The 112,594-nt window shown below is 66.5% G+C and carries 101 protein-coding genes (1 of these 101 cut by a window edge); 36 read left to right on the top strand and 65 right to left on the bottom strand.

Annotated elements, in window-relative coordinates; genetic code table 11:
- Nucleotides 1-225 precede the first annotated feature (225 nt).
- The 9 genes from AC5P68_RS14535 to AC5P68_RS14575 all read right to left on the bottom strand — a co-directional run bounded on the left by AC5P68_RS14535 (nt 226) and on the right by AC5P68_RS14575 (nt 11,945).
- A complete protein-coding gene (locus tag AC5P68_RS14535) occupies nt 226-1,437 on the bottom strand; it encodes a D-alanyl-D-alanine carboxypeptidase family protein (protein WP_049452934.1) in 1,212 nt (403 codons plus the stop codon).
- A 100-nt stretch (nt 1,438-1,537) separates the two neighbouring features.
- Entirely contained in the window at nt 1,538-2,806 is a 1,269-nt protein-coding gene (locus AC5P68_RS14540; protein WP_033834548.1) for a septal ring lytic transglycosylase RlpA family protein, read from the bottom strand.
- Nucleotides 2,803-3,948, bottom strand: a complete 1,146-nt coding sequence (gene mltB / locus AC5P68_RS14545; protein ID WP_033834549.1) for a lytic murein transglycosylase B — start codon at nt 3,946-3,948, stop codon at nt 2,803-2,805. Before mltB ends, AC5P68_RS14540 begins: the two co-directional genes overlap by 4 nt.
- Before the next feature lie 914 nt (nt 3,949-4,862).
- Nucleotides 4,863-5,957, bottom strand: a complete 1,095-nt coding sequence (gene rodA / locus AC5P68_RS14550) for a rod shape-determining protein RodA (protein ID WP_033834551.1) — start codon at nt 5,955-5,957, stop codon at nt 4,863-4,865.
- Between the two features lie 136 nt (nt 5,958-6,093).
- Nucleotides 6,094-7,206, bottom strand: coding sequence for a rod shape-determining protein RodA (gene rodA / locus AC5P68_RS14555; RefSeq protein WP_005411073.1), 1,113 nt, complete (start codon nt 7,204-7,206; stop codon nt 6,094-6,096).
- Complete coding sequence (mrdA, locus tag AC5P68_RS14560) at nt 7,203-9,278, bottom strand: penicillin-binding protein 2 (RefSeq protein WP_033834552.1); 2,076 nt, start codon at nt 9,276-9,278, stop codon at nt 7,203-7,205. The genes rodA (AC5P68_RS14555) and mrdA overlap by 4 nt, the downstream gene beginning before the upstream one ends.
- 3 nt (nt 9,279-9,281) lie before the next feature.
- Nucleotides 9,282-9,767 carry a rod shape-determining protein MreD gene (gene mreD, locus AC5P68_RS14565; protein ID WP_005411075.1) on the bottom strand — a complete coding sequence of 162 codons (486 nt, stop codon included), beginning with the start codon at nt 9,765-9,767 and terminating at the stop codon, nt 9,282-9,284.
- Entirely contained in the window at nt 9,764-10,777 is a 1,014-nt protein-coding gene (mreC, locus tag AC5P68_RS14570; RefSeq protein WP_080240897.1) for a rod shape-determining protein MreC, read from the bottom strand. Before mreC ends, mreD begins: the two co-directional genes overlap by 4 nt.
- 121 nt (nt 10,778-10,898) lie before the next feature.
- Nucleotides 10,899-11,945, bottom strand: a complete 1,047-nt coding sequence (locus AC5P68_RS14575; RefSeq protein WP_005411077.1) for a rod shape-determining protein — start codon at nt 11,943-11,945, stop codon at nt 10,899-10,901.
- 283 nt (nt 11,946-12,228) lie between these two features.
- Here AC5P68_RS14575 and AC5P68_RS14580 point away from each other — a divergent pair, with 283 nt between their 5' ends.
- Nucleotides 12,229-13,167, top strand: a complete 939-nt coding sequence (locus AC5P68_RS14580; RefSeq protein ID WP_005411078.1) for a carbohydrate kinase family protein — start codon at nt 12,229-12,231, stop codon at nt 13,165-13,167.
- A gap of 491 nt (nt 13,168-13,658) precedes the next feature.
- Here the strand turns inward: AC5P68_RS14580 and AC5P68_RS14585 are convergent, their stop codons facing one another.
- The 4 genes from AC5P68_RS14585 to ubiE all read right to left on the bottom strand — a co-directional run bounded on the left by AC5P68_RS14585 (nt 13,659) and on the right by ubiE (nt 18,108).
- Nucleotides 13,659-14,294: an HAD family hydrolase gene (locus AC5P68_RS14585; RefSeq protein ID WP_099484352.1), complete on the bottom strand. Its 636-nt coding sequence runs from the start codon at nt 14,292-14,294 to the stop codon at nt 13,659-13,661.
- Nucleotides 14,282-15,013 (bottom strand): hypothetical protein, encoded by a 732-nt coding sequence (locus tag AC5P68_RS14590; protein WP_005411080.1) that lies wholly within the window; start codon nt 15,011-15,013, stop codon nt 14,282-14,284. The genes AC5P68_RS14585 and AC5P68_RS14590 overlap by 13 nt, the downstream gene beginning before the upstream one ends.
- Before the next feature lie 127 nt (nt 15,014-15,140).
- Nucleotides 15,141-17,069, bottom strand: coding sequence for a M1 family metallopeptidase (locus tag AC5P68_RS14595; protein ID WP_184014102.1), 1,929 nt, complete (start codon nt 17,067-17,069; stop codon nt 15,141-15,143).
- 277 nt (nt 17,070-17,346) lie between these two features.
- Nucleotides 17,347-18,108, bottom strand: coding sequence for a bifunctional demethylmenaquinone methyltransferase/2-methoxy-6-polyprenyl-1,4-benzoquinol methylase UbiE (gene ubiE / locus AC5P68_RS14600; protein ID WP_111172648.1), 762 nt, complete (start codon nt 18,106-18,108; stop codon nt 17,347-17,349).
- An 80-nt stretch (nt 18,109-18,188) separates the two neighbouring features.
- On the opposite strand from ubiE, the gene AC5P68_RS14605 reads away from it, so the two are divergent.
- From AC5P68_RS14605 to AC5P68_RS14620, 4 genes are all read left to right on the top strand, one after another.
- Nucleotides 18,189-18,641 carry a nucleoside deaminase gene (locus AC5P68_RS14605; RefSeq protein WP_099562485.1) on the top strand — a complete coding sequence of 151 codons (453 nt, stop codon included), beginning with the start codon at nt 18,189-18,191 and terminating at the stop codon, nt 18,639-18,641.
- Between the two features lie 198 nt (nt 18,642-18,839).
- On the top strand, nt 18,840-19,100 hold the full coding sequence (locus AC5P68_RS14610; RefSeq protein ID WP_005414515.1) for a hypothetical protein: 261 nt from the start codon (nt 18,840-18,842) through the stop codon (nt 19,098-19,100).
- Between the two features lie 75 nt (nt 19,101-19,175).
- The gene (locus tag AC5P68_RS14615) at nt 19,176-19,511 is read left to right on the top strand and encodes a hypothetical protein (protein WP_005411085.1); all 336 of its coding nucleotides are present in this window, start codon (nt 19,176-19,178) and stop codon (nt 19,509-19,511) included.
- A gap of 67 nt (nt 19,512-19,578) precedes the next feature.
- Nucleotides 19,579-20,001, top strand: a complete 423-nt coding sequence (locus tag AC5P68_RS14620; protein WP_005411086.1) for a low affinity iron permease family protein — start codon at nt 19,579-19,581, stop codon at nt 19,999-20,001.
- An 83-nt stretch (nt 20,002-20,084) separates the two neighbouring features.
- Here the strand turns inward: AC5P68_RS14620 and smeF are convergent, their stop codons facing one another.
- The 3 genes from smeF to smeD all read right to left on the bottom strand — a co-directional run bounded on the left by smeF (nt 20,085) and on the right by smeD (nt 25,897).
- Entirely contained in the window at nt 20,085-21,485 is a 1,401-nt protein-coding gene (gene smeF, locus AC5P68_RS14625; RefSeq protein ID WP_138970161.1) for a multidrug efflux RND transporter outer membrane subunit SmeF, read from the bottom strand.
- Between the two features lie 92 nt (nt 21,486-21,577).
- The gene (gene smeE / locus AC5P68_RS14630; RefSeq protein ID WP_005411088.1) at nt 21,578-24,700 is read right to left on the bottom strand and encodes a multidrug efflux RND transporter permease subunit SmeE; all 3,123 of its coding nucleotides are present in this window, start codon (nt 24,698-24,700) and stop codon (nt 21,578-21,580) included.
- Nucleotides 24,701-24,712: 12 nt separating this feature from the next.
- Nucleotides 24,713-25,897: a multidrug efflux RND transporter periplasmic adaptor subunit SmeD gene (gene smeD / locus AC5P68_RS14635; RefSeq protein WP_111188523.1), complete on the bottom strand. Its 1,185-nt coding sequence runs from the start codon at nt 25,895-25,897 to the stop codon at nt 24,713-24,715.
- 226 nt (nt 25,898-26,123) lie between these two features.
- On the opposite strand from smeD, the gene smeT reads away from it, so the two are divergent.
- Both smeT and AC5P68_RS14645 read left to right on the top strand, forming a co-directional pair.
- Nucleotides 26,124-26,783, top strand: a complete 660-nt coding sequence (gene smeT / locus AC5P68_RS14640; protein WP_049404073.1) for an efflux transporter SmeDEF transcriptional repressor SmeT — start codon at nt 26,124-26,126, stop codon at nt 26,781-26,783.
- 45 nt (nt 26,784-26,828) lie between these two features.
- Nucleotides 26,829-27,821 carry a Gfo/Idh/MocA family protein gene (locus tag AC5P68_RS14645; protein WP_033834532.1) on the top strand — a complete coding sequence of 331 codons (993 nt, stop codon included), beginning with the start codon at nt 26,829-26,831 and terminating at the stop codon, nt 27,819-27,821.
- A gap of 96 nt (nt 27,822-27,917) precedes the next feature.
- Here the strand turns inward: AC5P68_RS14645 and hslU are convergent, their stop codons facing one another.
- The 8 genes from hslU to AC5P68_RS14685 all read right to left on the bottom strand — a co-directional run bounded on the left by hslU (nt 27,918) and on the right by AC5P68_RS14685 (nt 35,403).
- The gene (gene hslU / locus AC5P68_RS14650; RefSeq protein ID WP_005414521.1) at nt 27,918-29,291 is read right to left on the bottom strand and encodes an ATP-dependent protease ATPase subunit HslU; all 1,374 of its coding nucleotides are present in this window, start codon (nt 29,289-29,291) and stop codon (nt 27,918-27,920) included.
- 103 nt (nt 29,292-29,394) lie between these two features.
- Nucleotides 29,395-29,946, bottom strand: coding sequence for an ATP-dependent protease subunit HslV (hslV, locus tag AC5P68_RS14655; RefSeq protein ID WP_005411093.1), 552 nt, complete (start codon nt 29,944-29,946; stop codon nt 29,395-29,397).
- Nucleotides 29,947-30,031: 85 nt separating this feature from the next.
- The gene (xerC, locus tag AC5P68_RS14660) at nt 30,032-30,928 is read right to left on the bottom strand and encodes a tyrosine recombinase XerC (protein ID WP_005411094.1); all 897 of its coding nucleotides are present in this window, start codon (nt 30,926-30,928) and stop codon (nt 30,032-30,034) included.
- A gap of 13 nt (nt 30,929-30,941) precedes the next feature.
- Complete coding sequence (locus tag AC5P68_RS14665; protein WP_005411095.1) at nt 30,942-31,616, bottom strand: DUF484 family protein; 675 nt, start codon at nt 31,614-31,616, stop codon at nt 30,942-30,944.
- Nucleotides 31,613-32,464, bottom strand: coding sequence for a diaminopimelate epimerase (dapF, locus tag AC5P68_RS14670; protein WP_033834522.1), 852 nt, complete (start codon nt 32,462-32,464; stop codon nt 31,613-31,615). The genes AC5P68_RS14665 and dapF overlap by 4 nt, the downstream gene beginning before the upstream one ends.
- Nucleotides 32,457-32,729 carry an LPS translocon maturation chaperone LptM gene (gene lptM, locus AC5P68_RS14675; RefSeq protein WP_049404075.1) on the bottom strand — a complete coding sequence of 91 codons (273 nt, stop codon included), beginning with the start codon at nt 32,727-32,729 and terminating at the stop codon, nt 32,457-32,459. The genes dapF and lptM overlap by 8 nt, the downstream gene beginning before the upstream one ends.
- Nucleotides 32,730-32,811: 82 nt before the next feature.
- The gene (locus AC5P68_RS14680; RefSeq protein WP_033834523.1) at nt 32,812-33,237 is read right to left on the bottom strand and encodes a YbaN family protein; all 426 of its coding nucleotides are present in this window, start codon (nt 33,235-33,237) and stop codon (nt 32,812-32,814) included.
- Between the two features lie 54 nt (nt 33,238-33,291).
- Nucleotides 33,292-35,403, bottom strand: a complete 2,112-nt coding sequence (locus tag AC5P68_RS14685; RefSeq protein WP_033834524.1) for a S9 family peptidase — start codon at nt 35,401-35,403, stop codon at nt 33,292-33,294.
- Between the two features lie 155 nt (nt 35,404-35,558).
- On the opposite strand from AC5P68_RS14685, the gene AC5P68_RS14690 reads away from it, so the two are divergent.
- Entirely contained in the window at nt 35,559-36,758 is a 1,200-nt protein-coding gene (locus AC5P68_RS14690; protein ID WP_174842249.1) for a pyridoxal phosphate-dependent aminotransferase, read from the top strand.
- Nucleotides 36,759-36,881: 123 nt separating this feature from the next.
- Here AC5P68_RS14690 and AC5P68_RS14695 read toward each other — a convergent pair whose 3' ends face one another.
- A complete protein-coding gene (locus tag AC5P68_RS14695; protein WP_049404079.1) occupies nt 36,882-38,978 on the bottom strand; it encodes a prolyl oligopeptidase family serine peptidase in 2,097 nt (698 codons plus the stop codon).
- A 69-nt stretch (nt 38,979-39,047) separates the two neighbouring features.
- Nucleotides 39,048-39,371, bottom strand: a complete 324-nt coding sequence (locus AC5P68_RS14700) for a hypothetical protein (RefSeq protein ID WP_049404081.1) — start codon at nt 39,369-39,371, stop codon at nt 39,048-39,050.
- Between the two features lie 128 nt (nt 39,372-39,499).
- Here AC5P68_RS14700 and AC5P68_RS14705 point away from each other — a divergent pair, with 128 nt between their 5' ends.
- The gene (locus AC5P68_RS14705; RefSeq protein ID WP_005411103.1) at nt 39,500-40,102 is read left to right on the top strand and encodes a lipocalin family protein; all 603 of its coding nucleotides are present in this window, start codon (nt 39,500-39,502) and stop codon (nt 40,100-40,102) included.
- Between the two features lie 70 nt (nt 40,103-40,172).
- Here the strand turns inward: AC5P68_RS14705 and AC5P68_RS14710 are convergent, their stop codons facing one another.
- From AC5P68_RS14710 to AC5P68_RS14720, 3 genes are all read right to left on the bottom strand, one after another.
- On the bottom strand, nt 40,173-40,862 hold the full coding sequence (locus tag AC5P68_RS14710; protein ID WP_005411104.1) for a methionine ABC transporter permease: 690 nt from the start codon (nt 40,860-40,862) through the stop codon (nt 40,173-40,175).
- Nucleotides 40,859-41,866, bottom strand: coding sequence for a methionine ABC transporter ATP-binding protein (locus AC5P68_RS14715; RefSeq protein ID WP_005411105.1), 1,008 nt, complete (start codon nt 41,864-41,866; stop codon nt 40,859-40,861). The genes AC5P68_RS14710 and AC5P68_RS14715 overlap by 4 nt, the downstream gene beginning before the upstream one ends.
- 201 nt (nt 41,867-42,067) lie before the next feature.
- Nucleotides 42,068-42,964, bottom strand: a complete 897-nt coding sequence (locus tag AC5P68_RS14720; protein WP_049404084.1) for a DMT family transporter — start codon at nt 42,962-42,964, stop codon at nt 42,068-42,070.
- 126 nt (nt 42,965-43,090) lie between these two features.
- Between AC5P68_RS14720 and AC5P68_RS14725 the strand changes: the two genes are divergently transcribed.
- The 3 genes from AC5P68_RS14725 to AC5P68_RS14735 all read left to right on the top strand — a co-directional run bounded on the left by AC5P68_RS14725 (nt 43,091) and on the right by AC5P68_RS14735 (nt 45,041).
- Nucleotides 43,091-43,573 carry a YajQ family cyclic di-GMP-binding protein gene (locus tag AC5P68_RS14725; protein ID WP_005411107.1) on the top strand — a complete coding sequence of 161 codons (483 nt, stop codon included), beginning with the start codon at nt 43,091-43,093 and terminating at the stop codon, nt 43,571-43,573.
- A 101-nt stretch (nt 43,574-43,674) separates the two neighbouring features.
- Nucleotides 43,675-44,241 (top strand): DUF1415 domain-containing protein, encoded by a 567-nt coding sequence (locus AC5P68_RS14730; protein WP_049404125.1) that lies wholly within the window; start codon nt 43,675-43,677, stop codon nt 44,239-44,241.
- Nucleotides 44,238-45,041 carry an SDR family oxidoreductase gene (locus AC5P68_RS14735; RefSeq protein WP_049404085.1) on the top strand — a complete coding sequence of 268 codons (804 nt, stop codon included), beginning with the start codon at nt 44,238-44,240 and terminating at the stop codon, nt 45,039-45,041. The genes AC5P68_RS14730 and AC5P68_RS14735 overlap by 4 nt, the downstream gene beginning before the upstream one ends.
- Nucleotides 45,042-45,143: 102 nt before the next feature.
- On the opposite strand, the gene AC5P68_RS14740 is transcribed toward AC5P68_RS14735, so the two are convergent.
- Nucleotides 45,144-47,174: a M3 family metallopeptidase gene (locus tag AC5P68_RS14740; RefSeq protein ID WP_049454987.1), complete on the bottom strand. Its 2,031-nt coding sequence runs from the start codon at nt 47,172-47,174 to the stop codon at nt 45,144-45,146.
- 170 nt (nt 47,175-47,344) lie between these two features.
- Between AC5P68_RS14740 and AC5P68_RS14745 the strand changes: the two genes are divergently transcribed.
- Nucleotides 47,345-47,749: a hypothetical protein gene (locus AC5P68_RS14745; protein ID WP_005411111.1), complete on the top strand. Its 405-nt coding sequence runs from the start codon at nt 47,345-47,347 to the stop codon at nt 47,747-47,749.
- A gap of 53 nt (nt 47,750-47,802) precedes the next feature.
- Here the strand turns inward: AC5P68_RS14745 and AC5P68_RS14750 are convergent, their stop codons facing one another.
- Entirely contained in the window at nt 47,803-48,915 is a 1,113-nt protein-coding gene (locus tag AC5P68_RS14750; RefSeq protein ID WP_005411112.1) for a PLP-dependent cysteine synthase family protein, read from the bottom strand.
- A 125-nt stretch (nt 48,916-49,040) separates the two neighbouring features.
- Between AC5P68_RS14750 and gloA the strand changes: the two genes are divergently transcribed.
- Nucleotides 49,041-49,559: a lactoylglutathione lyase gene (gene gloA / locus AC5P68_RS14755; RefSeq protein ID WP_049404088.1), complete on the top strand. Its 519-nt coding sequence runs from the start codon at nt 49,041-49,043 to the stop codon at nt 49,557-49,559.
- A 94-nt stretch (nt 49,560-49,653) separates the two neighbouring features.
- Nucleotides 49,654-50,082, top strand: coding sequence for a VOC family protein (locus AC5P68_RS14760; RefSeq protein ID WP_049404090.1), 429 nt, complete (start codon nt 49,654-49,656; stop codon nt 50,080-50,082).
- A 67-nt stretch (nt 50,083-50,149) separates the two neighbouring features.
- On the opposite strand, the gene AC5P68_RS14765 is transcribed toward AC5P68_RS14760, so the two are convergent.
- Together AC5P68_RS14765 and glmS are read right to left on the bottom strand one after the other, a co-directional pair.
- The gene (locus AC5P68_RS14765; protein WP_005411115.1) at nt 50,150-50,581 is read right to left on the bottom strand and encodes a CBS domain-containing protein; all 432 of its coding nucleotides are present in this window, start codon (nt 50,579-50,581) and stop codon (nt 50,150-50,152) included.
- Nucleotides 50,582-51,026: 445 nt separating this feature from the next.
- A complete protein-coding gene (glmS, locus tag AC5P68_RS14770) occupies nt 51,027-52,865 on the bottom strand; it encodes a glutamine--fructose-6-phosphate transaminase (isomerizing) (RefSeq protein ID WP_049404092.1) in 1,839 nt (612 codons plus the stop codon).
- Between the two features lie 203 nt (nt 52,866-53,068).
- Here glmS and AC5P68_RS14775 point away from each other — a divergent pair, with 203 nt between their 5' ends.
- From AC5P68_RS14775 to AC5P68_RS14805, 7 genes are all read left to right on the top strand, one after another.
- On the top strand, nt 53,069-54,346 hold the full coding sequence (locus AC5P68_RS14775) for an efflux RND transporter periplasmic adaptor subunit (RefSeq protein ID WP_049433164.1): 1,278 nt from the start codon (nt 53,069-53,071) through the stop codon (nt 54,344-54,346).
- Nucleotides 54,347-54,374: 28 nt separating this feature from the next.
- Nucleotides 54,375-55,100 carry an ABC transporter ATP-binding protein gene (locus tag AC5P68_RS14780; RefSeq protein WP_049433163.1) on the top strand — a complete coding sequence of 242 codons (726 nt, stop codon included), beginning with the start codon at nt 54,375-54,377 and terminating at the stop codon, nt 55,098-55,100.
- A 10-nt stretch (nt 55,101-55,110) separates the two neighbouring features.
- Nucleotides 55,111-56,412 (top strand): ABC transporter permease, encoded by a 1,302-nt coding sequence (locus tag AC5P68_RS14785; RefSeq protein WP_014648485.1) that lies wholly within the window; start codon nt 55,111-55,113, stop codon nt 56,410-56,412.
- A gap of 21 nt (nt 56,413-56,433) precedes the next feature.
- On the top strand, nt 56,434-57,648 hold the full coding sequence (locus AC5P68_RS14790; RefSeq protein WP_053495318.1) for an ABC transporter permease: 1,215 nt from the start codon (nt 56,434-56,436) through the stop codon (nt 57,646-57,648).
- 16 nt (nt 57,649-57,664) lie between these two features.
- Nucleotides 57,665-58,036 (top strand): PDZ domain-containing protein, encoded by a 372-nt coding sequence (locus AC5P68_RS14795; protein ID WP_014648487.1) that lies wholly within the window; start codon nt 57,665-57,667, stop codon nt 58,034-58,036.
- A 119-nt stretch (nt 58,037-58,155) separates the two neighbouring features.
- Nucleotides 58,156-59,502 carry a sigma-54-dependent transcriptional regulator gene (locus AC5P68_RS14800; protein ID WP_049433173.1) on the top strand — a complete coding sequence of 449 codons (1,347 nt, stop codon included), beginning with the start codon at nt 58,156-58,158 and terminating at the stop codon, nt 59,500-59,502.
- Entirely contained in the window at nt 59,499-60,851 is a 1,353-nt protein-coding gene (locus AC5P68_RS14805; RefSeq protein WP_005414539.1) for a sensor histidine kinase, read from the top strand. Before AC5P68_RS14800 ends, AC5P68_RS14805 begins: the two co-directional genes overlap by 4 nt.
- A gap of 56 nt (nt 60,852-60,907) precedes the next feature.
- Here the strand turns inward: AC5P68_RS14805 and AC5P68_RS14810 are convergent, their stop codons facing one another.
- Both AC5P68_RS14810 and glmU read right to left on the bottom strand, forming a co-directional pair.
- Nucleotides 60,908-61,441, bottom strand: a complete 534-nt coding sequence (locus tag AC5P68_RS14810; RefSeq protein WP_049433160.1) for a GNAT family N-acetyltransferase — start codon at nt 61,439-61,441, stop codon at nt 60,908-60,910.
- A complete protein-coding gene (gene glmU, locus AC5P68_RS14815; RefSeq protein WP_288419497.1) occupies nt 61,410-62,777 on the bottom strand; it encodes a bifunctional UDP-N-acetylglucosamine diphosphorylase/glucosamine-1-phosphate N-acetyltransferase GlmU in 1,368 nt (455 codons plus the stop codon). Before glmU ends, AC5P68_RS14810 begins: the two co-directional genes overlap by 32 nt.
- Before the next feature lie 84 nt (nt 62,778-62,861).
- On the opposite strand from glmU, the gene AC5P68_RS14820 reads away from it, so the two are divergent.
- Nucleotides 62,862-63,245, top strand: coding sequence for a GtrA family protein (locus AC5P68_RS14820; RefSeq protein ID WP_414498073.1), 384 nt, complete (start codon nt 62,862-62,864; stop codon nt 63,243-63,245).
- A gap of 255 nt (nt 63,246-63,500) precedes the next feature.
- On the opposite strand, the gene AC5P68_RS14825 is transcribed toward AC5P68_RS14820, so the two are convergent.
- The 9 genes from AC5P68_RS14825 to AC5P68_RS14865 form a co-directional block, all read right to left on the bottom strand.
- Nucleotides 63,501-63,923: a F0F1 ATP synthase subunit epsilon gene (locus tag AC5P68_RS14825; RefSeq protein ID WP_005411127.1), complete on the bottom strand. Its 423-nt coding sequence runs from the start codon at nt 63,921-63,923 to the stop codon at nt 63,501-63,503.
- Nucleotides 63,924-64,036: 113 nt separating this feature from the next.
- Entirely contained in the window at nt 64,037-65,443 is a 1,407-nt protein-coding gene (gene atpD, locus AC5P68_RS14830) for a F0F1 ATP synthase subunit beta (RefSeq protein WP_005411128.1), read from the bottom strand.
- 37 nt (nt 65,444-65,480) lie between these two features.
- The gene (atpG, locus tag AC5P68_RS14835; protein ID WP_005411129.1) at nt 65,481-66,344 is read right to left on the bottom strand and encodes a F0F1 ATP synthase subunit gamma; all 864 of its coding nucleotides are present in this window, start codon (nt 66,342-66,344) and stop codon (nt 65,481-65,483) included.
- Between the two features lie 97 nt (nt 66,345-66,441).
- Nucleotides 66,442-67,989 (bottom strand): F0F1 ATP synthase subunit alpha, encoded by a 1,548-nt coding sequence (atpA, locus tag AC5P68_RS14840; protein ID WP_005411130.1) that lies wholly within the window; start codon nt 67,987-67,989, stop codon nt 66,442-66,444.
- Between the two features lie 44 nt (nt 67,990-68,033).
- Nucleotides 68,034-68,561, bottom strand: coding sequence for a F0F1 ATP synthase subunit delta (locus AC5P68_RS14845; protein ID WP_005411131.1), 528 nt, complete (start codon nt 68,559-68,561; stop codon nt 68,034-68,036).
- A 2-nt stretch (nt 68,562-68,563) separates the two neighbouring features.
- Nucleotides 68,564-69,034: a F0F1 ATP synthase subunit B gene (locus AC5P68_RS14850; protein ID WP_005419512.1), complete on the bottom strand. Its 471-nt coding sequence runs from the start codon at nt 69,032-69,034 to the stop codon at nt 68,564-68,566.
- A 106-nt stretch (nt 69,035-69,140) separates the two neighbouring features.
- A complete protein-coding gene (gene atpE, locus AC5P68_RS14855; RefSeq protein WP_005411133.1) occupies nt 69,141-69,446 on the bottom strand; it encodes a F0F1 ATP synthase subunit C in 306 nt (101 codons plus the stop codon).
- 73 nt (nt 69,447-69,519) lie between these two features.
- The gene (atpB, locus tag AC5P68_RS14860) at nt 69,520-70,320 is read right to left on the bottom strand and encodes a F0F1 ATP synthase subunit A (RefSeq protein ID WP_005411134.1); all 801 of its coding nucleotides are present in this window, start codon (nt 70,318-70,320) and stop codon (nt 69,520-69,522) included.
- A 31-nt stretch (nt 70,321-70,351) separates the two neighbouring features.
- Nucleotides 70,352-70,717 carry a hypothetical protein gene (locus tag AC5P68_RS14865; protein WP_006394654.1) on the bottom strand — a complete coding sequence of 122 codons (366 nt, stop codon included), beginning with the start codon at nt 70,715-70,717 and terminating at the stop codon, nt 70,352-70,354.
- A gap of 457 nt (nt 70,718-71,174) precedes the next feature.
- On the opposite strand from AC5P68_RS14865, the gene AC5P68_RS14870 reads away from it, so the two are divergent.
- Nucleotides 71,175-71,993 carry a hypothetical protein gene (locus tag AC5P68_RS14870; RefSeq protein WP_032967007.1) on the top strand — a complete coding sequence of 273 codons (819 nt, stop codon included), beginning with the start codon at nt 71,175-71,177 and terminating at the stop codon, nt 71,991-71,993.
- 441 nt (nt 71,994-72,434) lie between these two features.
- On the opposite strand, the gene lpdA is transcribed toward AC5P68_RS14870, so the two are convergent.
- The 3 genes from lpdA to AC5P68_RS14885 all read right to left on the bottom strand — a co-directional run bounded on the left by lpdA (nt 72,435) and on the right by AC5P68_RS14885 (nt 76,744).
- Entirely contained in the window at nt 72,435-74,243 is a 1,809-nt protein-coding gene (gene lpdA / locus AC5P68_RS14875) for a dihydrolipoyl dehydrogenase (RefSeq protein WP_049454969.1), read from the bottom strand.
- A 108-nt stretch (nt 74,244-74,351) separates the two neighbouring features.
- Nucleotides 74,352-76,061 (bottom strand): dihydrolipoyllysine-residue acetyltransferase, encoded by a 1,710-nt coding sequence (aceF, locus tag AC5P68_RS14880; RefSeq protein ID WP_423373127.1) that lies wholly within the window; start codon nt 76,059-76,061, stop codon nt 74,352-74,354.
- Between the two features lie 167 nt (nt 76,062-76,228).
- A complete protein-coding gene (locus tag AC5P68_RS14885; protein WP_005411139.1) occupies nt 76,229-76,744 on the bottom strand; it encodes a DNA-deoxyinosine glycosylase in 516 nt (171 codons plus the stop codon).
- Between the two features lie 186 nt (nt 76,745-76,930).
- Between AC5P68_RS14885 and AC5P68_RS14890 the strand changes: the two genes are divergently transcribed.
- The 3 genes from AC5P68_RS14890 (at nt 76,931) to glpK (ending at nt 80,805) form a co-directional block, all read left to right on the top strand.
- Nucleotides 76,931-77,566: an OmpW/AlkL family protein gene (locus tag AC5P68_RS14890; RefSeq protein WP_005411140.1), complete on the top strand. Its 636-nt coding sequence runs from the start codon at nt 76,931-76,933 to the stop codon at nt 77,564-77,566.
- 128 nt (nt 77,567-77,694) lie between these two features.
- Complete coding sequence (gene glpD / locus AC5P68_RS14895) at nt 77,695-79,200, top strand: glycerol-3-phosphate dehydrogenase (protein ID WP_231522931.1); 1,506 nt, start codon at nt 77,695-77,697, stop codon at nt 79,198-79,200.
- Between the two features lie 105 nt (nt 79,201-79,305).
- Nucleotides 79,306-80,805: a glycerol kinase GlpK gene (gene glpK, locus AC5P68_RS14900; RefSeq protein WP_005411142.1), complete on the top strand. Its 1,500-nt coding sequence runs from the start codon at nt 79,306-79,308 to the stop codon at nt 80,803-80,805.
- A gap of 106 nt (nt 80,806-80,911) precedes the next feature.
- Here the strand turns inward: glpK and AC5P68_RS14905 are convergent, their stop codons facing one another.
- Entirely contained in the window at nt 80,912-81,706 is a 795-nt protein-coding gene (locus tag AC5P68_RS14905) for a MetQ/NlpA family ABC transporter substrate-binding protein (protein ID WP_012481327.1), read from the bottom strand.
- A 26-nt stretch (nt 81,707-81,732) separates the two neighbouring features.
- Nucleotides 81,733-82,704, bottom strand: coding sequence for a helix-turn-helix transcriptional regulator (locus AC5P68_RS14910; protein ID WP_033833960.1), 972 nt, complete (start codon nt 82,702-82,704; stop codon nt 81,733-81,735).
- Between the two features lie 81 nt (nt 82,705-82,785).
- Here AC5P68_RS14910 and AC5P68_RS14915 point away from each other — a divergent pair, with 81 nt between their 5' ends.
- Entirely contained in the window at nt 82,786-83,388 is a 603-nt protein-coding gene (locus AC5P68_RS14915) for a LolA-like protein (protein ID WP_038646374.1), read from the top strand.
- Nucleotides 83,389-83,494: 106 nt separating this feature from the next.
- The gene (locus AC5P68_RS14920) at nt 83,495-84,271 is read left to right on the top strand and encodes a DUF481 domain-containing protein (RefSeq protein WP_005411146.1); all 777 of its coding nucleotides are present in this window, start codon (nt 83,495-83,497) and stop codon (nt 84,269-84,271) included.
- A 71-nt stretch (nt 84,272-84,342) separates the two neighbouring features.
- On the opposite strand, the gene hemC is transcribed toward AC5P68_RS14920, so the two are convergent.
- The 5 genes from hemC to mdoH all read right to left on the bottom strand — a co-directional run bounded on the left by hemC (nt 84,343) and on the right by mdoH (nt 90,260).
- Nucleotides 84,343-85,254 carry a hydroxymethylbilane synthase gene (gene hemC, locus AC5P68_RS14925; RefSeq protein ID WP_231522932.1) on the bottom strand — a complete coding sequence of 304 codons (912 nt, stop codon included), beginning with the start codon at nt 85,252-85,254 and terminating at the stop codon, nt 84,343-84,345.
- A gap of 581 nt (nt 85,255-85,835) precedes the next feature.
- Complete coding sequence (locus AC5P68_RS14930) at nt 85,836-86,567, bottom strand: LytR/AlgR family response regulator transcription factor (RefSeq protein ID WP_033833965.1); 732 nt, start codon at nt 86,565-86,567, stop codon at nt 85,836-85,838.
- Nucleotides 86,568-86,577: 10 nt separating this feature from the next.
- Nucleotides 86,578-87,621: a sensor histidine kinase gene (locus AC5P68_RS14935; RefSeq protein WP_172958422.1), complete on the bottom strand. Its 1,044-nt coding sequence runs from the start codon at nt 87,619-87,621 to the stop codon at nt 86,578-86,580.
- Between the two features lie 3 nt (nt 87,622-87,624).
- Nucleotides 87,625-88,284: an alpha/beta hydrolase gene (locus AC5P68_RS14940; RefSeq protein ID WP_033833966.1), complete on the bottom strand. Its 660-nt coding sequence runs from the start codon at nt 88,282-88,284 to the stop codon at nt 87,625-87,627.
- A gap of 50 nt (nt 88,285-88,334) precedes the next feature.
- Nucleotides 88,335-90,260: a glucans biosynthesis glucosyltransferase MdoH gene (gene mdoH, locus AC5P68_RS14945; RefSeq protein WP_231522803.1), complete on the bottom strand. Its 1,926-nt coding sequence runs from the start codon at nt 90,258-90,260 to the stop codon at nt 88,335-88,337.
- Nucleotides 90,261-90,757: 497 nt separating this feature from the next.
- Here mdoH and AC5P68_RS14950 point away from each other — a divergent pair, with 497 nt between their 5' ends.
- Nucleotides 90,758-92,803, top strand: a complete 2,046-nt coding sequence (locus AC5P68_RS14950; RefSeq protein ID WP_231522802.1) for a TonB-dependent receptor domain-containing protein — start codon at nt 90,758-90,760, stop codon at nt 92,801-92,803.
- Nucleotides 92,804-92,863: 60 nt separating this feature from the next.
- Here the strand turns inward: AC5P68_RS14950 and AC5P68_RS14955 are convergent, their stop codons facing one another.
- Nucleotides 92,864-93,037, bottom strand: coding sequence for a hypothetical protein (locus tag AC5P68_RS14955; RefSeq protein ID WP_005411154.1), 174 nt, complete (start codon nt 93,035-93,037; stop codon nt 92,864-92,866).
- Nucleotides 93,038-93,254: 217 nt separating this feature from the next.
- Between AC5P68_RS14955 and AC5P68_RS14960 the strand changes: the two genes are divergently transcribed.
- Nucleotides 93,255-93,641, top strand: a complete 387-nt coding sequence (locus AC5P68_RS14960; RefSeq protein WP_005414559.1) for a DUF2628 domain-containing protein — start codon at nt 93,255-93,257, stop codon at nt 93,639-93,641.
- Between the two features lie 77 nt (nt 93,642-93,718).
- Here the strand turns inward: AC5P68_RS14960 and AC5P68_RS14965 are convergent, their stop codons facing one another.
- The 3 genes from AC5P68_RS14965 to AC5P68_RS14975 all read right to left on the bottom strand — a co-directional run bounded on the left by AC5P68_RS14965 (nt 93,719) and on the right by AC5P68_RS14975 (nt 97,623).
- Entirely contained in the window at nt 93,719-96,250 is a 2,532-nt protein-coding gene (locus AC5P68_RS14965) for a methyl-accepting chemotaxis protein (RefSeq protein WP_033833969.1), read from the bottom strand.
- A gap of 198 nt (nt 96,251-96,448) precedes the next feature.
- Nucleotides 96,449-97,342 (bottom strand): NAD-dependent epimerase/dehydratase family protein, encoded by an 894-nt coding sequence (locus tag AC5P68_RS14970; RefSeq protein WP_005414561.1) that lies wholly within the window; start codon nt 97,340-97,342, stop codon nt 96,449-96,451.
- Nucleotides 97,343-97,440: 98 nt separating this feature from the next.
- Nucleotides 97,441-97,623 carry a peptidase S41 gene (locus tag AC5P68_RS14975; protein WP_111108283.1) on the bottom strand — a complete coding sequence of 61 codons (183 nt, stop codon included), beginning with the start codon at nt 97,621-97,623 and terminating at the stop codon, nt 97,441-97,443.
- Nucleotides 97,624-97,843: 220 nt separating this feature from the next.
- Between AC5P68_RS14975 and AC5P68_RS14980 the strand changes: the two genes are divergently transcribed.
- Nucleotides 97,844-98,149, top strand: a complete 306-nt coding sequence (locus tag AC5P68_RS14980) for a KGG domain-containing protein (protein WP_033833971.1) — start codon at nt 97,844-97,846, stop codon at nt 98,147-98,149.
- Between the two features lie 10 nt (nt 98,150-98,159).
- Here AC5P68_RS14980 and AC5P68_RS14985 read toward each other — a convergent pair whose 3' ends face one another.
- Nucleotides 98,160-99,632, bottom strand: a complete 1,473-nt coding sequence (locus tag AC5P68_RS14985) for an MFS transporter (RefSeq protein WP_088470149.1) — start codon at nt 99,630-99,632, stop codon at nt 98,160-98,162.
- Nucleotides 99,633-99,758: 126 nt separating this feature from the next.
- Here AC5P68_RS14985 and AC5P68_RS14990 point away from each other — a divergent pair, with 126 nt between their 5' ends.
- On the top strand, nt 99,759-100,388 hold the full coding sequence (locus AC5P68_RS14990; protein ID WP_005414565.1) for a TetR/AcrR family transcriptional regulator: 630 nt from the start codon (nt 99,759-99,761) through the stop codon (nt 100,386-100,388).
- A 15-nt stretch (nt 100,389-100,403) separates the two neighbouring features.
- On the opposite strand, the gene AC5P68_RS14995 is transcribed toward AC5P68_RS14990, so the two are convergent.
- Complete coding sequence (locus AC5P68_RS14995) at nt 100,404-100,754, bottom strand: VOC family protein (RefSeq protein ID WP_005411161.1); 351 nt, start codon at nt 100,752-100,754, stop codon at nt 100,404-100,406.
- A 156-nt stretch (nt 100,755-100,910) separates the two neighbouring features.
- Nucleotides 100,911-101,111: a hypothetical protein gene (locus AC5P68_RS15000; RefSeq protein WP_005411162.1), complete on the bottom strand. Its 201-nt coding sequence runs from the start codon at nt 101,109-101,111 to the stop codon at nt 100,911-100,913.
- 188 nt (nt 101,112-101,299) lie between these two features.
- On the opposite strand from AC5P68_RS15000, the gene AC5P68_RS15005 reads away from it, so the two are divergent.
- Entirely contained in the window at nt 101,300-104,656 is a 3,357-nt protein-coding gene (locus AC5P68_RS15005) for an autotransporter domain-containing protein (protein ID WP_231522801.1), read from the top strand.
- Nucleotides 104,657-104,771: 115 nt separating this feature from the next.
- Here the strand turns inward: AC5P68_RS15005 and AC5P68_RS15010 are convergent, their stop codons facing one another.
- From AC5P68_RS15010 to AC5P68_RS15025, 4 genes are all read right to left on the bottom strand, one after another.
- A complete protein-coding gene (locus AC5P68_RS15010; protein ID WP_032967009.1) occupies nt 104,772-105,134 on the bottom strand; it encodes a hypothetical protein in 363 nt (120 codons plus the stop codon).
- A gap of 24 nt (nt 105,135-105,158) precedes the next feature.
- Entirely contained in the window at nt 105,159-105,539 is a 381-nt protein-coding gene (locus AC5P68_RS15015; RefSeq protein WP_005411165.1) for a hypothetical protein, read from the bottom strand.
- A gap of 66 nt (nt 105,540-105,605) precedes the next feature.
- Nucleotides 105,606-108,134: an RHS repeat domain-containing protein gene (locus tag AC5P68_RS15020; RefSeq protein ID WP_231522800.1), complete on the bottom strand. Its 2,529-nt coding sequence runs from the start codon at nt 108,132-108,134 to the stop codon at nt 105,606-105,608.
- A 317-nt stretch (nt 108,135-108,451) separates the two neighbouring features.
- Nucleotides 108,452-108,904, bottom strand: a complete 453-nt coding sequence (locus AC5P68_RS15025) for a PA2169 family four-helix-bundle protein (protein WP_005411167.1) — start codon at nt 108,902-108,904, stop codon at nt 108,452-108,454.
- 554 nt (nt 108,905-109,458) lie between these two features.
- Here AC5P68_RS15025 and AC5P68_RS15030 point away from each other — a divergent pair.
- Both AC5P68_RS15030 and AC5P68_RS15035 read left to right on the top strand, forming a co-directional pair.
- The gene (locus AC5P68_RS15030; RefSeq protein ID WP_164208341.1) at nt 109,459-112,293 is read left to right on the top strand and encodes a TonB-dependent receptor; all 2,835 of its coding nucleotides are present in this window, start codon (nt 109,459-109,461) and stop codon (nt 112,291-112,293) included.
- A 260-nt stretch (nt 112,294-112,553) separates the two neighbouring features.
- A protein-coding gene (locus AC5P68_RS15035) for a hypothetical protein (protein ID WP_111151323.1) crosses the window boundary here: on the top strand, nt 112,554-112,594 show its beginning. 988 nt of this gene lie beyond the right edge of the window; only the first 41 of its 1,029 coding nucleotides appear in the window; the start codon lies at nt 112,554-112,556; its stop codon lies beyond the right edge, outside the window.

The raw sequence follows: 112,594 nt of genomic DNA on the forward strand, positions 1-112,594 counted from the left end.
GGATGGGTCCATGGGGAGCCGGCCAGCGGCCGGCACTACCCACATCCGGATGGGTCCATGAGGAGCCGGCCAGCGGCCGGCACTACCCACATCCGGATGGGTCCATGGGGAGCCGGCCAGCGGCCGGCACTACCCATATCCGGCGGGAATCATGCGGAGCCGGCATCCCGAAACGGAAAAGGCCGGCATTCGCCGGCCTTTTCCTTCACCACGCCAGGGCGTGGATCATTCCGATTCCCACCACATCCAGAAGCTGTCCCACAGGCGCTTGAAGAAGCCGGCCTGCTCGACGGCGGCCACGGCCACCAGCGGTGCCTCGGCGATGACCTTGCCATCCAGGGTGACCTTCACGGTACCGATCTGCTGGCCGGCGGTGAACGGTGCTTCCAGGGTCTTGGGCACGTCGATGCTCGGCTTCAGGTCGTTGTAGCGGCCGCGCGGCACGCTGACCAGCATCGGCTGGGCCACGCCCAGCTGCACCTTGTCGGTGGTGCCCTTCCAGACCTTGTGCTCGGCCACGGCCTTGCCCGGCTCGTAGAGGCGGTGGGTCTCGAAGAAGCGGAAGCCCCAGTTCAGCAGGGCCAGGCTGTCATCGGCACGCTGCTTCTCCGACGCACCGCCCAGCACCACTGCGATCAGGCGCTGGTCGCCACGCTGGGCCGAGCTCATCAGGCAGTAGCCCGCCTCGGAGGTGTGGCCGGTCTTGATGCCGTCCACGCTGCCATCGCGCCACAGCAGCAGGTTGCGGTTCGGCTGCTTGATGTTGCCGACCTGGAATTCCTTGATCTTGTTGTACGCGTAGGTTTCCGGGTAATCGCGGACCATCGCGCGGCCCAGCAGCGCCAGATCGTAGGCGGTGCTGTGGTGGCCCTGCGCGGTCAGGCCATGGGCGTTGACGAAGTGCGAGTCCTTCATGCCGATCTTGGCGGCGTAGCTGTTCATCAGCGAGGCAAAGGCCTCTTCGCTGCCAGCCACATGTTCGGCCAGGGCGATCGCGGCATCATTGCCGGACTGGATTGCCATGCCCTTTTCCATGTCTTCCAGGCGCGCGGTCTGGTTGACCGGGAAGCCGCTGTAGCTCCCATCGGTGCCAGCGCCGCCCTCGCGCCAGGCGCGCTCGCTCATCATCACCTGGTCATCCGCACGGACCTTGCCGTTCTTGACCTCGGCGGCGATCACGTACGACGTCATCACCTTGGTGATGCTGGCCGGGGCCAGCTGCTCGTGGATGTTTTCACCAGCCAGCACCTGGCCGGTGGCGTAATCCATCAGCACCCAGGCCTTGGACACGCTTGGCGCCGGGGCCGGCGGAGTGGCGACGGTGGCCGGGGCGGCGGCGGACGCCGGCGTGGCCGGAGTCGGCAGCGGCGTCTGGGCGGAAGCCAGGCCCACCACCAGGGTGGCGGCCAGGGCGGTGGCGGCGGAACGGAAATTCATTGGACAGCAGGCTCCAGGGGACGGCCGGGAATGGAGGGTGGAACGTAACGGCCATTGTAAGGCCGGGGGAGCATGGGCCGGCAGCACCGGCCCGGGCGGATCAGTCCTTGACGATCTGCGGCGAACCCAGGCCCAGACCGGCGATGCGCCCGACAAGTTCCGCCGCACTGGCATGGTCGCTTGCCGGAACACGCAGGCGGAACAGGGTGCGGCCACCGGCGGCGATGTCGCTGATGGTCGCGCCGACGATGCCGGCGGCACTGAGCTGGCCCATCGCGCGGTTGGCGTTGTCGCGGTTGGAGAAGCTGGCGACCTGCACCATCACCGCGCCGACCATCTGCTGCGACAGGCTCGGCGCCGCCGCGGCGGCACGCACCGGTGCCGGTGCCACCGCGCGCGGGGCCGTGCTGGCGACAACCGCCGGAGCCGGCGCGGAGTTGCGCACCACCGGCGCGCTTGGCGGCAGGCTGCTGACCGCCACATCCGGCGCGGTGCTGGCCACGCCCCGGGTGGTGGCCGGCTGGCCGCGGGCCGGGGCGCCATCGGTCGGCAAGCGGTTGACCAGGCGATCGATATCACTGTCGGTGGAAGCACGTGGCGCCGGCGCCGGGCGCGCACTGGCCACCGCGGTGGCGGCAGCCGCTTCAGCCGCACGACGCTCGCGACGCGACGGCTTCTGCGCCATCAGGTTGCTCTCGCCCGGTTGCAGCGCGCGCACCTCGACATTGCCGGTACCGCGTTGGGTGATGCCCAGGCGCACGGCGGCGGCATAACTGAGATCGACCACGCGGCCGTCATGGAACGGGCCACGATCGTTGACACGCACGATCACCGACTCGCCGTTGTCCAGGTTGGTCACGCGGGCGAAGCTGGGCAGCGGCAGCGTCTTGTGCGCGGCAGTGAACTGGTACATGTCGTAGACCTCGCGGTTGGAGGTCAGGCGGCCATGGAACTTGGCCCCGTAGTACGACGCGGTGCCGCGCTCGACGTAGTCATGGGTGTCGTCGAGCACCTTGTACGACTTGCCCAGCACCACGTACGGCGACTTGTTGCCGATGGCCGAACGTTCCTCGGCGGTCACTTCCGGCTCGGGGATGCAGGCCACATTGGGAATGTAGTCGGGCGTGCTGTCACGCACGCCTGGTTTGTACAGGCCACCAGCGGTGTAATTGCCGCGGGTGCTGAGGTCTTCCTTGGCCGCTGCATACGGCGAACCTTCCGGGCAGTGCGCCGGTCGCGAACCACGGCCCTGCACCAGCGTGCCGCTGGACTTGCCACCGTGGCCGGCCGTGGCCGGCTTCTTCGGCGCGCTGCTGCAGGCCGCCAGCGCGAAGACGATCAAGCTCGGGACCAGCCATCTGATGTTCATGCCGGGGGCAGCTCCTGTCCGGCGATGGCCTGGGACAGCTGGAACACGGCCATCGCGTACATCTTCGAGAGGTTGTAGCGGGTGATCGCGTAGTAGTTCTGGAAGCCCAGCCAGTACTGCTTGCCGGTGCTGCCTTCCAGGGTGATCGGGGTGGCGGTGGCGCCCGGCTGCACCGGCGTGCTCGGCTGGTAGCCGCGCTGTGCGAGGTCGGCCAGCGACCAGGTGGGCATCCATTCGGTCGGGTTGAACTCCTCGCGGCCCGTGGCCAGCGTGGCCGGTACCGCAACCTGGCCACCACGCACCCAGCCCCCCTTCTTCACGAAGTAGTTGGCGATGGAGGAGAACACGTCGTCGTAGCTGTTGAACAGGTCGCGTCGACCATCACCGTTGCCGTCCACCGCGTAATCGAGGTAACTGGACGGCATGAACTGGCCCATGCCCATCGCACCGGCATAACTGCCCTTGAGCGTGGTGATGTCCAGTTTCTCTTCGCGGCCCAGCTCGAACAGCTTGGCCAGCTCATCGCGGAAGAACAGTTCGCGGCGCACTTCGCGTTCGAGCTTGGCCGGGTCGCCGCTGCGTGGGTAGTAGAACGCCAGCGTGTACAGCGCATCGAGCACGCGATGGCTGCCGGCATTCTTTCCGTAACTGGTTTCCACGCCGATGATCGCCACGATCACTTCGGCCGGCACGCCGGTGCGCTGCTGCACGCGATCCAGTTCGGCACGGTGTTCGGCCAGGAACGCGCGGCCGCCATCAATGCGTGCCTTGCTGATGAACATCGGCCGGTATTCGTTCCACGGCTTGACCCGCTCGGCCGGGCGCGACATCGCGGCGATGATCGGCTGGCGCACCTGCGCCTGGTCGAGCACGCTGCTGATCTGCTCCGGCTTCAGGCCATAGCGCTTGGCGGTATCGGCAATGAAGCGGGCCCGCGCGACCTCGAATGGCACCGGGGTGAGATCGACCGGCGGCGCGGTAGCCGCAGTTGCTTCGGGTGCAGCCTCGGCCGGCCCATGGGCCCTGGTGGCGGGCTGGCGCGGCGTACTGCTGGCCTGGGGTGAAGACGGTGGGGACTTCGGCTGGGTCGCGCAGGCGACCAGGCCGAGGGTGAGCATGCAGGCCAGAGTGCGTCGAATCATCGTCGCAGGTTAGCAGGTCATGGATGAATTAAAACCCCTAACACCATGAATCACAACGATTTGCCCGTGTTCAGCGGGAAATGTGAAGGCGTCGTGATCGTGCTTCCCCATTCAGATAGAGGTGGCCGGTTGCGTCCCCATCCCCGCAGACGCAACCGGCGACCGGATCCGGTCGATACCTGCGCGGCTGCCGCTCCCCAGTGGCAGTGCCCCGCGCTCCTTGTATCCGTTGGATCAGTACTGCTTCCCGCCCGGCGCCCCCTCGCGCTGCAACGATAGACGGCGCGCCGTGCCGAACGGGCCGCCATTGTGCAGGCCGATTACGACAAGTCCATTGATCAAGATCAACGCGGCGTAAAAATGTGAACCAGCTAACGTTTTTTGCGGACTTTGGTCGGCGAGTGTGCTGTCCTGCATCGTCGTGAGAACGCTTCCACAGCGAGCGTTGCGCAGAGTCAGGAAGTTTCCAGCCAACGGCGCAGCCCCTCGTGGGTCGCCGCGAAAAGCAGATGCGGCTCACGCCCCTGCGCAGCCCATCTACCCGGCCACGGACAGGTTCCGTGCGCGTCTACCCACGGAGAAGAAAGAGAAGATCAAAAGCAAAAGCGGCTTGGCGGGTCGCTTCATTGTCTTGTGTGGAGCCGAACCATGCTCGGCTCACAAGCAAGCGCAGCGCCGCGACCCGCTTTTGCTTTTCTCTTTTTTCTCCGTGGGTGGCAGACCGCCAAAATCTGTCAGAGGGCGGTCGGGTTGGGTACGTGGGGGTGTCAGCCGCATGGATGCGGCTGTCAAGCCTCCAGGGACGGATTCACGGCGTCCCCCGCGTACCCAACCCGACCGGCCCACCCGCGGCTTCTGCTTTCCGCGACCACCCAGACACCACCCACGAGGGGCTGCGCCGTTGGCTGGAAACCCTATCCCCCGTGCACGGGCCGGTGCCCGCGCACCGCCATCACCAGCCCGATACCCGCCAGCAGCGACACCGCCGAGGTGCCGCCATAGCTGATCAACGGCATCGGAATGCCCACCACCGGCAGCAGGCCGGAAATCATCCCGCCGTTCACCAGTACGTACACGAAGAACGCCAAGCCCAGGCTGCCGGCCAGCAACCGTGCGTGCGTGTCGCGGGCGTGCACCGCGATCCACAGGCAGCGGCCGACCACGAACAGGTACAGCGCAAACACGGTGGCCACGCCGATCCAGCCGAATTCTTCGGCCAGCACCGAGAACGCGAAGTCGGTGGTGTACTCAGGCAGGAAGTCCAGCGTGGCCTGGGTGCCCTGCCCCCAGCCGCGCCCGTCCCAGCCGCCGGAGCCGATCGCGATGCGCGACTGCAGGATGTTCCAACCGGTGCCAAGCGGATCCGCCGACGGATCAAGGAAGGTCAGCACGCGATCCTTCTGGTACTGCCGCAGCAGGCCGAACCAGGCCAGCGGCGCGGCAACGGCAAGGCCCGTCGCGCCAGTTGCCACCCAGCCCCAGTGCAATCCGGCCAACAGCAGCGCGAACACGCCGCTGGCGGTAACCAGCGTGGCGGTGCCCAGGTTGGGCTGCATCAGGATCAGCACGGCGGGTACACCGATCAGCACGGTGGTGGTCAGTACGGTGCGCGGCGACGGTGGCAGCGGTTGCCGATGCAGGTACCAGGCCATCATCAGCGGCAGGCTGAGCTTGAGCAGTTCGGACGGCTGCAGGTAGAACACGCCGAGATTGAGCCAGCGCTGCCCGTACTTGCCTGTACCGATCACATACACCGCCATCAGCGGCAGCATCGACAGCGCATAGATTGCCGGCGTCCACGCGCGCAGCCGCAGCAGCGAAACGCGGGACAGCAGCCACATCGACGCCAGGCCACCGGCAAAACGCGCCGCCTGCCCAGCCACCGGACCGGACACGCTGTGCAGCACCGCCAGGCCCGCGCCCATCAGGATCAGCAACGCGATCAGCAACGGCAGATCGATCGTGCGCGCCACCTCACGGCAGCCGCCAAGCAGTCGTTTCCATTCCACGCGGGCACGGTAGCAATACGTGCTTGCGTGAAGCTGTCAGGGTGCGCGTGCGCTTGTAGAGTCAAGCCGTGCTCGACTCTACAGAACAGCGGATGCAATCGAGCAGATGGAAGCGCAACGAAGCGCGCGACCGGTGCTAGCCGTAGCCGCCGTGCACCGGGTTGTGACTGCGCACGGCCATCACCAGGCCGAAGCCGGCCAGCAGTGACACCGCCGAGGTACCGCCGTAGCTGATCAGCGGCATCGGCACGCCCACCACCGGCAGCAGGCCGGAAATCATCCCGCCGTTCACCAGCACATAGACGAAGAACGCCAGGCCGGTAGCGCCGGCCAACAGGCGCGAATAGGAATCGCGCGACTGGCTGGCGATCCACAGGCAACGCCCGATCACCACCAGGTACAGGGTCAGCACCAGGGCCACACCCATCCAGCCGAATTCCTCGCTCAGCACCGAGAACGCGAAGTCGGTGGTCTGTTCGGGAATGAAGTTCAGGTGCGACTGCGAGCCCTCGCCCCAGCCCTTGCCATCGAAGCCGCCGGAGCCGATCGCGATCTTCGACTGGATGATGTTCCAGCCGGCCCCCAGTGCATCCATCTCCGGGTCCAGGAACATCATGATGCGGTCCTTCTGGTACGGCCGCAGTAGCCAGAACCAGGCCACCGGCGCGACCGCAGCCACGCCGCCCACGCCCAGCCCGACCCACCACCACGGCAGGCCTGCCAGCAGCAGTACGAACACGCCGCTGGCGGCGATCAGCACGCCGGTACCGAAGTCGGGCTGCAACATCACCAGGCCGGTCGGCACGCCGATGATGATCAAGGCCACCAGCACGGTGTTGAAGCGCGGCGGCAGCGGCATCTTGTGCAGGTACCAGGCCACCATCATCGGCAGGCTGACCTTCAGCAGCTCGGCCGGCTGCAGGTAGAAGAACTTCAGGTCCAGCCACTGCCGGCCGTACTTGCCGGTGCCGAGCACGAACACCGCCAGCAGCGGAATCATGGAGATCGCATAGATCATCGGCGTGGCCGAGCGGATGCGCAGGATCGGCACCCGCGAGATGCCCCACAGTGCAGCCATGCCCACCGCGAAACGCGCGCCCTGGGCCATCACCAGGCCGTCGCCACCGGCACTCTTCAAGGTGGCCAGGCCGATCACCATCAGCGCGCCCAAGGCCAGGCACAACACCCAGTCCAGCGTGCTGAAGAAGCGGCGCAGCATGTCGCCGGCCCAGCGCAGGAACACTTTCATCGTGCGGGCTCCGCAACCGTCGGGCGTGGCGTGGCCGGCAGTGCGGCAGCGGCCGGCGTGCCCGGCTGCGGCGCAGGGGCCGGTTCGGGGGCGGGGGCTCCCACCTGCACCGGGTGTTCGCCCAGCTGCGCGGCCGTCAGATCACCGGCCTGGCGTGCGCCGGCGTCTTCGTTGTCGAACGCGGTGGCACCGATGGCGGTGGTACCACGCTCGCTGTCCAGCGGCTGCATGCCCTCGGGCATCTTGCCCAGCAGGTAGGCATCGAACACCTTGCGGGCGATCGGCGCAGCAGCCGAACCACCATAGCCACCGCCTTCCACCGCCACCGCGATCGCGATCACCGGGTTTTCGACCGGCGCGAAGCCGACGAACAGCGCGCGGTGGCGCAGGTGCATCGGCAGGCTCTTCGGGTTCACCGCTGCGGTGCCCTTGCGGCTGATGACCTGCGCGGTACCGGTCTTGCCGGCCATCACGTACGGCGCACCGACCGCCACGCGCCAGCCGCTGCCGCCCGGCCGCATGGTCGCCATCATGCCCTCGCGCACCGCCTGCACGTTGTTGGGGTTGGGGCTGACCGGCTTGCTCTCGCCGGGCGGCGTCGCGGTCCAGTCGCTGTCGAAGCCGTCGCGCTGCTGGATCACCAGGTGCGGGGTGCGCAGCTGCCCGTCGGCCAGCGCGCTGACGCCGCGCGCCAACTGCAGCGGGGTGACCTTCCAGTCGCCCTGGCCGATGCTGATGTTGACCGTATCGCCGGGGTACCAGGCTTCCTTGCGGGTCTTCCGCTTGTAGGCCGGCGACGGCAGGATGCCGCCGATTTCGCCGGTGAGGTCGATACCGGTCGGCTGGCCGAAGCCGTAGTACTCCATGTAATGGTCGAAGCGCTCGATGCCCAGGTCCAGCGCCAGCTTGTAGTAGTAGGTGTTGACCGACTCGGCGATGGACTTGCGCAGATCGGTCCAGCCATGGCCGCCACGATGCGCATCACCCCAGCCACGGCTGGTGCCGGGCAGGTAGAACATGCCGGTGGACAGCACCTTGTCTTCCGGGCGGCGCACGCCCGAGTCCAGGCCGGCCAGCCCGATCAGCGGCTTCAGCGTGGAACCGGGAGCGACACCGCCGAGCACCAGGCGGTTGAACTGCGGCCGCGACGGGTTCTCGTTCAGCGCCTTGAAGTCGGCATGGGAAATGCCGTTGACGAACAGGTTGGGGTCGTAGGACGGCAGGCTGACCATCGCCAGCACCTCGCCGGTACGCGGGTCCATCGCCACTGCCGAGCCTTCCTGGTCGCCGAAGGCGGCCACCATGGCACGCTGCAGGTCCGCGTCGATCGACAGCCGCAGGTCGGCGCCGGACTGCGCGGCCACCCGGCCGATGGTGCGGATGGCACGGCCCTGCACGTTGGTTTCGACCTGCTCGTAGCCGACCTTGCCGCGCAACTGCTGCTCGTAATAGCGCTCCAGGCCGGACTTGCCGATGTGGGTCAGCGCGGCATTGCCTTCGCCGAGGATCTCCAGATCCTTGTCGTCGACGCGGCCGACATAGCCGATGATGTGCGCGAACAGGTCACCGTACGGATAACGCCGGGTCAGGTAGGGCTCAAGCTCGACGCCGGGGAAGCGCCAACGGTCGACGGCGAAGCGCGCCATCTCCTCGTCGCTCATGCGCAGCTTCAGCGTGACCGGCAGGAACTTGCGGCGCGCCTTGCGCGACTTGTTGAACGCTTCCAGCTCTTCCGGGCTGATGCTGATGATCTTCGCCAGCCCTTCCAGGGTGGCGTCCATGTCCTTGACCTTGTCCGGGGTCACGTCCAGGCGGAACGCTGGCACGTTCTCGGCCAGCAGGCGACCGTTGCGGTCGTAGATCATGCCGCGCCCGGGCACCACCGGCCGCGGCTTGATGCGGTTGGCTTCCGAGCGCGTGGCGTAGACGTCGTGATCCAGCACCTGCAGCTTGAAGTACCAGCCGCCCAGGCCCAGCAGGCAGACCAGCACGCCCAGGAAACCCAGCGCCGCACGGCGGCGGAACTGTTCGGCTTCGGCGTGCGGGTTCTTGACCTGGCGGCGCGGGATCATGGCTCAGCGCCCGCGCTTGCCGAAGCGCACTGCGTCCAGCAGCACGAACACCAGCGGCCACAGGCCCATGCCCAACAGCGGCGCCCACCAGTACGACCACGGCAGGGTCGGCTCGCCCACCAGGATGTGGACCAGCGCGCTGACGATGCGGTCGTTGAACAACAGGCCACCGATGGCCAGCATCTGCTGCGACATCGGGAAGAAGCGGATGCGGGCGCGGAAACGCTGCAGGATGAAGGCCAGCATCACCAGCCGCAGCGCCTGTTCGCCGAGCACGCCGCCGTACAGCAGGTCGGCGACCACGCCGCTGGCGAAAGCGATGCCCAGGCCGACGCGCTCGGGCGTCTCGATCACCCAGTACGCCAGTACCAGCGCCAGCCAGTACGGGCGCAGCGGCTGCAGCAGCGCCGGCAACGGCAGCAGGCCCAGCAGCAGGGCTACGACCAGGCTGGCCGGCAATACCCACGGGTTGTCGCGCAGGCGGCTCATCGCTGGGCCTCCGGCGTGGTCGGTTGCCGGCCAGCGGCCGGCACTACCGGGGAGCTGACCGGAGCTGGCGTCGTTGTCGCTGGCGCGGCTCCCGCTGGCACGGTGGCGCCGGTGGCCGGGCCACCCGGAGTGGTTTCTTCCAGCTGCAGGCGCAGTTCCGGCGGAATGCGGATCGCCGCACCGGGGCGCAGCAGCAGCACATCACGGCCACGATCCAGCTGGGCGGCTGGCTTCAGTTCGCCGACCAGGAAGGCATGGGTGTCGTCCGGGCGCAGGCCGGTGATGGTGCCGACCGGGAAGCCGGCCGGGAAGCGGCCACCGAGGCCGGAGGTGACGATCTCATCGCCCACTTCCACACCGGCGCTGAGCGGGATGTCGCGCAGCTCCAGCGTGTCGCCGCGACCGTAGACGATCAGGCGTACGCCGTTGCGGGCCACGGTGACCGGCACCGCGTGGTCGGGGTCGGTCAGCAGCAGCACGGTGGAGGTACCGCCGGTGACGCTGATCACCTGCCCCATCAGGCCACCGGCATCGATCACCGCCTGCCCGACATGCACGCCTTCGCGGCTGCCGGCGTCGAGCACCAGGCGCTGCTTCACCGGGTCCAGGTCGATATCCAGGATCGGCGCCAGCTGCACGTCCAGGCCACTGCGCTCGGCCACGTTCAGCAGTTCGCGCAGCTGGGCGTTGTCCAGCGCGGCGGTCTGCAGGCGGGTCAGGCGCGCGTTGGCCAGCAGCAGCTGGTTGCGCAGTTCACGGTTCTCGGTGACCAGCTGGGTGTGGCTGGCCGCGGAATCCTTGACCTGGTTGCCGAGCTTGCCGGGCAGACCCGCCAGTGCCCACACAGGCTGCACCAGGCTGTTGGCCTGCTCGCGCAGGCGCGCCAGCCAACCCGCCTGATCGTCAAGGACGATCAGTGTGATGGCCAATGCAAGATAGGCCAGCAACCGCAGGGGGCTGGCGGCATCACCGGATCGGGAGGCAACGGGAGGACCGGCGTAGGGCGGCACGGCAACGATTCAACTGGCAGAAGGCGGAAGGGAAACACGCGGACGCCCCGCCGGTGCCGGCCCGCCATCGCGGCGGGCCGCACCCCGGAAGGGCGCGGCGGGCAGGAACGGCCGGGACGGCTTATTCCGGCGCAAAGAACTCGTTGCCGTGCATGTCCACCAGTTCCAGCGCACGACCGCCACCGCGGGCCACGCAGGTCAGCGGATCGTCGGCCACCTGCACGTGCAGGCCGGTTTCTTCGGAGATCAGGCGGTCCAGGTCACGCAGCAGGGCGCCGCCGCCGGTCAGCACGATGCCGCGCTCGGCAACGTCGGCACACAGTTCCGGCGGGGTCTGCTCCAGCGCCAGCTTGACCGCGCTGACGATGCCCGACAGCGGTTCGTGCAGGGCTTCAAGCACCTCGTTGGAGCTGATCTTGATCATCTTCGGCACGCCCTCGGCGAGGTTGCGGCCGGAGATCTCCAGCTCCTGCACCTCGGCCTGCGGGTAGGCACAACCCAGCTCGACCTTGATGCGCTCGGCGGTGGCTTCACCGATCAGCATGCCGTGGTTGCGGCGCACGTAGTTGGTGATGGATTCGTCGAAGCGGTCGCCGCCGATGCGGACCGAGGCCGAATAGACGATGCCGTTGAGCGAGATCACCGCCACTTCGGTGGTACCGCCGCCGATGTCGATGACCATCGAGCCACGGGCTTCGGTGACCGGCATGCCGGCGCCGATCGCGGCAGCCATCGGCTCTTCGATCAGGTACACGTCACGGGCACCGGCTTCCTCGGCCGATTCCTTGATCGCGCGGCGCTCGACCTGGGTCGAACCGGCCGGCACGCAGACCAGCACGCGCGGGCTCGGGCGCAGCACGCGCGACTTGTGCACCTTCTTGATGAAGTGCTTGAGCATCGCCTCGGTGTAGGTGAAGTCGGCGATGACGCCGTCCTTCATCGGGCGGATGGTGGTGATGTGGCCCGGGGTACGGCCGAGCATCTGCTTGGCCTCGGCGCCAACGGCTGCCACCGAGCGGGTGCCACCGATGGCACGGTCCTGGCGCACGGCCACGACCGACGGCTCGTTCAGCACGATCCCCTGCCCGCGCACGTAGATGAGGGTGTTGGCCGTGCCCAGGTCGATGGACAGGTCGTTGGAGAACATGCCACGGAGTTTCTTGAACATCTGAGGAAGGAGTCCTGAGGGGTGTCGTGCCCGCCGCGGGATGGCGAAAAAATGGGCAGAAATCGAGGCCGACAAGCCTAGCAACCCGCCTGCCGCCGAGCAAGGAAAAAACTAGCTGAACCCGCGTCTTCACAGGCTTTCGGCCTGATCGGGCATCACCCGGTTCTGGCCCTGAGCGGCACCAGCGGGTAACCTTTGCGCCGTCGGGCGCCCAAGGGCGCCGTTTGCTTGCCCGCTGAACCGGGCCGGCCCACCCCAAAATTCACCGCATAGGCTTACATCGATGTCCGCTCTGATCTGTGGTTCTCTTGCCTTCGACACCATCATGGTGTTCCCGGACCAGTTCAAGAATCACATCCTGCCGGACAAGGTGCACATCCTGAACGTGTCCTTCCTCGTGCCGCGCATGCGCCGCGAGTTCGGCGGCTGCGCCGGCAACATCGCCTACAACCTGCACCTGCTGGGCGGCCAGCCGATCCCGATGGGCACCGTGGGTTCGGACTTCGGCCCGTACCGCGAATACTTCGAAGGCCTGGGCATCGACCTGTCGCGCGTGCGCGTGATCGACGAGCTGTTCACCCCCCAGGCGTTCATCACCACCGACCACGACAACAACCAGATCACCGCCTTCCACCCGGGCGCGATGATGCGCTCCTACGAGAACCATGTGCGCGGCGTGCCGGGCGTGACCCTGGGCCTGGTCGGCCCGGACGGCCGCGAAGGCATGATCCAGAACGCGCAGGAGTTCCACGAGGACGGCATTCCTTTCATCTTCGACCCGGGCCAGGCCATGCCGCTGTTCAACGGCCCCGAGCTGCGCGCCTTCATCGATCAGGCCGACTACGTGGTGGTCAACGACTACGAGTCGAACCTGCTGCAGGAGCGCACCGGCTGGGACGAGAAGGAGATCGTCAGCCGGGTCAAGGCCTACATCACCACCCGTGGCCCGAAGGGTGCGGTCATCCACACCCCGGAAAAGAGCTACGACATCCCGCCGGCGCACGAGCGCCGCGTGGTCGATCCGACCGGCTGTGGCGACGCCTTCCGCGCCGGCCTGATCTACGGCATCCAGAAGGGCTACGACTGGCTGACCATCGGCCGCATGGGCAACCTGATGGGCGCGCTGAAGGTCGAGCACCCGGGCACGCAGAACCAGCGCTTCACCTTCGATGAGTTCAACGAGCAGTTCAAGCAGCAGTTCGGTTACGCGCTGGGCGCGTAAGCCGAACTGCCCGCGCATTCCACCTTGTCCCCGCGCCTTCGGCGCGCCCTCTTGAACAACAAGGGGGCTTTCCACCCGATGCGCTGCTGGGAATGCTGTTGGTAGGTGTCGACCTTGGTCGACACTGCCGGCCAGCGGCCGGCACTACCCCTTCTGCCAGGCCGCCAACCTGGCCACCGGTGTTCTGGTAGGTGTCGACCTTGGTCGACACTGCCGGCCAGCGGCCGGCACTACCCCTTCTGCCCGGCCGCCAGCCTGGCCACGGGTGTTCTGGTAGGTGCCGACCTTGGTCGACACTGCCGGCCAGCGGCCGGCACTACCCCTTCTGCTGCCAGGCTGCCAACCTGGCCACGGGTGTTCTGGTAGGTGTCGACCTTGGTCGACACTGCCGGCCAGCGGCCGGCACTACCCCTTCTGCCAGGCCGCCAGCCTGGCCACGGGTGTTCTGGTAGGTGTCGACCTTGGTCGACACTACCGGCCAGCGGCCGGCACTACCCCTTTTGCTGCCAGGCCGCCAGCAAGGCGCGGCAATCGGCGAAATGCCAGTCGGCCCGGCCCGGCCATGGGTTCTCCGGCAGGTTGACCAGCACGGTGTGGGCGCCCGCGGCGCGACCGCACTCCAGGTCGTAGGCGTGGTCACCGACCATCACCGCGTGCGCGGCCCCGATGCCCCAGCGACGAAGATGCTGCTGCAGGCCATCCGGCGAGGGCTTGGGCACCGCTTCATCGCGGCCGATGATGTCGGCGTCGTCGAACAACGCCCCGACCCCGATCGCCTCCAGCGTCAGCTTCGCCAGCGCATGGTCGTTGCGGGTCAGGATGCCCAGTCGGCAACCCGCCGCCGCCAGCGCGCGCAGCAGCTTCACCGCCCCCGGCGCTGGCAGCGCGTCCTCGGCCAGGGCGCGCTCGTGATCCAGCAGCCACGCGCGCTTGGCCTGCGCCGGTGCGTCGGGCAATGCCGCGATATGGTCGAGGATGTCTTCCTCCGCGGCGATCTCCAGCGCGCGGCGGATCGCGGCGAAGTCATGCACGGCCACCGTCAGTGTGCCGTCCATGTCGAACACCCAGTGCCGGATCGCGGACAACGCGTGCACTGCGCTGCCCGTCGCAACCCTCACTGCCACCATTGCGGCATGCGGCTGGCGTCGACACCGCCGGTTTCGAACACGGCCGTGCGCGTGCCACCGGCCTTGACCGGGAACTCGATGCTGATCGACTTGCCCTTGCGCGCCAGCTTCCACAGTGCCTTCTGATCGGTGATGAACAGGGCGATGGCTTCATCGGTCTTCGGGCGCCAGGCCGCCATTGGTACCGGCTTGCCGTCATCCACGGTCACTTTCACCGTGCATTGCGGGCAACGGAAATCACCGGCCTGCAGCACCAGGTAGGCATGCCGCTTCCACTCCGGATGATCGCGGAACACCAGCTGCACCGGTTTGGCGCCGCTGCCATCCACGTCCACCCGTTCCTTGCTGTAGATCTGCGCCGAGACCTGGTTGCCCTTGCTGCCCACCGGAATCTGGTTGTACTGCCATAGCCCCTGCATGCGGCGCAGGTCGCGCGCGGCGTCGCCCTTGGCCTTGACCTCGTCGAAGCCTGCGGCGATGCGCTCGGCGGCGGCGGTGTCCTTGTACTGGTCCAGCAGCGAGGCACCATGCAGGCGCGCGCGTTCCCAGTCCTGCGCGGCCACGGCCATGTCGTACTGCTTGGCCACGTCTTCGGCCTTGGCCTCCTTCTGCGCCTGCGCGGCGGCCGCAGCGGCTTCCTGCGCCTTGCGTTCCTCTTCCGGGTTGCTGCAGGCGGCCAGGGCCAGGGTGCAGGCGGTGAGCAGGATCAGTCGTTTCATGGCGGAGGTCCTATGCGAGTGCATCCCGATTCTATCGGCAGCGAAAAGCGGATACACCAACGGCGGGTTTCCCCGCCGTTGGTGGTGAAGCAGTGACCGGTTGCCAGCCAGCGGCCGGCACTACCGCTTACTTGGCTTCAGCCTTGGCCAGCATGTCCTGGACCGAGGCGGTGGTGATCGGGTGGTAGCCCGGCTTGGCCTTTTCGAAGGCCTGCTTGGCCAGTTCCAGACCCTTCGGGGTCTTCACCAGTTCGGCGTAGATCGGCAGGATCAGCTTGCGACGGCCGACGCGCTCGATGAATGCAGCCGCCCCTTCATTGGCCTGCTCGTAGCCGCTGCGGATCGCCAGCGGGTACCAGCGCATGGCGATCTCGCCATTGGGGGTGCCGGTGAAGTGGAAGGCCTTGTCCAGCGTGGCCAGCTTGTCCAGCGGCTGGGTCGCACCGAGGCCGTCGATGAAGCGCACCCATTCCTGGGTGCTCCAGTCGGCGATGACCTGGCTGCTGGGCACGGTGCCGGCGCTGGCGAAGGCGATGCGCGCGGTATCGACGCTGCTGAAGTTCCGCGACTGCGCCTTGGCCGCGAACGCCGGGATGCCCGGCTCGTCCAGCCACGCCTTCAGTTCGGCCTCGGTCACGGCCGACGGATTCTTCGGCAGCAGGTTCTTCTTCATGTACGCGACGAACTGGTCGGTGTTCGCGCTCTGGAAGGCGTGGTCATCGAACCAGCCCCGCAGGAACGGATCGAAGGTCTCGCGGCCGAAGCGCTGCTCCAGGAACTCCAGGAACCATGCACCCTTGACGTAGGCGACCTGGCTGAGCGCTTCGTCGGGATCACGCTCGTTCAGCGGCGGCAGCGCCAGTGCCTGGTCGGCCGGGCTCATGTCCTTCACTTCGGCCAGCAGGTCGGTCTGGTCGATCTGCTTCTCCATCTCGGCCATCTCCTTGCCGTACAGGGCTTCGGTGATGCGGCCCTGGACGTAGGTGGTGAAGCCTTCGTTGAGCCAGATGTCCTTCCAGCTGGCGTTGGTCACCAGGTTGCCCGACCAGCTGTGCGCCAGCTCGTGGGCCACCAGCGAGACCAGCGACTTGTCGCCGACGATCACGGTCGGGGTAGCGAAGGTCAGGCGCGGGTTCTCCATGCCGCCGAACGGGAACGACGGCGGCAGCACCAGCATGTCGTAGCGGCCCCAGCGGTATTCGCCGTACAGCTTCTCGGCGGCACCGATCATCTTCTCGGTGTCTTCGAATTCCTTGGCGGCCTTGTTGACCATGGTCGGCTCGGCCCAGACGCCGGAGCGGCCGGAGATCGGCTCGAACACCAGGTCACCGGCGGCGATGGCCAGCAGGTAGGACGGAATCGGCTGCGGCATCTTGAAGGTGTAGTCACCGTCACGCGCGGCCTTCGGATCGTTGTCGGCACTCATCAGCACCATCACGTCCGGGCGCGAGACCACGTGCGCGCTGTAGGTGAAACGCACGCTCGGGGTGTCCTGCAGCGGCACCCACGAACGGGCGTGGATGGCCTGCGACTGGCTGAACATGAAGGGCAGCTTCTTGCCCTCGGTCATCGACGGTGCCAGCCACTGCAGGCCCGATGCGGTCGGTGCGGTGTGGTAGGTCACTTCCACCTTGGCCGGCTGTTCCGGGGCCTCGATGGTCAGCTTGCTGCCGAACACCTTGTCAGCGGCGGCCAGCTCGAACTTCAGCGGGCTGCGCGCGCCATCGGCGGCGACGGCCTCGACCTTGGACACGGTCAGCTCGCGGGTGTCGAGCACCAGCTGGCTGGCGTCCTTCTGCTTCCATTCCAGGGTGTAGGTGGCGGTGCCGCCGATCTGCTTCTGGTCGAAGTCCAGCTTCAGATCCAGCGCGATGTCCTTGATGACGACCTTGTCCGGCTCGGCGTACGAGCTTTCGTCGTGGCTGCGGTTCTCGGCGTTCACGGGGGCGGCAGGGGCCTTTGCGGCAGTCGGGGCGGCGGCGGGCGCGGCCGCCTCCTGGGAGCAGCCGGCGGCCAGGGCCACGGCCAGCGGAAGGAGCATCAGCGGATTACGCATGAATCGGGACCGTTACGGGGATCAAACCCCAATGGTACCTCCCTCCGGCCCGGCAGGCGTTGCGCGGTGCGGGGTAATGGCAGGCAAGCCGATCCTGCGCCTCGGGCGCATGCCAACCAAGGTTGGCATCTACAGGCAGGTACCAACCTTGGTTGGCACGGATCCATCAACGCATGCGGCAGGTCCGTGCCGACCACGGTCGGCACCCACCAGAGCGGATCACCGCAGCGGGCGAGCACCAACCAAGGTTGGCACCCACCAGAGCACGGCTTACAGCTTACAGCTTGTAGCCGGAGTGGATCGAAACGATGCCGCCGGTCAGGTTCTTGTAGTGGCAGCGCTCGAACCCGGCCTGCCCCATCATCGCCTTCAGTTCATCCTGCGGCGGGTGCTTGCGGATGCTCTCGGCCAGGTACTGGTAGCTGTCCGAGTCATTGGCGAACAGCTTGCCCAGCTTCGGCAGGATCTTGAACGAGTGGAAGTCGTAGATCGGCTTGAACCAGTCCGCGGTGACTTCGGAGAACTCCAGCACGCGGGCTTGGCCGCCCACCTTCAGCACGCGGTACATCTCGCGCAGGCCAGCGTCCTTGTCGGTCACGTTGCGCAGGCCGAAGGCGATGGTGACCAGGTCGAAGCTGTTGTCCGGGAACGGCAGGGCCTCGGCGTTGCACTGCACGTAGTCCACGCCCAGCACCAGGCCGCGGTTGGTCAGGCGATCACGGCCGACCGACAGCATGCCGGCGTTGATGTCGCCCAGCACCACCGAGCCCTCGGCGCCGACGCGCTCCTTCAGCAGGGCGGCGATGTCGCCGGTGCCGCCCGCCAGATCGAGCACGCGGTCGCCCGGCTTCACCTGCGCGGTGGCCACGTAGTAGCGCTTCCACGCCCGGTGCACGCCCAGGCTCATCAGGTCGTTCATCAGGTCGTAGTTGCGCGCGACCGAGGTGAACACCTGGCCGACCAGCTTCTGCTTGTCCTTGGCGGCGACGTCGCGGAACCCGAAATGGGTGGTACCGGCTTTGTAGGGGGATTCGCTCATGGCCCCGATTATCGCACCGCCGGGGGCCAGCGGCACCCCCTGCCCGTATCATGGCGGGCCACGACTTACCGGAGCCCCGCATGATCACCACGCCCGACTACCAGGCCCTGCTGCAGACCGCCATCGCCGAAGCCCGCCAGGGCCTGGCCGAGGGCGGCGTGCCGATCGGCGCGGCCCTGTACCACAACGACGGCCGCCTGCTTGGCTGCGGCCACAACCGCCGCGTGCAGGAAGGCGACCCGTCGGTGCACGGCGAGACCGATGCGTTCCGCAAGGCCGGCCGCCAGCGCCGTTACCAGGACACGATCATGGTCACCACCCTGGCACCGTGCTGGTACTGCTCTGGCCTGGTGCGCCAGTTCAACATCGGCACCGTGGTGGTGGGCGAATCGCGCACCTTCCAGGGCGGCATCGACTGGTTGCGGGAAAATGGCGTCAACGTGGTCGACCTGGACAGCCAGGAATGCGTGGACCTGCTGGGCGGCTTCATTGCGCAGCACCCGGAGATCTGGAATGAAGACATCGGTGAATGATCACCACGCAGTGTCCTGTTGAACCCGTTTAATGAACGCTTCAGTGCCGGCACGCCCCAGTGCCGGCAGCGTTTGCGGCCATTGCCGTGAACCAGTGCACAGTCAGCTGCGCAACGTGCACACGCTGCGATAACACCCCGCCCGGCTGCCGCGCCTAGGGTGGGGTTACCGGGACTTCTTTCCCCGGCGGAGCCAGCCATGTGCGCGCACGCCGTACGACCTGCACCAGACTCGATCCTCGACCCGATCCGCGAACGCCTGCAGCGGCAATATGCACTGCACCGGCGCGGCGCGTTGTTCTGGACCGCCTACCAGCGCATGCAACTGGAGCTGGTCCGTCGCCATCCGCTCGACCACGAGCGCCTGTGCAACGCGATGGCCACCCTGGCCGAAGATCTCGGTGCCGTCGAGCACGCGCAGTTGATTGGACATGCCAACGCCAGCTCCACATCGCGCTGACGCGGCATGCACCGCCACATACGCCACACTCCGATGAACCCCCACTCCCTTTCCACTCAACCGAACTGGATTGTCATGCACGCTGAAGTCCCCACCATTCCTCCGGTCATCAACGTTGACGCCGAGCTGGATCACTGGCGCCGCCAACATGCCGAAGGCGCACTGCCGCACAACTCGTTCGGCTCGTACGTGCCGTGGATCAAGTTTGCCTGCGATTCGCTGATCACCCAGCCGCGCGCCAGCGAGGCCGAACGTGACGAGATGTTCCAGACCCAGTACGCCCTGCAGATCATGCCGCGACTGAGTGAAGCCCAGGCCCGCGAATTCGTCGACCGTTGCTGGCAGCACGTCTACCAGAGCAGTCCGGTGCGCAGCCTGCAGGCACCGCGGCTGCAGCGCATGCGCGCCTGACCGCCGCTGCACGGCGCCTGCACGGGCCACTGCCGATCATCCTCGTCACCTGGGTGGGACGACGACGATGAAAGTACGAAACCTGTTCAATACGATCGCCAAGAAGGCCGCGGCCGCCACCGGCTCGCCGTGGACCTTCCTGGCTGCAGTAGCGATCGTGGTGATCTGGGGCATCAGTGGCCCGGTGTTCGGTTTCAACGACACCTGGCAGCTGGTGATCAACACCGGCACCACCATCATCACCTTCCTGATGGTGTTCCTGATCCAGCACACGCAGAACGCGGACACCGCCGCGATGCAGATCAAGCTGGACGAGCTGATCCGGGCGACGGCCGAAGCCAACAACGAACTGTTGGATCTGGAAGAACTGGACGAAGCGCGCCTGGAAGAGATCCGCGCCGAGTACGAGCAGATGGCGCGCGAAGCCGGCGATGCGCTCGCGCGCGTTCGCGCCTGCCATGCAGCGCGGCGCGACGATGAAGCGGTGTAGCGGGCCCCGGACTGACAATGCCGGCCAGCGGCCGGCACTACCATCGATCATCAGGGTAGAGCCGGCCGCTGGCCGGCTGTCCTTCAGCTGCGCTCGTGCCAGCCACCGCCCAGCACCTTGTACAGGGTGATGCGGTTGGCCTGCTGCGCCAGCTGCGCCTGCAGCTGGGTCTGTTGTGCGTTGTAGGCCGTACGACGTGCATCCAGCAGGGTCACGAAGCTGTCCAGGCCCGCGTCGTAGCGCGCCTGCGACAGGCGGTTGGCCTGTTCGGCCGCTTCCACCAGGCGCTGCTGTGAACTCACCTGCTCGTCCAGGCTGACATTCAACGCCAGCGCATCGGCGGTTTCGCGGAAGCCCACCTGGATCGACTTCTCGTACTGCGCCAGAGCGATATCACGATCCGCGTTGGCGATGGCCAGGTTGGCGCGCAGCTTGCCGCCCTGGAAGATCGGCAGCGTGATCTTCGGCAGGAAGCTCCACACGCGCGTACCGCTGTCGAACAGGTTGGACAGTTCGCTCGAACCACTGCCGATGCTGCCGGTCAGCGAGATGCTCGGGAAGAACGCCGCGCGTGCCGCACCGATGTTGGCGTTGGCCGCCAACAGCTGGTGTTCGGCGGCCATGATGTCCGGGCGCTGCAGCAGCACGTCGCTGGGCAGGCCGGCCGGCGGCGGTGCCAGTGCAAGCAGCTGCGGCTCGATGCTGTCCGGCAGCAGCGCCGGATCCAGCTGGCCACCGGCCAGCAGCGCCAGCGCGTTGCGGTCCTGGGCCAGCTGGCCACGCAGGCGTGCGGCGTCCGTACGCGCGGTCTCGACCAGGGTACGGGTCTGGGTCAGCTCCAGCGCCGAACTGCCACCACGTTCGTGGCGGGCCTCGGCCAGGCGCAGCGAATCCTCGTAGGTCTTCAGCGTGGCATCGGCGATCTTCAGCCGCTGCGCGTCGGCACCGTAGGTCAGCCATGCGGTGGCCGTCTCGGCCACCAGGCTCAACTGCGCGTTGCGGCGGTTGGCGGCGACGGCGAAGTACTGCTGCAGCGCGGCTTCACTGAGATTGCGCACGCGGCCGAACAGATCCAGCTCGAACTCGGCCACGCCGACACCGGCGGTGAACTGTTCGTTGACACCGGCGTCGGTGCCCTGGCGCTGCATCTGGCCGGTAACGGCCACGCCGGGCACGCGATCAGCGCGCTGCACACGGTACTGGCCGCGCGCGCGCTCAACGTTGAGCACGGCCACGCGCAGATCGCGGTTGTTCTGCAGCGACTGGTCGATCACCTGCTGCAGGCGCGCATCGGTGAAGAAGTCGCGCCAGCCGACGGCGGCGACATCGGCCACCTCGCCCTGCGCGGCCTCGGCCGGCCACTGCGCCGGGATCGCCGGGGCGACAGCGGTGTTCTTCGGCACCAGGGTGGAGCAGCCGGCGAGCGCGAGCACAGCGGCAATGGAAAGGAACAGGGATGCACTTTTCATGGGAATGACTTCCATCGGTACTGCCGGATGGCAGGAGGTCATGCCGGCCAGCGGCCGGCACTACCGTTTCGACAACGCCAGCCTGAGGCCGGCATGACCGTTTCAGGTCACGTCGTGGATTTGCGCTTGAACACGCGCTGCACCACCACGAAGAACAGCGGCACGAAGAACACGCCGAGCACGGTGCCGACGATCATGCCGCCGAGCACGCCGGTGCCGATCGCCTGCTTGGCGCCGGAACCGGCACCGGTGGAGATCGCCAGCGGTACCACGCCCATGCCGAAGGCCAGCGAGGTCATCACGATCGGGCGCAGGCGGTCGCGCACGGCATGCATGATCGATTCGATCAGGCCTGCGCCCTTCTCCAGGTTCTCCTTGGCGAACTCCACGATCAGGATCGCGTTCTTGCTGGTCAGGCCCACCGTGGTCAGCATCGCCACCTGGAAGTAGATATCGCGTTCCAGGCCCTTGAAGGTATTGGCCAGCACCGCGCCGAGGATGCCCAGCGGGGCCGCCAGCAGCACTGCGGTCGGCACGCTCCAGCTTTCGTACATCGCGGCCAGACACAGGAATACGATCATCAGCGAGAGCGTGTACAGCAGTGGCGTCTGCGAGCCAGCCTGGCGCTCCTGGTACGACATCGCCGTCCATTCGATGCCGAAGCCCGCCGGCAGCTGCTTGGCCAGCTGTTCGATCTCGGCCATGGCATCACCGGAGGCGACACCCGGGGCCGGTTCGCCCTGGATTTCCATGGCCGACACACCGTTGTAGCGTTCCAGGCGCGGCGAACCGTAATCCCAGTGCTTGGTAGCGAAGGCACTGAACGGCACCATTTCACCCTTGTCGTTCTTCACGGACCAGAGATCGAAGTCCTCCGGCACCATGCGGAACGGCTGGTCGGCCTGCACGAACACACGCTTGACGCGGCCACGATCGACGAAGTCGTCGATGTATGAGCTGCCCCACGCGGCGGCCAGCGTGCCGTTGATCTGGTCGATCGACAGCCCCAGCGAGGTCGCCTTGGCCGCGTCGATGTCGATACGGAACTGCGGCGTGTCCTCCTGGCCGTTCGGGCGCACGTTGGCCAGCTTCTTGCTACCGGCGGCGAGGCCGAGCAGCTGGTTGCGCGCGGCCACCAGTGCCTCGTGGCCCTGGCCGCTGTTGTCCTTCAGGAAGAAGGTATAGCCCGAGGCGGTGCCCAGTTCCGGGATGGCCGGCGGCGGGAAGGCGAAGATGAAGGCATCCTTGATCTGGCCCAGGGCCGCCATCGCGCGTCCGGTGATCGGCATCACGCCATTGTTGGCGTCACGCTCGCTCCAGTCCTTCAGCTTGACGAATGCCATGCCGGCGTTCTGGCCCATGCCGGCGAAGCTGAAGCCCTGCACCGAGAACACCGAGTCCACCGCATCCTTCTCGTTCTGCAGGAAGTGGTTTTCCAGTGCCGCGATCGACTCCAGCGTACGTTCCTGGGTGGCACCCACCGGGGCCTGCACCAGCGCCATCAACACGCCCTGGTCTTCGTTGGGCAGGAATGAGCTGGGCAGGCGCACGAACAACACGCCCATCAGCACGAACAGCGCCGCCACGATGCCCATGAAGCGCCACGGGCGATGGATGATGCCGCGCACGCCACGCTGGTAGCTTTCGCTGGTGCGGTCGAATCCACGGTTGAAGCCATTGAAGAAGCGACCGGCCAGGCCGCGGTGGGCGACGTGGTGCTCACCCTTCTTCAGCGGCTTGAGCATGGTCGCGCACAGCGCCGGGGTCAGCACGATCGCGACCAGCACCGACAATGCCATCGCCGAGACGATCGTGGCCGAGAACTGGCGGTAGATCACGCCGGTGGAGCCACTCATGAAGGCCATCGGCACGAACACCGCCGACAACACCAGGCCGATGCCCACCAGCGCGCCGGTGATCTGGCCCATCGACTTGCGGGTCGCCTCGAGCGGCGACAGTCCTTCCTCGGACATGATGCGCTCGACGTTCTCCACCACCACGATGGCATCGTCCACCAGCAGGCCGATCGCAAGCACCATCGCGAACATGGTCAGCATGTTCACCGAGAAGCCGAGCATGGCCAGCACGCCGAAGGTACCCAGCAGCACCACCGGCACGGCGATGGTCGGGATCAGGGTGGCGCGGAAGTTCTGCAGGAACAGGTACATCACCACGAACACCAGCACGATCGCTTCGATCAGGGTCTGCACCACGCCCTTGATCGACACGCGCACGAACGGGGTGGTGTCGTACGGGACCTCCGCCTTCAGCCCGGCCGGGAAGAAGCTCTTCATGTCTTCCAGCGCGGCATTCACACCAGCGGCGGTATCGAGCGCGTTGGCGCCGGTGGCCAGGGTCACCGCCAGGCCGCTGGCCGGCTGGCCGTTGTAGCGGGTGACGAAGTCGTAGGACTCGGCACCCAGCTCGACGCGGGCGACATCCCCCAGGCGCAGCTCGGCACCGTCCTGCGCACCGCGCACGATGATGTTGCGGAACTGTTCCGGGGTCTGCAGGCGCGACTGCGCGTTGATGGTGGCGTTGAGCTGCTGGCCCTTGATCGACGGTGCACCGCCAAGCTGGCCGATGGCCACCTGCGCGTTCTGTGCCTTGATCGCTGCGGTCACTTCCGCAACCGACAGGCCATAGGTATGCAGCTTGTTCGGATCCAGCCAGATGCGCATGGCGTACTTGCCACCGAACACCTGGATGTTGCCCACGCCCGGCACGCGGCTCAGGCGATCGACGACATTGGAACCGACGTAGTCGGCGATGTCGTTGGCGTCCATGCTGCCGTTCTCGGACACGAACGCGATGACGTTCAGGAAGCCCGAGCTGGACTTGGCCACGTTGATGCCCTGCCGCTGCACTTCCTGCGGCAGCAGCGGCATGGCCAGCTGCAGCTTGTTCTGCACCTGCACCTGGGCGATGTCCGGGTTGGTGCCGCTCTCGAAGGTCAGGGTGATGGTGGCCTGGCCGTTGGACGAGCTGTTGGAGGAGAAGTAGATCAGGCCATCAAGGCCCTTCATGTTCTGCTCGATGATCTGCGTCACCGAGTCCTCGACCACCTTGGCCGATGCACCCGGGTAGGTGGCGCTGATTTCCACCGCCGGCGGTGCGACGTTGGGGTACATCGAGACCGGCAGCTTGAACAGGGCCAGGCCGCCGGCGAGCATGATGATGATGGCGATCACCCACGCGAAGATGGGTCGATCGATGAAAAAGCGTGCCATGGGGTTCTCCGCTTACTTCGCGTCGCCGGCCGGGGCGGCAGGCTGGGCGGCCGCTGCCGGCTTGGCCGGAGCAGCGCCCTTCTCGGTGGCCTTGACCGGCATGCCGGGGCCGATCTTCTGCAGGCCTTCGACGATGACCTTGTCGCCGGCCTTCAGGCCGTCCTCGACCAGCCACTTGTCGCCGAGCGTGCGGCTGACCTTGACCGGGCGCACTTCGACCTTGTTGTCCTTGCCGACCACCATCGCGGTCGTGTCGCCCTTCGGATCGCGGGCGATGCCCTGCATCGGTACCAGCACCGCATCGCTGCGCACGCCGCCGCCGATCACCGCGCGCACGTAGGTGCCCGGCATCAGCAGGCCGTCCGGGTTGTCCACCTTCACGCGCAGGCCGAAGCTGCCGGTGGCTGGATCGACGCTCACTTCAGAGAACTCCAGCGTGCCCTTGTGCTCGAAGGTGCTGCCGTCTTCCATCAGGATGCTGACCGGCAGCGTCTGGTTGTCCTGCAGGCGGCCGGCAGCCAGTTCGCGGCGCAGCTGCAGCAGCTCGGCCGAGGACTGGGTCAGGTCGACGTAGATCGGGTCCAGCTGCTGCACGGTGGCCAGTGCATTGGCCTGGCCGGCGCTGACCAGCGCACCCTGGGTAACGCTGGACTTGCCGATGCGGCCGCTGATCGGCGCGGTGATGCGGGCATAGCCGAGGGTGACGTTGGCCGCGTCCAGCGAGGCCCTGGCGGCACCGACATCGGCCTCGGCCTGCTTCTGCGCGGCCACGGCGTTTTCCAGGTCCTGCTGGCTGACCGCGTCGACCTTGGCCAGCTCGGTGATGCGCTTGGCGCTCAGGCGCGCGGCGTTGGCCGTGGCTTCGGCGCGGGCCAGCTGGGCGCGGGCGCTGTTGGCCTGGGCGCGGTAGCTGGCGTCCTCGATCTGGTAGAGCGGCTCGCCGGCCTTGACCATGCCGCCTTCGGTGAACAGGCGCTTGGCAACGATGCCGTTTACCTGCGGGCGCACTTCGGCGACCAGGAAGGCGTTGGTACGGCCCGGCAGTTCGCGGGTCAGGCCCACGGTCTCGGACTTCAGCGTGACCACGGTGACGTCACCCGGGCCCTGCTCGGGGGCCTGGGGTTGGCCGCCGCAGGCAGCCACGGCTGCGGCGATGGCCAGCGACAGTGCAAAGGGTCGGATTCGGCTCAGCAACATGACGGAAAGGCTCTTGAAGGAAAGGATCTCAGCCGGCGCTGATACGGCGGACCCTTCGACCGGTAAAGGTGAAGACCGTGAGAACAGCGCCCACCCGGGTGGAGCGGGAGCCGGACCGGCCTGCCACGCACACGACGGGAATGATGGGAGCGAAATATACATACATGCTTGTTTGTTTGTAAACCGGTACAATTCAGCCACGTTTCACCCGCACTCGTACCTACCCATGGCCCGCAAGACCAAAGAGGACACCCAGGCAACCCGGGAAGGCATCCTTGACGCCGCCGAAGCCTGCTTCCATGAACACGGCGTGGCCCGTACCACGCTGGAGATGATCGGCGCCCGCGCCGGCTATACCCGTGGCGCGGTCTACTGGCACTTCAAGAACAAGAGCGAGGTGCTGGCCGCGATCGTCGAACGGGTGCACCTGCCCTTCATGCAGGAACTGGAGCGCACCTCGACCGACCAGCGCGACACCCCCGTGCACGACCTGCGCGCGGTGATGATCCAGTCCTTCATCGAGCTGTCCGAAGACGAGCGCCTGCGCAAGACCATGGAGATCATGCTGCGCAGCGATGCCTCGGCCGACACCAGGGTGCTGACCGAAATGCAGCAGGCCGGATTCCGCGATGCGCTGGACCGGATGGAGCGTGCCCTGCGCCGCGCCCGCGATCTGGGCCAGCTGCGCGAAGGCGCCGACCCCAAGATCGCCGCGCGCATGCTGCATGCAACCGTGCTGGGCGTGCTGCACGGGGCGATGGTCGAACCGGACCTGATGGACCTCAAGCGCGACGGCATGCTCGCACTGGACATGACCCTGGCCGCCTACGTGAAGGACGGCGTGTTCGTGCCGGGCACTGTGCCCGAGCCGCTGCCCGAAGCGTGAGTGGCGCTGCTGCCGCCACCGCCGCGCCCATCTGAGGACAGCCCCGTGATCCTGGACAACGTGGTGTGGGGCTTCATCGGCTGTGGCAGCGTCACCGAGAAGAAGAGCGGCCCCGCCCTGGCCAGCACACCCGGCTCACGGGTGGCAGCGGTCATGCGCCGCAATGCGGGATTGGCCGAGGATTATGCGCGGCGCCACGCGATTCCGCGCTGGTACGCGGACGCCGACGCACTCATCGCCGATCCGGAAGTGAACGCGGTGTACGTCGCAACGCCGCCCTCGACGCACATGCAATACGCGCTGCAGGCGATCGCCGCGGGCAAGCCGGTCTACATCGAAAAGCCGATGGCCATGGACCACGACGAGTGCCAGCGCATCATCGCGGCCAGCGCCCGCAGCGGCGTGCCCGTTTTCGTGGCCTACTACCGCCGTGCCCTGCCCCGCTTCGCACAGGTGAAGCAGCTGCTGGACAACGGCGCGATCGGAACGCCGCGCAGCGTGCGCGCCACCCTGCATCGGCCGCATTCGGCGAATGCCGCATCGCCCGACTTCTGGCGGACCAATCCGTCGATCGCCGGCGGCGGGCTGTTCGTCGATCTGGGCTCGCATACCCTGGACCTGCTCGACCATCTGCTGGGGCCGCTGAGCGACGTGCGTGGCCTGGCCAGTTCGCTGACCGGCGCCTACGCCGCCGAGGACAGTGTCTCGATGTGCTTCCGTACCGGCAGCGGGGCGCACGGCATCGCGCAATGGAGCTTCTGCGCGTTCCGCCGCCAGGATGAGGTCGAGATCACCGGCGACCGCGGGCAGCTGCGCTTTGCCACCTTCGAGGACGTTCCAGTGGTTCTGGAGACCGAAGCGGGCATGCAGGCATTCGACGTCCCGAACCCGCCATCGGTCCAGCAGCCATTGATCGCCTCCCTCGTGGACGAGCTGCGCGGCAACGGCCGTTCGCCCTCGACCGGCATCAGCGCCGCCCGCACCAGTGCGGTGATCGACCAGGTGCTGCGGGACTACCGCACCCGGCAGTCGCGCTGACCGCACAAGAAAATGGCCGCCCTGCGGCGGCCTTTTCTGTTGCAGCGGGCGGGGTCAGAGCCCTCGCTGGGGCGAGGGATCCGACCCCTACAGGCATTACAGGATGTAGCGGCTCAGGTCCGGGTCCTGCACCAGCTCACCCAGGTGCTTGTCGACGTAGGCGCTGTCGATCGCCAGGCTTTCGCCATCGCGGTCCGGTGCCTCGTAGCTGAGCGAATCCAGCAGGCGCTCCAGCACCGTATGCAGGCGACGGGCACCGATGTTCTCCTGGCGCTCGTTCACCTGGAAGGCGATTTCGGCCAGGCGCTCGATGGCGTCGGCGGTGAAGCTGACCTTGACGCCCTCGGTAGCCAGCAGCGCCTCGTACTGCTTGGTCAGCGCGGCCTTCGGCTCGGTCAGGATGCGCACGAAATCACCCTTGCTCAGCGCACCCAGTTCAACGCGGATCGGGAAGCGACCCTGCAGCTCCGGAATCAGATCGCTGGGCTTGGCCAGGTGGAACGCACCGGATGCAATGAACAGGATGTGGTCGGTCTTGATCGTGCCGTACTTGGTGGACACGTTGGAGCCTTCCACCAGCGGCAGCAGGTCGCGCTGCACGCCTTCGCGGGAGACATCGCCGCCGCCCACGTTATCGCCACGCTTGGCGACCTTGTCGATCTCGTCGATGAAGACGATGCCGTGCTGCTCGCAGGCCTCGATCGCCGCAGTGCGGATATCGTCCTCATTGACCAGCTTGCCGGCCTCTTCCTCGATCAGCAGCGGTCGCGCGGCCTTGATGGTCAGCGTGCGCTTGTGCGCCTTCGCGCCGCCGCCAAGGTTGGCGAACATCGACTTCAGCTGCTGGCCCATTTCCTCCATGCCCGGCGGGGTCATGATGTCCATGCTGACATTGGCGGCCAGGTCGAGTTCGATCTCGCGCTCGTCCAGCTCACCGTTGCGCAGCATCTTGCGGAACTTGATGCGGGTCTCGTTGTCCTGCGCCGACGGTTCGTTGCGGGCGACTTCCGGATCGAAGCCGATGCCACCGCTGCGGCGCGGCAGCAGCGCATCGAGGATGCGGTCTTCGGCGCGTTCCTCGGCCTGGGTACGCACGCGCACCTTGGCCTGTTCGCGGTACAGCTTCACTGCCGTATCGGCGAGGTCGCGGATGATCTGCTCGACGTCCTTGCCGACGTATCCGACTTCGGTGAAGCGGGTGGCTTCGACCTTCACGAACGGCGCGTTGGCCAGCGTGGCCAGGCGACGCGCGATCTCGGTCTTGCCGACGCCGGTCGGGCCGATCATCAGGATGTTCTTCGGCATCACTTCATTGCGCAGCTCAGGCACCAGCTGCATGCGGCGCCAGCGGTTGCGCAGGGCGATGGCCACGGCGCGCTTGGCGTCGTGCTGGCCCACGATATGCCGGTCCAGTTCCTGCACGATCTCGCGCGGGGTCATGGTGGCGGAGGAAACTTCGATCTTCGACATGGATGTGCTCACGAATTCGTTGTCGGTCGCGCCGGCCGCTGGCCGGCAACCAGGCACGCGTGTGGGGGATCATGAGGTTGCCGGCCAGCAGCCGGCGCGACCCTCAGAGTTCCTCGACCACCACGTTGCGGTTGGTGTAGATGCAGATATCGCCGGCAATGCCGATCGCTTCGCTGGCGATGGTGCGCGCATCCAGTTCGGTGTGTGCCATCAACGCGCGTGCAGCCGACAGCGCATAGGAACCACCCGAGCCGATGGCGATGATGCCGTCCTCCGGTTCGATCACATCGCCGGTGCCGCTGATGATCAGCGAGGTTTCCTTGTCGGCCACGGCCAACAGGGCTTCAAGCTTTCCGAGGCGGCGCTCGGTGCGCCAATCCTTGGCCAGTTCGACCGCAGCACGCTGCAACTGGCCGTGCTTTTCCAGCTTGGCCTCGAACAGCTCGAACAGGGTGAAGGCATCGGCGGCGGCACCGGCAAAGCCGGCCAGCACCTGGCCATCACGACCGAGGCGGCGCACCTTGCGCGCATTGCCCTTCATCACGGTGTGGCCCAGCGTGACCTGGCCGTCGCCGGCAATGGCCACGTGCTCGCCGCGACGGACGCAGACGATGGTGGTGGCGTGGAAAACGTTGGGGTTCTGACTGGGGTCCATGATGCCTCCGGGGTGACAGAACCAGAGGTGGGGACTGCCCTGCGCCCTTCAAGCCACCCGCGACCGGCTGCCGCACGGGCAACGTTCAGCTTTCTCCGCTGCCCTCGCTGCTGCTTCGACGCTTCGCGCGCGGATGCGCCGCGTCGTAGACCTTGGCCAGGTGCTGGAAATCCAGGTGGGTGTAGATCTGGGTGGTGGCGATGTCGGCATGGCCCAGCAGCTCCTGCACGCCGCGCAGATCACCGGATGATTCCAGGATATGGCTGGCGAAACTGTGCCGCAGCATGTGCGGGTGCACGTGCTTGAACAGGCCCTGGCGCTGCGCCAGCTGGCGGATGCGGATCTGCACCGCGCGTTGGCTGATCGGTCCGTTGCGGCCGGGAAATACCGGCGAGGCCGGACCACCGCCACTTTCGGCGCGCCACGCCTGCAGCGCTTCGCGCGCCGGCCGGCCGAACGGCACGCGGCGCTGCCGATTGCCCTTGCCCAGCACGTTGACCAGCCCGCTGTCGAAATCCAGATCGCGCCAGGTCAGCGCGCAGACTTCGCTCAGGCGCAGGCCGGAAGAATAAAAAAGTTCCAGCAGCGCGCGGTCACGGCGGCCGAGTTCACCTTCCGGCTCCAGCTCGACCAGCTGCACGGCCTCATCGGCGTCGAGGACCTGTGGCAACCGGCGCGGCGCGCGCGGCGCCTTCAGCGTTGCTGCAGGACTGACCTCGATGCGGCCGTGCTTGAGCAGCCAGGCATAGAAGCTGCGGCAGGCGGACAAGCGGCGCTGCAGGCTCTTGGCCGACAGGCCACGGCGGTGCTCATCGGCGACGAACTGGCGCAGCGCGTCGGCATCGAGTGCCTCCACTGCAACACCGCGCGGCTCGGCCCAGACCGACAGCGCGTCCAGGTCACGGCGGTAGGCATCGAGCGTATGCGCCGACATCCGCCGCTCCACCTGCAGATGCTGCAGGAAGGCCTGTACCGCGCTCATCGTCGTGTCCTGCTCAGCCCGGGAAGCGCTTCAGGCCGGCGACCAGGGCGTCGCCCATCATGCGCAGGAACAGCGTGCCCATGCCCGGATAGAAACGGTTCGGATCGTGGCTGCCCACCGCAATCAGGCCCACGCCCGGCAACGGCAGCAGCGCGGTGGTCTGCACTTCCTCGCTGCGCACGCCATACAGCACGGCATTCTTTTCCGGCTGCAGGCGGCCGCAGATCGGCTCGCCGTCCTTCAGGCAGTCGCGGAACGGGCCGAGCTGCGGATCATCGGCGGCGATCACCTGCAACCAGTCGGCCTGTTCCAGCCCGGCCACCGGTGTGTGCACCACCAATCGCACCAGGTCGCCGGCGAAATCTTCCTGCAGCGAGGCCGCCATCGCACGCAGGGTGTCGGCGGCGTTGTCCTGCTTCATCAACGCCAGGGTCAGCTGGTGCGTGCGCACCGCCAGGCGTTCGTTGACCTGGGCAGTCGCGCCCAGGTCGGCCAACCGTCGTGCCAGCTCGCGGTTCTTCTCGCGCAGCACTTCCAGCTGGTAGCTGGCCAGCGACGCGGTCGGGCCGTCGTCACGCGGCACCACCAGGGTCAGGGCCAGGTCCGGGAACTGCTTGAGGAAGCCGGGATGTCGCCGCAACCAGGCAGCGACCTCGTGGGCCCCGAGCTTGTCGACGGTTTCGGTCATGCCATCCACTCCCCTTCGAAGACGAATGCGGTCGGGCCGGCCATCACCACAGGCTGGCCATCGCCCGGCCACTGGATGCGCAGGTCACCGCCGGGCAGGCTGATGCGTGCATCACGCTGCAGGCGGCCGCGCTGCATCAGGGTCACCGCAGCGGCGCAGGCGCCACTGCCGCAGGCCAGGGTTTCGCCGACGCCGCGTTCATTCACACGCAGGCGTGCATGCGCCGGGCCCATCACCTGGGCGAAGCCCACGTTCACCGAGCGCGGGAACGAGGCATGCTGCTGCAGCAGCGCACCGACGCGCTCGACCGGTGCAGCATCGATCAGGCCCACTTCGATCACTGCATGCGGGTTGCCCATCGACACCGCAGCGAAACGCACGCTTTCGCCCTGCAGCGGCAGCAGGTATTCCTCGCGCGCGTGGGCGAAACCCACCAGCGGCACGTTGGCCGGCTCGAACGCCGGCACGCCCATGGTCACCGCGAACTGGCCATCGCCCAGCACTTCCACCTCATGGCTGGCCAGCGGGCTGTCGATGACGAAGCGGTCGCCCTGCGCACTGCCTTCGCGCACCAGCCAGGCGGCGATGCAGCGCGCACCATTGCCGCACTGTTCGGAATTGGAGCCGTCGGCATTCCAGATGCGGTACGACGCCACCGAGCCTTCCGCGCGCGGCGCTTCGATGGTCAGGATCTGATCGCAGCCGACGCCGGTGTGGCGGTCGGCCAGCTGCGCGGCCAGTTCAGGCGTGGGCGGCGCGGTGCCGTCACGCAGGTCGATCACTACGAAATCATTGCCCGCGCCATGCATCTTGCTGAAGCGCAGGGCCTTGGAACCGGCCTTACTCATTCCCGCCGCCCACCTTCTTCGCAGGCGCAGGCGCCGGTTGCGTGGTCGGTGCAGCCGGCTCCACGGTCGTGGCCGGGGGGCCGCTGCCTTCGGTCTGCGCCGGGGTCGCTTCGGTAGCGGGCTCGGCAACAGGTTCGACGGTTTCTTCCACCGGCACCGGCTTCTGCGGCAGTACCAGCGGGCCCTTGTTGCCGCAGGCGGCGAGGAACAGCAGCGAAGCCGCTGCCAGCGGAATCAGGATGGCGTTTCGATGGGGGATCTTCATGCCCCGAGTATAGCCATTGGCGGCTGAGCGGTTGGTGCAGGGGATCGGGTTGCCGGCCAGCGGCCGGCACTACCGCAGGTGCTCAATCCGCGGGGGGCGGCAGTGGCCGGGTCCACAGCCAGATCGCCACCACGGTCATGCTGCCGATCGAGAACCACTTCACCCAGGCAATCGGCACGCACCAGAGCATGATGCCGGCGCATACCGCCATGGTGATCGTGGCCATCCACTTGCCGTAGCGGCTGACCGCCCCGTGTGCCTGCCAGTTGGCGATGGCCGGGCCGAAGCGTGGATGCTGCAGCAGCCAGTTGTGCAGGCGCTCGGAGCCACGCGAGGCGGCCCAGGCCGAAATCAGGATGAATACGGTGGTCGGCAGGCCCGGCACGAAGATGCCGACGATGCCGGTGCCGAGGCTGACATAGGCCAGCAGCCACCACGCCCAGCGGAAACGCACCACGCGCGGTGGCGTGGTGGCACCGCGAGGGACGGAAGGATCTGGCGCGCTCATGGCCGCAAGGATACCGGTTCAGGGTGCCAGGCAGTGCCCGGCACCCTGTCGCGATCACGGCTGGGCGATGCCCAGCTGCTGCAGTACGAACGCGTACGACTCGGACAGCTCGCGATAGCGCTGGAAGCGCCCCGACTTGCCGCCGTGGCCGGCTTCCATGTTGGTGCGGAACAGGATCGGGTAGTGGCCGGTGTTGTCGTCACGCAGCTTGGCCACCCACTTGGCCGGTTCCCAGTACTGCACCTGCGAATCCCACAGGCCGGTGCCCACGAACAGCGCCGGGTACGCCTGCTGCTTCACGTTGTCGTAGGGCGAGTAGGACAGCATGTAGTCGTAGAACTGCTTCTGCTCCGGGTTGCCCCACTCGTCGTACTCGTTGGTGGTCAACGGAATGGTCGGGTCGAGCATGGTGGTCACCACATCGACGAACGGCACCTGGGCCACCATCACGCGGTAGTCCTGCGGCGCCTGGTTGGCCACCGCGCCCATCAGCAGGCCACCGGCACTGCCGCCGGATGCCGCCACGCGATCCTTCGCCGCCCAGCCCTGCGCCACCAGGCCACGGGTGACGTCGATGAAGTCGTTGAAGGTGTTCTGCTTGTGCAGCAGCTTGCCGTTCTCGTACCAGTCGCGGCCCATTTCCTGGCCACCGCGGATGTGGGCGATGGCATACACCACGCCGCGGTCGAGCAGGCTCACCGCGGTCTGGTTGAAATACGGATCCATCGACATGCCGTAGCTGCCATACGCGTACTGGAACAACGCGCCCTTGCCATCCTTCTGGTAGCCCTTGCGGTAGACCAGCGACACCGGCACCTTCACGCCATCGCGTGCGGTGATCCAGACGCGGTCGGTTTCGTACTTCGACGCGTCATAGCCGATCACCGGCTGCACCTTCAGCTGGCGGCGCTCACCGGTGGCGGTGTTCAGTTCGAACACGGTGGTGGGGGTGGTCATCGAGGTGTAGACGTAGCGCAACCAGGGCGTATCGGCCTCGGTGTTGTCGCCCAGGCCCATCGAGTACGCCGGCTCGTCGGCCTTCACGTAGTCGCTGCGGCCATCCTTGAACAGCAGGCGGATGCGTTCCAGGCCCTCGGAGCGTTCGGCGATGGCGGTGTAGCCATCGAACAGTTCGAAGCCTTCGATGAACACCGCATCGTCGTGCGCGATCCAGTCCTTCCACTGCGCACGCGAGGTCGCATCGGTCGGTGCGGTGACCAGCTTGAAGTTCTTGGCACCGTCATTGGTACGGATCACCCAGCGGCCATCGTAGTGGTCGGCGTCGTACTCGACATCGCGCTGGCGCGGCGCCAGCACGGTGAAGTGGGTCGGGTCGCTGGCCGGCGCGTAACGCTCTTCCGAGGACACGGTGCTGTGCACGCCGATGGTGATGAAGCGATCGTCGCGGGTGCGGCCGATGCCCATGTAGAAGCTGTCGTCCTTCTCTTCGTAGACGACGGTGTCGGCGCTGGCCGGGGTGCCCAGCACGTGCTTCTTCACGCGCACGGTCAGCAGCGTTTCCGGATCGTTCTCGACATACAGCACGGTGCGGTTGTCGTCGGCCCAGACCAGGTCGCCCGAGCTGCCGGTGATCACATCGGGCAGCACCTTGCCGGTGGCCAGGTCCTTGAAGCGGATGGTGTACTGGCGGCGGCCGACATCATCATCGGCCCAGGCCAGCAGCTGGTTGTCCTGGCTGACTACCATCGAGCCGACGCTGAAATAGCCCTTGCCGGCAGCCATCGCGTTGACGTCCAGCAGGATTTCCTCGGCGGCCTCCATGCTGCCCTTGCGGCGCGCATGGATCGGGTAGTCCTGGCCGGTCTCGAAGCGGCTGTAGTACCAGTAGCCACGCTCGCGCGCCGGCACGCTGGAATCGTCCTGCTTGATGCGGCCGACGATCTCCTTGTAAAGGGTGTCTTCCAGCGGCTTCAGCGGCGCCAGCAGCTGGTCGGCATAGGCATTCTCGGCCTGCAGGTAGGCCAGCATGTCCTTGTTCCCGCGCTTGTCGTCGCGCAGCCAGTAATAGTCATCGTTGCGGGTCGCGCCGAACGGCGCCTTGACCACATGCGGATGTTTGGCGGCATCCGGCGGAACGGGCGGAGTGGCGGCGGTGGCAGTGGTGGTCATCAGGCTGGCAAGCAACAGGCAGAGGGTGGATTTCATGAGATAGGGCTCCTTGAGGGGCAATGCAATGGCGTCCTTGCGCCCGAGTCTGGGTTGCGGAAGGACGGTGGGCAACCCTGCGGAACGTCATGGTGGCCATGCCTGCCGGCACTGCCAGAGCGCGTGACCCCGGTGCGCGGCGTACCATGGGCTGCATGAGTACCCTGCCCCATACGCCGGGCTACAGCCGGCGCAGCCATGAAATCGCTCCGTTCCACGTGATGTCCCTGCTGGCCCGCGCGCAAGCGCTGGAACAGGCCGGCCACGACGTGATCCACCTGGAAATCGGCGAACCGGACTTCACCACCGCCGAACCGATCGTGCGTGCCGGCCAGGCCGCATTGGCCGCCGGCCATACCCGCTACACCGCCGCACGTGGCCTGCCCGCCCTGCGCCAGGCGATCAGCGGCTTCTATCGCAGCCACTACGGGCTGGACATCGACCCCGAACGCATCCTGGTCACCCCCGGCGGCTCCGGTGCGCTGCTGCTGGCCAGCAGCCTGCTGGTCGATCCCGGCCGCCACTGGCTACTGGCCGACCCTGGTTATCCGTGCAACCGCCACTTCCTGCGCCTCGTTGAAGGCGGCGCACAGCTGGTGCCGGTCGGCCCGGACACTGCCTACCAACTCACACCGTCGCTGGTGGAACAGCATTGGAATGCCGACAGCGTCGGCGCGCTGGTTGCCTCACCGGCCAACCCGACCGGCACCGTGCTCTCCGCCGACGAACTGGCCGCCCTGTCGAAGACCCTGCACGCGCGCGGTGGTCACCTGGTGGTGGACGAGATCTACCACGGCCTCACCTATGGCCTGGATGCACCCAGCGTGCTGCAGGTGGATGACAGCGCATTCGTGCTGAACAGCTTTTCCAAATACTTCGGCATGACCGGTTGGCGGCTGGGCTGGCTGGTGGCACCGCCAGCAGCCGTGCCGGACCTGGAGAAACTCGCGCAGAACCTGTACATCAGCGCGTCGAGCATCGCCCAGCATGCCGCACTGGCGTGTTTCAGCGACGAAGCGATGTCGATCTTCGAACAGCGTCGCGAAGCGTTCCGCCAGCGCCGCGACTTCCTGCTGCCCGCGCTGCGCGAGCTGGGCTTCCGCATCGAAGTCGAGCCGCAGGGTGCGTTCTACCTGTACGCCGATGTCAGCGCATTCACCGATGACGCACAGGCGTTCTGCGCCCACTTCCTGGAAACCGAGCACGTGGCATTCACGCCCGGGCTGGATTTCGGCTTCCATCGCGCCAACCAGCACGTGCGCCTGGCCTATACCCAGGAAGTGCCGCGGTTGCAGGAGGCGGTGGCACGGATCGCGCGTGGGTTGCAGCGCTGGCAGGGATCACGTTGGCGGTAGTGCCGGCCGCTGGCCGGCAACCCGGGAATGCGTGAATGATGCGGTTGCCGGCCAGCGGCCGGCACTACCGGATAAAGAAAAACGCCGCCCCGGGGGGCGGCGTTTTCCGTTCTGCCTATCTGCTTACTTACCGCCCAACCGCTCCCACAGGAAGCTGTAGGCCAGCGCCGACATGTGTGCGGCCTGCGCGTTGTTGGCTGCACCGCCGTGGCCACCTTCGATGTTCTCGTAGTAGGTCACGTCCTTGCCGGCGTCGATCATCTTCGCCGCCATCTTGCGGGCGTGGCCCGGGTGCACGCGGTCATCGCGGGTGGAGGTGGTGAACAGCACCGGCGGGTACTTCTTCTTCGCGTCGAACAGGTGGTACGGCGAGAAGGTCTTGATGAACGCCCAGTCGCTGGTATCCGGGTTGCCATATTCGGCCATCCACGAGGCGCCGGCCAGCAGATGGCTGTAGCGCTTCATGTCCAGCAGCGGCACCTGCACCACCACCGCACCGAACAGTTCCGGGTACTGGGTCAGCATGTTGCCGGTCAGCAGGCCACCGTTGCTGCCGCCCTGCACGCCCAGGTGACTGGCGCTGGTGATCTTGCGCTTGACCAGATCGCGTGCCACCGCGGCCATGTCTTCATAGGCCTTGTGGCGGTTCTGCTTCAGCGCCGCCTGGTGCCAGCGCGGGCCGTATTCGCCGCCGCCACGGATGTTGGCAACCACGTACACGCCGCCCTTTTCCAGCCAGGCGCGGCCCATGCCACCGGAGTAGCCCGGGGTCAGCGAGATCTCGAAACCACCGTAACCGTACAGCAGGGTCGGGTTGGAACCGTCCAGCTTCATCGCCTTGTCGTGCACCACGAAGTACGGCACGCGGGTGCCGTCCTTGCTGGTGGCGAAGTGCTGCTCGATCACCTTGCCCTTGGCATCGAAGAAGGCCGGCATGGTCTTCAGCGTTTCCGGGGCCTGCCCGATCTCGGCCAGCGCCAGGGTGGTCGGGGTCAGGTAGTCGGTGGCGGTCAGCCACACCGCGTCGCTGTCGTTGCTGTCGACAGCAGCCACGCCCAGCGTGCCGAAGGCCGGCGCGCCGACGAAGCGACTGGTCTGCCAGCCATTGGCGCCCGGGGTCAGCACCGACAGGCGGTTCTTGACGTCGTCCAGCACGTTCAGCACCAGGTGGCTCTTGGTCCAGGTGGCGCTGGCCAGCGAGGTGGTCGCGGTCGGGGTGAACAGCACGTCGAACTCACGCTTGCCGGCCAGGAAGTCATCCAGCCTGGTCGCCAGCAGCGAACCGGACGCATAGGTCTTGCCACCCACGGTCCACGGATCACGCAGCTCCAGGGTCAGCCACTGCTTGTGCAGGCCCTTCTCAGCCGAGTTCGGCGCATCGATCTTGGTCAGCGTGCCATCGTCGCCACGCAGGTAGATCTCGTTGTTGTAGAACGCCAGCGTGCGGCTGACCAGGTTGCGCTCGAAGCCCGGGGTGTCATCGTGCATCGCCGCGATGTACATGTCTTCCGGCTTGCCTTCATACACCACGCTGGCGGAGGCCATCGGCGTACCACGCTTCCACAGCTTGGCCACGCGCGGGTAGCCGGAGGTGGTCATCGAGCCGGCACCGAAGTCGGTGTAGACGAATACGGTGTCGCGATCGATCCAGTTCAGGCCGCCCTTCGACTCCGGACGGAAGAAGCCGTCCTTGATCCAGGTCTTGTTGGCCAGGTCGAACTCGCGGGTCACGTCGGCGTCGGCACCACCGCGCGACAGCGCGATCAGGCAGCGGCTGTAATCCGGGCGCAGGCAGTCGGCGCCGTGCCAGACCCAGTTCTCGCCCTCGGCCTTGTTCAGGGCATCGAGGTCAAGCACGGTCTCCCACTGCGGCGAGGCCTTGCGGTACTCGGCCAGCGTGGTGCGGCGCCACAGGCCACGCTCGTGCTGCTGGTCCTTCCAGAAGTTGTAATAGTAGTCACCGATCTTCTGCACGGCGGGAATCTTGGCATCGGAGTCGAGCACCTCGCGGATGCTGGTCTCCATCTGCTTGAAGGCCAGGGTCTGCGCCAGGCGCGCCTCGGACTTGGCGTTCTGTTCCTTGACCCAGGACAGCGGCTTGTCGCCGGTGACGTCCTCCAGCCAGGCGTAGCGATCGGTGTCTTCAGCAGCCACGGCGGTCCCCACCGAGGCAGCGGTCATCATGCCAGCCAGCAGGCAGGCGGAAGCGAGTCGAGACATTGCAGCTCCAGGCAGTCATAAGCCGTGGAACGCTAGCATGGATCGCTGCAGCCGCCCCCGTGTCGAAGGTCAGGCCGTGGCCGTAGCGCGGCGACGGCGGGGCGTCCCGGCGGTGCGACGATGTGCCTGTCCACCGGTGCGACGGGCCAGCCGCAGCCACGACAGGCGCGGCACAGGGAAGCGCAGCAGCGCCCACCAGGCCACCAGCGGCATGCCCACCAGCCACATCGGCAGCCAGCCCAGCCAGGCGTTGCTGCCGCGCGCGGCTGGCCAGACCAGTACCAGCGCCAGGCCGGCCAGGGCCACCTGCCGCACGCTGCGCAGCAGGCGCGGATCGGCGCGTTCAATGATGACGCGTTCAGTTGCAGGGCGGCGGACGGAACGTGCGTTCATGGGGCTTCTCCGGTGGACAATGCAACACAGCTTGGGCAAGGCCCTTCTCACAGGTTGCGACACCATTGACGGATCGCGCACGCTCAGTCGACCATGCTCAGGCAAAGCCCTTCTGAGCCCGCTCCCGCATGACTTCGATCCGCCCGCTCTGCGCCATGCTGTTGGCCCTGTCCCTGGCGGGCCCCGCCGTGGCCGCCAGTGAGCCGCCATCGCCCCGCGCCAGCACCCCGCGCGCGACCGACCCGGATGCGCCGATCGACCTGAAGCGCTTCATGGGCACCTGGTACGTGATCGGCCGCGTGCCGAACTTCATCGAACGTGGCCATGTGGCCAGCGTCAACGACTACGAACTGCGCGACGAGCACAAGGTCGGCATCACCTACCGCTACCGTGATGGCTTCGGCGAACCGCTGCAGGAAGTGCGTGCCCGCGCCAGCGTCGACCCGGACAGCGGCAACCACGGCTGGCGCACCTGGTTCTACCGCGTCGTGCCTACCCATTCGCGGGTGCTGGAAGTGGCACCGGATTACTCGTGGGCACTGATCGGTTACCCGGGCCGCGAGATGGCCTGGATCTTCTCGCGTACGCCAGACATGGACAAAGCCCTGTACAAGGAGCTGGCCGAGCGCCTGCGTGACGAGTACGGGGTGAACACCGACAAGCTCAAGCGCGTGCCGCAGCACCCGGAGCAGGTCGGGAAGCTGGGTTACGAAGTACCGAACGTGCGTTGACCGCACGTGGGATTGCCGGCCAGCGGCCGGCACTACCCGAACAAGATGCCGGGCGCCGCCCGGCATTCTGTTATCTGCGGCTGTAATGCGCGACCAGGCGGTCGCCGAGCATCTGCAGCAGCTGCACCAGGATCAGCAGCAGGACCACGGTGACCAGCGCCACGTCGGTGTGCGAGCGCTGGTAGCCGTCGCGGAAGGCCAGGTCGCCAAGGCCACCGGAGCCGATCGCACCGCCCATCGCGGTGAAGCCGATCAGCGCGACGGTGGTGACCGTTGCGCCAGCGATCAGGCCCGGGCGCGCTTCCGGCAGCAGCACGCGGGTGACCAGCTGCCAGGTGGTGGCTCCCATCGCCTGGGTCGCTTCGATCACGCCACGGTCCACTTCGCGCAGTGCGGTCTCGACCAGGCGCGCGTAGAACGGCGCGGCACCGATGACCAGCGGCACGATCGCACCGCGTACACCCAGCGACGTCCCCATCAGGAACAGGGTAACCGGGATCAGCACGATCATCAGGATGATGAAGGGCACTGAACGCAGCAGGTTCACCACCAGCGCCAGCACGCCGTACGCAAATGGCCGGCGCTTCATCTGCGGTGCACCGAACAGGTACAGCAGCACGCCCAGGGGCAGGCCGATGGCCAGGGTCAGCGGCAGCGAACCGAGCAGCATCAGCAGGGTGTCGATGGTGGCCTGGCCGATGTCGGCCCACTTGCCCGCGTCCAGGTGGCGGAAGAATCCGCCGGCAGTAGCGATGATCATCGACGCAGCTCCTCAACATGCACGCCGGCGGCCACGAATGCGGCCTGCGCGGCGGACTGGTCGCCGCCCACCAGGGCGACCACCAGCTGGCCATACGGGGTGTCCTTGATCCGGTCGATGCGACCGGACAGGATGTTGTAGTCGACCCCGGTCTCGCGCGCGACGCGGCCGAGCAGGGGTTCATAGGTGTCGCCACCGAGGAAGGTCAGGCGCACGATACGGCCACCGACGGCATCGAAATCGCGGTGCAGCGTGCCCTCGTCCACATGCTCCGATTCGCTGACGAAACGGCGCGTGGTCGGGTGCTGCGGGTGCAGGAACACCCGGGTGACCGGACCGGTTTCGACCATCTGGCCGGCATCGAGCACCGCAACGCGGTCGCAGACACGGCGGATCACGTCCATCTCATGGGTGATCAGCACGATGGTCAGGCCCAGCTCGCGATTGATCTTCGACAGCAGCGACAGCACCGAAGCGGTGGTCTGCGGATCGAGCGCACTGGTGGCCTCGTCGCACAGCAGGATCTGCGGACGGGTCGCCAGCGCGCGGGCGATGCCGACGCGCTGTTTCTGGCCACCGGACAGCTGCGCCGGATACTTCTGCGCATGCGCTTCGAGGCCCACGGTCTGCAGCAGCTCGGCCACGCGCGCGTCGATCTCCGTCTTCGGCGTGCCGGCCAGTTCCAGCGGGAAGGCGACATTGCCGGCCACCGTGCGCGAGGACAGCAGGTTGAAGTGCTGGAAGATCATGCCGATGCGCCGGCGCAGCGCGCGCAGGCCGTCCGCGTCCAGCGCGGTGACATCCTCACCGCCGATCAGCAGCCGGCCACCACTGGGCTCTTCCAGGCGGTTGATCATGCGGATCAGTGTCGACTTGCCGGCGCCGGAATGACCGATGATGCCGAACACCTCACCGGCCTCGATGGTCAGGTCCAACGGTTGCAGCGCGCTGACTTCGCGGCCGGCAACGGCATAGGATTTGTGCAGGCGCTGGAACTCGATCACGGGCGTGGCTCACCGGCTGGGTGACGGAAGGGGGCGTGCAGCCTACCAGCGCAGGCGGTCGCGCGCCCGCGCCATGGCCCAGAATGTTATTCCTTTTGGTTCTAAGAAACTGTCCCCGGTAGTGCCGGCCGCTGGCCGGCACCTGCAGCGGTCCCTCCGGCGCAAGGGGTTGCCGGCCAGCGGCCGGCACTACCCCCGGGCTCAGGGATGATCCAGCGGCTTCGGCGGTTCCTGCCGGTTTACCCGCTCGCGATGCAGCAGGTACAGCCCCGAGGCGACGATGATCGCCGCTCCCACCCAGGTATAGCCGTCCGGCAGCTGGCCCCAGAAGGCCAGATCCCAGCCGATCACCCAGACCAGGCCGCTGTACTCCAGCGGCGCGATCATCGAGGCCTCGCCCAGCTGGAAGGCCTTGGTCAGGGCAATCTGGCCCAGCGCCCCGGCCAGGCCCATGCCAGCAATCAAAGGCGCGTGTGCCAGCTGCAGCGGTACCCAGCCGGGAATGGCGAGCAGGCCGGCGCCGATGGCCATGATCACCAGGAACCAGACCACCATCGACTGCGAGGTATCGGTGCGGGTCAGCAGGCTGACCGTGATCGCCGCCACGGCATAGGCCGTTGCCGCCGCCAGCACCATCAGGCCGGGCACCGAAATGAAGCCATCCACGCCCGGCCGCAGCACCACCAGCACGCCCACCAGGCCAATGCCGATGGCGACCCAGCGCCGCGGCCCGACCCGCTCGGCCAGCAACGGCACCGACAGCGCGGCGATCAGCAGCGGGGCAACGAAGTAGATGGTGTAGGCGGTGGACAGCGGCAGGTCGCGCAGGGCGAACACGAAGCAGCCGATCATCGCCATGCCCAACGCGCCGCGCAGCAGGTGCAGGCCCCAGCGCCGCGGCACCAGCGAACGTGGGCCGGCACTGACCAGCACCCACACCAGCACGAACGGCAACGAGGCCGCACCACGCAGGAAAGTCACTTCCAGGGTGGGATAGCTGGCCGACAGCTGCTTCATGCCAGCGTCCATCAGCGAGAAACAGGCGACCGCAGCGACCATCCAGGCCACCGCACGCGAAGGGGAGCGTTGCACGTTCATGGCCCATTATCGCCGACCGCACCGGATTGTAGGGCGGCCGCCGAGCATGGGCTGGGCTCCACAGAAAGCGGGCACGCGGGCCGGCACGATAGAATGATCGCCACTGAAACCTGCGGAGCACCGCCCATGCCTTCCTTCGACGTCGTGTCCGAAGTCGACACCCACGAGCTGACCAACGCCATCGACCAGGCCAACCGCGAACTGGCCACCCGCTTCGACTTCAAGGGCGTGGACGCAAAGTTCGAGCGCGACGGCGATGTCATCAATCAGTTCGCGCCGACCGAATTCCAGCTCAAGCAGATGAACGACATCCTGCGTGCTCGCCTGGCCGCGCGCGGCATCGACGTGCTCAGCCTGGAGTTCGGCGACATCGAGACCAACCTGGCCCAGGCCCGGCAGAAGATCACCGTCAAGCAGGGCATCGAGCAGAAGATCGCCAAGAAGATCGCGGCGGCCCTGAAGGACGCCAAGCTGAAGGTGGAAAGCCAGATCAACGGCGACAAGCTGCGCGTGCAGGGCAAGAAGCGCGATGACCTGCAGGACGCCATCGCCGTGCTCAAGGCCGGCAAGTTCGAGCTGCCGCTGCAGTTCAACAATTTCCGCGACTGAGCCACCTGCCGGGAATCCCCCGGCGCTGCCAGCCGCAGGTACGACGGCGCGTTGCCAGCGACGCGCCTACAATGTCGGCCCCGCCAGCCGACGTGCCTGCCATGACCGATTCCGACCTGCCCATCGATGACCCGATCGCCGCGACCCGCCTGTGGCTGGAGCGCATCGTCATCGGCCTGAACCTGTGCCCGTTCGCCAAGGCGGTATACGTGAAGGACCAGGTCCGCATCGTGCTCAGCGATGCGACCACGACAGAAGCGCTGGTTGAACAGCTGGCCGAGGAGCTGGTGCTGCTGCGCGACACGCCGGCCGAGCAGATCGACACGACGCTGATCGTGCACCCGCAGGTGCTGACCGATTTCCTCGACTACAACGACTTCCTCGACAACGCCGATGCGGCGATCGAGGCACTGGACCTGCAGGGGATCCTGCAGGTGGCCAGCTTCCATCCGGATTACCAGTTCGAGGGCGTGGCCGCCGACGACGCCAGCAACTACACCAACCGCGCGCCCTTCCCCACCCTGCACCTGCTGCGCGAAGACAGCGTGGCGCGTGCGGTGGATGTGTATCCGGACCCGGACGTGATTGTCGAGCGCAACATCCAGACCCTGGACCGCATCGGCGTGGACGGCTGGCATCGTTGCCTGCGCGGCGAAGACCTGACGTGAGCACGGTGCCGCCGATTGCCGCATGGCCGGCCGCGCCACTGTCGGGCAAGGTGGTGCTGGTCACCGGCGGCGCCAACGGCATCGGTCGCGGTATTGCCCAGGCCGCGCTCGGTGCCGGCGGTCGCGTGCTGATCGGCGACCTGGACAGGGAGGCCGGCCAGGCCTGCCTTGACGAATGGCAGCGCGGTGAGGATGCCGCGTTCCAGCGTTTGGACATCACCGACGAAGCCAGCGTGCGCGACTTCATCGCCGAGGCGCTGCAGCGTTTCGGACACATCGACGGGCTGGTCAACAATGCCGGCATCGCCGGGCCGCACGGCACGCGGCTGCAGGACATGGACTGGCACGAATGGCAACGCCGGCTGTCGTCGCTGCATGGCGCCTTCCTGTGCAGCAAGCACGCGCTGCCGGCGCTGACGGACAGTGCTGCGGGCGCGATCATCAACATCGCCTCCACCCGCGCCTGGCAATCCGAAGCGCACAGCGAGGCCTATGCGGCGGCCAAGGGTGGCCTGGTGGCCTTCACCCATGCGCTGGCGATCAGCGCCGGCCCGGCGGTGCGGGTGAACAGCATCAGCCCCGGCTGGGTCGGTACCACTGCGTGGCAGGCACCCTCACGGCGCCATGAACCAGAGTACTCGGCCATCGACCACGCACAGCATCCGGTCGGCCGGGTCGGCCGCCCTGAAGATATCGGTGCACTGGCGGTGTACCTGCTGTCGTCGCTGTCCGGTTTCAGCACCGGCCAGGACTTCATCGTCGACGGCGGCATGACCCGGAAGATGATCTACGCCGAATGACCGGTCTTCGGTGGTGCCGGCCGCTGGCCGGCATTCCGGTGGATCCACACCATGCGTGGATGGCGGTGAAGTGCCAACCAGGGTTGGCACCTACCAAACACCTTACGCCATGCCCGAGTGGCGCAGCAGCGCGTCGATCTGCGGCGCGCGCCCACGGAAGGCCTTGAAGTTCTCCGCCGCCGGGCGGCTGCCACCGCGCGACAGGATCTCATCGCGGAAGCGTGCACCGGTCTCGGCCAGTGCCTGCGGCGCTTCCTCGAACGCCGCATAGGCGTCGGCACTGAGCACTTCGGCCCACTTGTAGCTGTAGTAGCCGGCGGCGTAACCGCCCGCGAAGATGTGGCTGAACTGGTGCGGGAAGCGGTTCCAGGCCGGCGGATGGTTTACCGCCACCTCCGCACGCACGCGATCGAGCAGCGCCAGCACGCTGTCCTGCGCCGGTTCGAACTGGCTGTGCAACAGCATGTCGAACAGGCCGAACTCAAGCTGGCGCACGGTGGCCATGCCGCTGTGGAAGTTGCGCGCGGCCAGCATGCGCTCGTACAGCCCGCGCGGCAGCGGTTCGCCCGTGTCCACGTGCGCGGTCATGGCCTGCAGGTGCTCCCACTCCCAGCAGAAGTTCTCCATGAACTGGCTGGGCAGTTCCACTGCATCCCATTCCACGCCATTGATGCCGGCCACGCCCAGCTCACCAATGCGGGTCAGCAGCTGGTGCAGGCCATGGCCCATCTCATGGAACAGCGTGGTCACTTCGTTGTGGCTGAAGGTGGCCGGCTTGCCGTTGGCACCACGGCCGAAGTTGCACACCAGGTAGACCAGCGGCGTCTGTACGCTGCCGTCCGCGCGCACGCGACGGTTGCGGCAATCGTCCATCCACGCGCCACCACGCTTGCCCTCGCGCGCATACAGGTCCAGATAGAACTGGCCGACCAGCGCGCCCTGCGCATCGACCAGACGGAAGAAGCGCACGTCGTCATGCCACACCGGTGCGCTGTCCTCCTGCACGCGCAGGCCGTACAGCTGCTCGATCACCGAGAACAGGCCGCCCAGCACCTTCGGTTCGGTGAAGTACTGCTTCACCTCCTGTTCGGAATAGCTGTAACGGGCCTGCTTCAGGCGGTCGGCGGCGAACGCCAGGTCCCAGGCCTGCAGGCTGTCGATGCCCAGCTGCTCGCGTGCGAACTGCTCCAGGTCGGCGCGGTCCCTGGCCGCGAACGGCTTGGCGCGCGCGGCCAGGTCACGCAGGAAACCCAGCACTTCGGCCGGGTCCTGCGCCATCTTGGTCGCTACCGAATAATCGCCATACGAATCGAAGCCGAGCAGCGCGGCCAGTTCAGCGCGCAGGGCGAGGATCCGATCGATGTTGCCGCTGTTGTCCAGCGACTCATCGCCGAATTCGGACGCACGCTGTGCGCTGGCGCGGTACAGGATCTCGCGCAGGTCGCGGTCCTCGCCCCAGGTCTGCACCGGCAGGTAGCACGGCATCTGCAGGGTCAGTTTCCAGCCGGCCTTGCCGTCCTTCTGTGCTGCGGCACGCGCGGCGGCCTTCACGTCTTCCGGCAGGCCCTTCAGCCGCGCTTCGTCCTCGATGATCAGCGACCAGGCGTCGGTAGCGTCGAGCACGTTCTGCGAGAACTTCGCCGACAGCGCCGACAGTTCTTCCTTGATCGCCGCGAAGCGCTGCTGCGCCTCCGGCGCCAGCTCGGCACCACCGAGGCGGAAATCGCGCAGGGTGTTGTCCAGCACCTTGCGCTGGGCCGCGTCGAAGCGCGCCGCCTCGGCACTGGCGGCCAGCGTCTGGTACTGCCGGTACAACGCCAGGTTCTGGCCCAGCGCGCTGGCGAAGCGGGTCACCCGCGGCAGGTTGCTGTTGTAGGCCTCACGCAGTTCCGGGGTGTTGACCACGCCCTGCAGGTGGCCGACCAGACCCCAGGCGCGCCACAGGCGCTCGGTGGCGTCATCCAGCGGGGCAACGAAGGTCTGCCAGGTGACCGGCTGCACCTGCTCGGCGGCGCTGACGGCGGCTTCGGCCTCGGCCAGCAGCACGTCCAGCGCCGGCGCCACGTGCTCGGGGCGGATGGCCTCGAAGCGCGGCAGGCCGGAAAAATCGAGCAGGGGGTTGGCAACGGTCACGGCAGATCTCCAGGGTACGGGCCCGGCAGGCGGGCAGCATGCAGGATATGGCGCTGGCAGGCGGGGCTGACAAGGGGGCACGGCCCGGCATTCACGTCGGCCTTACGGTCGCGCACCGAAGCTCTGGCTGCGGGGGAGTCCGCAGCGGTACGCACCGAACGAGGCCCTACATGGAAGGTCTGGCTGCAGTTGCATCCGCCTCACCGGCCCGGTCACTGGCATTGTCCGCCAGCCCGGCCGAACTGACCTGGATCGCCGCATTGTGCGATGCCGGCGATGACGCCCCGCGCCATCTGCAGCAGTTGCAGGCAGTGCTGCAGCAGGGCGGCACGTTCAACGATGCGCAGGAGTGGTACCCGTTCGAGGTGATCGAACGCGGCGCCAGCCAGCTGCGGCTGGGCCATGAGCGCGAGTTCGTGATCTGCGTGCTGCTGTGGCTGCAGGCGCTGGCCCAGGGCCGAGCGAGCATCCTGGACCCGAGCCTGCATCTGGATGATCGCGCGATGGACATCGAGGCCTTGCCCGATGCACTGCGCGACGCGGTGCTGGACGCGTTCACTGCAGCGGGATATTGAGCCGCCCCGGCGACCGGGTAGAGTCGACGCACAGCCGGCCGTACGTTGCCGCGTTACAACGCTTCCAGGCTGCACCACGGCAATTCGGGCAGTCCCTGCCCGGCCACCGCCGCCGCCAGTTGCGCATCGGCGCCGTCGACGTCGATGCCCTGGCGCGCATACCACGACGGGTCGTAGTAGCTCTGTGCGTAGCGCTCGCCGCTGTCGCACAGGATGCTGACGATGCTGCCCTGATGGCCCGCCTCGCGCATCCACTGCGCCGCCTGCAGCACACCGATGAAGTTGGTGCCGGTGGAGCCACCGACACGGCGGCCCAGCTGGCGGCTGACATGGCGCATCGCGGCCAGGCTCAGCGCATCGGGCACCTTCACCATCGCATCGACACTGGTCGGGATGAAGCTCGCCTCTACCCGCGGCCGGCCGATGCCTTCCACGCGCGAGCCACCGCTGCAGGTCAGGCCGCGCCAGTCCTGCTCACCGGCCACGGCGGCTTTGTAGCCATCGAAGAACACCGACACTTCCGGGTCCGCACAGAGGATGCGGGTGTCATGCCGGCGATAGCTGACATAGCGCCCCAGCGTCGCTGCGGTACCGCCGGTACCGGGGCTGCACACGATCCATTCCGGAACCGGGCTGGGCTCCTCGGCCATCTGCTTGAAGATGGACTCGGCGATGTTGTTGTTGGCACGCCAGTCGGTGGCGCGCTCGGCATAGGTGAACTGGTCCATGAAGTGGCCGCCGGTTTCACGGGCCAGCTTTTCCGAATCACAGTTGAGGTCGCAGGCACGTTCGACCAGGTGGCAACGGCCGCCGTGGAACTCGATCGCGGCGATCTTTTCAGGCGAGGTGGAGGCCGGGATCACCGCAATGAACGGCAGGCCGAGCAGCCGCGCGAAATAGGCTTCGGACACGGCGGTCGAGCCGCTGGAGGCCTCGATCACCGGACGCCCTTCACGCAACCAGCCATTGGCCAGCGCATACAGGAACAGCGAGCGCGCCAGCCGGTGCTTCAGGCTGCCGGTGGGATGGCTCGACTCATCCTTCAGGTACAGGTCGATGCCCTCGAACCCTGGCAGCGCCAGCGGAATCAGGTGGGTATCGGCGGAACGGTTGAAATCAGCTTCGATCTTGCGGATGGCGGCAGCCACCCATTCACGCTGCGACATGGCGGGCAATCGTTGTCAGGACGGAACGGTGCGATCCGGCCATTGTACGTCGCAGTGCCGTCAGGTGCTGGCCGGTAGAATGGCGCCATCCGGCCGGCAACGGCCCTGTCTGAAGGACCTCCCCCATGACCATTCCCGCCCTGCGCGATGTTCCCGGCGTCGCCGCCCAGGCCCCGGCCGAAACCACCGGCTTCGTGTTCAACCACACCATGCTGCGCGTGAAGGACATTGCCGCTTCGCTGGACTTCTACACCCGCGTGCTCGGCTACCAGCTGATCGACAAGCGCGACTTCCCCGAGGCCCAGTTCAGCCTGTACTTCCTGGCCTACGTGCCCGCTGGCGCCACGGTGCCGGAAGATGACAAGGCCCGCCGCCTGTGGATGGCCGGGCTGCCGGGCGTGCTGGAACTGACCCACAACCACGGCACCGAAACCCAGGACGGCGCGGTCTACCACGACGGCAACAGTGACCCGCGCGGCTTCGGCCACATCTGCGTGTCGGTGCCGGATATCGAGGCCGCCTGCCAGCGCTTCGAGGATCTGGGCGTGACCTTCCAGAAGCGCCTGACCGACGGCCGCATGAAGAACCTGGCTTTCATCAAGGACCCGGACGGCTACTGGGTCGAGATCATCGCCAACGTCTGACCCGAAAAGGGGACGGAGGGGATTAAGTCGTTTCTGGCATTATTGGGCTGGAAGCGACTTAATCCCCTCCGTCCCCTTTTTCTGCGAGGTTCGTATGGAAACGATGGAACTGCACCGCGGCCGCCTGATCGACCACATCCAGCTGGTAGTGCGCGACATGGCGGCCAGTCGCCGCTTCTACCAGGCGGTGTTCGATACGATCGGCATCCCGATCGCCGGTGAAGGCGATGACTACTTCTGGGCCGATGAGCTGTTCATTTCCAGCGCCAGCAGCACGGCCGCCGCCGGCCAGCTGACCGGCCGCCACCATCTGGCCTTCCAGGCCCGCGACAGCGCAACCGTCGATGCCTTCCATACCGCCGCGATCGCCGCCGGCGGCACCGACAACGGCGCGCCCGGTGAACGCCCTTACCACCCGGGCTACTACGGCGCGTTCGTGCTCGACCCGGATGGCAACAACATCGAAGTGGTCTACCACGGCCCAGCCAACTACAGCGCCGACTCGGTGAAGGTCACTTTCTGAATTCACCGATGCCGTGAACGAAGAAGCCGGGCAATGCCCGGCTTCTCTGCTTCCAGCGCTGCAGCCCTCAGTGGGCGGCCATGTAGATGTCCTGCAGCACGGCCTTTTCCAGCTCCAGCTCGCCCAGCAGGTTCTTCACGATGTCGCCCAGGCTGAGGATGCCGACCAGACGAGTGCCTTCGGTGACCATCAGATGACGGCGCCGCGAGTACGTCATCAGCGACATGGCCTGCTTCAGGGTGGCCTCCGGGGCGATGCCCTCCAGGCCGGTGGACGGCAGGCTGGAAATCACCCGGCGGCCGGCCTGCGGGCCGTCGTCGGCCAGGGTACGCACGATGTCCTTCTCGGAAATGATGCCGACCGGGGCATCGTCCTTCATCACCACCAGTGCAGCGATCCTGTTCGCGCTCATCTTGTGGGCGGCGGCACCAATGGTGTCTTCGGCATCGATGGTGATGACAGCTTCTTTCTTGGATTGCAGGAGTTCGCGGACGTTCATTCTTGTTTCCTGGTGCAGGTCACTGAAGTCAAAAAGTGTGCTCTTCCGATACGCCCCCTCCCCGGGAACAGACCTTTCAGCGCACGTCTGGCGCACCCGGCTGCCGCTTGGAATGGATCGGCAGACGACGTGCTGCAACGCGAACGAGGTGGGTTCAACCGCTCAACCCGGACCTCGGTCAAATCGATTCTACGACTGCGACCATCGGTCACTACCGGCATCGATAGGACAGTTCGTCGTGGGAACCAACCGACGATCCAGAGAATGGCACCGCGGCTGAAACCGCCGCTGAATACACGCGATGCCACGCGTTAAAGATTGATTGCCTGCTGCCGACGGTGGACAGAACACCCTGTGACTGTCCCACTTGCCGCTGCCACCGGCACAAACGAAAGGGGGCCACACGGCCCCCTTCGCTTGCAACCTCCAACCGAGCTGACGGGTGTTACTCCACCGTCACGCTCTTGGCCAGGTTGCGCGGCTTGTCCACGTCGGTGCCACGTGCCAGCGCGGTGTGGTACGCCAGCAACTGCACCGGAATGGTATGCACGATCGGGCTGAGCACGCCGGCATGGCGCGGCGTACGAATCACGTGCACGCCTTCGGACTCGTTGAAGTTGCTGTCCTGGTCGGCGAACACGAACAGTTCACCGCCACGCGCACGCACTTCCTGCATGTTCGACTTCACCTTTTCCAGCAGGCTGTCGTTCGGCGCGATCACCACCACCGGCATGTCCTCGTCCACCAGCGCCAGCGGACCATGCTTCAGCTCGCCCGCCGGGTAGGCCTCGGCGTGGATGTAGGAGATTTCCTTGAGCTTGAGCGCGCCTTCCAGCGCGATCGGGTAGTGCAGGCCGCGGCCCAGGAACAGCGCGCTGCTCTTGCGCGCGAAGCGCTCGGCCCACGCAGCAATCTGCGGCTCCATGTTCAACGCGTGCTGCACGCTGCCCGGCAGGAAGCGCAGCTGCTCCAGGTAGTCCGCTTCCTGTGCCGCGTCGATGCGGCCATGCAGCTTGCCCAGCACCACGGTCAGCTGGAACAGTGCCGCCAGCTGGGTGGTGAAGGCCTTGGTCGATGCCACGCCGATCTCGGCACCGGCACGGGTGTAGCAGACCAGCTCGCTGGCACGCGGGATCGCGCTTTCCGGCACGTTGCAGATCGACAGCGTGTGCTTGTGGCCCAGCGACTTGGCGTACTTCAGCGCTTCCATCGTATCCAGCGTTTCGCCGGACTGGGAAATGGTCACGATCAGGTGCTTCGGATTCGCGTAGGCGGCGCGGTAGCGGTACTCGCTGGCGATCTCCACGCTGCACGGCAGGCCGGCGATGGCCTCGACCCAGTAGCGTGCAGTCAGGCCGGCGTAGTAGCTGGTACCGCAGGCGATGATCTGCACGCCCTCGATGCCCGACAACACGGCTTCGGCGTTCTTGCCGAACAGCTCGGCCGGGAAACCACCGGCATCGATCGCCGCCTCGATGGTGTCGCCCAGGGCGCGCGGCTGCTCGTGGATTTCCTTCTGCATGAAGTGGCGGTACGGGCCCAGCTCCAGCGATGCCAGCGATACGTCGGACAGATGCACGTCGCGCTCGACCGGCTGGTCGTGCTCGTCGAAGATGCGCACGCCATCGCGGCGGATTTCGGCGGTATCGCCTTCCTCCAGGAAAATCACCTTGCGGGTGGCCGAGATCACCGCCGAGACATCCGAAGCGACGAAGTTCTCGCCCTCGCCCAGGCCGATCAGCAGCGGGCAGCCCATGCGCGCGCAGACGAAGCGCTCCGGTTCGGCGCGGCTGACCACGGCCAGCGCATAGGCACCGGTCAGCTCCTTCACCGTGTGCTGCAGCGCCACCAGCAGGTCGTCGCCGCCTTTCAGGTGATGGTGGATCAGGTGCGCGATGACTTCGGTATCGGTCTGCGACTCGAACGTGTAGCCCATCGCGCGCAGCTTCTCGCGCTGCTCTTCGTGGTTCTCGATGATGCCGTTGTGCACCAGCGCCACGCCGTGGCTGATGTGCGGATGCGCGTTGGCCTCAGTGACACCGCCGTGGGTGGCCCAGCGGGTGTGGCCGATGCCCAGCACCGCATTGAAGCCCTCGGCCTCGGCCGCCGTGGCCATTTCCGACACTCGACCGGTACGGCGGACACGACGTACCTCGGGGCGCTCGGCGTGGTCGATCACCGCGATGCCCGAGGAGTCGTAACCACGGTACTCAAGCCGCTTCAGGCCCTCGATCAGTACCGGCACCACGTCGCGATCGGCGATTGCACCCACGATTCCACACATGTCACGCGTTTCCTTGAAGACGATCGGCGCATTCTAGCCCGCGTGTCCGGCTTCCCCCTCCTGTCCGCTTAATGAAAGTGTCCGGAAAGGTGTCCGCGGACACCCGGACACTTCATCGAACCTCCCAACTCATTGACCCGAAAGGAAATAGAGTTGGCACGCTACATGCTTGGTACTCACTACCACCGTCAGGCACGCACCCGATGATCCGCGACACTTCCGCACAGGACCAGATCGTTTCCTCCGCCCCGGCCGGCCGGCCCCGTGCAAACTGGCAGCGCTACCGCTGGCCTGCGCTGGGTGCCATCGCGCTGCTCGCTGGCATCGGCTGGGCAGTGCATGCCTGGTCCAATGCCAGCCGCTCCTTCGACAGCAGCCGCGTGCGCATCGCCGAAGTGAAACGTGGCGACCTGGTGCGCGACATCGCTGCCGACGGCCGCGTGATCGCCGCCAACAGCCCGATCCTGTATGCCATCTCCGCGGGCACCGTGGACCTGAAGGTGGTCGCCGGCGATGTGGTGAAGAAGGGGCAGGAGCTGGCGATCATCGACAGCCCGGAACTGCGCAGCAAGCTGGCCCAGGAACAGGCCACCCTGGCCGGCCTGGAAGCCGAGGCCAGCCGTGCCGCGCTGGACGCGACCCTGGCCCGTGCCAAGTCGCGCAAGGAAACCGACCAGGCCACGATCGAACGGCAGGCCGCCGACCGCGACCTGCAGCGCTACCAGCGCGGCTACGACGGCGGTGCGGTGCCGCAGATCGACCTGGCCAAGGCCAAGGACTCGCTGAAGAAGGCCGACATCACCCTGGCCAACGCCACCACCGACGCGCGCCTGCAGAGCCAGGGCGCCGACCTGGATGCCCGCAACAAGCGCCTGCTGGCCGACCGCCAGAAGGCCGTGGTGGCCGAAGTGCAGCGCCAGGTCGATGCACTGACCTTGCGCGCCCCGTTCGATGGCCAGGTCGGCCAGGTCCAGGCGGTGCAGTCCACCAACCTGGCCGCCAACGCGCCGGTACTGGGCGTGGTCGATCTATCCAAATTCGAGGTCGAGATCAAGGTGCCGGAAAGCTTCGCCCGCGACCTGGCGATCGGCATGCCGGCGCAGTTGACCGGCGGCAACGGCCAGCCGTTCGCGGGTGAGATCAGCGCGGTGTCGCCGGAAGTGGTCAACGGCGAGGTCAACGCCCGCGTGCGCTTCGCCAGCGCGCAGCCGGAAGGCCTGCGCCAGAGCCAGCGGATGTCGGTGCGCGTGCTGCTCGATACCCGCAAGAACGTGCTGAAGGTCGAGCGCGGCCCGTTCGTCGAACAGGGCAATGGCGTGGCCTACGTGATGGATGGCCGCACCGCCGTGCGCCGTCCGGTGGAACTGGGCGTCAGCAGCCTGGGCGAAGTGGAAATCAAGTCGGGTGTGCAGCCGGGCGACCGCATCGTGGTCTCCGGCAGCGACCTGTTCAAGGACGCCGAACGCGTCTCCGTCAACTGATACCTGAATCCTGGAGAGAGGACACCCCATGTACATGCTCGAAATGCGTTCGGTCGCCAAGGTCTTCCGCACCGAACAGGTGGAAACCCACGCGTTGCGCTCACTGGAACTGCAGGTCAAGGAAGGCGAGTTCGTCGCCGTCACCGGCCCGTCCGGCTCCGGCAAGACCACCTTCCTCAACATCGCCGGCCTGCTGGAAACCTTCACCAGTGGCACCTACATGCTCGACGGCCAGGACGTGAGCACGCTGGGCGACGATGCCCGCAGCCGCCTGCGCAACCAGAAGATCGGCTTCATCTTCCAGGGCTTCAACCTGATCCCCGACCTGAACCTGTTCGACAACGTCGACGTGCCGCTGCGCTACCGCAAGATGAGCGCCAACGAGCGCCGCGAGCGCATTGAAAGGGCGCTGACCCAGGTCGGTCTGGGCTCGCGCATGAAGCACTACCCGAATGAACTGTCCGGCGGCCAGCAGCAGCGTGCGGCGATCGCGCGTGCGCTGGCCGGCAGCCCGCGCCTGCTGCTGGCCGACGAACCGACCGGCAACCTGGATACGCAGATGGCGCGCGGCGTGATGGAACTGCTGGAAGAGATCAACGCCGCCGGCACCACCATCGTGATGGTTACCCACGACCCGGAACTGGCCGCACGTGCACAGCGCAACGTGCACATCGTCGATGGCCAGGTGACCGACCTGGTGCGCGAGCCGGTGCTGGCTACCCCGCCGCGCCACATCGTTGCCGTCAACGAGTGAGGGCACTCCCATGTTCGCCTACTACACCCGATTGGCGGTACGCAGCTTCCGCCGCAACAAGATCCTGACCGCACTGATGGTGGTCGCCATCGCGCTCGGCATCGGTGCCTCGATGACCACGCTGACGGTGTTCCACGTGCTATCCGGCGACCCGATTCCCGGCAAGAGCGACCAGCTGTTCTACGTGCAGGTCGATCCGCGCCCGCGCGGCGGCTATACCCCGGGTGAGGAGCCTGAGGAACAGATGACACGGCGCGACGCCGAGACCCTGCTGCGCGAGAAGCGCGGCATCCGCCAGGCGATGATGAGCGCGGGCGGCGGCACGGTGGAACCGGAGCTCAGCACGCTCAAGCCGTTCTCGGTGGATACGCGCTGGACGTCGGCCGATTTCTTCCCGATGTTCGACGTGCCGATGCAGTACGGGCGTGCCTGGAACAGCAGCGATGATGACAATCGCAGCCGGGTGGTGGTGCTGTCGAAAGCGATCAACGACAAGCTGTTCCAGGGTGCCGACAGCACCGGTCGCGAGATCCGCCTGAGTGGCCATTCACTGCGGGTGATCGGCGTGATGAAGAAGTGGAATCCCGAACCCCACTTCTTCGATCTGACCACCGGCAACTACGGCAAGGATGAAGACCTGCTGGTGCCGTTTTCCACTGCGATGGACCTGGAGTTCGGCAGCAACGGCAACATGAACTGCTTCGGCGAGAATCCGGATGGCAGCAGCAACTCGATCAACGCGCCCTGCAGCTGGATCCAGTACTGGGTGGAGCTGGATCCGGCCAAGGTCGAGGACTACCGCAGCTACCTGGCCAACTACTCGGACCAGCAGCGCGCAGCGGGCCGTTTCGAGCGCCCCACCAACGTGCGCCTGCGCCCGGTGATGGAGTGGTTGACGTTCAAGAATGCCGTGCCCAGCGACGTGCGCCTGCAGATGTGGCTGGCATTGGGCTTTCTCGGCGTCTGCCTGGTCAACACGGTGGGCCTGCTGCTGGCGAAGTTCCTGCGCCGCAGCGGCGAGATCGGCGTGCGCCGCGCCCTCGGTGCCAGCCGTGGGCAGATCTTCCTGCAATGCCTGGTTGAAGCCGGTGCGATCGGCGTTGCCGGCGGCGTGCTCGGCATCGGCCTGGCCCTGCTCGGCCTGTATGCGGTGCGCCAGCAACCCGTGGACTACGCGAGCCTGGCCCACCTGGACGGCAGCATGCTGCTGCTGGCCATTGGCCTGACCCTGTTCGCCAGCCTCGCCGCTGGTTTCCTGCCCGCCTGGCGCGCGATGCAGGTTACCCCGGCCATCCAGCTCAAGTCGCAGTAAGCACGAGTACGAGGACCTCCCATGGATATCCGCCCCATCCTCAGCACCCTGCGCCGGCACAAGACAGCCGCCGCCCTGATCGTGCTGGAAGTCGCCCTGACCTGCGCCATCGTCTGCAATGCCCTGTTCCTGGTCACCCAGCGCGTTGAACGGATCAGCCAGACCAGCGGCCTGGCCGAGAACGAGCTGGTGTTCGTCCGGGTCAGCGGCATCGGCAAGCAGACCAATGGCCAGGCCCGCACCCAGGAGGACCTGTCCGCCCTGCGCGCCGTTCCCGGGGTCACCGCCGCCGCGAAGGTCAACCAGCTGCCGTTCCGCCCGAACTCCTCCAATACCAGCGTTTCGCTGAAGCAGGAACAGGAACGTCCGACCGCCTTCGTCACCATGTACATGTTCGGCGAAGGTGGACTGTCCACGCTTGGACTGCAGCTGACCGCCGGCCGCGACTTCCAGCCCGGTGAATACAGCAACGTCGAGGATGCACAGAAGAACGCCTCCACCAATACCGCCTCCTCGGTGATCATCAGCCGCACGCTCGCCGACAGGCTGTACCCCGGCGAGAACGCACTGGGCAAGACGTTCTACATGGGCAAGCAGCCACTGCACGTGGTGGGTATTGTCGCGTCATTGGCCACGCCCACCGATTACAACAACAACACCACGCTGTCGATGGTGCTGCCTGTGCGGACCGATTTCACCCAGGGCCCGTACGTCCTGCGCACCGCTCCGGAACGGCGCGAGGAAGTACTCAAGGGCGCGATCGCCGCGCTTGAACGCAACGACCCCAACCGGCTGGTGCGCGAGAAGCTGACCTATGAGGCGCAGCGCAATGACTACTTCAAGAACGACAGGGCCATGGTCGGGCTGCTGATCACGGTGTGCATCTCGCTGCTGGTGGTCACCGCACTGGGCATCATCGGCCTGGCCAGCTTCTGGGTGCAGCAGCGCAGCAAGCAGATTGGTATCCGTCGCGCGCTCGGCGCGACGCGTGGGCAGATCCTGCGCTACTTCCAGACCGAGAACTTCCTGCTGGCCACGCTGGGCATCGTGCTAGGCATGCTGGCCGCCTATGCGATCAACCTGGCACTGATGAACATGTACGAGCTGCCGCGCATGCCGCTGCACTACCTGCCGCTGGGCGCACTGCTGCTGTGGGTGCTTGGCCAGATCGCGGTGTTCGGGCCGGCCCGGCGCGCGGCAGCGGTACCGCCTGCGGTTGCCACGCGGGGCGCATGAGATGCGTATCCGCTGGATGCTGATGATGATGCTCCTGCCACTGCCGGCACTGGCCGGCGGTGGCAGCTCGCAGACACTGGAGTGGCGCCAGGACGATGCGCGCCTGGCATTGCGTTCGAGCGAAGGCCAGGTGCGCGTGGAAGCCGCCGGCCCGGAAGCCCGCTTCGGCGTGCGCAGCGGCGATCGCATCCTGCGGGTGGATGACACCACCGTACGCAGGATCGAGCATCTTGCCGAGGCCCTGCGGCGTTCAAGCGCCGCCAGGGCCTATCTCCTGCTGCAGCGCGACAGGCAGGAACTGACGGTCGCGGTGGACGCCGCTGCCTGGCGCAGGGCGCTGGTCGCTCCGCCTCCGCCAGCACCGCCACCGCCGCCGCCCCGGCGCTGAGCCCGCCGCCCCGACGGCCACAGGTTTGGCTATGCTTGATGGGTGGCGTCGGGCTCTCCCGGTGCGTGGACACGAACGGCTCCATCGGCGCCGCCCATCCCTTTCTGCAGAACCGCTTGATGCCTGCGATCCTGATCATCGACGACAACGCCAGCGTGGGTACTGCGCTGGACGTGCTGTTCTCCCTGCACGACATCGACACCCTGCAGGCGCACACGCCCGCCGATGGGCTGGCCCTGCTCGAGTCGCAGCCGGTCGATCTGGTGATCCAGGACATGAACTTCAGCGAGGACACCACCTCCGGTGAGGAGGGCGAAGCGTTGTTCGCGCAGATCCGTGCGCGCCATCCGGACCTGCCGGTGATCCTGCTGACCGCCTGGACCCACCTGAGCAGTGCAGTGGACCTGGTCAAGGCCGGTGCGGCCGACTACCTGGCCAAGCCCTGGGACGACCGCAAGCTGATGACCACGGTCAACAACCTGCTGGAACTGTCCGAGGCACGCCGCGAACTGGACCGGCGCCGCAGCCGTGAACTGCACCAGCGCAACGCGCTGGAAGAGAAGTACGACCTGTGCGGCGCGGTCTTCGCCGACCCCGCCAGCGAGCGCGTCATCGCCCTCGCCTGCCAGGTCGCACGCTCGGAACTGCCGGTACTGATCACCGGCGCGAATGGTGCCGGCAAGGAGAAGATCGCGCAGATCATCCAGGCCAATTCGCTGGTGGCCAAGGGCCCGTTCGTGGCGGTCAACTGTGGCGCGTTGCCCTCGGAACTGATCGAAGCCGAACTGTTCGGTGCCGAGGCCGGTGCGTATACCGGCGCCAACAAGGCGCGCGAAGGCAAGTTCGAGGCCGCCGATGGTGGCACCCTGTTCCTGGATGAGATCGGCAACCTGTCGCTCGGCGGGCAGATGAAGCTGCTGCGCGTGCTAGAAACCGGCCGCTTCGAGCGCCTGGGTTCCAACCGCGAGCGCCAGGTCAAGGTCCGCGTGGTCAGCGCGACCAATGCCGACCTGCCGGCGATGATCCGCGACGGTACCTTCCGCGAAGATCTCTATTACCGCCTCAACACGGTGGAACTGGTGCTGCCGCCGCTGGCCGACCGCCCGGGCGACATCGTGCCGCTGGCCGAGCGATTCCTGACCGCTGGCAAGCCGCTGTCCAGCGCCGCCACCGCAGCACTGCAGCGGCACCCCTGGCCAGGCAACGTGCGCGAGCTGCGCAACGTGATCCAGCGTGCCGAACTGCTGGCCACCGGCAACCGCATCGAAGTGGCCGATCTCAACCTGCCGCGCGCAGCCGTCGTACCACGACCGGCACCCAGCGCAGGCAATGATCCCGACCGCGCACGCATCGAGGATGTGCTGGCACGCAACCATGGCGTCATCGCCCAGGCTGCCGCCGAGCTCGGCCTGAGCCGCCAGGCGCTGTACCGGCGCATGGACCGCCACGGTATTCCACGCGAATGAAGCGGCGCTCGTTCACTTTCCGCCTGTTCCTGCGCCTGCTGCCGGTGCTGGCACTGGCTGCGGCACTTCCGTGGCTGCTGGCCTACTGGATGGACCATGGCTGGGTGGTGACCACGGTGTCGGCGCTGATCCTGCTGTCGCTGATGTGGTGGACGCTGCGTCGGGCCACCGCCCCGGTGCGGTCACTGATGCGGGCCCTGGCGGGCACCACCAGCAGCTATCGCGACGGCGAATACAACTTCGGCGTGCACTGGCCCGGCAATGACGAGCTCGGCGACCTGGTGCAGGCACACCGGGAACTGGGTGATGTACTGCGTGAGCAGCGGCAGGGCCTGGTGCAACGTGAGCTGCTGCTGGACACCATGGTGCAGAACACGCCGGTTGCGATGCTGTTGATCGCCTCCGGCGGTGATGGCATCGCCCGCGTGGTGTTCTCCAACCTGGCCGCGCGCAAGCTGCTGCACGGCGGCTGGAAGCTGGAAGGCCAACGCCTGGAAGACGTGCTGGAACAGGTGCCGGTGGAACTGCGCGATGCCATCGCCCGTGGCGGTGACAGCCTGTTCGCGGTGCACGCCGAAGGCGAGGATGGTGACGAGGACGACGAGCAGGTCTACCACCTCTCGCGGCGTGCGTTCCAGCTCAACGGCCGCCCACACGACCTGCTGCTGGTGCGCCTGTTGACCGCCGAACTGCGCCGCCAGGAAGTGCAGACCTGGAAGAAGGTGATCCGGGTAATCAGCCACGAGCTCAACAACTCACTGGCGCCGATTGCTTCGCTCGCCCATTCCGGCGGCGTGCTGGTGCAGCGTGAACGCTTTGACCGGCTGCCCGAGATCTTCACCACCATCGAGGACCGCGCACGCCACCTGGAAGGCTTCATCCGTGGCTATGCGCGCTTTGCCAAGCTGCCACAGCCGCAGCTGCAGACCGTGCACTGGGCGCCGTTCCTGTCCAGCCTGCGCCAGCAGATCCCGTTCGGCATGGAACGTGAGCCGGACGAGGAGCTGAGCAGCCGCATCGACATCGCGCAGTTCGGGCAGGCGTTGTTGAACCTGCTGAAGAATGCGCACGAAGCCTGCGCTGAAGCCGAGCCGCCCAACGACGATGTGCAGGTACAGCTGACCCGGCTGCCGCAGTGGCTGCGCCTGGACGTGCTTGACCGCGGCAAGGGCATGAACGAGCAGGTGCTGCAGAACGCACTGATGCCGTTCTATTCGACCAAGCGCAATGGCACCGGGCTGGGGCTGGCGCTGACGCGGGAGATCGTGGAGGCCCACGGCGGACGGGTGTCACTGCAGAACCGCGGCGATGGCGGGTTGTGCGTGTCGATCCTGCTGCCGGTGGGTTGAGCGGACCGATCGGGTAGATCCACGCGATGCGTGGATATGCCGACCGAGGTCGGCACCTACCAGGCCTGCCGCATCGCCACGCGTAGATGCATCGGAAACCCCAGCGCGGCCTCTTCGGCCATCACCGCCTGCAGCCCTGCACCCCACTCCGCCTCCGGTACGGCGACGAACCCTTCACTGGCATAGAAGGCCGCATTCCACGGCACGTCGGACAACGTGGTCAGCACGGCCGAGCGATAGCCCGCCGCCCGGGCCTGTACCAATGCATGGCGCAACAACGTGCGCCCATGACCTTGCCGCGCGTGTGCAGGATCCACATCCATCTGCAGCACGTGGAACTCACCTGCCAGTTCGCCGGCAAGCAGATAGCCGGCGATGCCACCGTCTGCCGCATCCACCACCCACAGCTGCCCGCGTTCAAGGCCATCCTGTAGTGTCGGCAGGTCCAGGCCATACCCGGCGAACACCGGATAGGCCTCATGGCCCCTCAACACCTCGCCGGCGCGCTGCTCGATGCCGGGCAGCACACCGAGTTCATCGGCGCGGGGAATGCGGGGCTCAGGACTTCTTGAGCGGGCGCTTCCAGCCATCGATGGTTTCCTGTCGGACACGCGCCAGTGTCAGCTTGCCGTCCGGCGCGTTGCGAGTGATGACCGAACCGGCGGCAATGGTCGCGCCGTCGCCAATGGTCACCGGTGCCACCAGCGAGCTGTTGGAGCCGATGAACGCGTTGTCGCCAATGGTGGTGGTCGACTTGTTCACGCCATCGTAGTTGCAGGTGATGGTGCCAGCGCCGATGTTCACCTTGCTGCCGATCACCGCATCGCCCAGGTAGGTGAGGTGATTGGCCTTGCTACCGACACCCAGCGTGACCTTCTTGGTCTCGACGAAGTTGCCGACGTGCACGCCATCGGCCAGCACGGTGCCCGGTCGCAGGCGCGCGAATGGGCCGATCTGCGCGGCGCCCTCGGTAACCACGCCCTCCAGATCGCAGTGCGCACGCACTTCGGTGCCCGGCCCAAGGTTGACGTCCTTCAAACGGTTGAACGGACCGACGGTGACGCCGTCGCCGAGCACCACGTTGCCCTCGAGCACGACATCGACGTCGATCAGCACGTCGCTGCCCACGGTGACAGTGCCGCGGATGTCGAGCCGGGCCGGATCGCGCACGCGCGCCCCCTGTGCGCACAAGGCCCGCACCGCACGACGCTGCCAGGCACGCTCCAGCTGCGAGAGCTGCCAGGGGTCGTTTGCCCCTTCGGCCTCCTGCGCGTCGGCCACCAGTGCCATTTCGGCCGGCGTGTACTCATGGGCGGCAAATGCAAAGACATCGGTGAGGTAGTACTCGCCCTGTGCATTGCTGTTGGAAAGCTGCGACAGCCACCGGCGCAGCGCAGTCGATTCGGCGGCGATGATGCCGGTATTGATCGTGCGCACGCGCAGCTGGTCATCGGTGGCGTCCTTCTGCTCGATGATCGCGCCAACCTTGCCCTCGGCATCGCGCAGCACGCGCCCATAGCCGGTCGGGTCATCCACCTCGGCTACCAGTACCGCCAGCCGGCCCGGCTGTGCGAGCAGGTCGCGCAGGGTCTGCGCACGGATCAGCGGCACGTCGCCGTACAGGACCAGCACCTGCGCCAGGTCGGGAACCTGGGGCATCGCCTGCGCTACCGCGTGGCCGGTGCCGAGCTGCTGTGCCTGCTCGGCCCATTGCAGGTCGGGTTGGCCGGCGAAGTACTGGCGCACCGCCTCGCCGCCATGGCCATGGACCACGTGGATCGCCGCCGGCTGGAGCTCACGGGCCGCGTCGATCACGTGCGCCAGCATCGGCTGGCCCGCGATCGGCTGCAGCACCTTCGGCAGCACCGACTTCATGCGCTTGCCTGCGCCGGCGGCGAGGATGATGACGTGCAGAGGTTGGGTCATGGGAACGGCGGTCCGTGGTTCGTTGCCGGTGATTCTAGAGCGTGCGCCGTTAACATGGGCATCCCTCCTCCCTTCGCCATGCCGATGAGCCTCGTCCGCCAGGGAAGCGCCTACCTCGTCATCGGGCTCGTGCAGCTGCTGCTCGACTGGCTCGTGTTCGTGGTCACCACCGCGCTCGGCATGCCCGTGGCGCCGGCCAACATCGCCGGGCGCCTGGCCGGCATGCTGCTGGGCTTCTGGCTCAACGGCCGCTACACCTTTGCCGAGGCCGGCACCCGCAAGCTGGGATGGAAGCGATTTGCACGCTTCTTCGGCCTATGGCTGCTGCTCACCGTGGCGAGCACATTGCTGGTGAGCCTGGTGGACCACGCGCTGGGCCTGCAGAACACCTGGCTTGCCAAACCGCTGGTGGAAGGCGGCCTGGCGTGTGTGTCGTTCCTGCTGATGCGGTACGTGGTGTATCGCTGAGACGGCACCAGGATCGGGGATCGGGATCGGGATCGGGATCGGGATCGGGATCGGGATCGGGACTGGGGACCGGGACTGGTAGAGTCGACTGTTAGTCGACTAACGCGCGCAGCGCGGGATTTTCGCGGCCTGAACGTAGAGCAGTCGACTAACAGTCGACTCTACCCAGTCGAATCCACCCGGTCGACTCTACCCAGCCACCCGAACAAAAACGCCGGCACAGGGCCGGCGTTTTCGTGGATACAGCGCGGAACCTCAGTGCTTGAGGGTCTTGCGCAGGCGTTCCAGGGCCTGCAGCTGGACGACGGCTTCGGCCAGCTTCTGCTGGGCTTCGGCCACTTCCATGGCTTCACCGCGGTTGGCCAGGATGCGTTCGGCTTCTTCCTTGGCCTTGCGGACCGAGGCTTCGTCGATGTCCTGCGCGCGGATCGCGGTGTCGGCCAGCACGGTCACCACCTGCGGCTGCACTTCCAGGATGCCGCCGGAAATGGCGAAATCCAGCTGCTCGCCATTCGGCGTGGTCACCACCACCTTGCCCGGCTTCAGGCGGGTGATCAGCGGCGCGTGCTTGGGCGCGATGCCCAGTTCGCCCAGCTCACCGGTGGCCACGACCAGGGTCGCTTCGCCACGGAAGATTTCCTGCTCGGCGCTGACGATGTCGCAACGGATCGTGCTCATGCAAATCTCTTCGCTGTTCGCGGCGGCGCAATGCCACCGTGGGAGTCCACCGGCGCGAGCGGTTGCCCGGCGCCGGCGTCAGGTCGGGCAGGATCGCTCCCGCCCGCCCCGGATCAGGCCTTCTCGGCCATCTTCTTGGCCTTCTCGACCGCTTCTTCGATGCCGCCGACCATGTAGAACGCCTGCTCCGGCAGGTGATCGTACTCGCCATCGACGATGGCCTTGAAGCCACGGATGGTGTCCTTCAGCGGCACGTACTTGCCCGGCGAACCGGTGAACACTTCGGCCACGTGGAACGGCTGGCTGAAGAAGCGCTCGATCTTACGGGCGCGCGACACGGCCTGCTTGTCCTCTTCGGACAGTTCGTCCATGCCCAGGATCGCGATGATGTCCTTCAGTTCCTTGTACTTCTGCAGGGTCTGCTGGACGCGCTGAGCGGTGTCGTAGTGCTCGTGGCCGATGACCAGCGGGTCCATCTGGCGGCTGGTGGAGTCCAGCGGATCGACGGCCGGGTAGATACCCAGCGAGGCGATCGAACGCGACAGGGTAACGGTCGAGTCCAGGTGGGCGAAGGTGGTTGCCGGCGACGGGTCGGTCAGGTCGTCCGCGGGAACGTAGACGGCCTGGATCGAGGTGATCGAACCGTTCTTGGTCGAGGTGATGCGCTCCTGCAGGACGCCCATTTCCTCGGCCAGGGTCGGCTGGTAACCCACGGCGGACGGCATGCGGCCCAGCAGTGCCGACACTTCGGTACCGGCCAGGGTGTAGCGGTAGATGTTGTCGACGAACAGCAGGACGTCCTTGCCCTTGCCGTTTTCGTCCTTCTCGTCGCGGAAGTACTCGGCCATGGTCAGGCCGGTCAGGGCGACGCGCAGGCGGTTGCCCGGCGGCTCGTTCATCTGGCCGTACACCATCGCCACCTTGTCGAGGACGTTGGAGTCCTTCATTTCGTGGTAGAAGTCGTTGCCCTCACGGGTACGCTCACCCACGCCGGCGAACACGGACAGACCGCTGTGCGCCTTGGCGATGTTGTTGATCAGTTCCATCATGTTGACGGTCTTGCCGACGCCGGCGCCGCCGAACAGGCCGACCTTGCCGCCCTTGGCGAACGGGCACATCAGGTCGATGACCTTGATGCCGGTTTCCAGCAGTTCGGTGGCCGGGGACTGGTCTTCGTACGACGGGGCCGCACGGTGGATTTCCCAGCTGTCGCTGGCGGCCACCGGGCCGGCTTCGTCGATCGGACGGCCGAGCACGTCCATGATGCGGCCCAGGGTGCCGGCGCCGACCGGCACCGAGATGCCACGGCCGGTGTTGACGGCAACCAGGTTGCGCTTCAGGCCGTCGGTGGAACCGAGGGCGATGGTACGCACCACGCCGTCGCCCAGCTGCTGCTGGACTTCGAGGGTGATCTCGGTGTTTTCCACCTTCAGTGCGTCGTACACCTTCGGCACCGATTCACGCGGGAATTCGACGTCGACGACCGCGCCGATGATCTGAACGATCTTGCCCTGACTCATTGCTGCATCCTCTAATGTGTGCTTTGAACGAACGCGGTCAGACTGCTGCCGCGCCGCCGACGATTTCGGAGATTTCCTGGGTGATCGCTGCCTGGCGCGCCTTGTTGTAGACGAGCTGCAGGGTGCCGATCAGCTTGTTGGCGTTGTCGCTCGCCGCCTTCATCGCAACCATGCGTGCCGCATGCTCGGAGGCGACGTTTTCCAGCAGTGCCTGGTACACCAGCGACTCGATGTAACGCGTCATCACGTGCTCGAGCACGGTCGCGGCATCGGGTTCGTACAGGTAGTCCCAGTCGTGGTGAGCGACCTGCTTCTCAGCCGGCGGCAGCGGCAGCAGCTGATCGAAGCTGGCCTTCTGCACCATGGTGTTCACGAAGCGGTTGTAGACCAGGTACACGCGGTCGATCTTGCCTTCGGTGAAGGCGTCGAGCATGACCTTGATCACACCGATCAGCGATTCCAGCTTCGGCACGTCGCCGATGTGGGTCACGCTGCCGACCATGTTGACCTTCACGCGGCGGAAGAAGGTCGAAGCCTTCTGGCCAATGGTCACCAGGTCCACTTCCGCACCCTTGTCCTGCCATGCCTTGGCTTCGCCCAGCATCTTGCGGAACAGGTTGTTGTTCAGGCCGCCAGCCAGGCCGCGATCGGAGGAGATCACGATGAAGCCGACCCGCTTGACCTGCTCACGCTCGACCAGGAACGGATGCTGGTAGTCGGTGCTGGCCTGGGCCAGGTGACCGATCACCTGCTTCATCGCCTGCGCGTACGGACGCGAGGTCTTCATCCGATCCTGCGCCTTGCGGATCTTGGAGGCCGAGACCATTTCCAGGGCGCGCGTCACCTTGCGGGTGTTCTGCACGCTCTTGATCTTGGTTTTGATTTCGCGTCCGCTTGCCATCTCTTGTTTCCCGTGGCGCGGGGCTGCTGCCCCGCGTTGTTCAACCGTTTGTCATCTGGTCCAGCGGAGCCAGCGGCTCCGCTCTACAGGACCGCGATTACCAGCTGCCGGTGGTCTTGAACTCGGCGATGCCCTTCTTGAAGGCACCTTCGATGTCGTTGTCCCAACCGCCGGTGGCGTTGACCTTGCTGACCAGCTCGCCCTGGGTGTTGGCGAAGTGGGCGTGCAGGCCTTCTTCGAACGCCAGCAGCTTGTTGACCGGCACGTCGTCGAGGTAACCCTCGTTGACGGCGTAGATCGACAGTGCCTGGTTGGCGATCGACATCGGCGCGTACTGCTTCTGCTTCATCAGCTCGGTGACGCGCTGGCCACGCTCCAGCTGCTTGCGGGTCGCTTCGTCCAGGTCCGAGGCGAACTGCGCGAACGCAGCCAGCTCGCGGTACTGGGCCAGCGAGATACGGATGCCGCCGGACAGCTTCTTGATGATCTTGGTCTGGGCCGAGCCACCGACGCGCGACACCGAGATACCGGCGTTCACGGCCGGGCGGATGCCGGCGTTGAACAGATCGGTTTCCAGGAAGATCTGGCCGTCGGTGATCGAGATCACGTTGGTCGGAACGAAGGCGGACACGTCGCCGGCCTGGGTTTCGATGATCGGCAGCGCGGTCAGCGAACCGGTCTTGCCGGTGACCTTGCCTTCGGTGAACTTCTCGACGTATTCCTCGGACACGCGGGCAGCGCGCTCGAGCAGACGGGAGTGCAGGTAGAACACGTCACCCGGGTAGGCTTCACGGCCCGGCGGGCGCTTCAGCAGCAGCGAGATCTGGCGGTAGGCGACAGCCTGCTTGGACAGATCGTCGTACACGATCAGCGCGTCTTCGCCGCGGTCCATGAAGTACTCACCCATGGTGCAGCCCGAGTAGGCGCTGATGTACTGCATGGCAGCCGATTCGGAAGCGGTCGCGGCCACCACGATGGTGTGGGCCAGCGCGCCGTTCTCTTCCAGCTTGCGCACGATGTTGGCGATGGTCGAAGCCTTCTGGCCGATCGCAACGTACACGCACTTGATGCCGGTGCCCTTCTGGTTGATCACGGCATCGATCGCCATCGCGGTCTTGCCGGTCTGGCGGTCACCGATGATCAGCTCGCGCTGGCCACGGCCGATCGGGATCATCGAGTCGACCGACTTGTAGCCGGTCTGCACCGGCTGGTCGACCGACTTGCGCCAGATCACGCCCGGCGCAACACGCTCCACCGGAGCGGTCAGGTCGGTGCCCAGCGGGCCCTTGCCGTCGATCGGCTCGCCCAGCGCGTTCACGACGCGGCCCAGCAGTTCCGGACCGACCGGCACTTCCAGAATGCGGCCGGTGGTCTTGGCGACGTCGCCTTCGCGCAGGTGCTCGTAGTCACCCAGCACCACGGCGCCGACCGAGTCGCGCTCCAGGTTCAGGGCGAGGGCGAAGGTGTTGTTCGGCAGTTCGATCATTTCGCCCTGCATCACGTCGGCCAGACCGAAGATGCGCACGATGCCGTCGGACACGCTGGTCACGGTGCCTTCGTTGCGCGATTCCGCGGCCAGCTTGACCTTCTCGATGCGGTTCTTGATCAGTTCGCTGATTTCGGAGGGGTTGAGCGTGGTTGCCATCGTCAAGTCCTAGTGCCGGCAGCGGGGCCGGACGTTAAATGAATTCAGTTAGCGAGCGCGGTCTGCAGACGGGCCAGCTTGCCCTTCAGCGAACCATCGATGACCACGTCGCCGGCGTCGATCACGGCGCCGCCGATCAGCGAGGCATCGACCGCGGTGGTCACGTCGACCTCGCGGTTGAAGCGCTTGCGCAGCGCGACCTTGATCGCGTCCAGCTCACCGGCCGACAGTTCGGCGGCCGAGGTGACGGTGGCCTTGACCACGTGCTCGGCTTCGGCGCGCAGGGCGTCGAACATGCCGGAAATCTCCGGCAGCAGCGGCAGACGATGCGATTCGGCCAGGATGGCCAGGAAGCGCGAGTAGGTCTCGCCGTGGGACACCGGCGCCAGCAGGGCGACGGCGTCGTCACGACCCAGCTCCGGGTTGGCGAGCAGGGCCGCCACGCGCGGGTCGGCGGCGACGTGGGCGGAGAACGCCAGGGCGTCCGACCACGGCGCGAACGCGCCTTCGTCGCGCGCGGTCGCGAACGCGGCGCGGGCGTACGGGCGGGCAAGCGTGAGGGCCTGGCTCATCCTTAGATCTCCGAGGCCAGCTCGTCGAGCAGCGCCTTGTGGGCGTTGGCGTCGATTTCGCGCTTGAGCAGCTTTTCGGCACCGGTCACGGCCAGCGCGGACACCTGCTTGCGCAGATCTTCACGGGCACGGTTGGCGGCGGCGTCGATTTCAGCCTGGGCCAGTTCCTTCTGACGGGTGGCTTCGGTGATCGCTTCGTTACGCGCAGCATCAACGATCTGGTTGGCACGCGCGTGGGCCTGATCGATGATCTCGTTGGCCTTGGTGCGTGCTTCCTTCAGCGCTTCGTTGACCTTCTCCTGCGCCTGGGCCAGATCTTTCTGGCTGCGGTCGGCAGCAGCGAGGCCTTCAGCAATCTTCTGCTGGCGCTCTTCGATCGCGTTCATCAGCGGCGGCCAGATCTTGGTCGCGATGATCCAGATCAGACCAGCGAAGGCCAGCGCCTGCGCAAGAAGGGTGAAATTGATATTCATGGTTAGCTCGATCGCTGGTTTCGGGGTGGACGCGCCGCCGTAGCGGCACATCCGGCCTTCATCCGAAACCGGGTGCATCAGCACCCGGTCGTCTCAAACCGCTGTATCAGCCGGCCAGAGCCTTGGTGACGGCGCCAGCGAAGGCAGCCGACAGCGGGTTGGCGAAGGCCAGCAGCAGGCCAACGGCGACCGAGATGATGAACGCGGCGTCGATCAGGCCGGCGGTGATGAACATGCGGACCTGCAGGACCGGGATCAGTTCCGGCTGGCGGGCGGCCGACTCCAGGAACTTACCAGCCATGATGGCCAGACCCAGACCGGCGCCCAGCGCGGCCAGGCCGATCATGATGCCGACGGCAAGGGCGGTGGAGCTCTGAATCTGCGCGAAGTTGGTCAGGACGGCGAAGTACATGGTTATCTCCAGGAACTTAAGTTGCTAAGGGTGATGAAACGGATGAAGGTTGAAACGCGTTGAAGCTTGAAACTCAGTGAGCGTCTTCCGACAGGCTCAGGTACACGATCGACAGCATCATGAAGATGAAGGCCTGCAGCGGGATCACCAGCAGGTGGAACAGCATCCAGCCGAGGCCGAACACACCACCGGCAATGGCACCGAAGAAACCGGCACCACCCAGCACCCAGATCAGCAGGAACACGATTTCGCCGCCGAACATGTTGCCGAACAGTCGCATCGCCAGCGAGATCGGCTTGCTCAGCCACTCGACGATGTTGAGGATCAGGTTGAACGGCATCATCCACTTGCCGAACGGCGCCGTCAGGAATTCCTTGATGAAGCCGCCCAGGCCCTTGGACTTGAGCGCGAAGAACAGCATCAGGAAGAACACGCTGATGGCCATGCCCAGGGTGGCATTGACGTCAGCGGTCGGCACCGGCTTCCAGTAGTGCACGCCCGCCCATTCCAGCGGCTTGGCGATGAAATCGGCCGGGATCATCTTCAGCAGATTCATCAGCAGAATCCAGAAGAAGATGGTGATGGCGATCGGCGTGACCAGCTTGCTCTTGCCGTGGTAGGTGTCCTTGGCCTGGCGGTCGACGAACTCCAGGCAGATTTCAACGAAGGCCTGCCACTTGCCCGGCACGCCGGCGGTGGCCTTGCGGGTGCCCAGCCAGAACGCGACAACGATCACCAGGCCCATCAGGACCGCGGTGAGGAAGGTATCGACGTGGATATGCCAGAACATACCCTCACCCTTGCCGACCGGCGCGGTCAGGTTGTGCAGGTGATGCTGGATGTAGCTGGTAGGGGTTAGAGCCTCGCCCGCCATGTGTCCGGAACCTTCAGTTAATTGAATTCTGTCAACGCCTGGCCATCGCCAGGACCTGGAACATCAAGCCGACGGCGATACCGGCCAACAGCGCCAATGCAGGCAGCTTGAAGACCAGGAACCCCACCAGCAGGACGCCGAAAACCACAACCCACTTGGCCACGATCGCAATGATCAGGCGAGCCATCGCCGATCCTGCAGCCAGTGCCCCACCGCCCAGTGCCATCCGTGCCGCCACCCAGCCACCGGCCGAAATGGCCACACCGGACGCCAGCGCGCCGAGGGCGTATTTCGGACCTACCAGCAGGAAGGCCAGGGCCAGGACAGCCACTGCGGCCAGCGGGTAGACCGCGGCGCGCAGCATCAGTCGCCGACCCGCATCAACGGAGTTCAGCACAGGACGTCCCGCGTGGTTGCAAGTGGAGGGCTGAGGCGGCTACAGCAGGGGGGCCTCATCGAGCCGCCAAATTATAGCAATGGGACAATTTGCGAGACAACCGCTCCCTGTTCATCCCTGGAAGCCGCAAGTTGCGGTAACGGTTACATTTTTGCGTGCCACCAGGGGGACAATGACGTCCGCACCATGTTGCGACGCACTATTGAACTTTGGTCGCAGTCTGCGGAACTTTCGTCAGACATGCCGGTCCGATCATTCGACCTGCCTGCAGCATCCTCGTCGGCTCCGCCCCGCAGGTCCCACGATGGCCCCGAAGCCCGGCTCCGGGGCCATCTTTTTGCATCGTCGCGACAGCACTGAACCGTACACATGCCATGGACCATACGTTCACGCATGGTGGACGGGCCTGTCCGGCACAGTGGCCGTCATTCTGATGAACCACTGCAAGGACTCTTCGATGCGCCCCGTACCCACCCTGCTCGCCCTCTCCCTGCTCGCTGCCGGCGCCTCGTTCGCCAATGCGGCCCACGCCGCCGAAGGCGATGACCGCTTTGCCATCCGTCTGGGTGCGATGAACATCGATTCGGACAACACCCTCCGCGGCAGCACCACCGTGGCCGGCCAGGACATCTCCCTGAACCAGGACTTCAAGCTGGGTGGCAAGGAATGGGAGCCGCGCATCGACGGCATGTTCCGCATCAGCAACCGTCAGCGCCTCCTGTTCAACTACTTCAAGTACGACAAGGACCGCCGCGAGACCCTCGACCAGGGCATTTCCTTCGGCGGTGAGAACGTGCCGGCCGGCAGCTTCGTGAAGGGTGAGCTGAAGTATCAGGTGGCCAGCCTGGTCTATGACTACTCGGTGGTTGATACCGACACCTTCGACCTCGGCCTGCAGATCGGTGGCGAGTACGCCAAGGTCAGCACCAAGGGGTACGCCGACCTGGGCACGGTGTACGAAGGCCAGTTCCTCGACGAGAAGGCCGATGGCGTGGCACCTGTGGTCGGCGCCCGCATGACCTTCACGCCGTCCGAGCGCTGGATGATCACGCTGCAGGGCCAGTACCTCAACACGCGCTGGGGCAGCTTCGATGACTACAAGGGCGACCTGAGCCGCGCCAATGCCATCGTCGATTACCGCTTCACCAAGAACTTCGGCGTGTTCGCCGGCTACGACTGGTTCAAGCTGGACGTGGACAAGAAGGGCAGCGACGGTACTGTCGGCCTGAAGCAGGAATTCAAGGGCCCGGTGGCCGGTATCAGCTTCGTGTTCTGATCCCCCGCCCCTTCCACGGCACTCTCTCTCCTGGCGCGGCCTCCGGAACATCGGGGCCGCGTTTTTTGTGGCATCGTCGAGCAGAGAAGCAGGTTGGTCGAGCGCGGGGGGAGAGGGGCTTGCGTGCGAATGTCCCCCGGCGCCGGCCTACGGCCGACGCCTCCTCCTTTACTTCGCACACAAGCCCCTCTCCCCCCGCGTGTCAGGAATCCGGGCGGCTTTGGCACTGGCTCTGACTATCCGCAAGCCGAGCCGCTGCGCGGGTGGCAGGCGTTTGGACAAAGTAAAGGAGGAGGCGACCGCCGCAGGCGGGCGGCGGGGGACATTTGTCCAAACGCCTGCCACCCGCGCAGCGGCCCCACCGCTCGCAAAAATCCGGAGCGGAGAAACAAAAAACCCCAGCAGATGCCAGGGCTTTTCGTTCGGAACGGCGCGGGCGCCTTACTTCTTCTTCGGCATGTACAGATCGGTGATCGTGCCGTCGTAGATTTCCGACGCCATCGCCACCGACTCGCTCAGCGTCGGGTGGGCATGGATGGTGTGGCCGATGTCTTCCGCCTCCGCACCCATCTCGATGGCCAGGCCGATCTCGGCCAGCAGATCACCGGCGTGCACGCCGACGATCGCACCGCCGATGATGCGGTGGGTTTCTTCGTCGAAGATCAGCTTGGTGAAGCCCTCGGTGCGGCCGATGCCGATCGCGCGGCCACTGGCGGCCCACGGGAACTTGGCCACGCCGACCTTCAGGCCCTTGGCCTTGGCTTCGGTCTCGGTCACGCCAACCCAGGCGATTTCCGGGTTGGTATAGGCCACCGACGGAATCACGCGGGCCACCCATTCCTTCTTGTGCCCAGCAGCCACTTCGGCGGCCAGCTTGCCCTCATGCGTGGCCTTGTGGGCCAGCATCGGGTTGCCGACGATGTCGCCGATGGCAAAGATGTGCGGCACGTTGGTGCGCATCTGGCGGTCGACCGGGATGAAGCCACGGTCGGTGACCTGCACGCCGGCCTTCTCGGCATCGATCTTCCTGCCGTTCGGCGAGCGGCCCACGGCCACCAGCACGCGGTCGAAGGTGCCCTGCGCCAGCGCAGGCGCCTGGCCTTCCTCGGCGGCTTCGAAGGTGACGGTGATGCCCTTGGCATCGGCGGTGACGCCCGAGGCCTTGGTCTTCAGGTGCACTTCGATGCCCTGCTTCTTCAGGCGGTCGGCCAGCGGCTTGACCAGGTCCTTGTCGGCGCCCGGCATCAGCTGGTCCATGAACTCGACCACGGTGACCTTGCTGCCCAGCGCGCTGTACACGGTGGCCATTTCCAGGCCGATGATGCCGCCGCCGACGACCAGCAGCGAGCCCGGCACTTCGGCCAGCTCCAGCGCGTCGGTGGAATCCATCACGCGCTTGTCGTCCCACGGGAAGTTCGGCAGCTTCACCGCCTGCGAACCGGCGGCGATGATGCACTTCTGGAAGCGCAGCAGCTGGGTGCTGCCGTCAGCAGCGGTGATTTCCAGCTCGTTGGCCGAGATGAACTTGCCGACGCCCTGCACGCTGCGGACCTTGCGCTGCTTGGCCATGCCGGCCAGGCCCTTGGTCAGCTGGTTGACGACCTTTTCCTTGTACTCGCGCAGCTTGTCCAGGGTGATGGTCGGCTTGCCGAATTCGACGCCGAAATCACCCGCGTGGGCCACTTCGTCGATGACCGCTGCGGCGTGCAGCAGCGCCTTGGACGGAATGCAGCCCACATTGAGGCAGACGCCGCCGAGGCTGGCGTAGCGTTCGACCAGCACCGTATCCAGACCGACGTCGGCAGCGCGGAAGGCGGCGGTGTAGCCGCCCGGGCCCGAGCCCAGCACGACCATCTCGCATTCGATGTCGGCCGGCTTGCCGCTGGACAGCGCCGGCTTCGGCGCAGCCGGTTCGGCCGGGGCGCGGTGCGACGGGGTCACCGGCGGCTTGCTGGCCGGAGCGGCTGCAGCCGGAGCCGGCGCAGCGGCCTTGGCCGGGGCTTCGGCGGCGCCTTCAGCGTCCAGCACCACGACCACGGCGCCTTCGGACAGGGTGTCGCCCAGCTTGACCTTGATCTCCTTGACCACGCCGGCAGCCGAGGACGGCACTTCCAGGGTGGCCTTGTCCGATTCCAGGGTTACCAGACCCTGGTCCTTCTTCACCGTGTCGCCGACGGCGACCAACACTTCGATCACCGGCACATCGCTGTAATCGCCGATGTCGGGAACCTTGACTTCAATCGTGGCCATGGTGGGTTTTCCTCATGCCCGCCCGGCATGGCCGGTGGGCTGTCACTGCATCTGTTCACGCGGCCGCGCCAGGGGCTGCGGCCGCACGGTGGGGGCGAAGCGGGTGCCTTACAGCAGCACGCGGCGCATGTCGGCCAGTACCTGGGACAGGTACGTGGTGAAGCGTGCGGCCAGGGCGCCGTCGATGACGCGGTGGTCGTAGCTCAGCGACAGCGGCAGCATCAGCTTCGGTGCGAATTCCTTGCCGTTCCAGACCGGCTGGATGGACGACTTGGAGACACCGAGGATGGCCACTTCCGGTGCATTGACGATCGGGGTGAACGCGGTGCCGCCGATGCCGCCCAGCGAGCTGATCGAGAAGCAGCCGCCGCTCATGTCGGCCGGGCCGAGCTTGCCGTCGCGCGCCTTCTTGGCCAGTTCGCCGGTTTCCTGCGCGATCTGCACCACGCCCTTCTTGTCCACGTCGCGGATCACCGGCACGACCAGGCCGTTCGGCGTGTCGGCGGCGAAGCCGATGTGGAAGTACTTCTTCAGGGTCAGGTTTTCACCGCTGGCATCGAGCGAGGCGTTGAACTCCGGGAACTTCTTCAGCGCTGCGGCGCTGGCCTTGATCAGGAAGGCGAGCATGGTCAGCTTGATGCCGGCCTTCTCGTTCTCCTTGTTCAGCACCACGCGCAGGCCTTCCAGGTCGGTGATGTCGGCCTGCTCGAACTGGGTGACGTGCGGGATCATCGCCCAGTTGCGGGCCAGGTTCGCACCCGAGATCTTCTTGATGCGCGACAGCGGCTGCACTTCGGTCTCGCCGAACTTGCTGAAGTCGACCTTCGGCCACGGCAGCAGGTTCAGGCCACCACCGGCAGCGACAGCAGCACCGCCGGCAGCCGGCACGCCACCGCTGAGGGCGGCCTTGACGAACTTCTGCACGTCACCCTTGGTGATGCGGCCACCCTTCTCGGTGCCGTTGATCTGCAGCAGGTCCACGCCCAGTTCGCGGGCGAACACACGCACCGCCGGGGTGGCATACGGCACCTTGGCGGGCAGCACGCCATCGGCGTTGAACTGCACCGGCGGGCTGGACGGGGTACCGGCCGAGGCGATCTCGCGGGCCGCCAGCTTGTCCGGCTGCACCGGCACAGCGACCGGCTCGACCTTGGTGGCGGTCTCGGCGGCAGCCGGAGCGGCCGCAGCGGCCGCCTTGGTCGGCGCCGGCGCGGCAGCGCCCTCGGCTTCGATGATGGCGACCACATTGCCCTGCGACAGAGTGTCGCCGACCTTGACCTTGATCTCCTTGACCACGCCGGCCACCGACGACGGCACTTCCATGGTGGCCTTGTCGCTTTCCAGCGTGACCAGGCCCTGGTCCTTCTTGACCGTGTCGCCGACGGCGACCAGCACTTCGATGACCGGAATGCCGGAGTAGTCGCCGATATCCGGCACCAGCGCTTCAACCGCACCACCGCTGGCAGCCGGCGCAGCTGCGGCCGGGGCCGGTGCGCTCTGGGTGGCGGCAGCCGGGGCAGCGGCCTTGGCCGGTGCCGGCGCGGCGGCCGCCGGCTTGGCGGCTTCGGCTTCGCCTGCGGCCACTTCGATCAGGGCCACGACCTTGCCTTCGGACAGGCTGTCGCCGACCTTGACCTTCAGTTCCTTGACCACACCAGCCACCGTGGACGGCACTTCCATGGTCGCCTTGTCGCTTTCCAGCGTCACCAGGCCCTGGTCCTTCTTGACCGTGTCGCCGACGGCGACAAGCACCTCGATTACCGGGATATCGCTGTAGTCACCGATATCGGGGACAAGTGCTTCCTTGATTTCGGCCATGGGGATAACTCCGGCAATCTGGTGTAGGGAAACGTCTATTGTGCGGCCAGCGGGGTCCAGCGCCAACCGTTACAGGTGTTTTCAGTACGCACGCAGCCGGGACAGGCTGTTGCCAATGGGTCGCGGCCGCGACCAGTCGGTAGCGTATTGTCCGGACGATGTCCGCTTCATGTCGCCCGCGCGTCGGCCACCGGCTGCCAGGCCTGGCGCAGGCGCGGCAACGACCACGCCGCATTGGCAGGGCTGGTCGACGGCAATGCGACCAGCTTCGGCGGGGTTTCCAGCCGTGGCAGCACCCAGCGCTGGAACGCCTGCAGCGACGCACCACCATTGCAGCCGATCAGCTTCAGCTCAGGCAGCGTGGCGATCAGTTCCGGCAGCGCATTGGCCACTTCCGTGCCACGCACGATGTCGGCATCCAGGCTGCCGCGCCGCTCGCAGCGGCCGATCACATCCCACAGGCCGATGCCCGCGGCGTTCAACGCCTGCAGCCGTTGCACATAGGGCAGAGCCGCGTCGAAACCGCAGATATCGGCCATCAGCGGCCAGAAGCGGTTGCGCGGATGCGCGTAGTAACGCTGCTCCTGGAGGGATGCCACGCCTGGCATCGAACCCAGCAGCAGTACCCTGCAATCCACGTTCACCTGCGCTTGCAGGCCGACGCACAGCGTTGCCGCGCTCACATCTTCTCCAACTGAATGAATGCCACTGACGACCAGAAACCCCATGGATACAGGCTTTTCGCGCTGATCGCTGAACAAGGAAAACTATTTTTTAACGCGCGTCGGATTCGATTCATGTTGAGGCGACTACGGTGTGCTCGCCCCGCAACCGGGGGCCCAAAACAAGAAACATTAGGAGATACCCCCATGCGCTCCATCCGTATCCTGAGTCTCGCCCTGCTGACCTCCGCCGCCTTCGCGCCGGCCGCTTTCGCCCAGGACAGCAGCTCCACCGATACCGCTTCGGGCAAGCATTTTGCCGTGGTTGGCGGCGTCGCGCTGCTGCAGCCGAAGAATGATCCGATCGACGGCATCAAGAAGGTCGATGGTGGCCCGGCGCCGACCGTCAGCTTCAGCTACTACATCAACGACAACTGGGCCGTTGAACTGTGGGGCGCCGCCGACAAGTTCGACCACAAGGTGAAGGGCCCGAACAATGCCCGCCTGGGCAACGTCGAGCAGCAGCCGGTCGCGCTGAGCGGCCAGTACCACTTCGGCCAGGCTGACAACGTGTTCCGTCCGTTCGTGGGCGTGGGCTACTACCAGTCCAGCTTCAGCAATGAAACGCTGGCCGACGGCAGCAGCTCCGACATCCGCCTCAAGGACGCCAAGGGCGTGATCGGCACCGTCGGCGTGGACATGAACATCAACTCCACCTGGTTCGCCCGTGCCGATGCCCGCTACATGCGTTCGCGTCCGGACGTGAAGGTCGGCGGTGAGAAGATCGGCGAAGCCAAGATGGATCCGTGGACCGTCGGCTTCGGCATCGGTGCCCGCTTCTGATCCAGGCAGCACCGGCTTCACGGATGTAACGCGACGGGCCCTGCGGGGCCCGTCGTCGTTTCCGTCACCCGCGTTCTGTAGAGTCGACTGTCAGTCGACTCTACGCACACACAGGACACGGAGACGCGATGGACGACGTCGACCTGCTGGTGATCGGTGGCGGCATCAACGGCGCCGGCATCGCCCGTGATGCGGCCGGCCGCGGCCTGCGGGTGCTGTTGTGCGAGCAGGATGACCTGGCCGCGCACACCTCCAGCGCCAGCAGCAAACTGATCCACGGCGGCCTGCGCTACCTTGAACAGGGCGAGTTCGGACTGGTGCGCAAGGCACTGGGTGAACGCGAAGTGGTGCGGCGGCAGGCCCCCCATCTGGTCCGTCCGTTGCGCTTCGTACTGCCATGGGAACCCCACCTGCGACCGCGCTGGATGCTGCGCGCGGGCCTGTGGCTGTATGACCATCTGGGCGGGCGCAGCCCGAGTTTTCCCGCCTCGCGCGCACTGGACCTGCAACGCGACCCGCTTGGCCCCTGGCTCTCCCCGGCGCTGCGGCAGGCCTTCAGCTACGCCGATGCACAGGTCGATGACGCGCGGCTGGTACTGCTCAATGCGCTGGATGCCGCCCGGCGTGGCGCACGGGTACATGTGCGCAGCCGCTGCATTGAACTGCGCCCTGTGCTGGGCCGTTGGCAGGCCACGTTGGAAGCCACCGACGGCCGGCAGCAAACGGTGATCGCCCAGGCCGTTGCCAATGCAGCCGGCCCTTGGGCAGGAGGCCTGCTGGAACGTATGCAGGCGCGCGATGGCGGCCCCGCCCTGCGCCTGGTACAGGGCAGCCACATCGTGCTGCGCCGGCCCTGGCCCGACGACAGCGCCTGCCTGCTTCAGCAGCCCGATGGCCGCGTGGTGTTCCTGCTGCCGTTCGCCCACGACCACCTGCTGGTCGGCACCACCGACACCGACTACCGCGGCGACCCGGCCCGGTGCAGCGTGCTGCCTTCGGAGGTGGCTTACCTGTGCGAGGCCGCCAACCACTACCTGCGCGAGCCGATCACCCCGCAGGACGTGGTCTGGCAGTTCGCAGGGGTACGCCCGCTACTTGCCGATCCCGATCCGCGTGCAGCGAAGCTGAGCCGTGACTACCGCCTGCAGTTGCAGTCCGGCCCGGCGCCCGCGCTGCATGTGCTGGGCGGCAAGCTGACCACGTACCGCGTGCTGGCCGAAGAAGCGCTGGACCTGCTGCGCCCCGCCCTGCCGCAGATGGGACCGGCATGGACGGCAACGGGCCACCCACTGCCGGGCAGCGACTGGGGCGACGCCACGCAGGCGTGCTCGCGCCTGCAGGCACTGGCACCGTGGCTGCCCGCAGAGATTGCGCGCCGCTGGGCCGGCGCCTACGGCAGCCGCAGCGCGGAGCTGCTGCAGGGCGCTCAGGGCAAGGGCGATCTTGGCGAGGAGTTTGGCGGCGGCCTGCATGCCCGCGAAGTGGACTTCCTGCGCGACCACGAATGGGCCTTGAATGCCGAGGACGTGCTGTGGCGGCGGAGCAAGCTGGGGCTGCGGCTGGATGCGGCGCAGGTGGCGCGGCTGCAGGCGTGGATGGGGGGTCGGATCCCTTTCCCAGGGAAAGGGCTCTGACCCCCGTGTTGCCACGTGTGCCAACCAAGGTTGGCAGCTACCAGGGTGGCCGCGCGCGACGCGATCGATGCATTAGGATTTCCCCATCGCCACCGGAGACGCTGCATGACGCCCCGCTACGTGCTGGCCATCGACCAGGGCACCACCAGTTCGCGCGCGATCCTGTTCGACCGTGCTGGCGACATCGTCGGCAGTGCGCAGCGCGAGTTCGCGCAGATCTTCCCGCAACCCGGCTGGGTCGAGCATGACCCGCGCGAGATCCTCACCAGTGTCTATGCCACGCTGACCGAACTGCTCAGCCGCGAACAGATCGACCCGCGTCATATCGCCGCGCTGGGCATCACCAACCAGCGCGAGACCACCGTGGTCTGGGACCGCGCCAGCGGCCAGCCGATCCACAATGCCATCGTCTGGCAGTCGCGGCAGAGCCATGCCATCTGCGAGCGACTGAAGTGCGACGGGCATGAGGCACTGGTCCGCGAACGCACCGGCCTGCTGATCGACGCCTATTTTTCCGCCACCAAGGTGCGCTGGATCCTCGACCACGTGGAAGGTGCGCAGCAACGCGCCGAGCGTGGCGAGCTGCTGTTCGGCACCATCGACAGCTGGCTGGTATGGAACCTCAGTGGCGGCCAGGCGCATGTGACCGACTACAGCAACGCCGCACGCACCCTGTTGTTCAACATCCACACGCTGGACTGGGATGACGACCTGCTGGCGCTGCTGGACATACCCCGCGCGATGCTGCCGCAGGTGCGCGATTCCAGCACGGTGTATGCGCACACCCGGCCGCAGTTCTTCTTCGACCACCCGATCCCGATCGCCGGCATCGCCGGAGACCAGCAGGCGGCGCTGTTCGGCCAGGCCTGCTTCCAGCCGGGCATGGTCAAGAACACCTATGGCACCGGCTGCTTCATGCTGATGCACACCGGCACGCAGGCGGTGCGCTCGCGCAACGGCCTGCTGACGACCATTGCCTGGGGCCTGGACGGGCGCGTGGAATATGCACTCGAAGGCTCGATCTTCATCGCCGGCTCGGTGGTGCAGTGGCTGCGTGACGGCCTGCGCATGATCGAGCGTGCCAGCGACAGCCAGGCACTGGCCGCGCAGGTGCCGGACAGCGGCGGCGCGTATCTGGTGCCGGCATTCGTCGGCTTGGGCGCGCCCTACTGGCGCAGCGATGTTCGCGGCGCGATGTTCGGCCTGACCCGTGGCACCCGCAAGGCACACTTCGTGCGTGCCGCGCTGGAGGCGATGGCCTACCAGACCCGCGACGTGCTTGATGCGATGCAGTCCGATGCGGGCATCGCGCTGACCGAACTGCGCGCCGACGGTGGTGCGATCGGCAACGACTTCCTGGCCGGCTTCCAGGCCGACATCCTTGGGGTGCCTCTGCTGCGGCCGCGGCTGACCGAGACCACCGCGCTGGGCGCGGCCTACCTGGCCGGTCTGGCCGTCGGGTTCTGGTCCAGCCGCGAGCAGATCGCCGCGCAATGGGGCCTGGACCGGCGCTTCGAGCCACAGATGGAAGTGGCGCGGCGCGAGAAACTGTATGCAGGCTGGCAGCAGGCCGTAGCGGCCACCCTCGCCTTCCACGTCGACTGAAGGTCGTGCCGGCCGCTGGCCGGCAACCCCATGATCCTTGGCGGCGTTTGCAGATTGCCGGCCAGCGGCCGGCACTACCGCATGGCCAGAACGCCCGTAGCGCCGGTCAGAACGCCGGCAGCACCGCGCCCTTGTACCTGGTCTCGATGAAAGCCTTCACCTGCGGGCTGGTCAGGGCCTTGGCCAGCTTCTGCACGCGGGCGTCGTCCTTGTTGTCCGGCCGCGCGACCAGGAAGTTCACGTACGGCGAGTCCTTGCTCTCGATCGCCAGTGCATCCTTGGTCGGGTTGAGGCCCGCATCCAGCGCGTAGTTGGTGTTGATCAGGGCCAGGTCGACCTGGTCCAGCACGCGCGGCAGCATCGCCGAGTCCAGCTCGCGGAACTTCAGGTTCTTCGGGTTGGCGGTGATGTCACGCAGGGTCGACAGCGCGTTGGCCGGATCCTTCAGCTCGATCACGCCGGCCTTGTGCAGCAGGATCAGCGCGCGGCTGTTGTTGCTCGGGTCGTTCGGGATCACCACGTCGGCACCGTCGCGCAGCTCGGCCAGCGACTTGACCTTGCGCGAATAGGCACCGAACGGCTCGATATGCACGCCGATTACCTTCACCAGATCGGTCTTGCGATCGCGGTTGTAGGCATCCAGGTACGGCTCGGTCTGGAAGTAGTTGGCGTCCACCTGCTTCTGCACCAGCTGGTCGTTGGGCTGCACGTAGTCGTTGAACACGCGCACGTCCAGGTCCACGCCTTCCTGCTTGAGGATCGGCTTGACCACCTCAAGGATCTCGGCATGCGGCACGGCCGTGGCGGCCACCACCAGCTTCTGCGAGGGCTCGCCGGACTTGCCGCAGGCGGTCAGGGCCAGCGCAGCGGCGAGCAGGGGCAGCAACAGGGTCTTCTTCATGGGCGGGGGAGTTCTCGGGGGGAGTGTCAGGATTTTTCGTAGTTGCTCAGGGCCAGCTCGAGCAGCGCCTTGGCCTGCTCGCGCAGCATCACCGGCTCGACGATTTCGGCATCCGAGCCGTAGTGCAGCACGTCCATCAGCAGTTCGCGTGAGACGCTGTACGGCACCTTCAGTTCATAGCGGCCATCGGCCAGGAAGCGGCCCTGCTGCTTGGAGTGCCAATGCTCGTCGGCCACCCAGCGCGCGGCCTTGGCACTGAACAGGATGGTCGCCCAGCCCTTCGGCGCACCGGAGAAGATGCCGTAGCTGGCACCCAGCTGCTCGTCCAGCTCGCTGTCGGCGACGTCACGGGCGGTGCTGTCGATCACCCGCGCCTTGTGGATGCGATCCACGGCAAAGCTGCGAAGCGCCTCGCGGTCATGGTCCCAGGCATCCAGGTACCAGTTGTCGCGGTAGTGGGTCAGGCGCTGCGGCGAAACGGTGCGCTTGGTCGGCTCGTCGGTGGAGCGGGCGCGGTACTCGAACGCCAGCTGGCGGCGCTCCAGCACCGCCGAGGCCACACTGCGGAAGCTGCCTTCATCGAACTTGCGGCCGCGGTGCGGGATTACCCGCACACGATCCACCGGCCAGTTGGAGACACCGGCCTGGGCAGCCAGCAGGCTCTCGATACGCTGCTGCAGCGGCGCCAGCACCGAGGACAGCACGCCGCCGCCGGTACGCGCCAGCAGGTGCTGCGAGGCCAGCAGGGCGTGCAGCTCCTCCGAGCTGAGCCAGAGGCCAGGCAGTTCGAAGCGGTCGCTCTCGTCGGCCTGGTAGCGGAAGCCGGCCTCGCCGTCGCCCTCGATCGGTGCCATCAGCGCATCGCGCAGGAAGGCCAGGTCGCGGTAGACGGTGGCACGGGAACAACCGAGCTTGTCCTGCAGAGTCGCCACCGTCACCGGATAGCGCGCGGACTTGAGCAGACGATGCAGGGCGGTGATGCGTTCGTATCGGTCCATACCCCCGATTATGTCCGAGTCGCGGGTCTTGTGTGGGACGTTTGGGCTATCGTGGTCGCCCCCACCCCCATGGAATGCCCGATGCGCCGGTTGCCCGCCCTGTCCCTGCTGGCCTGCCTGCTGCTGGCTGCCTGCGATCGCGCACCGGCGCCGGCGAGGACCGAAGCCCCCGTGCCCGCGGCCGATCCGGCCCAGGCCGTACTGGGCGCCAGCCAACGCTTTGCGGCCCTGGGCAGTTTCCATGCCGAGCTGGAGGTGCTGGGCGCGCCGCAGCCGGTGCGCAGTGCCATGGACTTCGTCGCCCCCGACCGCTTCCGGGTGCAGACCCCGGGCGGGCCGCAGACGATCATTGGCGACACCATGTTCCTGCAGGCCGACGGTGCGATCCGCCAGGTTCCCACCCCGCCGGGCCTGCTGGAGCAGTGGCGCAATCCCTTGCCGGCCGACGCCCTGCCTGCCGAGCTGCAGGCCGAAGACCTGGGCAGCCAATCGCTGGATGGAGTCGAGACCCGTCACTACCGCCTGCGCGGCGCGCAGGCCGGCGAACGCCTGGAGTACTGGGTGGACGCCCAGGGCCTGCCACGGCAGATCGTGCGCAGCGGCAGCAGCAATGGCCGCAATTTCCAGCTGCGCCTGCGCTATTCGCGCTTCAACGACCCGGCATTGCGTATCGATCTGCCCTGAATAGGCGTCCGCGGCAACGTCTGCTGAAGCGCGCCTTGGATCGATTCTGACCGCCATCACGCTTCCAGTATCATCACCGGCTGTCAACCGCTTCGGAGAAGCCCCGATGTCCCTGCGCGTGTCCCTGCTGATCCCCCTGCTGCTGTGCGCGCCGCTCGCGTATGCACAGGATGCCTCCGAACTGGCGGCGATGTCTTCGCCGTGGAGCGGCAGTGGCGGCGAGCTCGGCTTCGCCTCGGCACGCGGCAACAGCAGCACCGAGAGCTTCAACGGCCGCCTGCGCCTGCGCTACACCGACGGCGACTGGGTGCACAGCATGGACCTGGCCGGCCTGCGCTCCAGCTCCAAGGTGACCGAGACCCGCGACGACGGCACCACCACCCGCCGCAACAACACCACCGCCAACCGCTACACCGGCAGTGCCGGCAGCGCGCTGCAGCTGGGCGAGCACCGCCAGCTGACGGCCACGGTGCGTACCGAGCGCGACGACTTCGCCACCTACGACCGCCAGAGCTCGTTCGGTCTGGGTTACGGCACCCGCCTGTGGAACACCGAGCGCTTCTCGTTCGACGCGCAGATCGGCCCCGGTGTGCGCCGCACCCACAGCACCGAGGACGACCGCACCCGCACCGGCATGATCGGCCGCGGCCTGTTCGACATGAAGTACTCGCTGACCGACAACACCGACCTGGTCAACACCCTGCTGGTCGAATCCGGTTCGTACAACACCTTCGGCCAGAACGACTTCGGCGTGTCGGTGAGCATGAACGAGCACCTGGCGCTGAAGGCCGGCTGGCAGGCGCGTTACAACAGTGACGTGGCCGAGGACAAGCGCAAGACCGATACGCTGACGACGATGAACGTGGTCTACAAGTTCAAGTAAGAAACGGGCGCCAAGGGCGCCCGTTCTTCTTCCGGTGGTGCCGGCCGCTGGCCGGCACGACCTGCGATGGCTCAGACGTTCAGCAGTTCGCCGGCACCGGCATCCAGCAGCATCTTCGCCACTTGCTGGCCCAGCGCTTCCGGATCACTGCCTGGGCCCACGGCTTCGGCGCGCACCGCACGGCCGTCGCTGGCGCTGCCAACCAGCCCCTGCAGGTGCAGGTCATCGCCCTGCCACTGCGCGATGGCCGCCACCGGCACGTGGCAGCTGCCGTGCAACGCACGATTCATCGCCCGCTCGGCTTCCACGCAGGCACGCGTGGCCGCGTCATCAAGCGGGGCGAACAACGCCATCAGACGCGCATTGCCACCATCGCACTCCACCGCCACCGCGCCCTGCGCCGGGGCCGGCAGCCACTGCGGCGGTTGCAGGCGCGCGACGATGCGCTCGCCGAGACCCAGACGCTCCAGGCCGGCCACGGCCAGCACGATGGCGTCGTAGCCACCGTTGTCGAGTTTGGCCAGCCGGGTGTTGACGTTACCGCGCAGGTCGAGCAGTTCCAGGTCCGGTCGCAGCGCGCGCAGCTGCGCCTGGCGACGCAGCGACGAGGTCCCGACCCGCGCACCGATCGGCAGCGCGTCCAGCGAGGCGTACAGGTTGGAGACGAAGCCATCGGCGGGATCGTGACGGGTCAGCATTGCCGGCAACGCGAACGGCGCATCCAGTTCCATCGGCACATCCTTCAGCGAGTGCACCGCGCAGTCGGCCTCACCGCGCAGCATGGCCAGCTCCAGCTCCTTCAGGAACAGGCCCTTGCCACCGATGGCGGCCAGCGAACGGTCGAGCACTTCGTCGCCGCGGGTGCTCATCGGCACCAGTTCCACATGCAAGCCGGAATGGGCCTGGCGCAGGCGGTCGGCGACGTGTTCGCTCTGCCAGAGGGCGAGCGGGCTCTTGCGGGTGGCGATGCGGACGGTTTCCATCCGGTCATTATCGCGCCTTCGGCGCGGATACGGCCAACGGCGGAGCCCCTCGTGGCTGGCGGAGGGGTCGTGAAAGCAACAGCCGCGCTTGGCCGGACGGGGTGGGGTCACGGGGGACGCCGTGAATCCGTCCGTGGAGGCTTGGCCGCGGCATCCATGCCGCGGACACCCCCGCGACCCCACCCCGCCCGGCCTCTGACAGCTTCAGTGCGCGTCAGCCACGGAAGATCAAAAGAAAAAAGCAGAAGCAAAAGCAACAGCCGACGGCTTCCGGGGTCAGATCCCTTTTCCGCAGGAAAAGGGATCTGCCCCCTCTTTCCAAGCCGATAACAACAATGCTCTTGCTGCCCGATGCGTTGAAGAACGAGAGGGTTGGGCCGGGGTGGGGCGGCGGGACCGTTGGCGCCATGGATGGCGCCATCGAGCTTACATGGATGTACTTGCAGCGTGTCCCGCCGCCCCACCCCGGCCCAACCCAGCACGTAGAAACAACGAGCCATGACCCGCTGTTGCTGTTGCTGTTGCTGTTGCTGTTGCTGTTGATTTCATAGCAGTCGCGGCCGCAGGCCGCGCGGGACCACTCACAGATGCCGCAGTTCCTGCTTCAGCGTCGCCACGCAGCGGCGGCTGACTTCCAGCGGCTGCTTGCCATGCCGCAGCACCGCCTGCACTTGACCACCCGAGCCTCGACGCAGCTCCACCAGCTCGTGGCGCGCCACCAGGCAGTTGCGATGGATGCGGATGAAGCGGCTGGCGAACTCTTCCTCCAGCGACTTCAGCGACTCCTCGATCAGGTCCTCGCCGCGCGCATGGTGCACCACCACGTACTTCTCTTCCGCCTGCAGGTAGTGGATGTCGTCCAGCGGGATCAGCCGCAGGCTGCCACGCAGGCGTGCGCACAGCATGCTGCGGGCCTGCTGCCCGCCGTTGTCCTGCGGCTGGCCATCGCGGCCGGCCAGGAACGTGCGTGCACGTGCGATCGCTGCGGCAAGGCGCTCGGCGCGGACCGGCTTCATCAGGTAATCGATGGCCGCCGCCTCGAACGCCGACAGCGCATGCGCGTCATAAGCCGTGCAGAACACCACCGCCGGGCGCGGCTCGAAGCTGGCCAGGTGGCGGGCGGCTTCCAGGCCGTCCAGCCCGGGCATGGCGATATCCAGCAGGACCAGGTCCGGCTGCAGCTCCGCGCACGCATGCAGGGCCTGCTCGCCGTTGCCGGCCTCGGCCACCACGTCCACCCCGTCCTGCGCCGCCAGCAGGCTGCGCAGGCGTTCCCGCGCCAGCGGTTCGTCATCGGCGATGACTACCCTCACGGTCGTCCCCTCACTGGATCGGCACTGTCACCTGGCAGGCATAGTAGCCCTCGCTCCAGCCAGCCGTCATCCGCGCGGCGGCGCCGAAGCGCCACGCCAGCCGATGAGCGATGCTGTGCTGGGCATGGCCGGCACCACGCGCCAGCGCCAACCCCGGCGCCTGCGGATCGGGCGCGGGATTGCGCACGCGGATCTGCAGCTCGTTGCCCTCGCGCACCAGCTGCAATTCGATGGTGCCGCCCTCGGGCAGCCGCGAAATACCATGCAGCACTGCGTTTTCCACCAGCGGCTGCAGTACCAGCCTCGGCAGTGGCAGGTCCCACGGCAGCGGCTCATCGCGCTGCCAGCGCACCTGCAGACGCTCGCCGAGGCGCAGCGACTCTATCGACAGATAGCGCTCGGCCAGCTCGCATTCGTCACGCAGGGTGGAGTCGCCCTCGCCCGCGCCCAGGGCAGCACGGAACAGATCGGACAGATCCAGCACCGCGCGTTCGGCCACCGCCGGATCGCGATGCAGCAGGCTGGCGATCAGGTTCATGCTGTTGAACAGGAAGTGCGGCCGGATCCGCGCCTGCAGCGCGTCGGCCTGGGCACGCGCGTTGGCCTGCACCTGCGCGGCCCAGCGATCGCTCACATAGAAGTAGCGCAGGGCAAGCGCGGCGATCAGTGCCGTGGTTGCCGCACTGCCCAGGGTGAAGCGCCAGAAGCTGATGCCGCGGGCGAAGTTGTCGCCCAGTACCGCGTACAATGCATGCACGATGCCGGCACAGACCACCGCGATCAGGGTCGCCAGCACGATCGCCGCGACAGCGCCCAGCACCGGCGGCAGCCTCGACAGAGCCTGCCGCAGGAGGCACAGGCTGGCGGTCACCGCCAGCGCCAGCCACAGCGCGAAGCCGCTGGCCGACAGCAGCTCGCCGAAGGCCCAGTGGCGGCTGCCATCGGGCGCCAGCGCCAGCACCACCACCGCCAGCTGGGCCAGGCCGAGCATCGCCGCCAGCCGCGGCAGGCGGCACAGTTCCGGCATCCACGGCGATGTGCTGGCCGGGGGCATGGCTCAGGCAGCGCCCAACCGTTCCTGCAGCCAGTCACCCAGCGCCTGGATCTCTTCGGCGCAGACCTGGTGGGCCATCGGGTAGCTGTGCCACTCCACCTCCAGGCCCAGCGCCTGCAGGGCCTGCGCGCTGTGTGCGGCCACCGCCTGCGGAATCACCGGGTCGCTGCTGCCATGGGCCATGAACACCGGCACCTGCACCGCACCGTCAACGCGCCTGGCGCTCTCGGCTTCCGGCAGGTAAGTGGACAGTGCGATCAGGCCGGCCAGTGGCGCGGTGCGCGACAGTGCAGCGGTGAGGATGATCGCCCCGCCCTGCGAGAAGCCGGCCAGGAAGATCTTCTCCGGCGCGACGCCGCGCTCGATCTCACGTGCGATCAGCGCATCCAGCTGCAGCACCGATTCCTGCACGCCGGCCATGTCGGCACGCGAGCGGAAGTCCATCCCGACGATGTCGTACCAGCCGCGCATCGGCACGCCGTTGTTGATCGTGATCGGCCGCACCGGTGCGTGCGGGAACACGAAGCGCAGCGCCGGCCAGTGCGGACGCACCAGTTCCGGCACGATCGGCGCGAAGTCGTGGCCGTCGGCGCCAAGCCCGTGCAGCCAGATTACCGACCACTGTGGCGAGGCGCCGGTTTCCTGTTCCACCGTTTGCAGCATGATGCGGCTCCTTCAAGTTCGAGCCGCATTATGCCGCTGGTGCAGGGCCATCAGTACAGCGGCGGTTGCTCGGCGGCTTCCCGGCGCAGCTGCGCGGCGCGCACCAGCACCGGTGGCGGAATGTTCTCTTCGGGGATGTCGAGCAGGCCGAGGCGATGCAGGAAGGCACCCGGGCCGCGCGAGGAGGTCAGCGCCACCACCGGAACGGCCAGCACCATGCCGATCACCACCGGCGCCATCCAGGCTGCCAGCGACGGCGACACCGCCCACGCCAGCACACCCATGAACGCACCAAACACACCCAGCCCGCCGTAGCCACGGATCAAGGCCATCCACGAGATGCCACCATCGTCACGCTGCTGTGCGTCCCAGCCGGAATCGCGGCCGGACAGCACTTCGGCCACGCCGCGCGACTGCACGTACATCACTACCGGTGCCATCAGTGCGGCCAGCACGGTCTCCACCAGCATCGACACGAACGCACGGATCGCACCGCCGCAACCGCGGCGGTCGACAGGGTCCATCAGCATCGCCAGATAGCCCAGCACCTTGGGCAGCAGCAGCACCGCCATGGTGGCGGCGAACAGGCGCACCACCTGCTCCTCGTCCTGGGCCCGCCAGTACACGCTGGGTGACAGGTGCAGCAGGGCATTGAAATCGATGCCTTCCTGGAACAGCGGGATCGCAATGCCGATCAACATCAGCATCGCCCACATCGGCGCGGTGAAGTAATGACCGATGCCGATCAGCATGTGGGTGCGGCTGATCCAGTGCAGGCCACGGCTGCCGACCACCTTGCCGTGCTGCAGGTTGCCCTGGCACCAGCGACGGTCGCGCACCAGCAGGTCGGTCAGGGTCGGCGGGCCTTCTTCGTAGCTGCCCCCCAGGTACGGCACCATGTGCGCGGCCCAGCCGCCACGGCGCATCAGCGCTGCTTCGACGAAATCGTGGCTGAGCACGTGGCCGCCGAACGGCTTGCGCCCCGGCAGCGCTGGCAAGCCGGCGTGGTCGGCGAAGGCACGGGTGCGGATGATGGCGTTGTGGCCCCAGTAGTTGCTCTCGGCGCCATGCCACCAGGCCACGCCACGGGCGATCACCGGGCCGTACACGCGACCGCCGAACTGCTGCATGCGTGCGAACAGGGTGCGGCCACCGATCACCGAGGGCAGGGTCTGGATCAGGCCGACATCGGCGTTGTGTTCCATGCCGGCCACCAGGCGCACGATGCTGTCGCCGGTCATCAGGCTGTCGGCGTCCAGGATCAGCATCTGCGGGTAAGCGCCACCGAAGCGGCGCACCCAGTCGGCGATGTTGCCGGCCTTGCGCCCGCTGTTGTCGCCACGGCGGCGGTAGAACAGCCGCGTCTGGCCGTCCGGCACGCGCTCGCGCAGTTCGGCGAATACCTGCTCCTCGGCGCGTGCGATGTCCTCGCGCCGGGTATCGCTGAGCACGAAGAAGTCGAAGCGTTCGAGCTGGCCGGTGGCGGCCACCGACTCGTAGATCGCCTGCAGGCCGGCCAGCAGCCGGCGCGGGTCTTCGTTGTAGGTCGGCATCAGCAGCGCGGTGCGGCTATGCACCGCCGGCAGCGGCTTGTCCGGGTCGATGCCAAGGCGGTAACCCCGGTCGAACACGGCGGTCAGGAAGCCGGCCACAGCGCTGGCGAAGGACAGCGCGATCCAGGCGAACAGGCCGACGAACAGCACCAGCAGGCAGGCTTCCAGCACGCTGATGCCATTGGCAGACAGCACCCGCCACATCATGCGGGTGGCGATGGCGGTCATGGCCAGGGTGCCGCCGAAGATGTAGAACCGGCGCAGGCCGATCATGCGTGGCGAGGTACGGTGCCGACGGACCTTCAGCTTGCCTTCGCGCAGGGTCTGTTCGGGCATCGGCAGCGGAGATTCGGCCGGCAGCAGCGCCCAGCCGGCGTCGAGCCGGGGCGCATCCGCTTCCGCGTGGATGGTTTGACCCCCCATCACCGCTTACTCCCCACGATCGGCATGGCCGGCCGTCCCGGCCGGGCTGCATGCGCGAAGGTTCCCGGCGCGCCTTCCCGGCGCCCGCACTTGTCCTGGCTGTACCGGCCCTTGGCCGCACAGTCGCTGTCTGTCACTACCGGAACCCACACGATCTCCAACGGGGCGGAATCGAAAATGCGGCCCAGTCTAGGGCGCCGGATGTAAGCCGAGTGCGAAGGTCTACGCCGGGATTTATCCCCATTCAGCAAACAGCAGGCGATGGTGGACCGCGCAGCGGAATGTCGCTTCGTGGCGCCGGGTACTGGATCGTGACAAACGAGAACGGTTATCATTTTATTAACCAGGCAGGTCGCCGTCCTCCGTACGGCCGAGACCCACCCAGCTGCGCCGGCCCGAACCGTGCGCCCTACGACCCATGGAAGGGGGGGCCTGCCTGCTTGTCTGCGTGTGCCCGTTGCTTCCATCCGGTCCCCCCTCATTCGATGGAAGCCGTCATGTCCCAGCCGTTCCGCTCCCGTTCCGCGCGCCTGCCGCGCACCCGCCTGGCCAGTGCCCTGGCCACTGCCTGCCTGCTGGCCCTGCCCGGCCTGGCCGCTGCAGAGGCCAGCGCCGATGCCTCCACCAAGGACCTGGATACCGTGGTGGTCACCGCTTCGGGCAACCAGCAATGGATCAAGGATGCGCCGGCCAGCATCAGCGTGATCAGCCGCGAGGACATCGCGCGCCAGCCGGTGCACGACCTGGCCACCCTGCTCAGCCGCGTGCCCGGCGTGACCGGTGGCCTCAGTGCGGTTGGCGAGCAGTCCAAGATCAAGCTGCGCGGCATGCCGTCGAACTACACGCTGGTGCTGGTGGACGGCAAGCGCATGGGCAGCTCGGCCTCGACCAACTACCGGCCGGACCTGGGCCGCCAGGACCTGAACTGGATCTCGCCCGACCAGATCGAGCGCATCGAAGTGGTGCGCGGACCGATGTCGTCGCTGTATGGCTCCGACGCCATGGGCGGCGTGATCAACATCATCACCCGGCGCATCGGTGATGACTGGAGCGGCAGCGCCACCCACAGCTATACCCGCCCGGGCGACGGCAAGCGCGGCGACACCCAGCAGATCGGTGCGACGTTCTCCGGCCCGCTCGGCGAGCGCTTCGGCCTGCGCATCGGTGCCAACAGCATGCGCCGCGATTCGGATCGCTCCAATGGTGGTGTCTACGGCAACGCGTATGCAGGCGAGAAGGACCGCAATGTCGATGCGCTGCTGCAGTGGAAACTGAGCGACGCGCAGGAACTGTCGCTCGAAGCCGGCCATGGCGTGCAGCAGGCCTTCATCGACGCTTCGCTGGAAAAGCAGGATGAAGGCGCCTGGGGTGCCAGCGAACTCAAGCGCAGCTCGCTGGCGCTCAACCACGATGGCAAGTGGAGCTTCGGCAATTCGAAGATCAGTGCGTACTGGACCGAGTACAGGAACGACATCGGTGCTACCGGCCGTTCCGAAGCCACCGATACGATCATCGAGGGCAGCCTGACCACGCCGTTCACCCTCGGCGTTGAACACCAGTTCGCCGTGGGCGGCCAGTGGAAGCGCCAGGAGCTGACCAACACCGACACCATCGGCCGCGCGCCGATCGACTATGCCGGCAATGCCGTCAGCGGCTCCGATCTGGAAGTGGATACCTGGGCCCTGTTCGTCGAAGACGAACTGAAGCTGCACCGCACCCTGGCACTGACCCTGGGCGCGCGCCTGGATCACCATGAGAAATTCGGTGGCCACGTCAGCCCGCGCGCCTACCTGGTCTGGCATCCGGCCGAGCAATGGACCATCCGCGGTGGCGTTTCCAAGGGCTTCCGCGCCCCCAGCCTGACCGAGAACTCCGCCAGCGCCGCCACCCAGTCCGGTGGCCGTGGCTGCACCTCGCTGATTCCGCTGGGCTATACCCGCGGCGGCTGCTACATGGCCGGCAACCCGGACCTGGACCCGGAAACCAGCACCAACCGCGAGATCGGCATCAGCTTCGACAACGATCTGGTGGATGCCGGCCTGACCTACTTCCACACCGACTTCAGGAACAAGATCGAGTACGCACCGCTGGGCAGGTTCAACGGCATCTGGTGGACGCGGATGAGCAACGTGCAGCGCGCACGCACCAGCGGCATGGAAGGCAACTTCAATGTCCGCTTCGGCGAGCACTGGCGCTGGCGCACCTCGGCGACGTGGATGAAGGAAGCCAGGAACCTGACCACCGGCCGCAACCTGATCGATACCCCCGAATTCTCGGGCTATTCGTCGCTGGACTGGACGCCCGACGCGGTGTTTTCCAGCAGCCTGTCGGCGCAGTACACCGGCAGGCAGGCCGGCACGGCGACGACCTTCCTCAAGGCCTACACGCTGTATGACCTGACCGCGGCCTGGAACGTCAATGAGGTACTGACCCTGCGTGGCGGCGTCAGCAACCTGGCCGACAAGAAGCTGTATGCGGAAGGCTCCACCGATTACTTCGTGGCCGGGCGCAGCTACTTCCTCAGCATGACCGCGCGGTTCTGACCAAGAGCGTCCGCCGCGATCGCGCTGGCGACGGGCCAGCGCGATCGGCGGTGTTGCGGATTACTCGCTTTCCAATGCGGCGGCGGGCGCCGCGCTCTGCGTAGCCGCCGTGCGTGCACGGTCCATCGCCACCGCCAGTTGCTGGCGTGCGAGCAGCTGTTGTGCCTGCACCACTTCAGGTGTCGGCAGAAGCACCGGTCCCGGTGCGTTTTCCGGTGTAGCAGGTGTGGTCATGCAACCTCCATGGACATCCCGCCGCCGCACGGATTCAGCTGGTGCGGCAGCGGAACTGCGCACCCTATCCTAAAAACAAGGCGGGCGGGTGACGGTGCGCGCCCCTGCCGCAGCAGCCGGAACAAGGCAGGCGTCACATTTTTGACGGTGACGCTTGGATCCTGAATAGGACTTGCCCTATCATGAAAACGTTTTCTCACAGGGATGTCTCCCCCCAATGAATACCACTGACCTGTCCCAGTTCAGCCCGAAGTGGCAGTTCCGCTTCAACTTCTTCCGCCAGCACGGCGCCCCCAAGAACCCCGGCTTCAAGCAGGCCTGGAAGGCGCTGTCCTTTGGTGACCGCCTGAAGATCAACCTGAACTTCTTCGCGTTGTTCTTCGGTGCCATCTACCTGCTGATTCTTGGCATGTGGCGCAAGGCACTGGTGGTGATCGGCATCAACATCGTGCTGGCCATCGTCTCCATGTTCCTTCCGGACGTCGTCGGGCGCATGCTGTTCATCGCCATGAACCTGCTGGTCGCCTCCAGCACCAACTACAGCTACTACCTGGAGAAGGTGGAAGGCCGTACCAGCTGGAACCCGTTTGAAGGAATGTTCTGAGCCATCAGACCTGCGCAGGATGCGCGGCAAGGATGCAACCGACGCCCGGCCCCCTCCGGGCGTCTTCGTTTCCGGGATCAGGCCGCGCGGCGGGCCATGGCCTCCGGTTCGGCCTGCAGGCGGAAGCGCGAGACCGCCACGGCCAGCTGCTCGGCCTGCTCCTCCATAGCCCGCGCCGCGGCGCTGGCTTCCTCCACCAGCGCGGCATTCTGCTGGGTGGTCTCATCCATCTGCACCACGGTCTGGTTGACCTGCTCGATGCCGGCGGACTGTTCACGCGACGCAGCCGAGATCTCGGCCATGATCTCGTTGACGCGCCCCACCTGGCCGACGATGGCCTGCATGGTACGGCCCGCACCGTGCACCAGCTGCGCACCGGCACCGACCTGCGCCACGGATGCGTCGATCAGCTCCTTGATCTCCTTCGCTGCGCCCGCCGAGCGTTGCGCCAGCGCGCGCACTTCGCTGGCGACCACCGCGAAGCCGCGGCCCTGCTCACCGGCCCGCGCCGCTTCCACCGCCGCATTCAACGCCAGGATGTTGGTCTGGAAGGCGATGCCGTCGATCACCGAAATGATCTCGGCGATGCGCTGCGAGGAGGCCTCGATCTGCTCCATGGTCTGCACCACCTGGTTGACCACTTCCCCGCCCTCGCTGGCAACGTCAGCGGCGGATCCTGCCAGGGTATTGGCCTGCAGCGCGTGGTCGGCGTTCTGGCGCACGGTGGAGGTCAGCTCCTCCATCGAGGCGGCGGTTTCTTCCAGGTTGGCGGCCTGCTGCTCGGTACGACGCGAGAGATCGCTGTTGCCCGCAGCGATCTCACCCGCCGCCAGGCGGATGCTGGCGGCCGACTGCTGGATCTGGCCGACGATCTGGGTCAACTGCTGCACGGTGCTGTTGGCATCGTCGCGCATCACCGCGAACACGCCATGGAAATCACCGCGCATGCGTGCGCTGAGGTCGCCGGCGGCAATCGCGCGAAGCAGCGTCGAAAGCTCAGCCAGGTTGTGATCGCTGACCTGCATCATGATGTTGAGGGTCTCCACCATGCGGCGGAAATCGTGGTCGAAGCGCTGGGCATCACCGCGTACAGCGAAGTCGCCGGCCGCCGCGGCGGCGGCCAGCTGCTGGATCTGCTCGTTGATCGCGGCCAGGTTGCTCTTGGTGGTGGCCATCGCTGCGGTGAACACCGCCTTCTCGCCCGGCAGCGCTTCCATGTCCACGCTGAGGTCACCCACCGCGTAACGCTGCATCACCTCGACCAGGCGCTGGGTGACCGCATTGCTGGAAGCCACCAGCTGGTTGCTGTCGGCCACCATGCGGCCGTACTCGCCGGGGAAGGCAGTGGCGTCCATGCGGTAGCTCAGCTCGCCAGCATCGTGGCGGCGCGCCATTTCCGCCTGCGCCGCCATCACCGCCTGCAGCTGCCCGCGCATGCCCTGCATCGCGTCCAGCAGGCGGCCCACTTCATCGTTGCTGCGCGCAGGCAAGGTGCTGTCGAGCTTGCCGGCGGCTACGTCACCCGCCACCCGCACCGCTTCGGCCAACGGGCGGATCGCCAGGCGGCGCAGCAGCACATAGACACCGGCACTCAGCGTCAGCGCGGCCACCACGCCCACCAGCAGCGTCAACCACAGCAGCTGGCGCGCCTCGGCCACGATCACCGCGTGCGGCATCACCACGCCCAGCGCGAAGCGCTGCGGGGCATTGCCCACGCGTAGCGGCACGTAGACGCGCACGTTGCCGGCTGCATCGGGCGTGAAGGCTTCGAACCGGCGGTCGGCGGCGATGTCGGCAAGCATGCTGCGGGTCAATGCGTCGGTGCGCGGCTTGCCGATCTCGGCGGCATTCGCCGAGGCCAGCACCACGCCGTTGGGCGAAAGCAGCTCGACGCGGCCTGCGCCCATCGGCGTCAGCGTCGCCAGGTGCTTCTGCAGCGCCGCCAGCGAGAAGTCGACGGTGAACACGCCGAGGAAGGTACCGTTTTCGACGATCGGCGAGCTCAACGTGCTCATCAGCACCTGCTGGCCGGCGATGTCGTAGGCATAGGGCTCGCTGACCTTGGGCAGCTTGTCGCGGCTGGGTACCACATACCAGTCGGCCGAGCCGTCGGCGGCTTCGGTGTAGTCGGTCATGGTCGACTGCTGCGGCTTGCCGTCATGCCAGGCCCAGTAGCTCATGTAGCGGCCGCTGGCATCGTGCATCGCGGTGTTGGCGAACTCGGCATCCCTGCCATCGAAGGCATCGGCCTCCCACATGGTGCTCTTGCCCAGCCACTCCGGGTGGGTGCGCAGCTGCTCGCCCAGCACGGCAGCCAGGCTGGCGCGATCGGGCACGTCGCCCCGCGCACGCTGGGCGAGCACGGCTTCGACCATGGCATCGTTGCTGGCAAACGCCGTGCCCAGGTCGGCGGCGACCTGGCGCGCTTCGGCGTTGGCCTCGCTGGTCATGGTCTGGCGCGAGGCATCGATCAGGCTGGCACTGGCCTGGCGATAGATCAGGAACGCCGTCAGGCCGAAGCACAGCAGCGCGATGACGGCGGTGCCCAGCATCAGCTTGTGGGCGATGCTGCCCGGGCGGCGGGCAGCGGCGGAACGGGAAGAAGGCATGGAGGGGTCCGCAAGGCAGTTCAGGACGACCGGCGCCGGGAGGGCACCGCGCAGGCGCGCGATCCGTCGCGCAGGCCACCGGCCGCCGGGACCCGCCCGGCGCAGGAAGCGCACCGGGTTAGCGGCCGCCTGCCAACGAGGTTGAGGCGACCGGCCTACACATTCCTGAATCCACTCAGGGATCCGTCCCCGCTTCCCCTATTCGGCCACCCGATCCTTGATCCACTCCGCGCGTGGCAACACCTCGATGCTGCCTGCGGCGTACTGCTGCAGCACGGCGTCCGGCCCGAAACGCGGCTGCCACCCCAGCTCCCTGCGGATGCGGGCGCTGTCGTAGACGCGGTCGACGCTCAGCGGCAACGGCCAGCCGCGGCGCTCGAACTCGGCCAGCAGCTGCGGTACGCGCCGGGCCAGTACATTGCGCGGCTGGGTGGCCAGTTCCAGGCAATCCTCGCGCCGGAACGGGGTCGCGGCGCAGGCGATGTAGCGGGCGAAGGCCGGCCCCTCATCCAGCAGCAGCGCGGCATGGGCACTGGCCACGTCACGGGCGTCGATCCCACGATGCAACCGGAACATCGCCATCCGTTCCGGCGGTTCCGGGAAGCAGCGCCCCATCCGCAGCACGCGCACCCCGAAGTCCGGTGCGGCGGCAGCTTCAGCCAGGGCCTCGGCCTGCAGCTTGCTGCGGTGGTAGATCGTTCGCGGCAGCGGCTCGGTATCCTCATCGATCCAGCGGCATCCCCCTGCCACCACCGCGTGGCCGTACAGCGCGGTGGTACTGGTCAACACGAACCGCCGTGCGCCTGCCTCGCGCGCCGCCTGCAGCAGGTGCGCAGTCGCGTCCACGTTGATCTGCTGGAACACCGCGTCCGGTACCAGGCCGACGTGTGGCGCATGCAGGGCCGCGGTATGGATGACCGCGTCGACGCCCTGCACCGCGCGCACGACGGCTTGATGATCGGTGACATCGGCAATGATGCGCGTGGTGGCAAACGGACTGCGGTCCAGACCCACCACTTCATGGGCAGCCGCCAGCGCGCCGAAGATCGCGCGCCCGATCCGCCCGGAACTGCCGGTCAACAGAATCTTCATTGAGTCCATTCACTCGAAGCGCCCGGGAACTACCGGGATGCTTCGATTCTAGGCATGCAACGGAACATCTGCGATAGGACGACCGCGCAACTGTGCGTTCATCTTGACGACTTCGGCGGAGCCAGCAGTTGACGTGCGATGGAGAGCGGATCGTCGCCGCCTGCCGCGTGGGGCGCGACACCGGTCCGTTCGCCGTTGCCACCGGTGCGCAGTTTGATCGGTTGCCGGTGCGGAACGTTTATCTGATAGCCATCGGGCAGCAGCACAGGATCATCGAACATATGTGCGGCACCGCCACTGCGGCCGCCGGCGTTGCGCGCACATCCGAGGGCCGGCAGTGAATACGCGACGAATGCGGCCGCCGGTCCGGCTGCGTGATCATCACGGTGCGCAGGGCGCGTGAAAACCGGGGCGAAGATGGCGACCTGGACTTAGCGTGCGGTGGCCAAGCATGGACGCCGTCGCCCACGAAGGCGGCGTCCACACTGCAGGAGATTTCACATGACTGAGCAGAAGCCGCGCAGCTCCAACCGGGGCTTCGCCTCGATGGACCAGGACAAACAGCGCGCGATCGCCGCCAAGGGCGGGCGCGCGGCACATGCCTCCGGCAATGCGCACGAATTCAGTCCGGCCGAAGCACGTGTCGCAGGCCGCAAGGGTGGCGAAGCGATCAGCCGCGACCGCCAGCACATGGCCACGATCGGACGCGAAGGTGGACACGCACGCCACGCCAACGCGCGCCAGCAGCAACAACAGCCTCAGGCGATCGAACGCACGGCAGAGGACCCGCAACGCCAGCAAGGCTGAATGCTGCGCGTCAAGCCGATGCACGCTGCCGATGCAGCCCAAGCGCCGCAAGCAGGGCCAGCGCACCCGCCACCGCCATCGCCCAACCGAACCCGCTGGCCATCGCACTGCGGTACCAGGTCAGCACCTGCGGCGTGGCGTGCATCGAGCCCGGGTGCAGGATCAGTTCACGCGCCTGCGCAACAAGCCGCTGCTGCCCTGCGGCCTGTGCGCAGGCGGTGAACTGCTGTACGGCACGCTGGCCCATCAGGCTGCCCATCAGCGCGATGCCCAGGCTCATGCCTGCCTGGCGCAGCGCGTTCATCGTGGCTGACGCGATACCTGCGCGTTCGGCCGGTGCGCTGGCCATGATCGCCATGCCGGTCGCTGGCACCGCCAGCCCCATTCCAATGCCAAGCAGCATCAGCACGGCAGTGGCATGAGCGCGCGAAGTAGCCGGTTCGAACGTGGCCATTGCGCACATCGCCACACCGGCCAGGACGTAGCCCAGCACCAGCGCGGCATGCAGCCCGAGGCGGGCAACCAGGCGCCCGAACAACAGCGAGACAACACCCATCAACAGGAACTGGGGAGCCAGCTGCGAGCCTGCCAGCGCCGCGCTGTGCCCCTGTGCCTGCTGGAAGAACAGCGACAGGAAGAACAGGCTCGCATAGGCGGTGAAGCCCAGCACGAACGAGGCCAGGTTGAGCATGCGGAAGCGACCGTCGGCAAACAGGTCCAGCGGCAGCAGGGGGCGTGCCACCCGCCGCTCGACGATGCCGAACAGGATCAGCCCCGCAGTTGCGGCGCCCAGCGCCAGAAGCGTCACCGGGGCCAACAGGCCCTGCTCACCGATCGCGATCAGGCCATAGCACAGTGCGCCCAGCGCGCCGATACTGAGCAGCTGCCCGGCCGGATCCAGCGCGGCGTGCTGCGGGTGCCGTCGCTCGGCGATGCCCCAGGCGCCAAGCACAAACGCCAGCAGCCCCAAAGGCAGGTTGATCAGGAAGATGCTGGGCCAGCCGGCCCGCTGCACCAGCGCACCGCCCAGCAACGGGCCAAGCACCAGGGCAAGCGCGCTGAAGGCGGACCAGCCACCGATCACGCGTGCACGCTGGCCCGGATCGGGAAATGCGTGACTCAGGATCGGCATCGCACTGGGAATCAACAGCGCACCTGCCACGCCCTGCACCGCGCGCCCGGCGACCAGGGTCGAAAGGTCCTTGGCGCAGGCGCACAGCAGCGAGCCCATGGTGAAGGTGGCGACGCTCAGCAGCCACATCCGCCGATGACCGTAGCGATCCCCCAACGGACCGGCCGACAGCATCAGCGCCGACAGTGCGATCGCATAGGCGTTGATCACCCATTGCAGGCCCGCCATGTCGGTCTGCAGCGCCTGCTGCAGGGTTGGCAGGGCCACGTTGACGATGCTGATGTCCAGCGAAGCGAGGAATGTACCGAGGTAGGCCGCCAGCACCAGGGCGGGCCGTTGGAGGCGTCTCATGCGTGGATCCGGGGGGAGGATGTGCGCGCATCCTATCGACTGACTGACCGTCGGTCAATGACTGGCGGTCAGTCAGTGCGAAGGGGCAGCTAGAATGGCGTCCGTCACACCCGGATACCGCCGACCATGCAGACCCCAGCTGTCGCCAGGCCTCGCACCAAGCCCGCCGAAACCCGCCAGGAGGAACTGATGGACGCCGCGCAGGCGTTGTTCCTTTCGCAGGGTGTGGACGCCACCACCATCAGCGACATCGTCGCCGCGGCCGACGTGGCCAAGGGCACTTTCTATACCTATTTCGCCTCCCGCACCGAGATCCTGCAGGCGCTGGCGCAGCGCTACACGCGGCAGTTCATGGACGAGGTCGAGCAGGCAGTGCAGCAGCACCCTGCCGGTGATGGCGCAGCGCGCCTGCGCGCCTGGATCCGCGCCAACATCGAGATCTACGCGCGCACCCACGCGTTGCATGACGTGGTGTACGCCAACCATCACCACCACCAGCGGGGCAATGCCGAGCGCAATGCGATCCAGCAGCAGCTGCTGGGCATCCTCGAAGCGGGCAACGCAGCCGGACTGTGGCAGCTGCCTGCTCCACAGGTCACCGCCTCGTTGATCTATGCCGGCGTGCACGGTGCCACCGACGACCTGATCGCCACACCCGCACAGGATGCCGATGCCTTCATCGCCGCTGTGGAAGCGGATTGCCTGCGCATGGTCGGCGTTCCGGCAGCGCCGACGCGCAGCGGCAGACGCCGCTGACGCAACGCTTCCCGCTCAGGTGTGGGCGAGAATGTTCAACAGCCGCCCGAACGGGTCGCGGACGAAGAAACGACGCACTCCCCACGGCTCGTCGGCAGGGCCATACTCCAGCGGGATGCCGGCCGCGTGCATGCGCTCCAGCACCTGCTGCAGGTCGTCCACTTCGATCGACAGATCGGGCACCGCGGTGCCGGAACCCCCTTCGCTGGCAAAGCTCACCTGCGCCAGCGCACTGCCCTGCCCGCCATGGGTGACGATCCAGCCATGATCCATCACCACCGGCATGCCCAGCAGCCCGCCATAGAACGCTGCGGCACGCGCCGGGTCGGGCGTGGCGATGTTGGCGACAATGCGTTTGACGGCCATGTGCAGCGGCTCCGGTGCGATTTCACATCCTCGCCGCTGCGTGCATGGCCCGCAAGCGGGCTCAGGCCAGATGCCCGCATCGCCACCTGAGGCGATCGCTGGAACAGAAGAGCCCCGTCGATGACGGGGCTCCGCGTACGGCTCAAACGGCGCGACTCACACGCCCATGCACAGATCGACCACGCAGGTGTTGTACGCCTGCTGGCATTCACCGGCATCGGTGCCACTGGCCAGGCACATCTGATAAGCCCGCCAGCACGGCTGGTCGCAGGGCTCGACCGGCCCTGCCACTGCCACCGAACCGGTACACGCCAACGCGAATACCGCCACTGCGATCACCTTCCTGACAACACGCATCGCCATCACTCCTTGATAAGCCTGGTGAGCCCAGGCCGGCCCACGTTAGCGAGGACACGGGGAGACGAAGTGAAGCCCACTGTCACGCACACTTAACCTGTTCACAATTTTCCTTTCACATGCATGGGGGATGTCGCCACGGATTGGCGTTAACGGCCTTGTTGCCCGTCCACCAAGGAAGTTGCCCGATGAATCACCCGCTGCACGGCCGTTCGTCCCACTCCCGCTCCCCGCTGCACAGCCGCCTCGCGCTGGCCGTGTCCAGCTCTCTGTTGCTTGCCGCTGCCGCGCCCGCCATGGCCGGCGAGGCGCTCGACGCATGGCAGCAACAGCGCGAGCTGCAGGCGGCGTGGGCACAGCCCGCCGTCAGCGCGCCTGCAGCATCGACGGCCGCCACGCCCGCGGCAACCGCCACCGCCCTGCTCGGCATTCCGGGCGATGCCGCCAGCTGGCGCAGCGATGAATTCAACGCCGACTGGGGCCTGGGTGCGATGGGGGCCGACCACGCGTATGCCCGCGGCCTGACCGGCAAGGGCGTGCGCCTGGCGCTGTTCGACACCGGCTCGGCACTGGCTCACCCCGAATTCGCCGGCCGCAACACCTCCAGCATCACCATCGGCCCGAACTGTGCGTCACCGGGAACCGTCGGCGGTACCGGCGCGTGCAGCCAGACACAGGGTGATCAACCGGGTATCAACTACTACACGCTCGGCGCGGGCGTGCCTGCTTCCCTGCAGGCCAACATCATTGCCGCAGGCCGTGAATGGGGTTTCCGCTATGCCGATCACGGCACGCATGTCCTCGGAACCATTGGCGCCAACCGCAATGGCACGGGGATGCACGGCGTCGCCTTCGGTGCCGATCTGACGACCGCCCGTGTATTTGGTGACACTTACTACGAATGGAGGCGCCAGGCGAGCGGAGGCTACCTGCCTGAAGCCGTGGAACGGACGGATCCCGATGGTGCCGCAAGGCTGGACATGTACGCGCAGCTGCAGGCACAAGGCGTGCGTGCCATCAATCACAGCTGGGGCATCTCCACCCGGAACATGACCGTGGCCGCACTGGATGCCCAGTACGCACGCATCGGTGCCGGCTACGACGTATACGGAAGCATCTACAAGGACAGTGCGAACGCCCCCGCTTCGCAGTTGATCCAGGTCTGGTCGGCCGGCAATGGCAGCGGCGCCGTCGCCGGTATCACCGCGGCCCTGCCGCGCTGGAAGCCGGAGATCGAGCCCTACTGGCTGGCCGTCGCCAACGTTCGCCAGCCCAATACAGCCAATGGTGAAACCGACTACGTGATCAACGCAGGCTCGAGCATCTGTGGCGCTGCCGCCAACTGGTGCATTTCCGCACCCGGCACGGCAATCCTCAGCACCATCGTTTCCGGTGACATCCAGGGACGGCTGGAGAAGACCGCAGACTACGTCCGTCTTCTCATCGACAGCCAGAATCCCACGTACGACTACGGCCTGAAGACCGGCACGTCCATGGCCGCCCCCCATATCACCGGCGCACTCGGCCTGTTGATGGAGCGCTTCCCCTACCTGGACAACACCCAGGTGCGCGACGTCCTGCTGACCACCGCGCGCGATCTCGGTGCGGCAGGCGTCGACCCGATCTACGGCTGGGGCATGGTTGACCTGCGCAGGGCCATCGAGGGCTATGGCTCGCTGCGCGTGGATACCAACGTGGTGATGAACCAGAGGGCCGGCGGCCTGAAGGTGTGGGAGGGCGATGCCTGGGACGACTGGACCAATGACATCGGCGGCCCCGGCACGCTGACCAAATCCGGCATCGGTTGGCTGCGCCTGAGCGGCGACAACAGCTTCAACGGCGCGGTGCTGCGCGAGGGCACGCTGGAGTTGAACGGCAGCAACACCCTCACCTCGGCAGTCGATGTGCAAGGCGGCCGGTTCCTGCTCAACGGCAGCCTGGTCTCCACCGCACTCACCACTACCGGTGGCGTCAGCACGGTCAGCGCCAGCGGCGTTCTGAAGGACGGGAACCTGACCGTCAATGGCGGCGTGGTGTCCTTCAATGGCATGCAGACCGGCGGCACCACCACGGTCGGCAGCAACGGCCTGCTGAAGGGTATCGGCACGTTGGGCAGCACCCGAGTGGACGGCACCATCGCGCCCGGCAATTCGATCGGCACGCTGACCATCAACGGCGACTACGTGCAGGGCGCGACCGGCGTCTACGCCGCCGAACTCGCGCCTGGCGGGCACAGCGACCAGTTGCACGTGACCGGTACCGCCACCCTCGGCGGCACGCTGGTCGCGTTGCCGGAACCAGGCATCTACTATCTCGGCGAGCAGTTCAACTTCATCCGCGCCGACGGTGGCATCAACGGCCAGTTCGCGAAAACCGACTTCAGCGCGTTCTCGCCGTTCCTGCAGTTCAGCCTCGCCTACGGCACCAATGGCACCCGCATCGACGTGGCACGCGGTGCCTCGCTGGCCAGCGCCGCCACCACCCCGAACCAGCGCGCGGTGGCCGCCGCGGCGGACCTGCTGGCAATCAACCAGGGCCTGCCCAGGCCGCTGACCCAGCTGTTCCCGCAGCAGGTCGGCGGCGTGCTCGACGGCCTCAGCGGCGAACTGCACGCAGCCACGCCGCTCGCACTGGTGGAAGGCAGCCGCTACGTTCGCGATGCCGTGCTGTCCCGCCGTGCAGGTGCAGTCGCGCCAGGTGCCGATGCGGGCGACGCCACCGGCGCCTGGGTGCAGGCTCTGGGCGGCAACAGCAGGCTGGACGGCAACAGCAATACCGCCCGCACCGAAGCCAACAGCAACGGCCTGCTGGCCGGTATCGACCACGAGTTCTCTGGCTGGCAGGTCGGCGTGCTGGCTGGCACCGGCCGCACCGACGTCAAGCAGCAGGCGCTTCGTGCCAAGTCGAAGATCGACAACACCCACTTCGGTGCATATGCCAGTCACAACTGGGGCGGCCTCGGCCTGCGTGGCGGCGTCGCCTGGAGCAAGCACAAGGTGAAGAGCACCCGCGATGTCGACTTCGCAGGGTTCAGAGACAGCCTGAGCGCCCGCTACAACGCGCATACCCGCCAGGCCTTCATCGAAGCCGGCTACCGCTTTGGTGGCCCGGAGGCCGGGCTGGAACCCTACCTGCAGGTCGCGCGCGTGGAGGTGGACCTGAAGCAGATCAACGAGCGCGGTGGTGCAGCCGCCCTGCACGGCAAGGTGGACGACACCGGCACCACGATCGCCACCGCTGGCCTGCGCTTCGACAAGGGCCTGAAGGCATCGTTCCAGCAGGACAGCTGGCTGCACCTGCGTGGGGGCGTGGGCTACCGTCGTGCCTCGGGTGACCGCAGCCAGCTGGCCGACCTCGCATTCGCCAACAGCACCACCACCTTCGCGGTCGAAGGCGCCCCGATTGCCGACAGCGCCGTTGTGGCCGAGCTGGGGCTGTCGGCCTGGCTGACCCCGCGCCAGCAGCTGGAGCTGGGCTACAGCGGCCAGTACGGCAGTGAAAGCCGCGACCACAGCGCCAACATGCGCTGGTCGGTTCGCTTCTAGACGCGTGTTCTCCTGACGGTTTGGGGCGGCCTCAGGGCCGCCCCTTTTTTATCCACGCCCCAGGGCCATGCGCGATACCCCAGGATCATCGCGTCCTGGATCCATCCGTGGAGCGTTACGCGTGAATGAAGATCGACTGGAGCCGGGTCGCCCAGCCATTGCACCCGGTGGAGTTGAACGCCTCGAGCCGGACATTCTTCCCCGATGTCAGCGCTGCCAACGCCGCCGCGTAGGCTTCCTTGGCTCCCGGCCGGGACATGTCGATTGCAAAGGTATCGGTATTGCAGAAAGCCGTACTCGAAACATGCACGTACACAATTCCCGCCGGGCCGTCCATGTACGGCCGCAGCGACAGAATCGTCATCTGATCGCTGGTTGGCTCCGCCTTCAGTGGTGCAGACAGGCACAAGGCCAACGTCAAGGCCAACCCCGCTCCCAACCTCCTGCGGAAGCCCGGCGTCGCGTCACTCATCATCATGTAGTTCCCCTGTGGATTCAGACATCAGGCCTCAGGCATCGTCACGGCCCTCAGCTGCATTACCCCGGAGGTGCAGCCGTCGACACGCAATCCGACACGCAGCTTGTTCTGCCAGGCGATGAGCAGCATCGAGACCATCTCCCTCTGCATTGGATGATCATTGAGGAGAATGAAGCGATTGCCACCCCCACAATCCGAGCCCGCTGGAAGCACACCTTGCGTCACCAGGTAGAACCCTTCCCCGCCCCAGCCAGTTGCGACGGATACGATCCGATGGCCTTCCAGATTGTAAGGCTCAGCATTTGCCGTTGAGGCCAGGCCAGTTCCCAGCACTGCCACCACCGCCAGCAGGACCTTGCCGCCGATGGCGCCACGCGGGCGCGATACAGCACGTACTCCAGCCATGTTCTTCCTTCCCCTGTCATGAACAACCGGTTGACGGTCCACTGCGGCCGGTGCAGCCCGCTACGCTCAGCCCAGCAGCAGCTGGTACAGCAGGGGCACGATGTCACCCTGCGGACGCTGGACATGCGAGACATCGGACACCGGCGTGCAGCTCCCCGTGGCGCCACAGGCAAGCACGCGATACGCATAGCTGGTGGCAGGGCGTGCGGCAGACGTCCAGTTCGCGGCGTTGCCTTCGTAGACCGTGGTCCAGGTCACCCCGTCCACGCTTTCCTCGACGACGTAGCGGACGGCAGAGGCCACAGGCGACCACCCAACGAAGTCCTTCGCGGCCGGCGAACGCCGCATCGGCACCATTGCCTTGGCGACCAGGCTTCCGCCCAGCGTGATGTAATCGGTCCGCTTGTCCTCGCGCTCGCTCGCCTGGTAGCGGAGGACGCCGGCGTGGTCGTACATCGAGGTGATCCGTCCGAACGATGAATCTGTCTGTGTGCGGCGACCGTCAGCGTCGTAACGGTAGCTCTCGGAACCTGCCGCCGCACGCAGCCGGTTGCCGAAGTCGAAGGTGAACGGCTGTCCGTTCTTCGCCCGCAGATTGCCTTGGGCATCGTAGGCCAGGCCGACCACGGTTGCCCCTCCGCACCCGTTGATCTTCACGTTGGTCAAGCGCCAGGCGTTGTCATAGCAGTAGTGATGGTCACGGCCGAGAATCGTCACCCGCGTGAGGTTGTCCAACGCGTCATAGCTGTAGCTCGCCGAGCCGAACATGGGCGAGGAAGCCGAAACGAGCCGATCCAGCGCGTCATAGCCCAGATTGCGGTTGCCACGCTGGTTGCGGCCCGTGGCACCGTCAGTGATTGCCATCACATTGCCGACCGCATCGTAGTCGTAGCCGTCGCTGAGGATCCGGGTTGCGCCAAGGGTGTCCTGGCTTTCATCCGGCAACTGGCGCGCGTTCTGCACCATCGAGTGGACAATGCCGTTGCCATAGGTGAACTGACGAATCGCCCCGTTGGGGTAATAGACCACGCCAGCGGCGTAGGAGCCCGCCTGCCCGGCCTGTCCCAGTGCGTTGGGCGCATACGCGACCACGTTGCCGGAGGGATAGCGATGCGCGGACAGGTTGCCCAGTGCGTCGTAGGCATACCCCATCGCCAGCGCTTCGCCATCGGTGGGGCTCTGCACCTCACCGATGAGCAGCCCGCGACGGTTGTACGCATAGCTGTTGTGCGTCTCCACCCCGGCGTTCAACGTGGTGACCTGCTTGACCAGGCCATCGGGCCAGTAGCTCCAGCGCTGGTTGCCATTGCCGTCGGGGAACTGCAGTGATGCGAGCCGGTTGCGTGCGTCATAGGAACGCACCACCCGGCGCCCGCTCGCCGCGGCAATGTCCTGGTTGCAGTTGCCTGCATCGGACAGGTCCAACCCCTGCGCGCTTCCAACCGGGTTCGATGCGGCGTCGTAGTCAAATACGGTGGCGCCGGTTTCCGGTTCGATCGTCTTGCACAACCGCTGCGCCGCATCGTAGACATAGCGCCGGGTCGACGTCACCGAGCCATTGCTGGCCCTGCGGGTGATCGACGTCGGCTTGCCGAAGACGTCCCGCGGGATATCCAGCACGGCTCCCTCTGCCAGTTCGATACGTACCGGCCAGTCAAGCTTCGCGGCATCTGCACCGGTGTAGGTCACGACGGTCGGGATACCCCTGGCATTGGTCGTGCGCACGCGCCGCCCCGGCAGGTACTCGGTTGTGCTGACCAGCGCGCCAATCTCGGAATCCTGGCTGACCTGGACCACCCGCCCAAGTGCGTCGTACGTCGTACGGACGCCAGTTCCGGCGTCCTGGACCGTACCGACCCCCGCGACAGGATAGGACTGGAAGGTGACCCGCCCTGCCGTGTCATAGGCGGTCACCGAGGCCCGCTGCGTGCCGGCTTCATTGCCCGCGTCGTACTCGCGCACCAGCAATGGGCGCCACAGCGCATCGTAGTAGGTGACCTTGCGCGCATTGCCGGTGCTGACCGTCTGCCGCCAATGACCGGCAGGAATGCCGTACTCGGCGCCGCCCACCTGGGCAAACTGTGTCGTGGTGGACGCCCAGTCCACCGTATCGCCGTCGGGGTAGTCGACCAGCGACATGCGCCCCATCGCGTCGTAGTCGTAACGCGTGGTGTTGCCCCGGCCATCGGTGATCCAGCGTATCCAGCCATTGTCATCCACGCCGGCAGACTGGGTCGAACCATCCGCATACTGGATGTTCCCGGGGATGCCGCGCTTCCAGCCGGACAGGCTCACGGTATTGCCACGCCCGTCCACCACGGCGCGAACGGTACCGTCGCTGTTGTAGTGAATGGTCTGCTGGAGCTGGCCGAAGGCATGGATCCGCTGGGGCTTTGCGGTGGCCGGGTCATAATCCACCTGGGACTCGGTCCGGCCCGTGTCCTGGTTGACCGACGTCCGGACCTGGCCAAGCACCCACTTCGACAGATCATCGTGATAGGTGATGACGTTGGTCTTGCTGTAGGACTGCGCCCCCGCACTTCCCACAACCGTGCCCAGCAACATCATCGCGGAAAGTGCATTGACTCGACGCATCGTCAGTGGGCCTGTTCGCAATGGATGGCGATGGGACAACCAGGACCAGGCAACGGAAAGACCGGCGAAGCGCACATCACAGCAAACCGCGCACACGCACAAAACCGGACGCGGCTGCATCCGGTTGGCGATTGACGTTGATGCTGGACGAGGCCCCCTTCGTCATGCCGCGCCTGTTCCCTGGACTTGGCCAAGTATAACCATGGAAACGGGACGGGACGCCCGGTCCTTCGCAGCCCTGCCGGACTGCGAAGGTTCCCGGGGCATGACGCGCCTCCGGGGCTCGACGGCCGCGATCGGACGCCCGGTGCGGGACGTCAGGCGGCCTTCATGGCGTGCTTGCGTGCCCGCATGACGTTGTGGCACTCCTGCACATCCGGCAGCAGCTGGGTCACTTCCTGGCGCACCGCCGGCGGCAGATCGTTGTCCTGCAGCACATCCTTGAACGCGCCCAGCAGGCGGTCTTCGGATTCTTCCAGTTCGGCCACGTAGCCGTAGTTGGTATCACCAAACGCGGCGCGCACCTTGCCGTAGAACTGCTGCATCGAACCGACCATGGTGCCGTGCTCGGCCGGCTTGCCGCCGCTGGCGGCAACCGAACCACTCAGCGCCGCGACGATCCGCGCCTTGACCCCGGCGATACGGGTGAACAGTGCCGACAGTTCGGCATCCTTTACCTTCGTTGCGGCTTCCTCATAGAAGGACTTGCCATCACGGGCGATCTCGATCAGGTCGTTGAGGCGATGTTCGATGGTGGACTGGGTGCTCATGGCGTCGCTCCTGTGTGCTCGAAAGTCAGTGGAGAATGGCAGCGCGTCGGCACTGCCTTCGACCTCACTATCATCGTCCTCGTGTGCCGGCCAGGTGAGTACGAATTGATGTACACATCACCATGCGGAACACGTGCTGACTTCTTCATTGCCGGCATCATTGAATGTTCACGGAAAACAAGCATGCGATGCCTGCCTCACCATGGCGCGATGACGATGATCACACTGATCAGCAGCGCAATCGCCAGAATCACCAGCAGCACATGCCATTGCTTCCAGCTGGGTTTCGGCTTGCCAGGCGTATTCATCGGCGGCCTCCTGTGTATGCCGGGAAAGGAGCTGCCAGACTGAAGCGAAACGACATTGCACAACGTCGACGCGACGTGCACTCCCCGTGCAGGACAGCGGCCAAGGGCGCGCGAAGATAACGCGTCCATAACGCAGTTCAAATGTGAGCGGGATGTTAGGTTCCTCTCGATTCCGGGTAACGGAATGCAGACCGGTCGTAGCGCCGCGCGCATTGCGACCACACAACGGATTTGGAGAGAGAAACAATGCACTACAAATACACTCTGCTTTCGGCAGGGATCGGCGCCGTGTTGGCTGCCGTTTTCTCGCCGGCTGCCAATGCACAGGACGACGCTGCGAAGTCTCCGAAGAACCTGGACCGCATCCAGGTGACGGGATCGGCGATACGCAGCGTGGATGTGGAAACCCAGCAGCCGGTGCTTGCCATCTCGCGCAAGATGATCGAGCAGCAGGGCTTCACCACCATCGCCGACGTCCTGCAGAACCTCACGTCGGCCGGCGCACCAGCGCTCTCGCGTTCGCGCACGCTGTCGTCCGGCGAAGACGTCGGCGGCAGCTACGCAAACATCCGCAACCTCGGCGCCACCCGTACCCTGGTGCTGGTGAACGGCAAGCGCCTGGGCGCCAGCACCAGCGGCCTGCAGGACCTGAGCCAGATTCCGATGAGCGCGGTCGAGCGCATCGACGTGCTCAAGGATGGCGCCTCGGTGCTCTACGGATCCGACGCCATCGCCGGTGTCATCAACATCATTACCCGCAAGAGCGTCGAGGGGCTGGAGCTTTCGGCGCAGCATGGCCAGTTCAGCCAGGGCGACGGCAAGGACAGCACGTTCTCGCTCGTTACCGGCGCGCGCGGCGAGCGAGGTGGCTACACTTTGGCCCTGGAATACCAGAAGGCCGACCCGGTGTTCGCCCGCGACCGCTGGTTCTCCAGGCATGGTGGTTCGGGGCCGGGTTATCCGCGCGCGGGCTGGAGCGACCTCAGCCAGAACGGCTCCTGGTGTGACCCGGCGCTTTACGACTGTGCCACCGGAAATTCCGTGTTCAAGACACTCAATCGTGGTGGCGACCCGAAGAATCCGAACGACTACCATCCGATCACGCCAGCCGAGTATTCCAACGGCAACGAGCAGATGCATGTGCAGACCGGCATCGAGCGCCGGTCGCTGTTCCTCAGCTCCGACTATGCACTGAGTGACCAGATCACCTTCACCACCGATATCGGCTACAACGAGCGCATCTCGGACCAGCAGATTGCCGGCTACCCCTACGAATCGACCAAGTTCGGGACGCCGCTGGCCGGCAACAGTGCGTTCAACCCGGTCGGCCATGACATCGCCTTCAACCGCCGCCTGTGGGAGCTTCCGCGCACGACCGAAAGCAAGCTGAAGTCGCTGCGCGTGGCACCGACGCTGTCGGGCTACTTCGAACTGGCCAGCAGAACGTTCGACTGGGAGGTGGGCGCGCTGTTCAACCGCAACGAGGTGACCAAGACCGGCCGTGGTGACATGAGCCTGATCGCCTCGCGCCAAGCGCTGGGACAGTCCTTTGTTGATGGCAACGGTGTAGCACGCTGTGGCAGCGCAGGTGCACCGATCGCCGGCTGCCTGGCCTGGAATCCGCTGCTGCCGTACGGCGTTGCTGGCGCCGGCTCGCTTGCCGACCCGGAACTGCAGCGCTTCCTGTTCCCCACGTTCACCGATACCGGCATCACCAAGACCCGAAGCTACTTCGCCAACATCTCCGGCCCGGTGCTGGAACTGCCGGCGGGCGAGCTCTCGGTGGCGATGGGCTACCAGTACCGCAAGGAAGAAGGACGCTACGTTCCCGACGCCTTTGCCCAGTCGCGCCAGAGCACTGCACTGGGGGCACAGACCACTGCAGGCGGTTACAGCCTCAATGAAGTCTTCGCCGAAGTGAATGTGCCGGTGCTGCGTGACCTTCCGTTCGCCAAGGAGCTGACCGTCAACGTTGCGGCACGCTATTCCGACTACAGCAACTTCGGCAGCACCACCAACACCAAGGCCAGCTTCGCCTGGCGCCCGGTCGAGGAGCTGATGGTGCGCGGCACCTTCGCCGAGGGCTTCCGTGCTCCCAGCATCTCCGACCTGTATGGCGGCCTGGGCACCAGCTTCGAAACCTACGTGGACCCCTGCGGCATCGGCGCCACCAACAGCGTCAACGGCAACGCGGCCTGCAACGCCGCCGGTGTTCCGCGTGGCTACGAGCAGCTGGCCCAGGGCCTGAAGCCCTGCACCAGCTACCCGTGCGCCACCCCGAACGAATTCACCACGGGCTCGAACCCGAACCTGCGCCCGGAAGAGTCCAAGAGCAAGACCGTCGGTGTGGTCTGGAGCCCGCGCTGGGTCAACGGTCTGGACATCAACCTGGACTGGTACAGCTACAAGATCACCAACATGATCATCGAGGACAACGTCGATCGCATCCTCCGTGACTGCTACGTGCTGGGCAATGCCTCGCGCTGCGGCAGCGTCAAGCGTGCCGCTGATGGCCACATCACCAGCATGTTCTACGGCCTGACCAACCTCGGCGCGATGAAGACCGAGGGCTGGGACCTGGGCATCCGTTACCGCCTGCCGGAATACGCGTTCGGTCGCTTCACCCTTGACCTGCAGAACAGCTACGTCTCCAAGTACGACGAGGAGAAGCAGAACTCGGCCGGTGACACCATCATGGACGGTCGTATTGGACGCCCTGGGGTGTTCCGCCTGCGGTCCAATCTCGGCGTCAACTGGCAGCTGGGCAACCTCTCGGCCCAGTACACGGTGCGCTACTACTCCGGGATGATGGAAGGCTGCATGCCAAACCGGCCCTGCACCGCGCCCGAACGCATCGCCAACGGCGAACCGGATGCCGTGCGCAGGGTCGGCTCGAATGCGTTCCACGACATCCAGGTCAGCTACAGGCTGCCTTGGGATGGCACCGTGGCAGTGGGCTCGAACAATGTGTTCGACCATCGCGGCCCGATCATGTTCTCCAAGCCGGAGAGTTCCTTCCCCTACTACGGCGGCTTCGATATCGGCCGCACGGTGTACGTGAAGTACTCGCAGCGCTTCTGACCGTAGCGTCCGTGCACGTGGCCGGCGGAAGGGGAGTTCCGCCGGCCACGCCGCACACAACCTCCACCCAATCTCCACGCTATTTCGACCCAATCTCCAACATCCCCGGCAACACTGGCGCAACGGCAGCAGATGGAGCAGGCAAGCGAGGATCGCCCGCGTGGCATCCACCTCGCCCGACCTCTCCGGATTCACCACTGAATGCGATGGACCACCCCCTCCCCGCTGCGGGGATGAGGCTGGTCCAAGGGAAGCAAGCGATGACAACGGCAGTACACAGTGGCTTGACCGATCTGGTCAT

Source organism: Stenotrophomonas sp. YJH_SMC_58 (assembly GCF_059369635.1).

What these genes read in the sequence shown, in the direction of transcription:
- atpG (WP_005411129.1), bottom strand. Translation starts at nt 66,344, where the DNA reads ATGGCAAGCGGACGCGAAATCAAAACCAAGATCAAGAGCGTGCAGAAC.
- AC5P68_RS14820 (WP_414498073.1), top strand. Translation starts at nt 62,862, where the DNA reads ATGAGCCTCGTCCGCCAGGGAAGCGCCTACCTCGTCATCGGGCTCGTG.
- AC5P68_RS14980 (WP_033833971.1), top strand. Translation starts at nt 97,844, where the DNA reads ATGACTGAGCAGAAGCCGCGCAGCTCCAACCGGGGCTTCGCCTCGATG.
- smeT (WP_049404073.1), top strand. Translation starts at nt 26,124, where the DNA reads ATGGCCCGCAAGACCAAAGAGGACACCCAGGCAACCCGGGAAGGCATC.
- AC5P68_RS15010 (WP_032967009.1), bottom strand. Translation starts at nt 105,134, where the DNA reads ATGATGATGAGTGACGCGACGCCGGGCTTCCGCAGGAGGTTGGGAGCG.
- AC5P68_RS14730 (WP_049404125.1), top strand. Translation starts at nt 43,675, where the DNA reads ATGACCGATTCCGACCTGCCCATCGATGACCCGATCGCCGCGACCCGC.
- lpdA (WP_049454969.1), bottom strand. Translation starts at nt 74,243, where the DNA reads ATGGCCACGATTGAAGTCAAGGTTCCCGACATCGGCGATTACAGCGAT.
- AC5P68_RS14690 (WP_174842249.1), top strand. Translation starts at nt 35,559, where the DNA reads ATGAGTACCCTGCCCCATACGCCGGGCTACAGCCGGCGCAGCCATGAA.
- AC5P68_RS14810 (WP_049433160.1), bottom strand. Translation starts at nt 61,441, where the DNA reads ATGGCTGGAAGCGCCCGCTCAAGAAGTCCTGAGCCCCGCATTCCCCGC.
- AC5P68_RS14615 (WP_005411085.1), top strand. Translation starts at nt 19,176, where the DNA reads ATGCACGCTGAAGTCCCCACCATTCCTCCGGTCATCAACGTTGACGCC.
- AC5P68_RS14805 (WP_005414539.1), top strand. Translation starts at nt 59,499, where the DNA reads ATGAAGCGGCGCTCGTTCACTTTCCGCCTGTTCCTGCGCCTGCTGCCG.
- mltB (WP_033834549.1), bottom strand. Translation starts at nt 3,948, where the DNA reads ATGATTCGACGCACTCTGGCCTGCATGCTCACCCTCGGCCTGGTCGCC.
- AC5P68_RS14915 (WP_038646374.1), top strand. Translation starts at nt 82,786, where the DNA reads ATGCGCCGGTTGCCCGCCCTGTCCCTGCTGGCCTGCCTGCTGCTGGCT.
- AC5P68_RS15030 (WP_164208341.1), top strand. Translation starts at nt 109,459, where the DNA reads ATGCACTACAAATACACTCTGCTTTCGGCAGGGATCGGCGCCGTGTTG.
- AC5P68_RS14985 (WP_088470149.1), bottom strand. Translation starts at nt 99,632, where the DNA reads ATGAGACGCCTCCAACGGCCCGCCCTGGTGCTGGCGGCCTACCTCGGT.
- AC5P68_RS14910 (WP_033833960.1), bottom strand. Translation starts at nt 82,704, where the DNA reads ATGGACCGATACGAACGCATCACCGCCCTGCATCGTCTGCTCAAGTCC.
- smeD (WP_111188523.1), bottom strand. Translation starts at nt 25,897, where the DNA reads ATGTTGCTGAGCCGAATCCGACCCTTTGCACTGTCGCTGGCCATCGCC.
- AC5P68_RS14710 (WP_005411104.1), bottom strand. Translation starts at nt 40,862, where the DNA reads ATGATCATCGCTACTGCCGGCGGATTCTTCCGCCACCTGGACGCGGGC.
- smeF (WP_138970161.1), bottom strand. Translation starts at nt 21,485, where the DNA reads ATGGAAGTCATTCCCATGAAAAGTGCATCCCTGTTCCTTTCCATTGCC.
- AC5P68_RS14970 (WP_005414561.1), bottom strand. Translation starts at nt 97,342, where the DNA reads ATGAAGATTCTGTTGACCGGCAGTTCCGGGCGGATCGGGCGCGCGATC.
- AC5P68_RS14845 (WP_005411131.1), bottom strand. Translation starts at nt 68,561, where the DNA reads ATGAGCCAGGCCCTCACGCTTGCCCGCCCGTACGCCCGCGCCGCGTTC.
- mdoH (WP_231522803.1), bottom strand. Translation starts at nt 90,260, where the DNA reads ATGGGGGGTCAAACCATCCACGCGGAAGCGGATGCGCCCCGGCTCGAC.
- AC5P68_RS15005 (WP_231522801.1), top strand. Translation starts at nt 101,300, where the DNA reads ATGAATCACCCGCTGCACGGCCGTTCGTCCCACTCCCGCTCCCCGCTG.
- AC5P68_RS14685 (WP_033834524.1), bottom strand. Translation starts at nt 35,403, where the DNA reads ATGAAATCCACCCTCTGCCTGTTGCTTGCCAGCCTGATGACCACCACT.
- gloA (WP_049404088.1), top strand. Translation starts at nt 49,041, where the DNA reads ATGACCATTCCCGCCCTGCGCGATGTTCCCGGCGTCGCCGCCCAGGCC.
- AC5P68_RS14585 (WP_099484352.1), bottom strand. Translation starts at nt 14,294, where the DNA reads ATGGTGGCAGTGAGGGTTGCGACGGGCAGCGCAGTGCACGCGTTGTCC.
- AC5P68_RS14795 (WP_014648487.1), top strand. Translation starts at nt 57,665, where the DNA reads ATGCTGATGATGATGCTCCTGCCACTGCCGGCACTGGCCGGCGGTGGC.
- AC5P68_RS14590 (WP_005411080.1), bottom strand. Translation starts at nt 15,013, where the DNA reads ATGAAACGACTGATCCTGCTCACCGCCTGCACCCTGGCCCTGGCCGCC.
- AC5P68_RS14705 (WP_005411103.1), top strand. Translation starts at nt 39,500, where the DNA reads ATGACTTCGATCCGCCCGCTCTGCGCCATGCTGTTGGCCCTGTCCCTG.
- AC5P68_RS14780 (WP_049433163.1), top strand. Translation starts at nt 54,375, where the DNA reads ATGTACATGCTCGAAATGCGTTCGGTCGCCAAGGTCTTCCGCACCGAA.
- AC5P68_RS14745 (WP_005411111.1), top strand. Translation starts at nt 47,345, where the DNA reads ATGGAAGGTCTGGCTGCAGTTGCATCCGCCTCACCGGCCCGGTCACTG.
- AC5P68_RS14610 (WP_005414515.1), top strand. Translation starts at nt 18,840, where the DNA reads ATGTGCGCGCACGCCGTACGACCTGCACCAGACTCGATCCTCGACCCG.
- smeE (WP_005411088.1), bottom strand. Translation starts at nt 24,700, where the DNA reads ATGGCACGCTTTTTCATCGATCGACCCATCTTCGCGTGGGTGATCGCC.
- AC5P68_RS14905 (WP_012481327.1), bottom strand. Translation starts at nt 81,706, where the DNA reads ATGAAGAAGACCCTGTTGCTGCCCCTGCTCGCCGCTGCGCTGGCCCTG.
- atpA (WP_005411130.1), bottom strand. Translation starts at nt 67,989, where the DNA reads ATGGCAACCACGCTCAACCCCTCCGAAATCAGCGAACTGATCAAGAAC.
- AC5P68_RS14800 (WP_049433173.1), top strand. Translation starts at nt 58,156, where the DNA reads ATGCCTGCGATCCTGATCATCGACGACAACGCCAGCGTGGGTACTGCG.
- rodA (WP_005411073.1), bottom strand. Translation starts at nt 7,206, where the DNA reads ATGAAAGTGTTCCTGCGCTGGGCCGGCGACATGCTGCGCCGCTTCTTC.
- hslU (WP_005414521.1), bottom strand. Translation starts at nt 29,291, where the DNA reads ATGTCGAAGATCGAAGTTTCCTCCGCCACCATGACCCCGCGCGAGATC.
- AC5P68_RS15025 (WP_005411167.1), bottom strand. Translation starts at nt 108,904, where the DNA reads ATGAGCACCCAGTCCACCATCGAACATCGCCTCAACGACCTGATCGAG.
- hslV (WP_005411093.1), bottom strand. Translation starts at nt 29,946, where the DNA reads ATGGACCCCAGTCAGAACCCCAACGTTTTCCACGCCACCACCATCGTC.
- AC5P68_RS14890 (WP_005411140.1), top strand. Translation starts at nt 76,931, where the DNA reads ATGCGCTCCATCCGTATCCTGAGTCTCGCCCTGCTGACCTCCGCCGCC.
- glpD (WP_231522931.1), top strand. Translation starts at nt 77,695, where the DNA reads ATGGACGACGTCGACCTGCTGGTGATCGGTGGCGGCATCAACGGCGCC.
- AC5P68_RS14975 (WP_111108283.1), bottom strand. Translation starts at nt 97,623, where the DNA reads ATGTTCGATGATCCTGTGCTGCTGCCCGATGGCTATCAGATAAACGTT.
- AC5P68_RS14825 (WP_005411127.1), bottom strand. Translation starts at nt 63,923, where the DNA reads ATGAGCACGATCCGTTGCGACATCGTCAGCGCCGAGCAGGAAATCTTC.
- mrdA (WP_033834552.1), bottom strand. Translation starts at nt 9,278, where the DNA reads ATGATCCCGCGCCGCCAGGTCAAGAACCCGCACGCCGAAGCCGAACAG.
- AC5P68_RS14620 (WP_005411086.1), top strand. Translation starts at nt 19,579, where the DNA reads ATGAAAGTACGAAACCTGTTCAATACGATCGCCAAGAAGGCCGCGGCC.
- AC5P68_RS14540 (WP_033834548.1), bottom strand. Translation starts at nt 2,806, where the DNA reads ATGAACATCAGATGGCTGGTCCCGAGCTTGATCGTCTTCGCGCTGGCG.
- AC5P68_RS14750 (WP_005411112.1), bottom strand. Translation starts at nt 48,915, where the DNA reads ATGTCGCAGCGTGAATGGGTGGCTGCCGCCATCCGCAAGATCGAAGCT.
- AC5P68_RS14965 (WP_033833969.1), bottom strand. Translation starts at nt 96,250, where the DNA reads ATGCCTTCTTCCCGTTCCGCCGCTGCCCGCCGCCCGGGCAGCATCGCC.
- AC5P68_RS14955 (WP_005411154.1), bottom strand. Translation starts at nt 93,037, where the DNA reads ATGACCACACCTGCTACACCGGAAAACGCACCGGGACCGGTGCTTCTG.
- AC5P68_RS14990 (WP_005414565.1), top strand. Translation starts at nt 99,759, where the DNA reads ATGCAGACCCCAGCTGTCGCCAGGCCTCGCACCAAGCCCGCCGAAACC.
- xerC (WP_005411094.1), bottom strand. Translation starts at nt 30,928, where the DNA reads ATGAGCGCGGTACAGGCCTTCCTGCAGCATCTGCAGGTGGAGCGGCGG.
- AC5P68_RS14960 (WP_005414559.1), top strand. Translation starts at nt 93,255, where the DNA reads ATGAATACCACTGACCTGTCCCAGTTCAGCCCGAAGTGGCAGTTCCGC.
- AC5P68_RS14535 (WP_049452934.1), bottom strand. Translation starts at nt 1,437, where the DNA reads ATGAATTTCCGTTCCGCCGCCACCGCCCTGGCCGCCACCCTGGTGGTG.
- lptM (WP_049404075.1), bottom strand. Translation starts at nt 32,729, where the DNA reads ATGAAGATCCCCCATCGAAACGCCATCCTGATTCCGCTGGCAGCGGCT.
- glmS (WP_049404092.1), bottom strand. Translation starts at nt 52,865, where the DNA reads ATGTGTGGAATCGTGGGTGCAATCGCCGATCGCGACGTGGTGCCGGTA.
- mreD (WP_005411075.1), bottom strand. Translation starts at nt 9,767, where the DNA reads ATGAGCCGCCTGCGCGACAACCCGTGGGTATTGCCGGCCAGCCTGGTC.
- AC5P68_RS14700 (WP_049404081.1), bottom strand. Translation starts at nt 39,371, where the DNA reads ATGAACGCACGTTCCGTCCGCCGCCCTGCAACTGAACGCGTCATCATT.
- AC5P68_RS14575 (WP_005411077.1), bottom strand. Translation starts at nt 11,945, where the DNA reads ATGTTCAAGAAACTCCGTGGCATGTTCTCCAACGACCTGTCCATCGAC.
- AC5P68_RS14935 (WP_172958422.1), bottom strand. Translation starts at nt 87,621, where the DNA reads ATGCCCCCGGCCAGCACATCGCCGTGGATGCCGGAACTGTGCCGCCTG.
- AC5P68_RS14940 (WP_033833966.1), bottom strand. Translation starts at nt 88,284, where the DNA reads ATGCTGCAAACGGTGGAACAGGAAACCGGCGCCTCGCCACAGTGGTCG.
- AC5P68_RS14850 (WP_005419512.1), bottom strand. Translation starts at nt 69,034, where the DNA reads ATGAATATCAATTTCACCCTTCTTGCGCAGGCGCTGGCCTTCGCTGGT.
- AC5P68_RS15015 (WP_005411165.1), bottom strand. Translation starts at nt 105,539, where the DNA reads ATGGCTGGAGTACGTGCTGTATCGCGCCCGCGTGGCGCCATCGGCGGC.
- AC5P68_RS14665 (WP_005411095.1), bottom strand. Translation starts at nt 31,616, where the DNA reads ATGACCGAAACCGTCGACAAGCTCGGGGCCCACGAGGTCGCTGCCTGG.
- dapF (WP_033834522.1), bottom strand. Translation starts at nt 32,464, where the DNA reads ATGAGTAAGGCCGGTTCCAAGGCCCTGCGCTTCAGCAAGATGCATGGC.
- AC5P68_RS14725 (WP_005411107.1), top strand. Translation starts at nt 43,091, where the DNA reads ATGCCTTCCTTCGACGTCGTGTCCGAAGTCGACACCCACGAGCTGACC.
- atpD (WP_005411128.1), bottom strand. Translation starts at nt 65,443, where the DNA reads ATGAGTCAGGGCAAGATCGTTCAGATCATCGGCGCGGTCGTCGACGTC.
- AC5P68_RS14790 (WP_053495318.1), top strand. Translation starts at nt 56,434, where the DNA reads ATGGATATCCGCCCCATCCTCAGCACCCTGCGCCGGCACAAGACAGCC.
- AC5P68_RS14720 (WP_049404084.1), bottom strand. Translation starts at nt 42,964, where the DNA reads ATGAACGTGCAACGCTCCCCTTCGCGTGCGGTGGCCTGGATGGTCGCT.
- aceF (WP_423373127.1), bottom strand. Translation starts at nt 76,061, where the DNA reads ATGGCCGAAATCAAGGAAGCACTTGTCCCCGATATCGGTGACTACAGC.
- glmU (WP_288419497.1), bottom strand. Translation starts at nt 62,777, where the DNA reads ATGACCCAACCTCTGCACGTCATCATCCTCGCCGCCGGCGCAGGCAAG.
- AC5P68_RS14605 (WP_099562485.1), top strand. Translation starts at nt 18,189, where the DNA reads ATGATCACCACGCCCGACTACCAGGCCCTGCTGCAGACCGCCATCGCC.
- AC5P68_RS14580 (WP_005411078.1), top strand. Translation starts at nt 12,229, where the DNA reads ATGTCCGCTCTGATCTGTGGTTCTCTTGCCTTCGACACCATCATGGTG.
- hemC (WP_231522932.1), bottom strand. Translation starts at nt 85,254, where the DNA reads ATGGAAACCGTCCGCATCGCCACCCGCAAGAGCCCGCTCGCCCTCTGG.
- ubiE (WP_111172648.1), bottom strand. Translation starts at nt 18,108, where the DNA reads ATGAGCGAATCCCCCTACAAAGCCGGTACCACCCATTTCGGGTTCCGC.
- AC5P68_RS14775 (WP_049433164.1), top strand. Translation starts at nt 53,069, where the DNA reads ATGATCCGCGACACTTCCGCACAGGACCAGATCGTTTCCTCCGCCCCG.
- atpB (WP_005411134.1), bottom strand. Translation starts at nt 70,320, where the DNA reads ATGGCGGGCGAGGCTCTAACCCCTACCAGCTACATCCAGCATCACCTG.
- AC5P68_RS14695 (WP_049404079.1), bottom strand. Translation starts at nt 38,978, where the DNA reads ATGTCTCGACTCGCTTCCGCCTGCCTGCTGGCTGGCATGATGACCGCT.
- AC5P68_RS15020 (WP_231522800.1), bottom strand. Translation starts at nt 108,134, where the DNA reads ATGCGTCGAGTCAATGCACTTTCCGCGATGATGTTGCTGGGCACGGTT.
- AC5P68_RS14680 (WP_033834523.1), bottom strand. Translation starts at nt 33,237, where the DNA reads ATGAGCGCGCCAGATCCTTCCGTCCCTCGCGGTGCCACCACGCCACCG.
- AC5P68_RS15000 (WP_005411162.1), bottom strand. Translation starts at nt 101,111, where the DNA reads ATGCGTGTTGTCAGGAAGGTGATCGCAGTGGCGGTATTCGCGTTGGCG.
- AC5P68_RS14595 (WP_184014102.1), bottom strand. Translation starts at nt 17,069, where the DNA reads ATGCGTAATCCGCTGATGCTCCTTCCGCTGGCCGTGGCCCTGGCCGCC.
- AC5P68_RS14870 (WP_032967007.1), top strand. Translation starts at nt 71,175, where the DNA reads ATGCGCCCCGTACCCACCCTGCTCGCCCTCTCCCTGCTCGCTGCCGGC.
- AC5P68_RS14760 (WP_049404090.1), top strand. Translation starts at nt 49,654, where the DNA reads ATGGAAACGATGGAACTGCACCGCGGCCGCCTGATCGACCACATCCAG.
- atpE (WP_005411133.1), bottom strand. Translation starts at nt 69,446, where the DNA reads ATGTACTTCGCCGTCCTGACCAACTTCGCGCAGATTCAGAGCTCCACC.
- AC5P68_RS14920 (WP_005411146.1), top strand. Translation starts at nt 83,495, where the DNA reads ATGTCCCTGCGCGTGTCCCTGCTGATCCCCCTGCTGCTGTGCGCGCCG.
- AC5P68_RS14995 (WP_005411161.1), bottom strand. Translation starts at nt 100,754, where the DNA reads ATGGCCGTCAAACGCATTGTCGCCAACATCGCCACGCCCGACCCGGCG.
- AC5P68_RS14950 (WP_231522802.1), top strand. Translation starts at nt 90,758, where the DNA reads ATGTCCCAGCCGTTCCGCTCCCGTTCCGCGCGCCTGCCGCGCACCCGC.
- glpK (WP_005411142.1), top strand. Translation starts at nt 79,306, where the DNA reads ATGACGCCCCGCTACGTGCTGGCCATCGACCAGGGCACCACCAGTTCG.
- AC5P68_RS14785 (WP_014648485.1), top strand. Translation starts at nt 55,111, where the DNA reads ATGTTCGCCTACTACACCCGATTGGCGGTACGCAGCTTCCGCCGCAAC.
- AC5P68_RS14765 (WP_005411115.1), bottom strand. Translation starts at nt 50,581, where the DNA reads ATGAACGTCCGCGAACTCCTGCAATCCAAGAAAGAAGCTGTCATCACC.